The following is a 107,062-nucleotide window of genomic DNA, read 5'->3' as shown; positions in this document are numbered from 1 at the left end:
GGGACCCCGACCGGGTCCCGCCCATCGGCGCACCCGGGGTCCGGCGAGCGTGCGTGCCGCACCCCGCCGGCCGGACGGGACTGTGACGGCACCACCGGGTGCCGTGCCCGGAACCGGCCGCGGCTTAGGAAGCTTTCAGCAGCGCGCCGTCACGCCACTTCAGCATCTTGTCGAAACTCACCACCGCGCCCCGGCCCGGCCGGTTCCGGAAACGCGCGTGGTCGGACAGTTCCGCGATCAGGTGCAGGCCCCGGCCGTGCTCGGCCAGGGAGGTTCTGCGGCGGGCCACCGTCGCGGCCGGGAAACCCGGACCCGAATCGGTCACCTCGATGCGGCAGCGGTCCCCGTCCAGGTAGGCCGTGACGTCGTACGCCTCGGCCCCGCCGTCCGGGAGACCGCCGTGCCCACCGTGCTCCACCGCGTTCGCACAGGCCTCGCTCAGCGCCACCGAGAGATCGAAGGAGATGTCCGGGTCCACCCCCGCGGTCTCCATCGTCCCCAGCAGCAGTCGCCTGGCGAGCGGCACGCTCGCGGCTTCGCGCCTCACGTGGAGAGACCACCAGATGCTCATACCGTTACCTATTGCCTCCCGCGGGGGGCGGTAAGCCCCTCGCGGCCGACGGAGCGCGCATTCACCTCGTTCAGCCGATGCGGCGCGCCCGGGCGGCGGGGTATGCGGGGCACGTGCGGCGGTCTTCTCGCAGAGGTGGCTGCGTGCGGGCCGGGGTCCGGGGTGTCCGTGTGCGGCGTGTGCTGCGACCGTGCCGGGGGACTGATGGGACCTTCCGGACCTGCCGTATGGAGGGGCTGAGCGCAGTGCGATGATGACCGGGCCATGACTGCCCCCCACGCGACGCACGCCGGAGTCGGACTCCGGCTGATCCGGGCCGCGGTGTTCACCGCGGTCTGCGTCGTGCTGTCCGCGGCCGGGCACGCCCTGGCCTCCTGCGCGACCGTGCCCTGGTGGTCGCTGTGCATCGGCTTCGTCGCGGTCTTCTCGGTCGCGGCCCCACTCGCGGGGCGCCGGCGCGCCCTGCCCGGTCTCGCCGTCGGACTCACCGCCGGACAGCTGGCCCTGCACGCGTTGTTCGGCCTCGGCCAGCACGACGCCTCCGCCGCTGCCGCGCCGGCGTCGACGCCGGGCTCGGCCGACGCCTCGCTCGCGGCGCTCGCCGCCCGGCTGGTGTGCGGAGGCAACTCCGTCCCCGTCAGCCCGGCCGACGCCCGGCGGATCCTGGAGACCGCCGGTCTCGATCCGGCCGCCCTCGCCGCCCAGGCCACGGCGCAGGGCCACGGCGCGCACGCGCACCTGAGCCAGGCCGCCGCCGCGGCGCCCGACACCGGCCTGTTCAGCCCGGCCATGCTGGCCGGACACCTGCTGGCCGCGCTCGGCGCCGGCTGGCTCCTCGGCCGGGGCGACGCAGCGCTGTTCCGGCTCGTCGACCTGTCCCGGCTGTCCCGCGAAGCCGCCCCGATACGACCGCTGCGTACCGCGCTGGCCTTCGTACGCGCCCTCCTTGCCGGGCTCGCCGGGGCAGCCTCCCGTACGCAGCAGGCTCCGCCGGCCGGCTCCACGCCCGTGCCGGTCACCGGCCGGGCCACGCTCCAGCACACGGTGATCAGGCGCGGCCCCCCCGTCGCGTTCGCCCTCGCAGCCTGACGCGGCACCCTCTCCTCCCCGGCACGGGGCGGGACCACCGGTGCCGCGAACTCCGTGCGCGCCCGCGCCCGGAGCCAACGCCACCACTGCTTCCGTGGAGTGTTCCTGCCGTGAAGACCTCTCGCGTCTCCTTCGCCGCCGCCCTCGCCGCCGGTACCGTCCTGGTCCTGTCGGGCCCCGCCTTCGCCCACGTCAGCGTGCAGCCCGGCGAGGCCACCAAGGGCGGCTACGCGACGATCAATTTCAAGGTCCCCAACGAGCGCGACAACGCCTCGACCACGCAGCTGGAAGTCAACTTCCCGATCGACCAGCCGCTCACGTCCGTCATGCCGCAGGACATCCCCGGCTGGACCGTGAAGGTCGAGACGAGTGACCTCGACAAGCCGCTGACCGTGCACGGCAAGCAGATCACCAAGGCCGTCACCAAGGTGACCTGGTCCGGCGGCAAGATCGAGTCCGGCAAGTTCCAGCAGTTCCCCCTCGCCGTCGGCAAGCTCCCCGAGAACGCCGACCAGATGGTCATCAAGGCGATCCAGACCTACGACAACGGCGAGGTCGTCCGGTGGATCGAGGAGGCCAAGGAAGGCGCCGCGGAACCGCAGAACCCCGCGCCCGTCCTGAAGCTGACCGCCGCCAAGGCCGATGACCACCACGACGGCGGGGACAAGAAGGCCGACGAGGCCAAGAACGCCGACAAGGACTCCACGACGGGCCACGACGAGGCCGCGTCCGAGCACGCTTCCGACACCACCGCGCGGGCCCTCGGCATCGCCGGCATCGTCATCGGGCTCGGCGGTGTCGCCTTCGGCGTCGCCGCGCGCCGCCGCTCCGCCTGACCAGACGTGCCCGCGGGCACTGCCCTCCGGACCATCCGTACTTTCCCCGATCCCAGGGACACCTCCTCATGCGCACCACACGTGTGACGATCGCCGCTCTCGCAGCGGCGGCCGCACTCACCCTCACCGCCTGCGGCGGTGAGCCCACCAAGACCGGTTCGGTCACCCAGATCTCCGGCGGTCAGAACACCACCAAGGCCGCAACCGTGCTGGACCGCCCCTTCGGCAAGCCGGACCTCGTCCTCACGGACACCACCGGCAAGCCGTGGAACCTGCGCGAGCAGACCAAGGGCAAGCCGACGCTCATCTACTTCGGCTACACCAACTGCCCGGACGTGTGCCCACTGACGATGAGCAACATCGCCGTGGCCAAGAAGGCGCTCCCCCAGGCGGACCAGGACAACCTCCAGGTCGTCTTCGTCACCACCGACCCCGATCGGGACACTCCCGAATCCCTCGGCGCGTGGCTTCGCTCCCAGGATCCGGCCTTCACCGGCCTGACCGGGGACTTCGCCGCCATCCAGGCGGCCGCGCGCTCGCTCGGCATCGGCATCGAGGCCGCCACGAAGGAGGCCGACGGCAGCGTCGTCTCCATGCACGGCGCGCAGGTCATCGCGTTCTCGCCCAAGACCGACGAGGGATACGTCCTCTACGGCGAAGGCACCACCGTCGACGACTACACCAAGGACCTGCCGAAGATCATCAAGGGAGAGAACCCGTGAACGCCCGTACCACCCGCATCCTTGCCGTCACCCTCTCCCTGACGGCCGCGCTCGCCATATCCGGCTGTTCCTCCGACGCGGAGAAGCCCGGGATGAAGGTCAGCCAGGGCTTCATTCCCGAGCCCGTCAACGACAAGATGGCCGGCGCGTTCATGGTCATCAAGAACGGCTCCGCGACCGCCGACAAGCTCACCGGCGCATCCTCCCCGCTCTCCGACGATCTCCAGATCCACGAGACGAAGGACCAGAAGATGCAGCAGGTCCCGTCACTGGACGTGCCTGCCAACGGTGAGCTCCGGCTGGAGCGCGGCGGAAACCACGTCATGTTCATGGGCCTCAAGAGCACTCCGAAGGTCGGCGAGAAGGTCACCGTCGAGCTGCGTTTCGAGAAGGCCGGCCCCGTGAAGGTCGAACTCGACGTGAAGGAACGGACGTACACCGCGCAGAACTCCAACGCCCACTGACGGACCGAGGAACCGACACGCCATGACGGCCACCGCCCCCGCACCTTCCGCGCCCCGCGCCCATGCCACGGCATTCCTGCCACGGCTCGCGCTGGTCCTCGCAGCCCTGCTGGCAAGCCTGTTCACCGTGGCCTCCCCGGCCGCGGCGCACGCCGCACTCACCGCGAGCGACCCCAAGGAAGGGGCGGTGGTCGCCACGGCGCCCGCGCAGGTCTCGCTCTCCTTCTCGGAGCAGGTCGCCATGGGCGACGACTCCATCCGCGTCCTGGACCCGCAGGGCAGGCGGGTGGACACCGGTGAGCTGCGCGACATGTGCAGCGGGCACATCATCCGCTACGGCACCGCCCTGAACTCCGGCCTGCCCGAGGGCACCTACACCGTGGCCTGGCAAGCCGTCTCGGCCGACAGCCACCCGATCTCCGGCGCCTTCACCTTCTCCATCGGCGCGCCCTCGGCCACCAATGTCACGCTCCCCACCCGTGAAGCGGGCAGCGGCCCCGTCGGCATCGCGTACGGGGTCGCGCGCTACGCCGCCTATGCCGGCTTCACCGTCCTAGTCGGAGGCGCCGCCTTCATCCTGCTCTGCTGGCGCCGGGGCGCCGCTGAGCGTCCGCTGCAGAAGCTCGTCGTACGGGCGTGGGTCACCCTCACGGCGGCCACCCTCGCGATGCTGGTGCTGCGCACTCCGTACACCGGGACCGGGCAGTTCGCCGACGCCTTCGACCTCGCCGGGCTGAGGACCGTCCTGGAGACGAAAACCGGGGCCTCACTCGTCTCCCGCCTGCTCCTGCTCGGAGCGGCCGCCCTGTTCATCGCCGTCCTCTTCGGTGTCTACGCCCGGCGCCGGCAGATGTCCGCAACCGCCGAGGAGGACAAGGACACCAGCGACCTCACCTTCGGCCTGGGCATCGGCGGCGCCGTGGTCTCCGGTGGCATCGCGGCGACCTGGGCCCTCTCCGAGCACGCCTCCACCGGTATCCAGCCCGGGGTCGCGATGCCCGCCGACATCCTGCACCTCCTCGCCGTCGCGACCTGGCTCGGCGGCCTCACCGCCCTGCTCGTCGCCCTGTACAAGGTTCCCGGGATCGAACGCGAGGCGGTGCGGCGGTTCTCGAAGGTGGCCTTCGTCAGCGTGGTGGTGCTCGCCGTCACCGGCGTGTACCAGTCCTGGCGCCAGCTCGGCAGTTGGTCCGCCCTGACCGGCACCGACTACGGGCGGCTGCTGCTGCTCAAGGTCGGTCTCGTAGCCGTCCTCGTCGGCATCGCCTACGTATCCCGTCGGTGGACCGGCCGACTGCTCGACACGCCTGCGGCCGCTCCCCGGGAGGATGCGCGGGCCCTTGCACCGCTCGACGTTCCACGTGAAACGGTCCGCGGTGTTTCACGTGAAACAACCTCTGTTTCACGTGAAACAGAGCCCGCCACGGTCCCGTCCGACCCCAAGCGCACCGCCCAGCTCGCCCGTCAGCAGGCCGCACGCGAGACGGCCCGCGAGAAGCGGGTCCGCGACGCCGAACCGGACCGCACCGGACTACGCCGCTCGGTGCTCGCCGAAGCGGGGGTGGCCGTGGTCCTGCTGGCCGTCACCACGGTGCTCACCAGCACCGAGCCGGGCCGCGCCGTGGAGCGGGAGGCCGGGCGTGGCTCCACCTCCACCGCCGTACCGGACCGCGCGGTCAAGATCACCCTTCCCTTCGACACCGGCGGCCCGAGCGGCAAGGGCGATGTCCGGATCGAACTCGACCCGGGGCGGGTGGGCGCGAACACCCTCCACATCTGGGCCGACTCCCCCGAGGGCCAGCCGCTCGACCTCCCCGAGGTCAAGGTCGCCTTCACCCTTCCTGCCAAGGACATCGGCCCGCTGCCGCTCGTTCCCGACCGTGCCGCGCCAGGGCACTGGACGGCCTCCGGGGTGCAGCTGCCGCTGACCGGCGAATGGCGCATCGATGTGACCGTCCGTACCTCCGACATCGACCAGACGACCGTCCAGAAGACCGTGAAGATCGGCTGATCAGCGTGACCGAGAGCAACCCCGACATCGAGATCTCCCGGCGCCGACTGCTGGGCACCGTCGGCGCCGCGGGCGCCGCGGGGCTCGCGCTCGGCGCCGCCGGCGGCGCCCTCGCGCACGCGGCCGCGGCCGGTACGGAAACAGCCGCCGCCGGCGGCTCCGCCGGGACCCTGTCCTCCCTCGGCTCCACCCAGGTCGCCTTCCACGGCGACCACCAGGCCGGCATCACCACGCCGCTGCAGGCCAAGGGCCATCTCGTCGCCTTCGACCTCACGGCCGGAGCGGGTCGCACGGAGGCCGCCGCACTGCTGCGGCGGTGGTCCGACACCGCGCGGCTGCTCATGGCGGGCGAGAACGCCCCGGACTCGGACACGGGCATCGCCCTCGACGCCGGGCCGTCCTCCCTGACCGTCACCTTCGGCTTCGGCCACTCCTTCTTCGAGCGCACCGGCCTCACAGCCCGCCGCCCCGGCGCCCTCGACGCGCTGCCGGACTTCTCCTCCGACCGGCTCGACGAGCGGCGCAGCAACGGTGACCTGTGGGTGCAGATCGGCGCGAACGACGGACTCGTCGCCTTCCACGCCCTGCGAGCCCTGCAGAAGGACGCCGGGCAGGCCGCCCGCGTCCGCTGGCAGATGAACGGATTCAACCGCTCTCCCGGAGCCACCGGCACCCCGATGACCGCCCGCAACCTCATGGGGCAGATCGACGGCACCGGGAACCCGAAGCCGGCCGAGCCCGATTTCGACAGACGCGTCTTCGTCCCCGGCACGGGCCCCGGACCGGCCGAGCACGCCTGGATGGCCGGGGGTTCGTACGCCGTCGTCCGGCGCATCCGCATGCTCCTCGACGACTGGGACAAGCAGTCCCTCGTCCAGCAGGAGCAGGTGATCGGCCGGACCAAGGCCACCGGCGCTCCGCTGACCGGTGGCGGCGAGACGACCGAGCCGGAGCTCACCAGGATCGGCGCCGACGGGAAGCCGGTCATCGCGGCCAACGCCCACGCGCGGATCTCCGCGCCCGAACAGAACGGCGGGGCCGCCATGCTGCGGCGCCCGTTCTCCTTCCACGACGGGATCGGTCCCGACGGCGCCCCCGACGCCGGGCTCCTCTTCGTCTGCTGGCAGGCCGACCCGCTGCGCGGGTTCGTCCCCGTCCAGCGCAAACTCGACCGGGGGGACGCGCTCTCGGAGTTCATCCGGCACGAGTCCAGTGGCCTGTACGCCGTACCGCCGGCCCCCCGTTCCGGGGAGTACGTGGGGCAGCGTCTTCTCGAAGGGTGAACGGCACCCCGGCGCCTGGCACCCCGGCACTAGGCTGATCGCATGACGGCCACGCGCTTCACCTATCTCGGCCCCGAGGGCACTTTCACCGAGGCCGCCCTCCGTACGCTGCCGGAAGCCGCAACCCGGGAACTGGTCCCGATGGTCTCGGTACCGGCCGCCCTGGACGCGGTGCGCAACGGCGAGGCCGCGGCCGCGCTCGTCCCGATCGAGAACTCGGTGGAGGGCGGCGTCACCGCCACGCTCGACGAACTGGCTTCGGGCGAGCCGCTGATGATCTACCGCGAGGTGCGGCTGGCCATCGCCTTCGCGCTGCTCGTGCGGCCCGGAACCGCCCTGTCGGACGTCAAGACGGTCACCGGGCACCCGGTGGCCCAGCCGCAGGTGCGCAACTGGCTGCGGGCGAACCTGCCCGACGCCGTGTGGGAGTCGGCGGCATCCAACGCGGACGGCGCCCGGCTCGTCCAGGGAGGCCGTTTCGACGCCGCGTTCGCGGGCGAGTTCGCCGCCACCACGTACGGGCTCGTCCCGCTGGTCACCGACATCCACGACGCGGAGAACGCGGAGACCCGGTTCGTGCTCGTCGGACGCCCGGCCCGGCCCGCCGCCCCGACCGGCGCCGACAAGACCTCCGTTGTGCTCTGGCTCGCCGACGACCACCCCGGCGCCCTGCTGGAGCTCCTCCAGGAGTTCGCCGTGCGCGGTGTGAACCTGATGCTGATCCAGTCCCGGCCAACCGGCGAAGGCATCGGCAACTACTGCTTCGCCGTCGACGCCGAGGGCCACATCTCCGACCGGCGGGTCAGCGAGGCCCTCATGGGCCTCAAGCGCACCTGCCCGCAGGTGCGCTTCCTCGGCTCCTACCCGCGGGCCGGCGTCGCTCTGAGTGACGTACGGGCTGCCCGGCCGGGCACCTCCGAAGGAGACTTCACGGCTGCCTCCGACTGGCTGACCCGCTGCCTCGACGGCCGGGCGTAAGGCTTCGTCCACTGTCCACAGAGTTATCCACAGGGCGGGATGGCAACCTGGGGACAAGTCGACAGGACGGCACGACAAGGTCGACAAATCGGCTGGAGGCTCAGGTTTCGTGCTGGGGAGCGGAGGGTGAACGGCGTCACCCGTACATCGCGGATCAACTCTTTGGGGCGAGCCATTCCCACCCGAATGAGTGTCTGAGGGTGGTTTGAACCCCGATTCGACTCGCTCCACCACCGGGTGGGATTGATCTATTCCGATGTCCACAGAGGCGGCACACAGCCTGTGGATAAGCTGGCCCCGGCGGCAATTCCTGTGGACAAAGAACCGCTTCCCGTCCTGCTCAGAACCCGCCCGCCCTTCTCCCTCATGCCTCATTTCGGCGAATGGCGCGACATTTATCGACCGCCCGAGAGGGGTCTCTCACAGTCGGGCGCCTAGACTTATCCATTAGCGGCAATTAGGACATAGCGACACGCAGCGTAATATCGGTGTGATCCCCGGAACTCCAGCCCGGTAGCCTGGAGGGGTGATTGACCTTCGGCTGCTCCGTGAAGACCCTGACCGTGTCCGCGCCTCGCAGCGCGCCCGTGGAGAGGACGTCGAGCTCGTCGACGCGCTGCTCTCCGCCGATGAGCGCCGCAGGTCCTCCGGCATGCGCTTCGACGAACTGCGCAACGAGCAGAAGTCGCTCGGCAAGCTCATCCCGAAGGCCTCCCCGGAGGAGCGGGCCGAGCTGCTGAAGAAGGCCGAGCAGCTCAAGCAGGACGTCAAGGCGGCCGAGGCCGAGCAGAACGAGGCGGACGAGGCTGCCAAGCAGCTCCTGCTGCGGCTCGGGAACATCGTCCACGTGGACGTCCCGGTCGGCGGCGAGGAGGACTTCACCGTCCTGGAAACGCACGGAACCATCCGCGACTTCGCCGCCGAGGGATTCGAGCCCAAGGACCACCTCGAGCTGGGCGAATCGCTCGGCGCGATCGACGTGGAGCGTGGCGCCAAGGTGTCGGGCTCGCGCTTCTATTACCTGACGGGTGTGGGCGCCCTGCTGGAGCTGGCGCTGGTCAACGCGGCCATCGCACAGGCCACCGAGGCCGGCTTCATCCCGATGCTGACCCCGGCCCTGGTTCGCCCGCGGGCCATGGAGGGCACCGGTTTCCTCGGCCAGGCCGCGGAGAACGTGTACCACCTGGAGAAGGACGACTACTACCTCGTCGGCACCTCCGAGGTCGCCCTCGCCGCGTACCACATGGACGAGATCATCGACGCCGACAAGCTGCCGCTGCGGTACGCCGGGTTCTCCCCCTGCTTCCGCCGCGAGGCCGGCACGTACGGCAAGGACACCCGCGGCATCTTCCGCGTCCACCAGTTCGACAAGGTCGAGATGTTCTCGTACGTCGCACCGGATGACGCCGAGGCCGAGCACCAGCGCCTCCTGGAATGGGAGAAGCAGTGGCTCACCGCCCTGGAGCTGCCCTTCCAGGTGATCGACGTCGCCACCGGTGACCTGGGCTCCTCCGCCTCGCGGAAGTTCGACTGCGAGGCGTGGATCCCGACCCAGGGGAAGTACCGCGAGCTGACCTCCGCGTCGAACTGCGACGGCTTCCAGGCCCGACGTCTGTCGATCCGCTACCGCGACGGCAAGAAGACCCAGCCGCTGTCGACGCTGAACGGCACCCTGTGCGCCGTGCCGCGCACGATCGTCGCGATCCTGGAGAACCACCAGCTGGCCGACGGCTCGGTACGGGTACCCCCGGTACTCCGCCCGTACCTCGGCGGCCGCGAGGTCCTGGAGCCGATCAACAAGTGAGCCCCGCCCCGTTCCCGTACAAGCTCGTCGCGACGGACCTCGACGGCACCCTCCTGCGTGGTGACGACACCGTCTCGGAGCGCACGCGCGAGGCACTCGTCGCCGCCACCGCGGCCGGCGCGGCACACATCATCGTCACCGGCCGGGCCGTGCCCTGGACCCGGCACGTACTGGACGACCTCGGATACAAGGGGATCGCCGTGTGCGGGCAGGGCGCGCAGGTCTACGACGCGGGAGCGCACCGGCTGCTGACCTCCGTGACACTGGACCGGCAGCTGGCCGGCCTGGCGCTGTCGAAGATGGAGGCCGAGATCGGTCCGCTCGCCCTGGCGGCCAGCCGGGACGGGGTCGACGGCGACGTCCTGATCGGACCCGGCTACCAGGTGCAGGAGGGCCTCCCGGCCGTCTACCTGGAAGACACCACCGCGGTGTGGACCGCACCGCTGAACAAGCTGTACATCCAGCACCCGGGCCTGGACGACGACGCACTCGTCAAGGCGGCCCGGCAGACCGTGGGCAGCCTGGTCGACATCGTGATGGCGGGTCCGGGCGTGGTGGAGATCCTTCCGCTCGGCCTGAGCAAGGCCACCGGACTGTCGCTGGCCGCACGCCGGCTGGGCGTGAAGGCGGCGGAGACGATCGCCTTCGGCGACATGCCCAACGACATCCCCATGTTCGGCTGGGCCGCGCGCGGGGTGGCGATGGCCAACGCCCATCCGGAGCTCAAGGCCGTGGCGGACGAGGTGACGACCTCCAACGAGGAGGACGGCATCGCGGTGGTGCTGGAACGCCTGCTGGGTGCCGCTTAGCCGGTACGAGGGGGAAGAGGTCCGGGGCGGCCCGCGCCGGAAGGCGCGCTCGAAGTGGCTGCCCCGGACCTCTTGTTGCTCCCCGCACGGCTCACTCTGCCCCGGGCGGAAGCCCCGTACCAGTGAATTTCCGCTCATCAGCCGTGAATCCGGCGGCGACGCCGACAGGCCGCGGCCGCGGGGAAGCCGGAGCCGTTACCGACGAGACGGCCTACCCCTGTTTCACGTGGAACAGAGGCCGTGTTTCACGTGAAACAGGGCGGCGGGTGAGCGGCCACGCCAGCAGGCCGACCGCGAGGGCGATGGCGTGACCGAGGTCGGTGAAGTTCCCTCCGGTGGCGAGGGGGAGCCCGAAGAAGGCGACCACACCGGCGAGGTAGAACCATTTCCAGGGACCGGGCAGCCGGTAGGTGAGCACGCCCGCGGCGGCCGCCAGGCCGTAGCTGACGCCGATGTCGACGACATGGGTCATGGTTCGCGGGGCTCGGTGGTCCTGAATGGCCACCAGGAGGACCTTCTGGCTGACCAGGGTGGCGACGATGTGAGCGGTCGCGACGATCAGGAGCCAGCGCAAGGTGCCGAGCCAGCGTTCGACGGGGGCGTGGAAAACCTCGAAGAGCAGCGCGTAGAGCGCGAGCGAGGCAGGATTCTCGATCCAGAAGGCGCTGCTGAGGAGCGCCCGGAGCGGATGCTGGACGAGCTGGTGAATATTGCTGCTGTTGCGGTGGAGCAGGACGTGGTCCACCCGGTCGGGCGCGATGACGACGACGACGCTGGTGACGGCGATGATCAGCAGCCAGATGTGCGTTCCGGGCGAGGAGCGTATCCAGGACCGCAGGGGCCTGGACGGCTCGGGCTCGGCGTGCTCGATCATGCACCGATGATGACGTGCGGAGCTGTGCCCCGCCTGGCCGGTGGGCCGGGCGGGGCACAGGATCACACCGGTGTGCCGGGACGGCCGGGGCCTACTCCTCGCCGGCCAGGGTAAGACGGCGCAGCTTCTGGCCCGCGTAGACGGTGGCTCCGACGGTCACCACCACGAGCAGGACGACCGCGGTGGGCAGGCCGACGGTGGCGTCGACGTACCCCTCACCCGCGACCTTCTCGGCGAGAGACAGGGCCCACTGCTGGACGCTGAGGGTTTTGGCGCCCGAGACCAGGCTGCCGAAGAGCGACTCCCAGATCAGCGCGTAGACGAGGCCGAAGACGACCGCGTGCCGGCTGACGGTGCCCAGCAGCAGGAACAGCGCACTGTAGGCGATCGAGGCGACGAGGGCCGCGACCGTGTAGGCGATGGCGATCTGCTGGCCGTTGCCGTTGAGGATGAAGCCCGCGATCAGGGTGGGGATCGCGGAGAAAGCCATGGTGACGGCGATGGCGACGATCAGCTTGGTCATGATGATCGTCGGTCGCTTCACCGGCTTCGACAGCAGATAGACGATCGATCCGTCGTCGATCTCCGGGCCGATGGCGCCGGTGCCGGCGATGACGCCGATCAGCGGGACCATCGTCGCCAGAGCGAAGCCACCGAGCAGGTCGGCGGCGACCTTGTCGTCCACGCCGGTGAGAGCGCGGACGGCAATGGCGATGACGATCAGCAGGGCCGGGAGCAGGAACAGGATCAGCGCGCGGCGGCGGCCGAGCAGGGCCCGGTAGGTGAGCCGGGCAACGGTGGGGTTGTACATGGGTGCCAGCTCCTTCAGGCCGAGACGAGGTAGGAGAAGACCGACTCGAGGGACTCGTCGGAGGGCGAGACCGTCAGCAGCCGGATGCCGTGCGCGCGGGCGACCCGCGGCAGCAGCTCGGTGAAGCGCCCGAAGTCGACGGCCTGGATGCGCAGGGCGCCTTCCTTCAGGTCGACCTCGATACCGGCCGTGGACGGGTCGGCGATCAGGGCCGCTGCGAGGACCCGGTCGTCGGAGGAGCGGACGAGGTAGCGGTGGGGGCGGTCCGTCATCAGGCGGCGGATCTTGCGGAAGTCGCCCGAGGCGGCGTGCCGGCCGGCGACGACCACCTCGATGTGGGAGGCCAGCTGCTCGACCTCCTCCAGGATGTGTGAGGAGAACAGCACGGTGCGGCCGGCGTCTCCCATGCGCCGCAGCAGGTCCATGAGCTGCATGCGCTGGCGGGGGTCCATTCCGTTGAACGGCTCGTCGAGGAGCAGCACGGCCGGGTCGTGGACCAGGGCGGAGGCCATCTTCACGCGCTGGCGCATGCCCTTGGAGTACGTGGAGATCTTGCGGTCCTGGGCGTACTCCATCTCGACGGTGGCCAGTGCCCGCTGGGCGGCCACATCGTCGAGCCCGTGCAGTTCGGCGTTGGCGACGACGAACTCACGGCCGGTGAGGAAGTCGTACATGGCCTCGCGCTCGGGCACGACGCCGATCTGCTTGTAGACCTGCTCGTTGCGCCAGATCTGCGTGCCGTCGATCGTGACCGTGCCCGTGGAGGGGGCCAGGAAGCCGCCCATCATGTTGATGAGCGTGGACTTGCCGGCGCCGTTGGGGCCCAGCAGTCCGGTGACTCCCGGGCCGATGCGCATGGTCACGTCGTTGACGGCGACGACGTTCCCGAACCAGCGGGACGTGTGGTCGATGTCGATGATGGTCACAGCCCGGCCTTCCGGTAGCGGGCCATCAGAGCGGCGTAGGAGCCGGCGATGAGGCCGAGGGCGACGAGCAGGTAGACGAAGCCGGTGCCGGCCGTGGGGCCCTCCCCGCCGGGAAAGGCGGAGGTGGCGCCGAGGAACGCGGTCTGGATGCCGTCGATCAGGGTGATCGGGGAGAACAGGCCCATCCAGTCGATGGCCCCGGTGTTGCCGGTGCTGTAGGCGATGCCCTGGACGGCGGTCACCGCTCCGTAGGGGATCAGAAGCACGGCGATGATCGCGGCGACACCGAACCCGCGACGGGGGGTGAGCGCGGCCATGATGAGGCCGAGGCCCGCGAAGAGCAGCGACAGCAGAAGTACCGACACCAGTCCCTGCCCGAATCCCTTGGTCTGGTCGCCGAAGTCGAACTTCGCCAGCAGCGAGCCGATCCACATGATCAGCAGCGGTGTGGCGGTGAGGATGAACAGGGCCGAGGCCATGGCCGCGAACTTGGCCACGACGTAGTCGACCCGTTCGATGGGCCGCGAGAAGTACAGCGGCACCGTCTTGAACCGCAGGTCACGGGAGACCGACTGGGGTGCCTGGGAGGCGAGGAAGAGTCCGATGACCACCTGCGTGGTCAGGGCGTACGTCGTGTACTTGATCGGCAGTTCGGTGCTGCCGGGAACGGTGATGGCCACCGCTACGAGGATCAGCGCGGGAACGCACATCACCGCGAAGAGGATCATCGGCAGGACCTTGGACTTGGCGGAGCGGCCGAGCCCGTACGCGCCGCGCAGGGACTGCGAGAACAGCGACTTGCGGGCGTAGGAGCGGCCGAGACGGGCCCCGTCATAGGACCGGTAGCCGATGTTGTGGATCTGGGTCGAGGTGTCAGGCGCCATCGGAACCGGCTCCCTTCTGCTGGGCGGTGTGGGCGGGCCGGCCGCTGGGGACGGGCTGGTCGCTGGGGACGGACTGGTCGTTGTCGCGGAAGACCTCCGCGATGTGGTGGCGGCGCTGCTCCATGCGGACCAGGCCGAGGCCCAGGTCGGCGACGGTGTCGCGGACCGTGTCGTAGGTCTGGTCTCCGGTGGCCTCGACGAGGAGGACGTGACCGGCGCCGGGCAGGCCCTGCTCCTCTCCGGCGTGAAGGGTGAGCCCCACCTCGGTGAGCGCCTTGCGCAGGGCGGCCGTGCCGTCCGGGTGCTCGTCGGAGTCGGTCACCTCGACGGCGAGGGTCGCGGTGCTCTGGGTGAAGTCGCTGGTGGAGCTGGAGCGCAGCAGTTTGCCGCCGTCGACGACCACGACGTGGTCGCAGGTCCGCTCCAGCTCGCCGAGGAGGTGGGAGGTGACCAGGACGGAGATGCCGAAGTCGGTGTAGATCCGGCGGATCAGTCCGAGCATCTCGTCGCGCCCGACTGGGTCGAGGCCGTTGGTGGGCTCGTCGAGGAGGACCAGCTGCGGGTCGTGGACGAGCGCCTGGGCCAGCTTGACGCGCTGCTTCATGCCGGTGGAGTAGCCCCCGATGGGGCGGTAGCGCTCTTCGTACAGTCCGACGTGACGCAGGGTGTCGGCGGTGCGTTCACGGGCGGCGGTCGGCGGGAGGCCGGACATGCGCGCCATGTGCACGACGAACTCGGTGGCCGAGACGTCGGGTGGCAGGCAGTCGTGCTCGGGCATGTAGCCGACGCGTTCACGGATGGCGCTGCCATGCGTGGTGACGTCGAGGCCGAGCACGGCGGCACTGCCCTCGGTGGCGGGGGACAGTCCCAGCAGAATCTTGATCAGCGTGGACTTGCCGGCTCCATTGGCACCCACGAGGCCGGTAACACCAGGCCCGATGTCCAGGGAGAGCCGGTCGAGGGCGGTCACTCGGGGGTACCGCTTGCTCAGGCTTTCGGTCGCGATGACAGTCACGGGTTCGACGTTAGTGGTCCGGGCCCCGCGAATCGTCAGACCTTGAGTTGGCTCCCGTCTCCGCCTTCAGGCGTACACACCCGTACTGGAGGCTGATGTGACCCGGACAAGTTTGTCCACAGGTCCGTGCACGGGCCTTGACGTGATCTCCAGTCATTGTCACATTCATCAGTGTCAAGTTACGGGCGCGTACGGCTACAGGGACGGACTGCTGGCATGGCTGGGGACACCAAGCAACGCACCGCGCAACTCACTCCCGAACTGCGCGGGTTCAGGGAAGTGCAACGGCTCTCGTACGAGTGCGCGGAGGCCGTCGCCGCGCAGCTGCGGCCCGGAGTGACCGAGCGGGAGGCCGCGCGGATGCAGCGCGAATGGCTGCGTGAGCGGGGCGTGCGCGACTGGTTCCACCTCCCCTTCGCCTGGTTCGGCGACCGCACCGCCTTCGCGAACTTCAGGATTCCGCTGCAGTTCTTCCCGACCAACCGGAAGCTGGAGCCGGGGATGCCGTTCATCCTCGACATGGCGCCGGTCTTCAAGGGATACGCGGCCGACGTGGGCTACTCGGGCAGCCTCGGGCTGAACCCGGTCCAGGACCGTCTGATGTCCGATCTGCACGCGCACCGCGTGCTGATCCTGGAGCAGGTGCGCGAACGCCGCCCCCTGCGCGAGATATACGAGAACGTCGAGCGGCTGATGACGCGGCAGGGCTACGCCAACCGTCACCGCGCCTACCCCTTCGGTGTGATCGCGCACAAGATCGACCGGGTCAAGGAGCGGCGCTGGTCGCCCACCGCGTTCGGCTTCGGCACCCAGTCCCTGAAGGGGCTGGCGGGTGACGCCCTGCACGGGCACCGTGAGGGCTGGTCCCCGCTGTGGAGCCCGTACCGCTTCTCCGACCACCCGCCGCAGCCCGGCCTGTGGGCGGTGGAACCGCACCTGGGTTTCCGGGGGACCGGCGCGAAGTTCGAGGAGATCCTGGTGGTCACCGATTCCCGGGACCCCGAAGAGAGCGCGTTCTGGCTGGACGATGATCTGCCGCACGTGCGGCGCTGGGCTGAGGAGAAGGCGGCATGAGCGGGACGAGCGGGGCAGGAACGGCGGGACTGGCGGGCGCGCGCGAGCGCTGGGTGAGCACCGGCGGGGTCGAGCTGTGCGTCGCCGAGCTCGGCGAGGCGGGGCGGCCGACCGTCGTGCTGGTGCACGGCTACCCGGACACCAAGGAGGTGTGGTCGGAGGTCGCCGAACGGCTCGCCACGCGCTTCCACGTGGTGCTGTACGACGTACGCGGCCACGGGCGCTCCACCGCGCCGCACCCGTTGCGCGGCGGGTTCACCCTGGAGAAACTGACGGACGACTTCCTGGCGGTCGCCGACGCGGTCAGCCCCGACCGGCCGGTGCACCTGGTCGGCCACGACTGGGGCTCCGTTCAGGGCTGGGAGTTCGCGACGGTCGCCCGCACCGAGGGCCGGATCGCCTCCTTCACCTCGATGTCAGGCCCCTCCCTGGACCACTTCGGGCACTGGATCAAGAAGCGGATGACGCGGCCCACCCCGCGGCGGACGGCCCAGCTTCTCGGCCAGGGCGCCAAGTCCTGGTACGTGTACATGCTGCACACCCCCGTTCTCCCGGAGCTCGCCTGGCGTGGTCCGCTCGGCAAGCACTGGCCCGCCATCCTCCAGCGCCTGGAGAAGGTTCCGTCCGGGGCGTACCCGACGGCGTCGCTGCCCACGGACGCGGCGCGCGGTGCCTGGCTCTACCGCGACAACGTCCGGCCCCGGCTGCGCCGGCCGCGTGCCGACGCCTACGCGCACGTGCCGGTGCAGCTGATCACCCCCACCGGGGACGCCTTCCTGTCCGAGCGCCTGTACGACGATCTGGAGCGATGGGCCCCGGATCTGGTGCGACGGACCCTGCCCGCCAAGCACTGGGTGCCGCGGAGCCGACCGGACCAGCTCGCCGCGTGGATCACCGACTTCGTCACCACCCGGGAGGAGCCCGCGGCGCGGGCGCCGGAGCAGCGGGCCCCGGGCAAGTACGCGGACCGCTTCGGCGGTCAGCTCGTCCTGGTCACCGGCGCGGCCAGCGGCATCGGCCGGGCCACGGCCTTCGCGTTCGCCGAGGCGGGGGCCCGGGTGGTGGCCGTGGACCGGGACGGCGAGGGCGCGACGCGCACGGCCGAGATGGCCCGGCTCGTCGGAGCTCCCGAAGCCTGGGGCGAATGCGTGGACGTCAGCGATGAGCAGGCCATGGAGAAGCTCGCGGCGAAGGTCGCCGCCGAGTACGGAATCGTGGACGTCCTGGTCAACAACGCCGGGATCGGCCTGTCCGGAGCCTTCCTCGACACCAGTGCCGAGGACTGGAAGAAGGTCCTCGACGTCAATCTGTGGGGTGTCATCCACGGCTGCCGGATCTTCGGCAGGCAGATGGCGGAGCGCGGGCAGGGCGGGCACATCGTGAACACCGCCTCCGCCGCCGCCTACCTGCCCTCCAAGACCTTCCCCGCCTACAGCACTTCGAAGGCCGCGGTGCTGATGCTGTCCGAGTGCCTGCGGGCGGAGCTGGCGTCGAAGTCGATCGGCGTCTCCGCCATCTGCCCCGGCATCGTCAACACCAACATCACCGCCACCTCCCGCTTCGCCGGGGTGGACGAGGCCGAGGAGAAGCGCCGTCAGGAGCGGTCTTCGCGGCTCTACGGCCTGCGCAACTTCCCGCCGGAGAAGGTCGCCGACGCGATCCTGCGGGCCGTGGTGCGCAACGAGGCCGTGGTGCCGGTGACCCCCGAGTCCAAGGGGGCCCTGTGGATGTCCCGCTTCGCCCCGCGCACCCTGCGGGCCTTCGCGAAGCTGGATCCCCCGCTGTGAACCCGGACGGGAACGCGGATGTGAGCCCGGCGACGGGGCCCGGCCCGGGGTCGTCGGGCACGGGCTCGTCGGGCACAGACTCCCCGGCCGGGGGCTCGTCGGGTACGGGCGGGGGGCGGCGCGTGGGCCGGTACGCGATCACGCCCCGCCGGGTGGCCTTCGACTGGAAGTCCACCCCGCTGCACTGGATACCCGGTGAGCCCACCGCCACCCACGTGATCAACGTGCTGCACCTGCTGCTGCCCGCCGGGGAGAGGTGGTTCGTGCAGGTCCTCAAGGAGGGACTGCCGCTGGTCACCGACCCGGAGCTGCGCAAGGACGTCAAGGGGTTCATGGGCCAGGAGGCCACGCACAGCGTGCAGCACTCCTACGTACTGGACCACCTCGCCGAGCAGGGCCTGCCGACGGAGGCGTACACACGGCACGTCGACTTCCTCTTCGGGGTGCTGCTGGGCGAGACGCCGCCGTTCGGGGCTCCCGTCACCGCCCAGGAATGGCTGCGCTTCCGGCTCTCGATCGTCGCCGCCATCGAGCAGTTCACGGCGGTGCTCGGGGACTGGGTGCTGCGCGCGGAGGGCCTCGACCGGGCCGGCGCGGACGAGGTCATGCTGGACCTGCTGCGCTGGCACGGAGCCGAGGAGGTGGAGCACCGCTCCGTCGCCTTCGACACGTACCAGCACTGCGGCGGCTCCGCCCTGCCCCGGTACGCGCGGCGGATCGAGGGGATGGTCGTGGTCGCGCCGGTGCTGGCCTGGCTGTGGGTGTGGGGTGCTTCCCACCTCATGCGCAACGACCCGGAGACGGGCGGGCGGCCGGGCTATTCGCTCCGCGGACACAACCAGGCGGTGGCCAAGGGGCTGCTGCCCACATGGAGAGAGCTGGGCACGGCCATACCCCGCTACTTCCGGCGGTCGTACCATCCCTCGCAGGAGGGCTCGCCGCGCAGGGCGGTCGAGTACCTCGCGGCTTCGCCCGCCGCCCGGACCGCGGCGGGCGCGGTCGGCCGAGCCGCGATGTCGTAGGGAGCCGGGATTGTCCGAGCAGACGGTAGCCGAGTACCGGATCGAGGATCTGGCGCACCACAGCGGTGCCACGGTGCGCACGATCCGGGCGTACCAGGACCGCGGTCTGCTCCCGAAGCCGGAACGGAGGGGCCGGTCCAACGTCTACCGGGACACGCACCTGGCGCGCCTGCGCCAGATCGCGGACCTGCTGGACCGCGGCTACACCCTGGCCTCCATCAAGGAACTGCTGGAGGCGTGGGACGCCGGGCGCGGGCTGGGCGGCGTCCTGGGACTCGTCGCCGAGGTGCACGGGCCGTGGACCGACGAGGAGGCCGCCCGGATATCCCGGAAGGAGCTGAACGAGCGGTTCGGCGGCAGACCGGACGACGACGCGGTGGGCGAGGCCTGCGAACTGGGGGTGCTGGAGCGCATCCCCGACCGGCCGGACCAGTTCCTGGTGCCCTCCCCCCAGGAGCTGGCGGTGGCCGCCGAGCTGTACGCGGCCGGGGTGCCCCTGACCGCGATCACCGGGCACCTGCGGGAGCTGCGGGGGCAGGTGGAACACATAGCCTCCCGGTTCCTGGAGTTCACCACCGAGCACGTCTTCGCGCGCTACCTCGGCGAGGTGCCGCCCACGGACGCCGACGCCGCGGAGGCGGCCACGATGGTTCGCAGGCTGCGGCCGCTGGCCCAGCAGACGGTCGATGCCGAACTGGCTCGGGCGATGCGGCTGTTCGCGACCCGCCACCTGCAGCAGCACCTCGGGGCTCCCGGAGCGGCTCAGCCGACGGGGCCGTCGCCGGTCGCGCTGCCGGCCGGGACGGTGCGGGCCGTGCAGGAGCTGGTCGGTGCCGAGCACGTGGCGGAGTTCGTCCGGGCCGCGACGGAGCGGGAACTCCAGGCCCGGACCATGAACGAGCTGGCACGCCGGGGCGAGCGGTAGAGTCGGGGGCCGGTCGGTCGGCGGCGCCGGATGGCGCGCGACCGGCGGTGCCCGGCGCCGCTCGGCCGGTAGTCCACAGGGCGATCACGCGTTTGCCGTCAAAACATGCCCAAACGGCTGTGGACAACTGGCTCTTCCTGTGGGAAACCGGGCCACGGCTGGACCGTTTCTCAACCGATGGTCTCGTAATCCGCCTTGGTGGTGGCCGTTTCCTCCACCGGTCCGGTCTCGGCCGGGGACTCGGCAACGGCCTCCCTCTCCACCGCGACGTCCACGACGACCGGTGTCACGGCCCGCGCTTCCACGACGGCCGGCGCCTCCACGACGGCCGGCGCCACGCCCGGCACCCGGGCGCCCGCCGCTTCCACCGCCACCGCCACCGATGCCTCCGTGACCGCAGCCGTAGCCGCAGCCGCAGCCGCGGGTGCGTTCGCGCCCCCGGCCGCCCGGGCGCTTCCGTACAGCAGGGCCGCGAGGGCCAGGCCGGCCGCCCCACCGAGCAACTGGGCGGCGACGAACCCGGGCAGCGACTGCGGGGCGATGCCGGTGAAGGAGTCGCTGAAGCTGCGCCCTATGGTGCCGGCCGGGTTGGCGAAGGAGCCGGAGGAGGTGAACCAGATCGCGGCGGCGATGTACGCCGCGACGGCGGCCGGTATCAGCCTGGTGCGCCCGGTACGCCCGAGCCCCTGGATGACGAGGACGAGCCCGGCGGTGGCCACCACCTCGCCGACCAGCAGATGGCCGCCGTCGCGGACCTGGGTCGCGAAGGCACCCGGCATCCGCCCGAACATGGCCTCCGCGAGGACGGCGCCGCCGATGGCTCCGGCCGTCTGCGCCGCCGTGTAGACGAGTGCCTCCCGCCCGCCGAGACCCTCGCCGCCGGTACGCCTGGCCCACCAGGACGTGAGGGTGACCACCGGGTTGAGATGTGCGCCGGACAGCGGCCCGAGGAGCGTGATGATCAGTCCGAGGCCGATGGCCGAAGCGAGCGAGTTGGCGATGAGGGCGACCCCGGCGTCGCGGCTGAGCTCGGCGGCCTGGATTCCGGAACCGATCACGACCACGAGCAGACCGGCGGTGCCGATGAGTTCGGCAGCCGCACGACGCGGAAGAGAGGTATGGGCTGTCATGGTTTCTCCCCTTGGGCAGAAGTGGCAGCGGAAAATATATTCCGTATCTTGGAATCGTGATAGAGGGTGTCCACCCCTGCCGCCACCCCGGAAAATCGCTGCCGCGGGGACACCCGACCGGGCACGCTGGGGCCATGGACGACAGACGCACCGTGAAGGTTTCCAAATACGTCTCGAAACACCTGCGGCACCAGCCGGAACGGATCGGACTGGCGCTCGACCCCCACGGGTGGGTGGAGATCGACGACCTGCTGCGCGCGGCCGCCGACCACGGCTTCGCCGTCAGCCGCGCCGAGCTCGACCACGTCGTGGCCACCAACGACAAACAGCGGTTCGCCATCGAGGGAACCCGCATCCGGGCCAGCCAGGGGCACACCGTCGCCGTGGACCTGGACCTTCCGGAGGCGGAACCGCCCGCGTACCTCTACCACGGCACCGTCACCGGCGCGCTGGACGCGATCCGCGCCGAGGGACTGCGCCCGATGGCCCGCCACCACGTGCACCTGTCGCCCGACCGGGAGACCGCGACCCGGGTCGGCGCGCGCCGCGGGCGGCCCGTCGTGCTCAGCGTGGACGCGGCGGCGATGCGCGCGGCCGGGCACGTCTTCCGGATCAGCGCCAACGGCGTGTGGCTGGTAGAAACCGTTCCGCCGGGCTTCCTCCGTTTCCAATAGCACTGTCCCGGCATGAAAACACCGGGGAATTGTCAGATCATCCCCCTACTCTGTTCCCACTCCGGGATCCGTGAGGGGGGAACCTCGCGATCGCCGAACCACCCCTGAACGCACGCGAGGTGACGCCTTATGACGTCCACGTCCCCGTCCACACCGCCCTCCCCGTCCACGGCCGCGCCCGCGTCCGTTTCCGCTCCCCACAGCTTCCAGGTCGACCTGCGCGGCCTGGTCGACCTCCTTTCCCACCACCTCTACTCCAGTCCGCGCGTCTACGTGCGCGAGCTGCTGCAGAACGCCGTGGACGCGGTCACCGCCCGCAACGCCCTCGACCCCGAGGCGGAGGTCCACATCCGGCTGTCGGCATCCGACGGGCGCGTGACCATCGAGGACAGTGGAATCGGCCTCACCTCCGACGAGGCCCACTCCCTCCTCGCCACCATCGGCCGCAGTTCCAAGCGCGGCGGCGAGCACGGCCTCGAGGCCACCCGCCGGGAGTTCCTCGGCCAGTTCGGCATCGGTCTGCTCGCCTGCTTCGTCGTGGCCCGCCAGATCCGCGTGGTCACCCGGTCCGCCCGCGACCCGCAGGCCGCTCCCGTCGAATGGCTGGCCACGGACGACGGCTCGTACACCATCCGCGAGCTGCCCCGCTCGGCGCGCCCCCAGCCCGGCACGACGGTCGTCCTGGAGGCCCGTCCCGGTGCGGCCGAATGGACCGTTCCGGCCAAGGTCGAACAACTGGCCCGCGACTACGGCTCCCTGCTGCCCTACGAGGTCACCTTCGACGACGGCCTCGGCGGCGAGCCCCGGACCGTCACCGACCGGCCCGCCGTGTGGGACCGGCCGTTCCCGACCCCGGTCGCACGCCGCGTCGCGCTCGCCGGGCACTGCGCGGAGCTCTTCGGCTTCACCCCGCTCGACACCATCGACCTCGACCTGCCGGTGGCCGGGGTGCGCGGAGTGGCGTACGTCCTCCCCGAACCGACCAGCCCCGCCCACCGGGCCGGACACCGCGTCCACCTCAAGGGCATGCTGCTGACCGACCGTGCCGACAACCTGCTGCCGGACTGGGCCTTCTTCGTGCGAGCCGTCCTCGACACGGACACGCTGCGGCCCACGGCCTCCCGCGAGAACCTCTATGACGACGAGACGCTGTCCGCCGTGCGGGACGCCCTCGGCACCCGTATCCGCGGCTGGCTCGCCGAGCTCGCGGCGAGCGACCCGGAGCGGCTGGCCGCCTTCCTGCGCGTCCACCACCTCGGTGTGAAGTCCATGGCGCGGCACGACTCCGAACTGCTGGCCCTGATGCTGCCGTGGCTGCCGTTCGAGACCAGCGACGGCTCGATGAGCCTCGTGGAGTTCACGGCCGCCCACACGGAGATCCACTTCACGCGCACCGTCGAGGAGTTCCGCCAGATCGCGCCGATCGCCGCGGCCCACGGGCTCGGCGTGGTGAACGCCGGCTACACCTACGACGCGGACCTGCTGGCCCTGCTGCCCTCCGTACGCCCCGAGCTCAAGGTCAGCGAGCTGGACGCCGGAGCCGTCACCGAGCGCCTCGACCAGGTCCCGACCTCCTCGGAGCTGGCGCTCGCCCCCTTCCTGGCCACCGCACGCACCCGCCTGGAACCCCTGGGCTGCGACGTGCTGCTGCGTGCCTTCCAGCCCGTCTCCGTACCCGCGCTCTACCTCGACGACCGCCAGGCGCGACAGGAGCGCGACCGGACCGCCGCGCTGGAGAGCGCCGACTCGCTGTGGAGCGGCATCCTCGGAGCGCTGCGGGGCTCCGCGCCCCGCGCCCGGCTGGTCCTCAACCACAACAACCCGCTGGTCCGCCGAATCTCCACGCTCCCCGACGGAGAACTGACCGGAACCGCCGTCGAATCGCTGTACGGACAGGCTCTGCTGATGTCCCAGCGACCGCTGCGACCCGCCGACTCCACCCTGCTCAACCGGGCCTTCCTCGGGCTCCTGGAATGGGCGACCCACTCGACCGACTCCGCGGAGGACCAGAAGTGACGTCGACGCGCGAAGAGATCGAGCAGGGGCTGGCCGAGAACCGCGAATCGCCGAACGGTTCCGCGCGCAACGCGCACGCCGAGGCCCTGGCCGGCGCCGCGGAGGCGAGCGGGGACCGGGCCCTGTTCCGCGAGACGCTCGACAACCTGATCAACGCCTACCTGTACAGCTCCGAGTCGTCGAAGATCCTGGTGCCCTTCGCCCGGCTGCTCCAGGAGTACGACAAGGACCCGGCCGCCTTCTCCGAATGGGAGGCCCACTCGCTGTTCTGGCAGTTCAAGTGGGTGGCCTCGGCGATCTCCGACTCGCCGGGCATCCCGCTGGAGTCGGCCGTCGGCTGGCTGGAGGAGATGGAGCGCCGGTACCGGGTCGCGGGCTACAGCGAGAGGCCCGTGCGCGAGGCCGAGCTGTGGCTCGCCCACATGACCGGCGATGACGAACGCGCCGAGCGGGCCTTCGGACGCTGGCTGGCGGCGGACCGCGACGACATGAGCGACTGTCAGGCCTGTGAGCTCAACAGCCAGGGGCAGTACGCCGTCCTGCACGGCGACGACTCCGAGGCCCTGGAGCTCTGGAAGCCCGTTCTCACGGGTGATCTGACCTGCGCGGAAGAACCCCACCGGGTCCTGGCCACCTCACTGCTGCCGCTGCTCCGGCTCGGCCGGACCGGCGAGGCCCGCTCGCACCACTTGCGCGGCTACCGCATGGCCCGCGGCAACGAGAGCCTGCTGCCGACGATCGGCAAGCACATCGAGTTCTGCGCGCTCACCGGCAACGAGTCCCGGGGCCTGGAGATCCTGGCCGAGCACGCGGGCCACGTCGGCCCGCTCGCCAACGTCGACGACCAGCTCGCCTTCCACGGCGGCATCCTGGTCCTGCTGCGCCGCCTGGAGGAACTGGGACACGGCGGCAGCCCCGCCATCCCCTACGAGGGAACCCCCCGCACCGTCTCCGAGCTGTACGCGGTGCTGTACGCCGGATCCCTCGGCATCGCCCGGCGCTTCGACGACCGCAACGGCACCACTCGGGTCTCGGACCGGTTCCAGGACCGGATCGGGCGGGAACCGCTGCTCGGCGCCCTCCCGTTGGGGGTGCGCAGTGCGGCGCTGCCGCGCGGCAGGGCCGATGTCACGACGCACGTGCCCGTGCCTGATCGGCAACCCGATCCCCCTGGGGCCGCGGTGGCGTCCCCGTCCGGTTTCTCCGAGCTGGTGGAGCGCGCCCGTCGGGCCCGCGACCTGGGGCACCCGGGCGTGGACGCGCTGTGGGCGGAGGTGGCCGTACGGCTGGACGCGCGGGCGGAGCCCGATCCGCTGGTCTCGGCCGACCTGGCGGACCACCGGGCGCTGGCGGCCGCGCGACGCGGGGACGAGGAGGCCCCCGAACTTCTGGCGGCGGTGCGGGACGTCTACCGGGCCCTCGGCCGGGCGGAGCGTGCCGCCCTGGCGGAGCTGCGGCTGGCCGGCGTGGCCGCCCGGTCCGGGGCGGCGCCCGCGGACATCCGGGCTCTGTTCCGGGTGGCGGCACTGGCCGCCGAGGCGCTCGACCCGGCCGAGCCGTCGCGGACCCGGCGGATCGCCCTGGTGGAACTATCGGTGATCCGCGTGGAGTCCTACCTGCGCTCGCTCGAAGCGCACCACGACCACGGGAACGGGGACGACCACGACCGGGCGCACGGCCACGGTGAGGTCGTGGCGGAGCTGACCGGCTTCGTCGACGCGTACGACGACACGGTGCCCGACCTCGCCGCGGAGGCGGAGGAGATGCTGGGCCGCCTCGCCCTGTCTCAGGGCGACCCCGACGGGGCCGTGGTGCTGCTGGCGTCCGCCGCCGCGCGTGCGGTCGCGGCCGGCCGCCCCTGGCAGGCGGTCGATCCGTTGTCGCTGCGGGCCGGGGTGCTGATGTCGCTGGGCCGGCCGGACGAGGCGGAGGCCGCCGCACGGACGGGCCTGGACCATGCCGCCGAGGTCACCGACGCCGAGGCGCAGGGAGCCATCCGGCTGACCCTCGCGGACGTCCTGCTGCGCCGCGGTGACGCGGTGCGGGAGGCGGCCGAGCACGCCCTCTCCGGTGCCCACTGGTTCGACCAGGCCGGACTCGGCGCCGACGGCGGGGCGCAGGCGCGGCTGATGCTGGCTCGGGCGTACGCGCGGGACGACCGTACCGCCGAGGCGGCCGAGGTCCTCCAGTCGGCGTTGCCCGATCTGCTGGAGCACGGAGAGGAACAGGCGGTGTCCGGGAGGGAGTTCCTGGGCGACCTGCTGCGCGAGCTCGGCGAGTCCCGGCCGGCGGCGGAGCAGTACCTGCTGGCGGCGGAGGCGGCCAAGGGCTGGGAGAACCCCCGCCCTCAGGCGAACCTGGCGCATTCGGCCGCGGAGGCCCTCGCCGGAGCGGGACTGGCCGTGGAGGCGACCGCCGCCTACGAGCGGGCCCTGGAGCTGTACCGCCTGACCGGGGACGCTCCCGTTCCCGAGGTCCGCGTCCTGCGCTCCCTGGCATGGCTGGGGCTGCGGGAGGAGATCACCGACGCGGCGGTGGCCCGGGCCCGCACGCTGATGGATGACGCCGCCGGAGTGCTGGACGGGGCCCTGGCCTCCGACCCGGAGGACCCCCAACTGCGCTCGGAACTGGCCCAGACCTGGCACCAGCTGGCGCAGGTCCTCGACCGCCGGGTCAGCGAGGACGCGGCGGACGACGACACGGAGGACGGCACCGGGACCGTGGCGGACACCGCGGTCGGCGAGTCCGCCTCCCGACCGGGTCCGACGGAGAAACTCGGCGACGCCCGGATCGAAGCCCTGCGCGTGGAGGAGATCGAACTGTGGGACCGGGCCGCGGCGCTCTACGCGGAACTCGGACAGGATCACCTGCGGGACCGGTTCCAGTGCCTGAACAACGCCGCCTGGACGGAACAGGAGCGCGGCCGTCCCGAAGCCGGCGCCGCCATGGTCTCGGCGCTGGTCGACGAGGTGCGCGCCTGGCCCGAGGGGACCGCGCCCGACTGGCTCCTGCCCTCGGCGGAACACCTGCTCACGCAACTGGCACGCTGATCCGGTGACCGGCGCCGCCGCCCTTCCGGGGGCGGCGCCGGCGAACGGCTTCAGCCGTCCAGCTGGGCCGGGGCCTCGGTCGCGATCCGCTCGAAGACGGCTTCGTCGGCGGCGAACTCGGATCCCGGGATCGGTGCGTGGATCACCAGCTCGGTGAAGCCCAGCTCCCGGTGGCGACCCGCGAAGTCGACGAACGCGTCAACGGACTCCAGCAGGGTGTTGCGCTCGGGCGTGAAGCCCGTCAGCAGGATCCTCTCGATGGACTCGGGCTTCCGTCCGGCCTCGGCCAACGCCTTGTCCAGCTTTCCCGTCTGGCCCCGCAGTGCCTCCAGTGACTGGTCGGGGGTTCCGTCCTCGAAGAGCTTCGGATCGCCGGTGGTCACCCATGCCTGGCCGTACCGGGCGGCGAGCTTCAGTCCACGGGGCCCGGTCGCGGCGACCGCGAACGGCAGGCGGGGCGACTGCAGGCAGCCGGGGACGTTGCGGGCCTCATCGGCCGAGTAGAAGGCGCCGCGTTCGCTGACAGCCCCCTCGGTCAGCAGCCGATCGAGCAGCGGCACGAACTCGGCGAAGCGGTCGGCTCGTTCACGCGGGGTCCAGGGCTCCTGCCCCAGAGCGGTCGCGTCGAAGCCGTTGCCGCCCGCGCCGATGCCGAGCGTGACGCGGCCGCCGGAGACGTCGTCCAGGCTGATGAGGTCCTTGGCGAGCGTCACCGGGTGACGGAAGTTCGGAGAGGTGACGAGCGTCCCCAGGCGGACCCGCTCGGTCACCGCCGCCGCCGCGGTCAAGGTGGGCACCGCGCCGAACCACGTCAGGTCCCGGAAGCCCCGCCAGGAGAGGTGGTCATAGGTGTAGGCGGTGTGGAATCCGAGGCGCTCGGCCCGCTGCCACTGGTCGCGGCCGCCCTCGTGCCATCGACGTACCGGAAGGATCACCGTACTCAGACGCAGACTCATGCGATCGAGCCTACGGGGCCGGGCACGCGAGCCGCATGTCACGCGCAGCGGCCTCCGCGGTGGGGGCCTGACGTGTTTCACGTGAAACGGACCCGCCGGGCGGACGTTTCACGTGAAACGCCGGCTGCCCCGGCAGGACCTTCCGATCATGGTCCATCGGCTCGGGGCCATGGGCGAAGATGGAGCCGTGACCTCGGCTCCCCAGTGCCCGCAAGGGCCCACCCCCACGCCCCGGCTGATCGCCACCGATCTCGACGGCACCCTGCTGCGCGACGACAAGTCGCTCTCGCCCCGCACCGTCGCCGCGCTCGCCGCCGCGGAGAAGGCCGGGATCGAGGTGTTCTTCGTGACCGGCCGGCCGGCACGCTGGATGGGCGTGGTCAGTGACCACGTACACGGCCACGGACTCGCGATCTGTGCCAACGGCGCGGCGGTCGTCGACCTCCACGCAGGACCGGAGTTCGTACAGGTCAGGGCGCTTCCCCGGGCAGCGGCCAACTCTGTCGTACATGCCCTTCGGGCCGCCGCACCCGGCACGTCGTTCGCGGTCGAGCTGACCACCGGCATCAACTACGAACCCGAGTACCCGCCGTTCTTCCAGGACCCCGGTGCCAAGGTCGCCAGCGCCGAGAAGCTGCTGCACGAGGACACGGACGACAGCGCCGCACCCGTACTCAAGCTGCTCGCGCACCACGCCGATCTCGCCCCCGACGAGTTCCTGGCCCTGGCCCGCGCCGCCGCCGGCGCGTACGCGTCCATCACCCGCTCCAGTCCGACCTCCCTCCTGGAGGTCAGCGGCCAGGGCGTGTCCAAGGCCAGCACGCTGGCCCTGTGCTGCGCCGAGCGGGGCATCACCCCGGCCGAGGTCGTCGCCTTCGGCGACATGCCGAACGACGTGGAGATGCTCGGCTGGGCGGGCACCTCGTACGCGATGGGCAACGCGCACCCGGACGTGATCGCGGCCGCGTCCGGCCGTACGACCGCCAACAACGAGGACGGGGTCGCCGTCGTCATCGAGCGGATCCTGGCCGAGCGCACTGCGGCCATCACAGCGGCGGAGCGGCAGGGCTTCTGAGAGGACCGGCCGGCGGGGTGCCGTCCCCGTCGGCAGGAGCGAGTGACGACACCCCCGGGCTAGAGCGGGGCCTCCCAGACCAGGGTGGTGCCGCCGCCGTCCTCACCGATGCCGGGACCGTACGAGCTCGCGCCGCCCAGCGACTCCGCCCGTCGGCGGAGGTTGCGCAGGCCACTGCGGCGCCCGCCCTCCGCAATGCCCACACCGTCGTCGGCGACCTCCAGCCGCACCCCCGGCCGGCCGTCGGCCAGCGCGATCGTGGAGTCCACGACGACTTCGATGCGGGAGGCCTCCGCGTGCCGGAAGGCATTGGACAGGGCCTCACGGAGCGCGGCGATCAAGTTCTTGCCGACCAGCTCACCGACGATGGTATCGATGGGTCCGAGGAACCGGTGCGCGGGCTTGAAGCCCAGCGGCACCGCCGCCATGTTGATCTCCCTCAGCACCCGGGTGCGCAGCCCCGAAGGCGCCTCCGCCGGACCCTGCTGGAGGGCGAAGATCGCCGTACGGATCTCCTGGATGGTCACGTCCAGCTCGTCCACGGCTTTGCCGACGCCGTCACGGACCTCGGGGACGATGGACCTGCGCTGAGCTCCCTCCAGCATCATCCCGGTGGCGAACAGCCGCTGGATGACCAGGTCGTGCAAGTCGCGCGCGATGCGGTCGCGGTCCTCGAACACGGCGAGCCGCTCCCGGTCGCGCTGCGCCTCGGCCATCATCAGGGCGAGCGCCGCCTGTGAGGCGAACTGCGTGGCCAAGGTCCGCTCGGCCTCGGTGAACGGGCGCTGGCCGCGGGCCCGGGGGGTGACCAGTGCCCCGAGCACCCGCCCGCCGCTGTGCAGCGGCAGCATCATGCAGGGGCCGTACTGGCTGGTCAGCTTGCTGACCATGCGGGGGTCGGAAGCAGCGTCGTCCACGAAGACGGCCTCGCCCCGGAGCAGCTTGTCCACCACCGGGCTCTCGGCGGGAACCACCACACCGAGGGATGTGGCCGGATTCTCGGCCGAGACGGCGACGATCTCCATCCCGCCGTCCTCGGCGGGAAGCATGACGATCCCGGCGGAGGAGTCGGCCAGGCGGCGGGCCTGCTCGGCCACCACCGCGAGGGCGTCGTCCGCGTCCCCGCCGGAGAGCAGCGCCGTGGTGACGGCGACCGAGCCGTCGATCCAGCGCTCGCGCTGGGTGGCGGCCTCGTACAGCCGGGCGTTGCCGATGGCGATGCCTGCCTCGGTGGCCAGCACCCGGACCATGTGTACGTCGTAGTCGTTGAACTCTCCGCCGCCGTTCTTCTCGGCGAGGTAGAGGTTGCCGAAGATCTCCCCCTGCACCCGGATCGGGACACCGAGGAACGTCTTCATCGGCGGGTGGTGCTCCGGGAATCCGGCGGAGCGCGGGTCCTTCGTCAGATCGGGGAGGTGCACCGTGTCCGGGTGGGAGATCAGGGCGCCGAGCAGCCCCCGCTTCCCGTCCGGGCGGTGGCCGATCTTCCGTGCCAGTTCGGCGCTGATCCCGAAGGTGACGAAGTCCGAAAGGCCCCGCCCCTCCGTGTCGACGACGCCGATCGCCGCGTAGCGGGCGTCCGCGAGCTCGGCCGCCGTCTCGCAGATGCGGTCCAGTGTGGAGTGCAGCTCAAGACCCGTACCGACCGACCTCATCGCCTCCAGCAGTTGGGGGACCCGGGCGGTGAGCTCGGTGGACAGGCCCTGAAGACTCCTGGTGGCCTGGGTGGCGGCCTCCAGCGGGTCCCGCGTTCCGGGTGATGCGTCCGGTGATTGCTGCGACTCCTGCGCTGACATGCTCTTGAGACTAGTTAGTCCCTTTTACTGGGGAAAGTCGGCCGACGCCCGATCCACTGCCCTCTCCCGTTCCAGCAGCCGCCGCAGCGGCCCCTCCGCGGCGGCCAGCTCCGCGTAGCCGCCCCGCTGCACGACCTCTCCCCGGTCCAGTACGAGCACCTCGTCGACCGCCTCCAGGCCGGCCAGCCGGTGCGTGATCAGCACCGTGGTACGCCCCTCGGTCGCGGCCAGCAGGTCCGCCGTCAAGGCGTCCGCCGTCTCCAGGTCCAGGTGCTCGGCCGGCTCGTCGAGCACCAGCACGGGGAAGTCCGCGAGCAGCGCCCGGGCCAGGGCGAGGCGCTGGCGCTGACCGCCCGAGATCCGCTCGCCGTGCTCGCCGACCAGGGTGTCCAGCCCGTCCGGCAGGCTGTCGGCCCACTCCAGCAGACGCGCGGCGGCCAGTGCCTCCCGCAGGTCCTCCTCGCTCGCCCCGGTCCGGGCCAGTCGCAGGTTCTCCCGCACCGAGCTGTCGAAGAGGTGGGCGTCCTGGGCGCACAGCCCCACGCGTGCCCGTACGTCGTCGCCGTCGAGCGTGCGCACGTCCGCGCCGCCCAGGGTGTACGCGCCCTCGCGGGGGTCCAGGAACCGCAGCAGGACCTGGGCGAGGGTGGTCTTGCCGGAGCCCGAGGGGCCGACCACGGCGATGCGGCGCCCGGCCTCCAGGGTCAGGTACAGTCCGCGCAGCGCGTCCCGCTCCTGACCGGGGTGCCGGGCGGTGAGCCCCGTCAGCCGCAGGGGGAAGGGCGAGGCGGGCGGTGCGGAGGCCCGCTCCGGCTCGGCGACCGGAACCGGCGCGTCGATCACCTCGTAGACCCGCTCGGCGCTGCGGCGCACCCGCTGGCGGTACTGGACCGCGAGCGGAAGGCCAGTGACGGCCTCGAAGGCGGCGAGGGGGGTGAGGACCGCGACGGCCATGGCCACCCCGGACAGCCGCCCGTCGTGGACGGCGTTCGCGGCGGCGGCCGCGGCGGCCACCACGGTCAGTCCGCAGATCAGGGCGGACAGCCCGCTGCCCAGCCCGGTCGCGGCGGCGCCCCGGGCGGCGATGCGCGTGAGGACGCCGTCGCTCTCGCGGGTCCGGCCCTTGCGGTCCTCGAGCGCGCCGGCGACGGTCAGCTCCGCGGTGCCGGTGAGGAGGTCGGCCACCCGGGTGGCGAGCTCGCCCCGGGCCGGTGCGAGCCGGCGCTCGGACCGGCGGGCGGTCGCCCCGCTGATGAGCGGCACCCCGATCCCGGCGGCGAGGAGGCCGACGGCCAGGACGGCTCCGGCCTCGGGCAGCAGCCAGGCGGCGAAGGCGACCGAGCCGGTTCCCACGAGCACAGCGGTACCGACCGGGAGGAGCCAGCGCAGCCAATAGTCCTGCAAGGCGTCGGCGTCGGCGACGAGCCGGGCCAGCAGGTCCCCGCGCCGGTGCTCGCGCAGCCCGGCCGGGGCGATGCGCTCCAGCCGTCGGTACACCGAAACCCGCAGGTCGGCGAGCATCCGCAGCACGGCGTCGTGCGAGACGAGCCGCTCGGCGTACCGGAAGACGGCCCGCCCCATGCCGAAGGCCCGGGTCGCGGTGACGGCCACCATCAGGTAGAGCACGGGCGGCTGTTCGGAGGCCCGCGAGATCAGCCAGCCGGACACGGCCATCAGGCCCACGCTGCATCCGACGGCCAGGGCCCCGAGCAGCAGGCCGAGCCGGAAGCGGCCCTGCCACGCCCTGGCCACCGCCCGTACCCGGCGCAGCGGGTCCGCCCCGCCCGAGTCCGTACCGCCCGAGTCCGTGCCGCCCCCGGTCCGCGCCCGCTCGGGCGCGGCGCCGAGGATCCACTCACCGGCGTCCGGGTCGGGTGCGCCCACCCGGGACTCCGTCCCGGCCAAGGCCAGGGGGGACCCGGTCCGGGGGAGGGGCCGGGCCGGGCCGGCCACGGCCGCCACGGCCGCCATCGGGACCACCCGGTCCGCGACGGCGAGCAGCGCCGGGCGGTGCACCACCAACAGCACGGTGCGGCCCACGGCGAGCCGGCGTACGGCGTCCACCACCGCGGCCTCGGTCTCGCCGTCCAGCGCGGCGGTCGGCTCGTCCAGCAGCAGGACGGGCCGGTCCGCCAGGAACGCTCGTGCCAGGGCCAGGCGCTGGCGTTGCCCGGCGGACAGCCCCACGCCGCCCTCGCCCAGCGCGGTCCGCGCCCCCAGGGGCAGCGCGGCCACGAACTCCTCCGCCCCGGCGTTCCGCAGCGCTTCCGCCACCTCTGCTTCGGAGGCCCCGGGGCGGGCCAGCCGCACGTTCTCGGCGATCGTTCCGGCGAACAGGTGCGGGCGCTGGGGCACCCAGGCGATCCGCTCGCGCCACTGGGCGCGCGACAGCTCGGCCAGGTCCACACCCGCGACCCGGACCCGGCCTGCGGTGGGTTCCACGAATCCCAGCAGCACTTGGAGGAGCGTGGACTTCCCCGCGCCGCTCGGGCCGGTGAGCGCGACGCATTCCCCCGGTCCGACGGTCAGGGAGACCGGGCCGGGCGAATCCTCGCCACGGCCTTCGTACCGGACGGCGACCCCGTCGATCTCGATCCGCAGGGGGGCGCCGGCGGGCAGGGCGGCCTCGCCGCCCGGATGCGCGTCTGAGGTCTCCAGGACCTCGAAGATCTGCTCCGCGGCCGCCAGTCCCTCCGCCGCCGCGTGGTACTGCGCACCCACCTGGCGCAGTGGCAGGTAGGCCTCGGGCGCCAGGATCAGGATGACCAGGCCGGTGTAGAGGTCGAGCTCGCCGTGGACCAGCCGCATGCCGATGGTCACGGCCACCAGTGCCACCGACAGGGTGGCCAGCAGTTCCAGCGCGAAGGACGAGAGAAAGGCGATGCGCAGGGTCCGCATCGTCGCGCGGCGGTAGTCGTCGGTGATCACCCGGATCGACTCGGCCTGCGCCTTGGCCCGGCCGAACACCTTCAGGGTCGGCAGCCCGGCCACCACGTCGAGGAAGTGCCCCGACAGCCGGGAGAGCAGCCGCCACTGGCGGTCCATCCGGGACTGGGTGGCCATACCGATGAGGATCATGAACAGGGGGATCAGGGGGAGCGTGACCACGATGATGGCGGCCGACACCCAGTCCTCGGTGACGACCCGGGCCAGCACCGCCACCGGCACCACCACCGCGAGGCCCAGCTGGGGCAGGTAGCGCGAGAAGTAGTCGTCGAGGGCGTCCACGCCCCGGGTGGCCAGCGCCACCAGCGAGCCCGTCCGCTGCTTGTCGATCCGGCCGGGGCCCAGGTCTGCGGCCCGCTCCAGCAGTCGGCCGCGCAGTTCGGACTTGACCGCAGCGCCCGCCCGGTGCGCGGCCAGCTCGGTCAGCCAGGCCACCAGGGCCCGCCCGAGGGCCACTGCCGCCAGCAGCAGCAACGGGGTCCTGAGCGCCGCTCCGTCCAGGCCGTCTTCGAAGGCACCGACGACGATCTCGGCCATCAGCATCGCCTGACCGACGACCAGCCCCGCCCCGGCAAGGCCCAGGACCACCACCGCCCCGAGGAAGAGGCGGGTGGAACGGGCGTACCGGAGCAGGCGCGGGTCGATCGGTTTCACGTGAAACATCCCCCAGGGGCAGGGTCAGTCAGGCGGGTGGGCCGGAGCCGGACTCCGGGTGGCTCTGTGGTCTGCGGGCGGCCCAGTGGTCTCCGGATGGCTCAGTGCACGTCGACGATGTGCTGCGTACCGATCCGCTTGCGGAACACCCAGTACGTCCAGCCCTGGTAGAGCATGACGAGTGGGGTGGCCACTCCCGCGCACCAGGTCATGATCTTCAGGGTGTAGGCGCTGGACGAGGCGTTGGTGACCGTCAGGCTCCAGGCGTCGTTCAGCGAGGACGGCATGACGTTCGGGAAGAGGGTCAGGAAGAGCATCGCCACGGCGGCCGCGATGGTGATGCCGGACAGGGCGAACGACCATCCCTCGCGGCCTGCCAGGTTGAGGCCCACGGCCCCGAGCAGGGCCACCACCGCGATGGCCATCGCGATCAGGCTCTTCCCGTCACCGCGCGAGAGCTGGGTCCAGATCAGGAAGACCAGGGCCAGTACGGCGGTCACCACGCCGAGCCGGGTGGCCAGCCGGCGTGAGCGGACCCGGATGTCACCGACCGTCTTGAGCGAGGTGAAGACCGCGCCGTGGAAGGTGAACAGGGTGAGGGTGACCAGACCGCCGAGGATCGAGTACACGTTGAGCAGGTCGAGGAAGGTCCCGACGTACTCCTTGTCCTGGTCGATCTTCACGCCGCGCACGATGTTGGCGAACGCCACGCCCCACAGGAACGCGGGGATCAGCGAGGTCCAGAAGATCGCGTGCTCCCAGTTGGTCTGCCACTTGTCCTCGGGGCGCTTGTGCCGGTACTCGAAGGCGACACCCCGGATGATGAGGCAGACCAGGATCAGCAGCAGCGGCAGGTAGAAGCCGGAGAAGAGGGTGGCGTACCAGTCGGGGAAGGCCGCGAAGGTCGCGCCGCCGGCGGTGAGCAACCAGACCTCGTTGCCGTCCCACACGGGCCCGATCGTGTTGATCAGAACCCGCTTCTCCGTGCGGTCGCGGGCGAGCAGCTTGGTCAGGACCCCGACTCCGAAGTCGAAGCCCTCCAGGAAGAAGTAGCCGATCCACAGGACGGCTATGAGCACGAACCAGACGTCGTGGAGTTGCATGGTGTCGACTCCTCAGCCTCAGTACGAGAAGGCCATCGGCCGGTCGGGGTTCTTGTCGTCCCCACCGATCTTGGTGGGCGGGTTGAGGTCGGCCTCGGTGAGTTCGGGCGGGCCGGCCTTGACGTACTTGACGAGGAGCTTGACCTCGATGACCGCCAGCACGGCGTACAGGAGGGTGAAGCCGATCATCGAGGTGAGGACCTCGCCCTGGGAGACGTTGGGCGAGACGGCGTCCCGGGTGCGCAGGACCCCGTAGACCACCCATGGCTGGCGGCCCATCTCGGTGAAGATCCAGCCCCAGGAGTTGGCGATGAGCGGGAAGCCCATCGTCCAGAGGGCGACGACCCAGTACAGGTTGGCGAAGCGGGGGCTCAGGGCCTTCTTGAAGAGGACCAGGTGCGGGACCTCGTCCTCACCGGTCCGCAGGCCCGGTGGCAGCAGGAACCTCTTGCGGGTCAGCCACAGCCCCAGCGCTCCGATGCCGAGGGAGGCCATGCCGAAGCCGATCATCCAGCGGAAGCCCCAGTAGGCCACGGCGATGTTCGGCCGGTAGTCGCCGGGCCCGAACTTTTCCTGCTGGGCCTTGTTGACGTCGTTGATGCCGGGGACGAAGGAGGTGAAATCGTCGTTGGCCAGGAAGGAGAGCAGGCCGGGGATCTCGATGGCGACCTTGTTGTGCCCCTTGTCGACGTCTCCGTACGCGAAGACCGAGAAGGGTGCGGGTGCCTCGCCGTCCCAGAGCGCTTCGGCGGCGGCCATCTTCATCGGCTGCTGCTTGTACATGACCTTGCCGAGCAGGTCGCCGCTGACGGCCGTGCCCATACCGGCGATGATCATGACGATCAGGCCGAGCCGCAGCGAGGAGCGCATCACCGGGATGTGCTTCTTGCGGGCGAGGTGGAAGGCCGCGATACCGGCCATGAACGCGCCGCCGACCAGGAACGCGGCGGTGATGGTGTGGAAGAACTGGGTGAGCGCGGTGTTCTGGGTGAGGACCAGCCAGAAGTCGGTGAGCTCGGCCCGGCCCCGCTCCTCGTTGATGCGGTACCCGACCGGGTGCTGCATCCAGGAATTGGCCGCCAGGATGAAGTAGGCGGACAGGATGGTGCCGATGGACACCATCCAGATGCAGGCGAGGTGGATCTTCTTCGGCAGCTTGTCCCAGCCGAAGATCCACAGACCGATGAAGGTCGACTCGAAGAAGAAGGCGATCAGCGCCTCGAAGGCCAGCGGGGCCCCGAAGACGTCACCGACGAACCGCGAGTAGTCGGACCAGTTCATGCCGAACTGGAACTCCTGGACGATGCCGGTGACGACACCCATCGCGATATTGATCAAGAAGAGCTTGCCCCAGAACTTCGTGGCCCTGAGGTACTTCTCCTTCTCGGATCGCACCCATGCGGTCTGCAGGCCGGCGGTGAGCGCGGCGAGCGAGATCGTCAGCGGGACGAAGAGGAAGTGATAGACGGTGGTGATGCCGAACTGCCATCGCGCCAGGGTTTCCGGCGCCAAAGCGAGGTCCACGTCATCTCCTTCGGCCGTGAGGGACAGCGGCATTTGCCTGGTGTATCCCACTCAACTCGGGAGGAAGCGGGACACGCTTGTGAACGCGTTCACATTCACAAGCATTATGTACTACTGCATTTGGGATCTTCGAAGGGGGGTGCCTCTAGCCAACGACTTCAACAGATTGTTGAATGCGGCTCATGCAGATACGAATCTCCTGGCCCGCCGGCCAGCTCACGGCGACCCTGGACGAGACCCCGACGGGCAAGGCGCTGGCCGAGGCCCTTCCGATCTCCGCCTCCGCCAACCTCTGGGGCGAGGAGGTCTACTTCGACACCGGCGTGTCCGTGGCCCTGGAGCACGACGCCCAGCAGGTCGTGGCTCCGGGAACCATCGCCTTCTGGACCGAGGGCGACGCGCTCGCGCTGCCCTACGGAGCCACGCCCATATCGCGTGGCGGCGAGAGCCGCCTGGCGAGCCCGTGCAACATCCTCGGCTCGTTCGACGGCGACCCCCGCCTGCTGTCCACCGTCCGCGAGGGCGACCCGGTCCGCGTGGAACTGGCCTAGCGAACGGGCCCGGCCCGGCCGTCCGGGCGCATGGGCCGGCACACCGGCCGCGTCGGCAGGCGAACCGGCCGCCCCGCCTACAGCCCCTTGAAGAACTCCCCCGCCGTGTGCAGGAAGAGGTCGTTCGCCTCGGTCTCACCGATCGTGACCCGCAGGCCCTCGCCCGCGAAGGGCCGGACCACCACTCCGGCCTTCTCGCAGGCCGCCGCGAAGTCGGCGGTCCGCTCGCCCAGACGCATCCACACGAAGTTCGCCTGCGTGTCCGGAACCGTCCAGCCCTGCGCCAGCAGGGTCTCGTGCACCCGGGCCCGCTCGCCCACCAGCGCCCCGACCCGGCCCATCAGCTCGTCCTCGGCGCGCAGCGAGGCCACCGCCGCGTCCTGGGCGAGCTGGCTGACCCCGAAGGGCACCGCTGTCTTGCGCAGCGCGGCAGCCACCGGCTCGTGCGCCACCGCGAAGCCGACGCGCAGACCGGCCAGCCCGTACGCCTTGGAGAACGTACGCAGCACGGCGACGTTCGGGCGGTCGCGGTACAGCTCGATGCCGTCCGGCACGTCCGTGTCGCGTACGAACTCGCGGTACGCCTCGTCCAGCACCACCAGGACGTCCGAGGGCACCCGGTCCAGGAACCGCTCCAGCTCGGCACGGCGCACCGCGGTGCCGGTGGGGTTGTTCGGGTTGCAGACGAAAATCAGCCGGGTCCGCTCCGTGATCGCCGCGGCCATGGCGTCGAGGTCGTGCACGTCCCCGTCGGTCAGCGGGACCTTCACGGAGGTCGCGCCCGAGATCTGCACGATGATCGGGTACGCCTCGAAGGAGCGCCACGCGTAGATGACCTCGTCGCCCGGGCCGGCCGTCGACTGGATCAGCGACTGCGCCACGCCCACCGAGCCGGTGCCGGTGGCGACGTGCTCGACCGGCACCCCGAACCGCTCCGCGATCTCGTTCACGAGCCCGGTACAGGCCATGTCGGGGTAGCGGTTGAAGTTCCCCGCGGCGGCGACGGCGCTCTCCAGCACCCCGTGCAGCGGCGGGTAGGGATTCTCGTTCGACGACAGCTTGTACGCGACGGGTCCGCCCGCGGCCGCCGGCCTGCCGGGCTTGTATGTCGGAATGCCGTCCAGCTCGGCGCGCAGCTTCGGGCTGTTCTCGCTCACCGCAGGTCCTCCTCGACCGTCCCGTACGACGTCGCCGTCGACTCAATACTGCTCACCTTATGAGGATTCCTCGCTCCCGAGAATGGGGGCGCCTGGAATGCGGGGGAGCGCGCGCATATATGCGCGCGCCGGTGGCCTGCGCCGTGGCGCGCATCCCTCGTGCAGGTGAGTTGCGACCGGTCCGAGACCGCACCGTTTTGGCATGCCCGGTCCCGCCGACAGGCGCCCCACCCCATCAGACCCCTGAAGCGCCTTTCTTTCCAAGGTCATTGACAGTGGCGAACCGTGCAGAAACGTGCCTGTCAACGCGTGCATATGCACCCGGACCACCCACCCCGTCGAGCCCTACTATCGGCTCGCCATGACAGCAGCAGGGAAGCATCAGGTGAGCCGGACCGAGACCACCCGGCGGGCCGCCGGCCGACAGGGCCGGGCCGGCATCAGGGACGTGGCCGCCGCAGCGGGCGTCTCCATCACAACCGTCTCCGACGCCCTCAATGGCAAGGGGCGGCTGCCGGACGCCACCCGCCGCCACGTTCGCGAGGTCGCCGACCGGCTGGGCTACCGCCCGTCCGCCGCCGCCCGCACCCTCCGTACCGGAAAGTCGGGCCTGATCGGCCTGACCGTGACGACGTACGGGGATGAACCTTTCACCTTCACCGAATTCGCCTACTTCGCCGAGATGGCCAGGGCCGCGACCTCAGCCGCGCTGGCGCGCGGCTACGCCCTCGTCATCCTCCCCGCCACCTCCCGACACGACGTGTGGTCCAACGTCGCCCTCGACGGCACCGTCGTCATCGACCCCTCCGACCACGATCCAGTCGTCACCGAACTCGTCCGCCAAGGCCTGCCCGTCGTCTCCGACGGCCGCCCGGCAGGCTCCCTCCCCGTCACCGCCTGGGTCGACAACGACCACGAGGCGGCCGTACTCAACCTGCTCGACCACCTCGCCGCCGCCGGCGCCCGCCGGATCGGGCTCCTGACCGGCACCACCACCGACACGTACACCCGGCTCTCGACCACCGCCTACCTGAGCTGGTGCGAGCGCGTCGGCCAGGATCCCGTGTACGAGTCCTACCCCGCCCACGACCCGTGCGCGGGCGCGGTCGCCGCCGACCGGCTCCTCGCCCGCCCCGACCGGCCCGACGCCGTGTACGGGCTCTTCGACCCCAACGGCACCGACCTGCTCGCCGCCGCCCGGCGCTACGGCCTGCGCGTCCCCGAGGACCTGCTGCTCGTCTGCTGCAGCGAGTCCACCGTGTACGCCACCACAGAACCGCCCATCACCACCCTCTCCCTCAAACCGCGCCGCATCGGCACCGCCGTCGTACAGCTGCTGATCGACGCGATCGAGGGAGTCGACACCGGGCGCCCCGTCGAACAGGTCGTCCCGACCGAACTGATCATCCGTACCTCTTCGCAGCGCAGGCAGCCCCGCACGACCGTCAGCCCACCCCGATCACCCGCGCAGGACTGACCTCCGCACCACTCCGCGGCGCGGCCGAATGCCTCGTCAAAGATTTCAACAACACCGATATCGGGAGAAAACAGCAGGAAGGATCGGCTCCGGAAAGGATTCACCACCCTGGTGCGTCACAGAGCGCGAGCCGCATTCCTATGATGGGCGCACGACATCACGGACCCTCCTCCCCGGAGGTCAGGAGGGTCCGCAGGTGTACGACAGCGCGACGGTGGTGGAGGGGTCGATGACTCAGGGGGCCGGTCAGGGACCCGCTATGCGGACGGAGACGCTGCGGGACTTCCGAGTTCCGGTCACCGAGCCCGCCCCGTACGGCGTGTCCGAGGGGTTCGGCAGCGAGCCACCCGTGTACGGCTCGTACCCGGCGTACTACAACGGCGGCACCGCGCCCGGCATCACCGCGCCCGTCCCGGTGATGAGCCACGAGCCCGAACCGGACGATCCCGAAGGCTACACGCCGACACAGCGCGACCTGCCCGTCATCGGGCGCGGCGCGGTCGGCGGCCCCGGGGACACCGTCCAGATCCACTACGTCCCCCAAGAGACCGCTCCCGACGGCCCCGGGCCGCTCTACGTGGTCGGCGACGTACACGGCTACCTCGACGAACTCGTCACCGAACTCGGCGCCCAGGGCCTGATCGACACCGAACGCCGCTGGTCCGCCGGCAACGCCCGGCTCTGGTTCCTCGGGGACTTCACCGACCGCGGTCCCGACGGCATCGGCGTCATCGACCTCGTCATGCGGCTGTCCGCAGAGGCGGCCGCCGCGGGCGGCTACTGCAAGGCACTCATGGGCAACCACGAGCTCCTGCTGATCGGGGCGAAGCGGTTCGGCGACACCCCCGTCGCCTCCGGCGCCGGTACGGCCACCTTCCAGGCCGCCTGGCTGCTCAACGGCGGCCAGCGCACCGACATGGAGCGCCTGCAGGACGTACACCTGCAGTGGATGTCCCGGCTGGACGCGGCCGTCCTGGAAGAGGACCACCTGCTCCTGCACTCCGACACCACGGCCTACCTCGACTACGGCGACTCGATCGAGGACGTCAACGACACCATCCACGAGCTGCTCAACCGCAACGACGCCGACATCACCTGGGACCTGTTCCGCAAGTTCACCAAGCGGTTCGCCTTCCGCGACGAGGACACGGGCCCGCAGGCCGTACGCGAACTGCTCGGCACCTACGGCGGCAGCCGCGTCGTGCACGGCCACAGCCCGATCCCCTACCTGCTCGGCGAAGTGGGCACGGAGGACGGCGACTCGGCACGCGGCCCCGAAGCGGTGGACGGCCCGCACGTGTACGCGGAAGGGCTCGCCATCGCCATGGACGGCGGGGTGACGATGGCGGGCAAACTGCTGGTCGTGCAACTTCCTTTGGGCAACTGACTGTTACCGAGGCAGGCTATTTCCGGAAAGCCACTGTCAACCGGTGGCGTGCGCGCTCTACCATCGCTCTATCCGTAGCAGGCTCTCCTCCGTTTGTGCCGGCGCCCGGGTCTACGCGGGCATACCGGCTTCTACGGAGCATCGGGGGATGCACATGACCAGCGCTCCGCACCTGCTGACCGAAGACCGACCGGAATTCGATCGCCTCCTCGAAGAGGCGCTTCGCACAGCGCCCGAGCGTCCCGAGCTCGCCACCCTCGGCGAGCGGCTGAACGCCGAACAACTGCGCACCATGGCCATGGGGGCCAGTGCGCTCCTGTCGGCCGCGGCAGCGGCCGAGTACGACCACTACGTGAAGGTCCGCGGGGAGCGGCGCGACGAGCTCCTGTCCACCCCGGGGTCGTCGGGTGAGGAGAACGGCGGGCAAGGCGGCGACGGCGCGGGAGCGGGCGCCGTCATAGCGGTCCTCGCGCCGGTGCTGGCGGGCACCGCGATGCTGATCTTCCTGCTCGTGGGCTACAGCCTGAAGATGATCGAGCCCGAACCCGCCTTCGCCAAGACCATGCTGACGGCCGGCTGGCTCTTCGGCGCGCTCACCGTGGCCGGCCTGGTGTGCGCCGTGATCGGCCTGCTGGTGACGGCTGTCCGCAACAGTTCGACCGAGGTGGTGGCCGACGAGTCCGAGGCGGTGCCCGACGAGGTAGCCCGGGCGCGCGAGGCCTGGCGCCACGCCCTGCTGGAGCGCGGCATCATGCCGTTCCTGAGGGACGCGCTGGCCGACCCGAGCGCGGGTCCGGGCTTCCCGCCTCCGCGCGGGCGCGGCAGCCGGATCCCCAGCCTCGGCTACACGGCTCCCGATTTCACCAGTCCGGGCGCCCCGTCCGAGGGTCCCCCGCCCGGCTATTCACCGCCGGACTTCACGAGCCCGGACTTCGGCGGACCGGAACACGACCCGAAGTGACGCGTCCGCCCCGCGGGCCGTCCCCACCACGCCTCTGTTTCACGTGAAACGGAGGCCCGGAGGGGACGGCGCCCGCCCGCCTGAAGAGCCCTGGGGCGGCACCTTCTGCGGGTGCGTCAGTCGGCGAGCGGCAGGTAGACACGGTTACCGGCGGCCGCGAACTCCGCGGACTTCTCCGCCATGCCCGCCTGGATCTCGTCGGCCTTGAGGTCCCCGCCGTGCTGTCGGCGGATGTCCTGCGAGATCTTCATGGAGCAGAACTTGGGACCGCACATGGAGCAGAAGTGCGCGGTCTTGGCCGGCTCGGCGGGGAGGGTCTCGTCGTGGAACTCACGTGCCGTGTCCGGGTCGAGGGCCAGGTTGAACTGGTCCTCCCACCGGAACTCGAACCGGGCGTCCGACAGCGCGTCGTCCCACTCCTGGGCTCCGGGGTGGCCCTTGGCCAGGTCCGCCGCGTGCGCGGCGATCTTGTACGTGATGACACCGGTCTTCACGTCGTCCCGGTTGGGCAGGCCCAGGTGCTCCTTGGGGGTGACGTAGCAGAGCATCGCGGTGCCCCACCAGGCGATCATCGCGGCGCCGATGCCCGAGGTGATGTGATCGTAGGCGGGCGCCACATCGGTCGTCAGCGGGCCGAGCGTGTAGAACGGCGCCTCTTCGCAGATCTCCTGTTGGAGGTCGATGTTCTCCTTGATCTTGTGCATCGGGACGTGGCCCGGACCCTCGATCATGGTCTGGACGTTGTGCCGCTTGGCGATCGTGTTCAGCTCACCCAGCGTCTTGAGCTCGGCGAACTGCGCCGCGTCGTTGGCGTCCGCGATGGACCCGGGCCGCAGACCGTCACCCAGCGAGTACGTGACGTCGTACGTCGCGAGGATGTCGCAGAGCTCCTCGAAGTTCGTGTAGAGGAAGTTCTCCTTGTGGTGCGCCAGGCACCACGCGGCCATGATCGAGCCTCCGCGCGAGACGATGCCGGTCTTGCGGCGGGCGGTCAGCGGCACGTACGGGAGCAGTACGCCGGCGTGGACCGTCATGTAGTCGACGCCCTGCTCGGCCTGCTCGATGACCGTGTCCTTGTAGATCTCCCAGGTCAGGTCCTCGGCACGACCGTCGACCTTCTCAAGCGCCTGGTAGAGCGGCACGGTGCCGATCGGGACGGGAGAGTTCCGCAGCACCCACTCGCGCGTGGTGTGGATGTTGCGGCCGGTCGAGAGGTCCATGACCGTGTCGGCGCCCCACTTGGTCGCCCAGGTCATCTTGTCGACCTCCTCCTCGATCGAGGAGGTGACCGCGGAGTTGCCGATGTTGGCGTTGACCTTCACCAGGAACCGCTTGCCGATGATCATCGGCTCGATCTCGGGGTGGTTCACGTTCACCGGCAGCACCGCGCGGCCCGCCGCGATCTCCTCGCGGACCACCTCGGGGGAGACGTTCTCGCGGATCGCCACGTACTCCATCTCCGGGGTGATCTCACCGCGGCGGGCGTACGCGAGCTGTGTGACGGCGACGCCGCCGCGACCCCGGCGGGGCTGACGGGGGCGGCCCGGGAACACCGCGTCGAGGTTCTTGAGGCCCCCGCGCGGCGAGGTGTGCTTGATCCCGTCGTCCTCGGGGCGCGCGGGGCGTCCCGCGTACTCCTCGGTGTCTCCGCGCGAGATGATCCAGTTCTCGCGCAGCGGGGCGAGGCCCCGGCGGACGTCCGTCTCGATCTGCGGGTCGGTGTACGGACCGGACGTGTCATAGAGCGTCACGTCCTTGCCGTTGGTGAGGTGGACCTGACGGACCGGCACCCGGATGTCGGGGCGGGAGCCCGCCACGTAGCCCTTGTGCCAGCCGGGCTGGCGCTCGGTCCGGTCGTCGTCGCCCTGGCTGAGGGCAGGCGTGCGTGCGTCCTGAATGGTCATGAGACCTGATCTCCCTACGCCGGCATTACCCGGTAACAGGTTCGGCGGTCGACGCAGCCTCTTTCCGTACGCATGGATGATGCGCGCGTACGGTGATCAGCGTCCTCTCAGCCCGGTGCTCCGAGCTCCCGCGTTGTGCAAAGGTGCCCCCACGCTAGCGTCATCTGTGGCGTGCTGAACAGTGGGCCCCCTCATCTCTTGCGATGATCAGCCGGTGACGTCCTCGCCGCAGCCCCCCACCGAGCCCACAGACCCCGCCGGCCACGCAGGCCACGCGCACGCAGGCCACGAAGCCCCATCCGGTCATGCGCACAGCCACAGTCACGGCCCGGCGGCCCCCGTCTCGAAGCACCTGCGCAAGGTCATCGCGGCCGTGCTGATCCCCTTCGCCACCGCTGTCCTCGTCGGCCTGGTGGTGCTCTGGCCGGGAGGCGCACCCGGCCACGAGCGCACGGGGGTCGGCTTCGACCGGCAGACCCAGCAGGGTCAGGTCGTCTCGCTGGCGCGCGTCGACTGCAAATCCGTGAACGCCTCACAGGTTCCGTCGACCGGTGACACGTCCACGCCGACGGGCCGCGAGGCGCAGGCCGCGGAGACCGGCGAGTGCAAGAAGGCCACCGTCGAGGTCACCACCGGCCCGGACAAGGGCCGGACCTTCGTGGAGATCGTCCAGCCGGGCGCGCCACGGCAGTTGGCGGACGGCCAGGAGGTGGTCGTCGCGTACGCGCCGGACGCCCCGCGCGACCTCCAGTACTCGGTGATCGACGTCAACCGGAAATTCCCGATGGCGGTGCTGGCCGGGATCTTCGCGGTCGCGGTCGTCCTCGTCGGCCGGATGCGAGGGCTGTTCGCACTGATCGCGCTGGTCATCAGCTTCGGGGTGCTGACCCTCTTCATCCTCCCCGCCATCCTCCAGGGCTCGAACCCGCTGGTCGTGGCGATCGTGGGAGCGAGCGCGATCATGCTCATCGGGCTGTACATGTGCCACGGCCTGACCGCCCGGACCTCGGTCGCCGTCCTCGGCACCCTCGTTTCCCTGCTGCTGATCGGTCTGTTGGGCTCGGTGTTCATCGACTGGGCCTTCCTCAGCGGCAACACCGACGACAACACCGGTCTGATCCACGGGCTCTACCCGGACATCGACATGAGCGGTTTGCTGCTCGCGGGCGTGATCATCGGATCGCTGGGCGTGCTCGACGACGTGACCGTCACCCAGACCTCCGCCGTCTGGGAACTGCACCAGGCCGACCCGTCGATGGGGCCGCGAGGCATCTATCGGGCGGCCATCCGGATCGGTCGCGACCACATCGCATCGGTCGTCAACACCCTGGTGCTGGCCTACGCCGGTGCCGCGCTGCCCCTGCTCCTGCTGTTCTCGATCGCGAACAGCAGCATGGGCTCCGTGGCCAACAGCGAGCTGGTCGCGGCGGAGATCGTACGGACGCTCGTGGGCTCGATCGGGCTCGTGGCCTCGGTCCCGGTGACGACGGCGCTCGCCGCCCTGGTCGTCTCGGCCGACCGCCCGGGATCACCGGCCGCCGGACCCACCCCGGGGCCGGGGCGCGGCGGCCGGGGCCGGCGGCGTAAGCGCTGACGACGGGGCGGAGACGGACGGGCGCGGGCGGGCCCTGGTGCGGGCGGCCGCGGGCGGGTGCGGGCGGGCGCGGGCGGGTGCGGGCGGGCGCGGGCCGGATCCCTCGCGACGCCGGCCCGGTGGGGTCAGGTTTCGCGTGAAACCGGCCGTGGGCCGATCCACACCCTCATCCGTTGACTGTCAGTCACCGTCGCACGGTCCTACGCCCTCACCTCAGCCGGCGTTCTGCTCGTTCTGCCGCGACTCGGACAGGATCTTGCCGAGCGCCTCGTCGAGGTGCTCCTCGAAATCACCCAGATTCCTCTCCTGACCGAGCGGAACAAGCCGGTCGGTGCGGTCGAGAAACGCGACGAGCGGCGCCGCACTCGCGCGGAACAACGCCCGGTCGCCGCCGACCTGTAGCCGGATGTGAACGTCGGACAGCTCCTCCGGTTCGGAGGGCGCGATGTGCACATCGCCTTCACCACAGGGCTTGTTGATGCCGTCGAGGAGAAGCTCCCGGCCGAACGCCCAGGTCACGGGCGCGTCTCCGGGAAGGTGGAAGGTAAGGCGAACTGCGTAGGGATCACGAGCGTCGTACCGGAGTTCCACCGGAATCCGGAACGAGAGCTCCTCGGAAACGAGGAAGTTCATCATGACCTCTGCCTGTACCGACTCGCGCATTGCCTACCCCGCTGTTGTGGAAGTGGCCAGGAATGGTCCCCCAGGGCCCTCTTGACAAGAGTGGTGGAAGCGCTTGCAGATCACAAGGAGTGAGTTTTCAGATACTGATAGAGAACGAGAGGGTGCTCAACAGCGCGCCTACTTCACTCCGTAGTCGATCGATTGCAGACAGCAATTGACTTTCCTGGTGCAGAGGGAGAGAAATGGCCATCGTCGCGGCCGCATCGCCCGCCGTGATCGGGATGGCTGCGCACACGGTGCCGAGGGAGTATTCCTGACGCTCAGTAACGGGCTGCATCCGTTCGAGGGATCCGATCCGTTGCTCCAGGGAGCGCAGATCCTGCACGGTGTACGGGGTGATGGCCTCGACCGGGTGGCGGTCGTAGTAGTCCTTGCGCGACCTCTCGTCGAGCTGACCGAGCAGGCACTGGCCGATGGCGTGCGCGTGGCCCGTCGCGCGGAAGTCGGCCCACTCCTCGCACGCCGGGCTGGCCGGGGTGTCCGAGACTCCCACGACCTCGATCTCACCCTCGCGGTAGACCGCGAAGTAGACGGGAGCACCGACCGCGTCGCGGAAGTGCGCGAGGGAGTCGAGGATCATGCTGCGACGTTTCTGCTGGAGTCCGCCGCGGGCCAGTCGCGCTGCCGCGTCGCCGAGCACGAAGACCCCGCTTTCCCGGCGCAGATAACCCTCGTGCGTCAGGGTGCGCAGCAGGTGGTACGCGGTCGGCAGCGGAAGTCCGGCCTCGCGCGCCAGCTGTTTCGCCGGGGCTCCCCCGCTGTGGGACCCCACGGCCTCGAGCAGTCTCAGCGCTCGCTGCACCGAACCGATCAGCGTCGGCACACCGCCGTTGTGAACCGAAGACAAGGTCACCCCCAGGCGTGGCGGCGGGCTTCCGGGGAGACCCACCCTGCGGGGGCCGCCCCCGCGCGCGCCGCGTGGCTCCTGGGGTCGTGCTCGGCGAATGCTTCGCGTCACCGCTGGTCAGAGCGGTGCCACCGGCTTTACGGGTGCCCAGGGAGCGGCACAGATTGCCACTCTATCCGCCGATTCCCGGGGTGTGAGCGGTTTCGAGTCTTACGTTCCCTCACCTGGCTCAATCCCGGAACGCCCCGGGCCCGGGCCCGGTCCTCCTACCACTCCCGGGAGGAGGACTTGGACCCGCCGCCGACCTTCTTGACCACGAAGACGAGACCGCCGACGAGGGCGGCGAAGAGGAGCAGCTTGAACACGATGCCGATCAGCGCGCCGAGGACGCTGGTGATCACACCGCCGAAGACGAACAGCACCAGCAGCGGAACCGCGACCCACTTAACCCACCAGGGCATGCCTGCGAACGTCTCTCGGATGCCGTCCATGTCCTCGACCTCTTCTTCCTCGTCCCTGACTTCCTGCACTCGATGCTAGGAGTCCGACGACCCCGGCGGGGGTCCGTAAGCCCCCGGAGTCCCCTGATCCGCCCCCTAGGGGGATCAGGGGCGCGACCCTGAGCGGACCGGTCCGCTCAGCTTTCAGGCGGGGAGAACACCACCATCACCCGCAGGTCCTCCGCGATGTGGTGGAACTTGTGCGGCACTCCCGCGGGCACATAGACGACGCTGCCGCGCGCCACCGTCGTCGTCTCCTCCCCGACCGTGATCGAGGCCCTGCCGCTCACGACGAAGTACACCTCGTCCTGACGGTGCGGCGTCTGCGGGTCGCTTCGCCCCGCGTCGAGCGCGTACAGCCCGACCGACATGTTCCGCTCATGCAGAAACTGCAGATAGGCGCCGTCATTGGCAGCCCGCTCCGCTTCGAGCTCGTCCAGCCGGAAGGCCTTCATCGTCCTCGTGCCCCTTGTGGTCAGTCACGCCGTCGCATCCGCTGATCTGCGGATGTCCCGCCGGGATCTTCTCTGCAACGATCAGACACATGACGAATTTCGTAGTCAAGACGCTCGCCAACGCGGCGGCACTGGCCGTCGCCATCTGGCTCCTTGCGGACATCACTCTGGACGACGGCAGCAGCCTCGGCCGGCGGACCCTCACCCTCATCCTGGTCGCCCTCGTCTTCGGACTGGTCAACTTCATCGTCAAGCCCGTGGTGAAGCTGCTCTCGCTGCCGCTGTTCGTGGTCACCCTGGGCCTGTTCACCCTCGTCGTGAACGCTCTGATGCTGCTCCTGACCTCATGGCTGGCCAAGCAGCTCGACCTGAGCTTCCACGTCGAGGGCTTCTGGACCGCGGTCCTCGGCGGCCTCATCATCTCCGTCGTCTCCTGGGCCGTGAACATGCTCCTGCCCGACAAGAACTGAGCCGGCCGCCCATGTACCGCGTCTGCTTCGTCTGCACGGGCAACATCTGCCGCTCGCCCATGGCCGAGGCGGTCTTCCGCGCCCGCGTCGCCGAGGCCGGGCTCGACGGCCTGGTGGAGGTGGACAGCGCCGGCACCGGCGGCTGGCACGAGGGCGACGGCGCCGACCCGCGCACCGTGTCCGTCCTGGAGACCGCCGGATACGCGCAAGACCACCGGGCCCGGCAGTTCCGGTCCTCCTGGTTCGCCCGCCTCGACCTCGTCATCGCGCTCGACTCCGCGCACCTGAGGGACCTCCGGGCGCTCGCGCCCACTCCCGAGGACGCGGCCAAGGTCCGGCTGCTGCGGTCCTACGACCCCGCGGCCGCGGCCCGGGACACCGACGTACCGGACCCCTACTACGGCTCCCTCGACGGATTCGAGGAGTGCCTGACCCTGCTCGAGGCGGCGAGCCCGGGCCTGCTGGCCGCCGTGCGCGGCGCCGTGAAGGAGCACACCGAGTGAACGACCACGACCGGGACCAGCACCTGGGCGACGGCACGATCGCCGTACGCGCCGGACTGCCCGAGCCCGTCAAGAACGAGCCGACCCTCCCCGGGCCGGTCTTCGCCGCGCACTTCCACCTGCCCGGCGACGTCGAGGGGCCGTACACCTACGGCCGCGACACCAACCCCACCTGGACCCTGCTGGAGCAGGCCATCGGGGAACTGGAGGCGCCCGGCCAGAACGTGCACACCATCGTCTTCGCGTCCGGGATGGCGGCGGTCTCCGCCGTCCTGCTTTCCCACGCGCACACCGGGGACACCGTCGTCCTGCCCGATGACGGATACCAGGCGCTCCCGCTGCTGCGGGAGCAACTGCAGGCGTACGGCATCCTCGTACGCACCGCTCCGACCGGCGGGGACGCGCAGCTCGAGGCCCTCCACGGCGCCCGGCTGCTGTGGATCGAGACCCCGTCCAACCCCGGGCTCGACGTCTGCGACGTACGCCGCCTCGCGGACGCCGCACACGCCGACGGCACCCTGGTCGCCGTCGACAACACCCTCGCCACCCCGCTCGGCCAGCGACCCTTGGAGCTCGGCGCGGATTTCTCCGTGGCCAGCGGTACCAAGGGCCTCACCGGCCACGGCGACCTGCTCCTCGGGTACGTCGTCTGCCGCGACCCGGAACTCGCCGCGCGCGTCCGGAAGTGGCGGAAGATCGTCGGTGCCGTTCCCGGCCCGATGGAGGCCTGGCTGGCTCACCGCTCCCTGGCCACCATCCAGCTGCGCACGCACCGCCAATGGGAGAACGCGCTGGCCGTCGCCGAGGCACTCGCCGGGCACGCCGACGTGACCGGACTGCGCTACCCGGGCCTGGCCACGGACCCGTCCCATACGACGGCGGCCCGCCAGATGCGGGGCTTCGGCTCGGTGGTCTCCTTCACGCTTCCCGACCGCGGGCACGCGGAACGCTTCATGGCGGCTCTGCGCCTGGTTGAGGACGCCACGAGTTTCGGTGGAGTACGGTCCACGGCCGAGCGGCGCGGGCGGTGGGGCGGCGACGCCGTGCCGGAGGGGTTCATCCGGTTCTCCGCCGGGGCCGAGGACACCCCGGACCTGGTCGCGGACGTCCTGCGGGCCCTGGTCCTCGCAGGTGGCGGGAGCTGAAGATGTGAGGGAGGGCGGTCCGAGCCTCCCCCCTAGTGGCTCGGACCGCCCCGGGTTCCGCGCGCGAAGAACCACGTGACAAGGCTAGTTGACTCTTCGTCAGAGTCCAATCACGGTAACGACAGGTGCCTATCCGGAAATTTATAGTTGTAGGCCCCCAGCGAGAGGTGCCGCCGTGGACCTGGCCCTACTGCGCACCTTCGTCGCCGTCCACCGGGCCGGCTCCTTCACCCGGGCCGCAGCGCTTCTCGGACTGTCACAGCCCGCCGTCACCTCACAGATCCGCACGCTCGAACGACAGCTCGGGCGACCCCTGTTCCACCGCCGTGCCCGTGGTGTCACGCCCACCGCGATAGGTGACGAACTGGCTCACAAGGCAGCTCCCCACCTCGACGCCCTGCTGCGTATCACCGAAGCCGAACAGGAGGCCGCGGGCGCGCTGCGCACCCTCCACCTCGCGGGACCGCCCGAGTTCCTGAGCCTGCGCGTGCTCCCGGCCCTCGCGCCCCTCGTCGGGCGGGGCCACTCCCTGCGCACCACCTTCCGGAGCGGGGCAGAGGAGACCCTCGACGGGCTGGCCTCCGGCCATCACGACCTCGTCGTCACCACCGCCCAGCCCCGCGGGGAGCTCTTCAACGTGACCGCCCTGTGCGACGAGGAGCACGTCCTGGTCGCAGCCCCCTACTGGGCCGCCTTCGTCGACCCGGAACGGCTGCGCGCCGACGGCGCCGCGGCGCTCGACGGCATCCCCCTGGTCGAGGTCCACGAGTCCCTGCCGCTCGTCACCCGCTACTGGGCCGCCGTCTTCGACACCGTGCCCGATGCCAGACTCCCCGCGGCCACCGTGGTCGCGCCCGACCTGCGGGCGGTCCTGGAGTGCGTCAGAGCCGGCGCGGGGCTCGCCGTCCTCCCCCGGTACCTGTGTCAGGGCGCCCTCGACTCCGGGAGGATCGTGGCCCTGCCCGAGCCCGCGGTCCCTCCGCTGCGCACCTGGTTCCTGGTCGTGCGGGCCGGCAGCCTCGCCCTCGCCCACCTCGCGCGAGCCCACGACAGCCTGCTGCACGCCGCCGCGCGCTGGTGAACCCGTATTGATCCGGCCGTGGCGCGTTTCAGAAGCGGAGCCATGGGCCACTCTTCTCCCATGACCGAACGTCCCGTGGTCAAACGCACCGCCCGCGCGATCCTGCTCGACGGTGACGACCTGATCCTCATCAAGCGCACCAAGCCCGGCGTCGATCCGTACTGGCTCACCCCCGGCGGGGGAGTCGAACCCTCGGACGCCACCGTCGTCGATGCCCTCCACCGAGAGGTACACGAAGAACTCGGCGCGAAGATCACCGATGTGGTGCCCTGCTTCGTCGACACGGTCGAGCACATCGCCGAGCGTGGAGTGACCGGCGTAAAGGTGCAGCACTTCTTCGTCTGCCACCTCGAATCGATGGACCCCAGCCAACGGCACGGCCCCGAGATCGACGAGCCCGCGGGCGAGTACGAGATCGTCCGCGTGCCCTTCAGCCGGGTCGGCATCGCAGCCGTCCATCTCGTCCCGCTGTCCCTCCGGCACTATCTCGACGGCAATATCGAGGGCGTACGCGCCATGCACGCCGCCGACCTGGGCTGACCTCCACCCCGCCCGCCCGGCCGCTCACGTCGCGGGCCGGCCGCTCAGTCACCGGCTGAGACCGGCGGACTCCCCGCCTTTCTCAGCCGGCGACGCCGGCCAGTTCCTCCACCGCGTCGTGACGGATCCGCTCGTCGGGGATCCCGATCCGCTTGAGTTCGTCGACCCCGCTGCGAATCATCGCGGGAGGGCCCGATACGAACGCGTCGTACGAGCTCCACGGCCCGTGCGGGCCGATCGCCTGCGGCAGTTGCCCGGCCAGCCCGTCGCCGACCACCGGACGCACCGACAACCACGGGTGGGAACGCTGCAGGCCGAGCAACGTGTCCTTGTCGTACAGGTCGCTGTCGCTGCGCGCGCCGAAGAACACCTCCATCGGGCGCCGTTCGCCGTGCTCGGCCACGTCCTCGATCAGCGCCTTGATCGGTGCGATTCCGGTTCCGCCGCCCAGACAGAGCATCCCGTTGTCCGTGGTGTGGTCGACCACCATCGACCCGGACGGCGGCCCGAGGCGCAGTACGTCGCCCGGGCGGGCATGGCGTACCAGCGCGTTGGAGACCCAGCCCGCGGGGACGGCCTTGACGTGGAAGGAGAGCAGCCCGTCCGAGCGCGGCGCCGAGGCGAAGGAGTAGTGCCGCCACACCCGCGGCCACCACGGGGTCTCCAGGCTCGTGTACTGGCCGGCCAGAAAGGCGTACGGCTGGTCGGGGCGGACCGTCAGCACCGCGATGTCCGGGGTGCGCAGATCGTGGGAGACCACCTCCGCGTGCCACCAGGCCGGGGCCGCGTCCTCGGCCGCCGCGTCGATCATGATCTGGGAGATCGCTGTGTACGCCCGGACCCAGGCGGCCTCCGTCTCCGGCCCCCACGTCGCCTCCGCGTACCGCGCCAGCGCCCCGACGAGGGCCTCGCCCACCGCCGGGTAGTGGCCCGGCATCGTGCCGTACTTGCGGTGACCGGTGCCCAGCGCGCGCAGGTACGGGACGAGCACATCCGGGTTGTCGATGTGCTCGGCGGCCGTCAGCAGAGCCTTCAGCAACCGGTCGCGCTGTACGTCCATGGCCGCGGGGAAGAGACTCCGCAACTCCGGGTGCCCGATGAACACCAGGGCGTAGAAGTACGAGGTCACCTTGTCGGCGACGGGTCCGATCTCCCCGAGGGTCCTGCGGATGAGCACGGCATCCGGCGAGGGCTCGCTCGTACCGGCCCCGGAGGGTATCGGGGCCGTGTCCCGTCTGGCCGATCTGGTGGGCGGAGCGTCCATGCGGTGCCTCGCTTCGAGCATCTCGGTCGGTCTGCACACGCCACGGGCTGTGCATCCGTGGTTCCGGGATTCACAGCGTGCCAGCCGGCCTTGAGCCCTGCGGGGAAATGCGGAAAATCTGCGTTTCGAGCCCACTGTCCCCTTAAGATGCCTCAACTCCCGGGCGTGCAGCCCCTACAAGCTGGTATGCCTCCCGGAGGTCCCTGCCCTCGTAGACATGGGTCGCGCGCTCCGCGAGATAGGGCCGCGCATTGACCGCCACCGAGACCGGAACCACTTCGAAGAGCACGGAATCGGTAATCGAATCCCCGTACGCGACGCAGTCGCCCCGGGTCACGCCGAACCGGGTGCACAGCCGGTCCGCCACGGTGACCTTGGCCTCGGGGGTGAGGATGCCGGCCACCTCCACGGGCCGGGTGAACGGCACCTCGGGGAAGACGGAGCCGTGCGCGGCATGCGCGCCCCACTCCAGCAGGAGCTCGACGAAAAAGGAAGGGGACAGCGAGATGACCGCGCAGTAGTCGCCGCGTTCCCGGATCTCGCGCCACACGTCCCGGATACCGGCCAGCCAGGGGGACCCGTCGAACGCCGCCCGGACGTGCGCGGGCGTCAACCCGGCCCACAGCGCATGGGCGGCCACCGAGAAGTCGTGCGGTCCGATCTCCAGCGCACTGAAGGACCGCTCCAGTTCCGCGATCTCGGCACTCACTCCGAGCTGGCGGGAGATCTCGACCGGCGCCGCGGAGCCGTACATCAGGGTTCCGTCGAGGTCGAAGAGGTGCAGGGTGGTCATAACCATCGAGATTAGCCGTTCCGATTCCCGCGAAACAGCGTGTTTCACGTGAAACAAGCGAGCGGTTTCACGTGAAACATTCGGTTCGTGTTTCACGTGAAACACCGACCTCACGAATCCTCTGGACGGTGGGCGACTGATGATCCAGTCTGAGTCGGTGACACCACCACATCTCACCGAACTACCGATCCGAGCGCTGGCCGCGGACGACCTCCGCCGGTGCGCCGACCTGTCCGAGGACCGCGGCTGGCCCCGCGAGGACCACAAGTGGAGACTGCTGCTCGCGGCCGGGACCGGCTACGGCGTCGATGCCCCGGACGGGCAGGGGCTCGCCGCCGCCTGCGTGGTCACCGGGTACGGCCACGCGAACGGGCAACCCGAACTCGCCGCTGTCGGAATGGTCCTCGTCGCCGGCCGCTACGCCCGCCAGGGGCTGGGCCGCCGCCTGATGAAGCACGTGTGCGACGACGTATTCAAGGGCGTGCCGCTCACCCTGCACGCCACCCCTTTGGGCCGCCCCCTCTACGAGGATCTCGGCTTCGACACCACGGGCCGCGCCGAGATGCTCCGCGGGACCTTCCGGCACGAGGATGCTCCCGGCCCGTCGAGCCCACCCGGCGTCCGCCCGGCGCGCGCCGAGGACCTCTCGCGCATCCTGCGGCTGGACGCCGAGGTCTTCGGCACCGACCGCACGCACATGATCACCCGGCTGCCGGCCTTCGCGGACCGCCTGGTCGTCGCCGAGGACACGGACGGCACGCTCAGCGGGTATGCCGCGGCCTGGCCCAACATGGAGACCCACGTCATCGGCCCGCTGATCGCCCGTGACACCGGTACCGCCCGGGCCTTGGTCACCGCGCTGGCCACGGGTACCGACCGACCGCTGCGCACCGATGTCGACGTACGGCACCAGGAGTTCATCGGCTGGCTGAAGGAACGCGGCCTGGAATCCGTGGCCTTCAACGCCGTCATGACCCGCGACATCCCCGGCTTGCCCGGTGACTGGACCCGGCGATGGGCGCCGCTCACCGTCGCCGCGGGCTGAGAGAGGAACACACCACGATGACCGATGCCTCCGAGCTGACCATCCGCCCGGCCACCGAGGCCGACCTGCCCGCCGTCGTCGCCATGCTCGCCGACGACCCCCTGGGCGCCACACGTGAATCCCCCGACGACCTCACCCCGTACCTGAGGGCCCTCAAGCACCTCTCCGAGGATCCGAACCAGCACGTCGTCGTCGCTGTTCGAGCGGACCGCGTCGTGGGCACCCTCCAGCTCACGATCGTCCGTGGCCTCTCCCGCAGGGCCGCCACCCGCTCCATCATCGAAGGGGTCCGGGTGCACGCCGACGAGCGCGGCAGCGGTCTCGGGACCCTGTTCATCGAATGGGCCGTGGAGCAGTCCCGGGCGGAGGGCTGCGTCCTCGTCCAGCTGACCTCGGACGCGACGCGGACCGACGCCCACCGCTTCTACGAGCGGCTCGGTTTCACGGCTTCGCACGTCGGGTTCAAGCTCTCCCTTTGAGGCGCACCGCGTCGGCGGGCCGGGCCTCCTGTCGGCGGCCCGGCCTAGGATCCGGAGGATGAGCGCACGCCTTCCCCTCATCAGCACCTCCGAGCGACGACACCGGCTCGGCCGGCGCCACCGGCTGGCACCCTCGGCCCGGGGCTCGGCGGTGGTCCAGGCGGCTGACGCCGTGGTCGCCCTGCACGCCACGGACGCCGCGACGGTCTTCCTCTCCGCCCGGGCCCGGCTGATCGACTGCGGCCCCGACGCCATCGAGCGGGCGCTCTACGAGGACGTCAGCCTCGTGCGGTTGCTCAGCATGCGCAACACGCTCTTCGTGGTCTCCACCGGTCTGGCCCCGCACGTCGACGCATCCACCGCCCGTGGCATCGCGGCCAAGGAGCGCCGGTCCTTCCTCAGGCAACTGGCCGTGGACGGCCAGGGACTCGACGCCGACTGGCTGGCCGGGGCGGAGAGCGCCGCACTCGACGCCCTCGAAGCCGGCGGCCCCTCCACGGGAAGCCAGCTGTCGGCCGCCGTGCCCACCTTGCGCCAGAAGATCACCACCGACCACGGCAAGCGGTACGAGGCGCAGACCGGCGTCGCCACCCGGGTCATCCGGTTGCTGGCCGCCGACGGCAGGATCCGGCGCGACCGGCCGCGCGGCTCGTGGACCTCCAGCCAGTACCGCTGGGTCCCTGCCGATCCCTGGCCCGCCGTACCCGTGGCGGAGGCGCGCGCCGAGATCGCCCGACGGTGGCTCCAGGCGTACGGTCCGGCCACCGAGGCCGACCTCAAGTGGTGGACCGGCTGGAGTCTGACCGATGTCCGCGCGGCCCTCGCCGCCGCCGGCACCGACCAGGTCCGTCTCGACGACGGCACCACGGCGCTGGTGAGTCCCGGCGACACCGGCGCCGAACCGGCCCCGGAACCCTGGGCGGCCCTGTTGCCGGCCCTCGATCCCAGCAGCATGGGCTGGGCGGACCGGGGCTTCCACCTCGATCCCGCCCACCGGCCCGCCCTCTTCGACTACGCCGGCAACATCGGCCCCACCGTCTGGTGGAACGGTGAGATCGTCGGCGGCTGGGCCCAGCGGCCCGACGGCCGGATCGCCTGGCGGCTGCTGGGCGACCCCGGCCGGGCCGCCGAGGCGGCGATCACCGCGGAGGCCACACGTCTGGCCGCGTGGGTGGGCGACGCCCGCATCACCCCGCGCATGCGCACGCCCCTGGAACGCGAACTGGCCGCCTGACCGGGGGTCCGCGTCCCGGCCGGGACCGTCAGCCGATGCCCCGCCAGCCCTGCGGGTCCACCCCGCCGGGCACCGGGGCCTGGGCGTCGTACGGCTCCCGCGTGAACACGAACGACGCGAGATCGAGGTGGCCGACCGACCCGTCCCCGCGCCGCACCGCCCGCAGCGTCTCGCCCGCGTAATAGCCGGACAGCCCCGTCCAGCTGCCGTCCGCCTCCGCCCGGAAGCGCGCCGCCCGCCCGGTGGCCCCGACCGGCCCCAGCTCCAGCGCCCCGTCCGCCTTCAGCCGCACCACGTGGGCCGATGTACCCCAGTACCAGGGCCCGCACAGCTCCAGCGCCACCGGGTCGGCCTCGCGGAACGGCTGCCACGGCTCCGGGAACCGCGGCTCCGCGGCCGCCACGATCGCCACCAGCTCCGCGGCCACCGCCGAGGTCGGCAGGCCCGACGTGCAGTTCGCCAGCACCACCGCCGCCACGTCGTCCGCCTCGCTCACCCACAGCGCCGCGAGGAACCCCGGCAGCGAACCCCCGTGGCCCGCCAGGCGACGCCCGCCGTCGACCGTCAGCTGCACACCCAGCCCGTAACCGGACTCGGCGATGCCCGGCTCCGGGGGCGAGGCCGGCGTACGCATCTCCCGGACGGTCCGCTCACTGAGCACCCGCTCGTCGCCCCGCAGCAGGAATCCGGCGAACCGTGCCAAGTCCCGTGTGGTCGACCACAGCTGACCGGCCGCCGCCATCAGCCCGAGGTCCTCCAGCGGCTCCGGCATCATCACGTCCGCCCACGGGTGCACCGCCCAGCCGCCGGCGTGGGGGGCCTGCGGCGCCCCGCTCGTACGGTCCAGTCCGAGCGGCTCCAGCACCTCGGCCCGCAACACCTCCTCCCACGGCTTCCCGCGCAGCGCCTCGACGAGCGAGCCCAGCAGCGTGTAACCCGTGTTCGAGTAGTGGAACCGGCGCCCCGGCGCGTGCCGGAACGGCTCCTCGCCCAGGACGTCGGCCAGCTCCGGCCGCGCCGATCCGGGCGTACGCTCCCACCACTCGCCGGGTGTCTCCGCGGCCAGGCCGCCGGTGTGGGCGAGCAGCTGGGCGATCGTCACCTCACCGGCCCTGGTCCCGGGCAGGTGCTTCTCCAGGGGATCGGCGAGGTCCAGCAGCCCTTCGTCCCGCAGCCGCATCACGAGGACCGCCGTGAACGTCTTGCTGAGGGAACCGATCCGGTACTGGACGTTCCCGTCCGGGCCGTGGCCGGGGACGGACGTCCGCGAGCCCTCCCAGAGGACCACCCCGCCCCGCGCGACGGCGGCCGCCACAGAGGGGGCGCGGCCTTCGCTCTGCGCGACGGCGATCCGGTGGCTGAGCGCGCGCCGGGTGGCAGGAAGAAGATCCAGGTCCTCAGAAAGCTCATCCATGATCGTGCGGTTTCTCCGGTTCAGTGTCATGACGTGACGTGGGTGACCAGCGATTCTTCTGCTGGTCTCGGACAGCCGCAGACTTCAGGCGCTCATCGCCGCAGCCACTCGCGGGCACTCGCGGGCACTCGCAGTCACGGGCTCGAGTGACGGCTCTTGTGCTCCAGCTCGCGCCAGTTCGGAACGAACGCCGACATCATGGCGTGGAATCGCTTGCCGTGCGTGCGATAGCGCAGATGCAGCAGCTCGTGAACGATGACGAAATCCTGGAAGGCTCTGTCGGCTTCGGCCAGCTCGTCCGCGAAGGCCACCACGCCGTCGCTGGTGCACGAGCCCCACTTCTCGGGCATCTCGGCGATGTCCACGCGCTTCGGATTGACCCTCAGCCGGAGCGCCCACGCCATCGTGCGACGCCGGAGCTGCTGGTCGGGATAGAGCGAGGACATCAGCTCCCCACCGTCTGTTCGAGGAGCTTCATGATCTGCTCCACCACCTTGCGACGCTGCTCGTCAGGAAGCCGGATCACCGGCTTGTACAGGTTCAGTCGGAGGCGGCGCTGCTCATCGGAGTTCTCCCGCCAGTTGGGGAACTTATCGAGCAGGGTCTCCACCTCCCGAGCCACGACCAGCGTATCGAGGCCGGCCTCGTGGAGTGCCTCGTCGCGACCGAGCAGCCAGTGGACGGCGAAGCCGACAGCGCTCAGGCCGCTGTCACGGGCGGCCTTTCCGGTTGCCTCCTTCTCGACCACCAGGGCCGCGATCTCGTCCATGGCGGCCATGCCGGTCGTCTTGCGCTCCTCCAGGTCCCTGATCACCTGGTCGGCGCGCTCCTTGAGGGCACGCAGCACCACGGCCCTGGCCGGGTCCTCGTCCATCTCTTTGCGCAGCCCCCGGAGCAGGTTGTAGACCTTCCCCTCCTCGGGACCGTCCTCGCCCTTGAGTGACTCCAGGGTGGCCAGGTCGAAGGTGACGACCTTGGCGATGCGGCCCAGCCCCGCCTGCTCCGCGCTGCTCTCTATGAGCCGACGGGTTTTGTACTCCAGGTCGCCGAGGAAGCCGCCGGTCTCCGAGTACGCGTTCCTGACCGCGGCGTAGAGCTGGCTGAGGCGCTTGTACGTCACGATGTGGTCGCGCAACCCGGCCGCGGGCGACAGGATCTCCCAGAGCGCCTCCACGTCCTTGTAGTCGTCGAAGAACGTCTTGCGGGCGTCGGGGTCGAGGAACCGGCCGTAGACCACCTTCTCCAATTGCCGGTCCGGACCGTCCTGTGCTTCGACCTGGAGATAGCTCTCCGCAGCCCGGCCGATCCGGCGATGGAGGTCCTCCATCATGACCTTCAGGTCCTCGATCGAATCGTCGATGTCGGCGGAATCGAAACGCAGGGCCTTCCGGAGCTCGCGGAGCACTCCCACGAAGTCCACCACCAGGCCGACGCGCTTGTGAACGCCCTCGCCGTCGACATACGGCCGGTTGACCCGGGCAATGGCCTGGAGCAGCACGTGGTCCCGCATCGGTTTGTCGAGGTACATCGAGGAGAGCACCGGGGCGTCGTATCCCGTGAGCAGCTTGTCGGTGACGATGAGGATCCTGGGCTGCTCGGCGGTCTTCTTGAAGGCCCTGCGCACCTCCTGCTCGCGCGTCTCCGAGAGCTGTAGCTCGGCCACCTTCGGCCGGTCGACGGAGTCCGAGGGATTGCTGCTGTAGACGACCTCCGTCCACTGCGGCGGCAAGTGCCGGTCGAGGGCCACCTTGTACTTGGCGCAGGTCTCGCGGTCGACCGCGACCAGGAATGCCTTGTGATGCAGCGGGTCGACGTTTTCTCGGAAGTGGCGCGCGACGAACTCGGCCACCTGCTCGACGCGGTCGTCGGCGCTGAGGAAGGCACGGATGCCGACCGCGCGGTCGAGGACCCGGTTCAGCTCCTCGACGTCCGTGACGTCCTCGCTCTCCGCCAGAGCGAAGAACTCCTCATCGAGCTGCCCGGCCGGGATGGTCATATGGGACGGCGCCATCATGTACCGGATGGGAAGGGTCGTACCGTCCTCGATCGACTCCTGGATGGAGTACTTGTCGAGGTAGCCGTCCTCGTCCTGCGCACCGAAGATCTGGAAGGAACCCGAACCGCCCTCGGCGTCGCCGACCGGCGTTCCGGTGAATCCGATGATCGTCGCCCCGGGGAGTGCCGCCATGAGGTAGCTGCCCAGGTCCTTGGCGACCGAGCGGTGCGCTTCGTCGATGAAGACGTAGAAGTTGCCGCGCGGGGAAGTGTCCTTCCTGATCTCCTCGAACTTGTGGATCATCGAGATGATCAGGCCGCGGAAGTCGGCGTCGAGCAGCTCTTGCAGCTCGGCCCTGGAGTTGGCCCGGCGTACGGCGATGTCATTGGCCCGCATCTCCCCCAGCAGGCGGTCTACCCACTCTCGCAGCTGACCCTCGAGCTCACTGCGGTCGACCACCAGGATGACGGTGCCGTTGCTGAAGCGGGCCTTGTCCTCCAGGACCAGACGAGCTGCGATGAGCAGTGTGAACGTCTTCCCGGAGCCCTGCGTGTGCCAGATGAGGCCACGGGTCTTCTCGGGGTCCGCGCAGCGGGCCACGATCTTGTCGACGGCCCGGCGCTGGTGCTCGCGCAGCACCGATTTCCTCGTCTCACCGTCCTCGATGTAGAAGAGGATCCAGTGCCGCAGGGTGCGCAGGAAGTCGGTCGGTTCGAAGAAGGCCTGGACCGCGAATCGGTATTCCTCGTCGGCGGTCTGCTTCCACTTGGCGATGAAGCGCCGGTTCACGTTCCAGGTGACGCCGTACCAGTAGTCGATCAGGTGCGTGACGTTGAACAGCTGGGGTGCGGCCAGTAGCTCGGGCGTCTCCAGCTGGTAGCGACGCAGCTGCTTCACGGCCCGGTCGAGCGCCCCTCCGTCCTTGGGGTTCTTGTGCTCGACGACCGCCACCGGCAGCCCGTTGATCACGAACATGACGTCGGCGCGGTTTCCCTTGCGCGCCAGTGGCTCGATCTTCCATTCCCACGTGACGACGAAGGAGTTGCTGCCCGGATCATCGAAGTCGACGACCCGGATCGGACGGTGGCGCTCTTCCTTCTCGTCGTACCACTGGCGCTCGCCGCGGATCCAGGAAAGGACGTCTCTGTTGCCCTCGATGGTGGGTGGCAGCGCCTCGATGGCATCGACGATGGTGCGGGACTGGATGTCTCCCAGCCACGGGTTGAACTCCAGGAGCTTCGCCTCGAGATCATCGCGGAACAGCATGTTCGCACGGCCACGGCGCTTGACCTCGGCCTCCTGCTGCGTCAGGGGCGTCCAGCCGATCTCCACCGCGTGTTTCACCATCGGGAACTGGACGCTGTGCCCCTCGCCGATCTTGAGCATCGTCATGCGGCGTTCCCTTCGGGCAGCTGAGCAAGGGCGACGGCCAGATCGCCTACCGCGACGCTGCCGGTCATCAGGTCATGGAGCATGCGCTCGAACAGTTCCCTGAGGAGCTCCAGCTTGGCCCGCTGCACCGCACGGTTCTGGTCGATCGTCGTGAGCAGGTCGGCGATCTCCCGCTGCCGGTTCAGGTCACGGGGATAGGCGATCGGAATCCTCCGAACGATGTCGAGGCTGAGGTTCTGCTGCTGACCGCCGTGTGCCCGGGCGCGGATGTTCTCGTATTGCCACTCGAGGAAGTAGTAGAGATAGTCGGTGGCGACGCTCCCGCCAGGACAGCGGATGGCGGCGCAAGCCTGATTGCAGGCTGCCTCGGTCCCGAGCCTGCCGACCTTTCCGCGCGTGACTCCTTGGCCGTACATGGCGAGCAGCAGCGTGCCGGCCGGAAAGAGCTTGACGTTCGTTTCTTCCAGGGCGGCAGCCGTGACGTGTTCAGAGGTCTCCGTGATCGTCGAGTACGACACCTCGGCCGTCTTCACCCACGGAATGGTGCCGCCCTCCCAGTACCGCGGGTCGCGGCGGGAGGGGGTCCCACCGGTCTGCACGGTGTGCGAGTCACCGATCTCCTCGACCACCCAATCCTCGGGAACCCGGCCGAACTCCGTCGTCTTCTGCGGCTCGTCACGCGCACTGCGGGCGAACAGCTCGTGGAGAGCGCCGTCCTTGAGTTCCCTGAGAGTGGCGGCCTTTCGCTCCTGGAGTCGGATTCCGTCCTCGACCTGCTTCAGCGCCTGGGCGATCCGTAGCTGATCGGGCCGGTCCGGTACGGGTACCGGCTGCTCCTTCAGAAGCGTGAAGTGGCGGTTGTACCCGCGGCTCTCCAAGTTGATCGAGCGAAGGGCGTAGAAGAAGAACAGGGGGTCGATGCCCCGACGCGGCTTGAGGATCTGAGTACCGTCGGCTCCCCGGACGAATGGGGTGTCGAGGTACTTCAGCGTGCGCGAGTGGTCGCCGAAGACGATCAGGGGCAACTGCGTGTCGATGACACCGTCTTCGTCGTCGGTCCAGCCCGCGATGTCGACCTGGCTCTGATCGATGACCGGGTACGTGCCCGACCGCTTGTAGGAGCTGGTCGGGACCTTGACGCGGGGCAGGGTGACCCGCTGCAGGCACGCTCCGACGGTCTCCGTCGGCCAGCTGCCGGTCATGCCTTGCCCTCCGCGAGCGGCCGCAGGGCGGCGAGCATCCGGGCGGTCGACTCGTTGTCCTGCTCGTGGAGCAGGTGCAGCTCGCCGAGCAGCTCCGCGATGGTGCGGTGCTCCCGGTCATCGGCCGGACGTGCCCACTTGCCCGGACTCAGGTTGTAGTCGGCCTCCACGATGTCCGCGCGGTCCACCACGGCGACCTCACCGTCGACGGGCTCACCCGCGAGGAAGAGCCTGGTCAGCTCCTTGATGTCCCCCTCACTGAGGTGGTTCTTGGGCTTGCCCTTGACGTAGCGGCGGCTGGCGTTGATCAGGACGACCTTGTCCTTGCGGCCGGCCGGCTTGCGCTTGTTGAGCACGATGATCAGGCCCGCGGCCGACGTGTTGTAGAAGAGGTTCTCCGGGAGGAGGATCACGCCTTCGATCAGGTCACCCTCGACGAACCACTTCCGGACGTTGCGTTCCTTGTCCTCGTTCTTGGCGCCGGAGCCTCGGGTGGCCGCACCGGTGTCGAGGACGACCGCGGCGCGCCCGCCGTCGTTCATCGTGGCGATGGTGTGCTGTAGCCACGACCAGTCACCCCTGCCCGACGTGGCGCCACCCGACTTCATGAAGCGGTCGAACGGGTCGTCGGTGAACAGCCCCGGGTCGAAGGGCTGATTCCACATCGGGTTGGCCACCACGATGTCGTAGCGCTTCAGAGAGCCGGAGGCATCGCGGAACCTCGGAGTGATCATGGTGTCGCCGCGCTGCAGGTCGACGTCCATGTCGTGAATGATCGTGTTCATCCGTGCCACGGCGTAGCTCTCGGACTGGAGCTCCTGGCCGTACATCTTGAGCGGCACCCTGCCGGTCGGGTCGAGTTCCCTGGCGACGAGCTGCAACTTGATCAGGAGCCCTCCTGATCCACAGGCGTAGTCGTGGCAGGTGTCTCCCGGCCTCGGCCGGAGGATGTTGGCCATCAGGAAGCCGACCTCGGTCGGTGTGAAGAACTCGCCGGCGCTCTGGCCGGAGCCCTCGGCGAACTTCCGCAGGAGGTATTCGTAGGACCGTCCCAGGAAGTCGGGCTGCACGTCCGCCAGGCCGAGGCGGTAGCGCGGGTCGGAGAAGGTTTCGACGACCCCGCGCAGCTTGGCCGGGTTGATGTCCCGCTCACCGTTGCGTTCGGCGGCGAAGTCGACGATGTCGATGACACCCGACAGATCCGGATTGTGGCGCACCACGCCGCGCACCGCCCGGGTGAGATGGTCCCCGACGTCCCGGGGCGCCGTCGACCGGCCGTGCTCATCGACCGGCCAGTCGAACGTCTCGCGCCCGCTGATCACACTCCAGCGGGCCTCTGACGGGACGTAGAAACGCAGCAGGCCGTGGTCGGACTCCGCGATCTCCAAGGCGACGTCAGGGTCGCCGAACTCCTCCGCCAGCCGGGCGATCTCGTCGTCGAAGACGTCGGAGAGCCGCTTCAGGAACAGCAACGGCAGGAGGTAGTCCTTGAACTTCGGAGCGTCCTTCTCGCCTCGGATGGAGCAAGCGGCGTCCCAGAGCATCTGCTCCATGGGCTTGGTGCTGTTGGCAGCGGCCACCCGGCCACGCCGGTGGGCGGCTGTCGGGACCGCGGTCGCGTCCGGGGCGCCGGCGTCGATCCCGGCCTCGGCCGCCACCTCGAGGATGCGTGCCATCGGAGCCTTCTGCGGCTTGCTGCTCCCACCCTCCCAGCGGTTGACGGTCGCGAAGGAGACGCCGAGTCGCTCCGCCAGGCCCGCCTGGGTGAGGCCGAGGCGGGCCCGGAGGGTGCGCAGCGTCGCGGGCACGTCCACAGATGTCATTTTGCTATGTTTGTTATGCGACATCGCAAAGTCAAGATCCGGGACGAGGGCGGCTCGGGGCTACGTGTTGGCCATGTCCACGAATCTCGAATAGTGGCCCTGGAAGGCCACCGTGATCGTCGCCGTCGGACCGTTTCGGTGCTTCGCCACGATCAGGTCCGCCTCACCGGCGCGCGGTGACTCCTTCTCGTACGCGTCCTCACGGTGCAGCAGGATCACCATGTCGGCGTCCTGTTCGATCGATCCGGATTCACGCAGGTCGGAGACCATCGGCTTCTTGTCGGTGCGCTGTTCCGGTCCACGGTTCAGCTGGGAGAGCGCGATCACGGGGACCTCGAGCTCCTTCGCCAGCAGCTTGAGGTTTCGGGACATGTCCGAGACTTCCTGCTGACGGCTCTCGGGGCGGCGCGAGCCGCCCGACTGCATCAGCTGGAGGTAGTCGATGACGACGAGCGAGAGGTCGCTGCGCTGCTTGAGACGACGGCACTTCGCCCGGATCTCCATCATCGACAGGTTGGGGGAGTCGTCGATGTACAGCGGGGCGGCCGAGACGTCCGGCATCCGGCGGGCCAGCCGGGTCCAGTCGTCGTCCGTCATCGTTCCCGAGCGCATGTGGTGCAGGGCCACGCGGGCCTCCGCCGAGAGCAGGCGCATCGCGATCTCGTTGCGCCCCATCTCGAGGGAGAAGATCACGCTCGGCAGATTGCTCTTGATCGAACAGGCCCGCGCGAAGTCCAGGGCGAGCGTCGACTTGCCCATCGCGGGGCGGGCCGCGATGACGATCATCTGGCCCGGGTGCAGGCCGTTGGTCAGGGAGTCCAGGTCCGTGAATCCGGTCGGAACTCCGGACATCTGGCCGCTGCGGGAGCCGATCGCCTCGATCTCGTCGAGTGCGCCTTCCATGATGTCGCCGAGCGGCAGGTAGTCCTCGGACGTCCGCTGCTCGGTGACGGCGTAGATCTCGGCCTGGGCACTGTTGACGATCTCGTCGACGTCGCCGTCGGCCGCGTATCCCATCTGCGTGATCTTCGTACCGGCGGCCACCAGCCGGCGCAGGACGGCTCTCTCGTGGACGATCTCGGCGTAGTACTCGGCGTTCGCCGCCGTCGGCACGGACTGCACCAGCGTGTGCAGGTACGAGGCCCCGCCGACCTTGCTGATCTCACCGCGCCGGGTCAGTTCGGCGCCGACGGTGATCGGGTCGGCCGGCTCGCCCTTGGCGTACAGGTCGAGGATGGCCTGGTAGATCGTCTCGTGCGAGGGCCGGTAGAAGTCGTGGCCCTTGATGACCTCCACGACGTCGGCGATCGCGTCCTTGGACAGCAACATGCCGCCGAGCACGGACTGCTCGGCGTCGAGGTCCTGGGGAGGGACGCGCTCGAAGCCGCCACCGCCGCCTCCACCGCCCCCGCCGTCGTCCCAGGAGCCGTTCTCACGGCCCCGGTCGCGCTGCTCGTCCCCGCGGCCGCGGCCTTCACCGCTCCGGCGCGAGCGGGCGGGCAGACGGTCACCCGGACCGCTGTCGGCCCAAGGGTCGTCCGTGGGCTCGGGCATGCTCACCGGACCACCTCCTCCCGTCCGCAACGCGGACCTCGCCGTGTCACTCTTTCTACGACACGGCTCTGACATTTGGGGCACCCGGATCGGCTGTCGGCGAGTCGGGTAACGCACCACGGTAGGGCCGGGAGCGGCGTCAGCCAATCTTGTTATCCACAGGCTGTGTGGATGAGATGTGGACGACGGGGCCAATGCTGTGGGTAACTCCCCGGAAGCTGTGCACGGACCGGGGGACGACACTGTGGACAAAATCACCCGACCCACCCCGTTACCCACATTGACCTGCGCTTTCTTCTTCCGGAGCCGGGTCAACGGAAAAATCTTCGCCACTGTCTCAAGATCGCCCCCAATGGGGTGGAAAGAACGCCCAAGTCAGCGCTTCGGTAAGGATCCCAGTACCCTTGCATCCATTACCTGTGGAAGATTAGATTGAGCGCATGACACAGGCCCCCGCCGCGCTGAAGGCCACACCGAGACGACACGACCGGGAGATCTTCGCTCTCGCCGTGCCCGCTTTCGGCGCACTCGTCGCCGAACCCCTCTTCCTGATGGCCGACAGCGCCATCGTGGGGCACCTCGGCACCCCCCAGCTGGCCGGCCTGGGGATCGCCGCCGCGCTGCTGACCACCGCCGTGAGCATCTTCGTCTTCCTCGCCTACGCCACCACCGCGGCCGTATCCCGCCGGGTGGGGGCGGGCGACCTGAAGGCTGCGATCCGGCAGGGCATGGACGGCATCTGGCTCGCCCTCCTGCTCGGCGCCGCCGTCATCGTGGTGGTCCTCCCCGCCGCACCCTGGCTGGTATCGCTCTTCGGCGCCTCCGACGCCGTCGCCCCGCATGCCATCACCTATCTGAGGATCTCCGCGCTCGGCATCCCGGCCATGCTCATGGTCCTGGCCGCCACGGGTGTCCTTCGCGGTCTCCAGGACACCCGTACCCCGCTCTACGTCGCCATCGGCGGCTTCGCCCTCAACGGGGTCCTGAACGTCGCCCTCGTCTACGGCGCGGACCTCGGCATCGCCGGCTCCGCATGGGGCACCGTCATCGCCCAGTGCGCCATGGCCGCCGCCTACCTCGTGGTCGTCGTCCGCGGAGCCCGCCGCCATGACGCTTCGCTGCGCCCCGACGCCGCCGGGATCCGGGCCTGCGCCAAGGCCGGAGCCCCGTTGCTGGTCCGGACCCTGTCCCTGCGCGCCGTCCTGCTGATCGCGACCGCCGTCGCGGCGCGGCTCGGCGACGCCGACATCGCGGCGCACCAGATCCTGCTCTCCCTGTGGAGCCTGCTCGCGTTCGCCCTGGACGCCATCGCCATCGCGGGGCAGGCCATCATCGGCCGCTACCTCGGCGCGGGCGACACCGCGGGCGCCAAGGCGGTCTGCCGCCGCATGGTCCAGTGGGGGATCGCCTCGGGCTTCGTCCTCGGCCTGCTCGTCGTCCTGTCCCGCCCGGTGTTCGTCCCCCTCTTCACCAGCGATCCGGCGGTCGAGGACGCGTTGCTGCCCGCCCTGCTGGTGGTGGCCGTATCCCAGCCGGTGTCCGGCATCGTCTTCGTCCTCGACGGGGTTCTGATGGGCGCCGGGGACGGCCGCTACCTGGCCTGGGCCATGCTGCTGACGCTGGCGGTCTTCACCCCGGCAGCGCTGCTCGTCCCCGCCGTGGGCGGTGGTCTGACGACACTCTGGTGGGCCATGACGCTGATGATGCTGGTCCGCATGGTCACCCTCCAGCTCCGGGCACGATCGGGCCGTTGGCTGGTCGCGGGAGCCACCCGCTAGAACGGCGTTTCACGTGAAACGAGGCCCGGTCTTCGTTTCACGTGAAACGAGACCGCTGTTTCACGTGAAACGCCCGTGCCGGCACCGGACGGCTCCGGACACGACGAAGGGCCGCACCCCAGACAGGGTGCGGCCCTTCATGCGCAGCCCTTAGGCGGCGACGACCTCGATGCCCACGTTCGCGGCCACGTCGGCGTGCAGACGCACGGAGACCTGGTACGAACCGAGGGTCTTGATCGGGGAGCCCAGCTCAACGCGGCGCTTGTCGACCTTCGGGCCGCCCGAGGACTCGATCGCCGTGGCGATGTCAGCCGGGGTAACGGAACCGAAGAGACGACCGGCGTCACCCGCGCGGGTGGCCAGACGGACCTTCACGCCCTCGAGCTTGGCCTTGAACTCGTTGGCCTGCTCGATGGTCGCGATCTCGTGGATCTTGCGGGCGCGGCGGATCTGCGCCACGTCCTTCTCGCCACCCTTGGTCCAGCGGATCGCGAAACCACGCGGGACCAGGTAGTTGCGAGCGTAGCCGTCCTTGACGTCGACGACATCGCCGGCGGCACCGAGGCCAGAGACCTCGTGGGTAAGGATGATCTTCATTGGTCGGTCACCCTTTCCTTATCGCGCGGTGGACGTGTAGGGCAGCAGTGCCATCTCACGGCTGTTCTTCACAGCCGTGGCGACGTCACGCTGGTGCTGCGTGCAGTTGCCGGTGACGCGGCGGGCACGGATCTTGCCACGGTCGGAAATGAACTTCCGCAGCATGTTCGTGTCCTTGTAGTCCACGTACGCGGTCTTGTCCTTGCAGAACGCGCAGACCTTCTTCTTAGGCTTGCGCACAGGCGGCTTCGCCATTGTGTCTCTCCTGTGTGATCAAGAAGTGGGGGTGAGAGCTGCCCTAGAAGGGCGGCTCCTCCGAGTAGCCACCGCCGGTGCCGCCGGAGCTTCCGCCCCAACCGCCCCCGCCGCCGCCCTGCGACTGCTGGCCGCCGGCCGGCGCGCTGGACGACCACGGGTCGTCGGAGGGAGCTCCGCCGCCCTGCGGGGCGCCGCCACTGGGGGCTCCGCCCCAGTTGCCGCCGCCGCCGCCCTGCTGCTGACCGCCGCCGCCGTATCCACCCTGGCCCTGGCCACCGCGACCCGTGGTCTTGGTGACCTTGGCCGTGGCGTTCTTCAGGCTGGGGCCGACTTCCTCGACGTCCAGCTCGTAGACCGTGCGCTTGACTCCCTCGCGGTCCTCATAGGACCGCTGCTTCAGCCGACCCTGAACGACGACGCGCATGCCCCGCTGAAGGGACTCGGCGACGTTCTCAGCCGCCTGCCGCCAGACCGAGCAGGTCAGGAACAGGCTTTCGCCGTCCTTCCACTCGTTGGTCTGCTTGTCGAAGGTGCGGGGAGTGGACGCGACACGGAACTTCGCGACCGCCGCACCCGAGGGGGTGAAGCGCAGCTCGGGGTCGTCGACGAGATTGCCGACGACCGTGATGACGGTCTCGCCTGCCATGGATGAACCTCTCGGCGGGGATTACTGCTGGGCTGCTGTGCTACTCGGTCCCGATTACCGCTGAACCGAAGTTCAGTGGGTCTCGGGGCGAAGGACCTTGGTCCGGAGAACCGACTCGTTCAGGTTCATCTGTCGGTCAAGCTCCTTGACGACCGCAGGCTCGGCCTGAAGGTCGATGACCGAGTAGATGCCCTCGGGCTTCTTCTTGATCTCGTAAGCGAGACGACGGCGACCCCAGGTGTCGACCTTCTCGACCTTTCCGTTGCCCTCACGGACGACGGAGAGGAAGTTCTCGATCAGCGGGGAGACAGCGCGCTCCTCGAGATCGGGGTCGAGGATGACCATCACTTCGTAGTGACGCATGTGGAACCCACCTCCTTTGGACTCAGCGGCCACGGTCGATCCGTGGCAGGAGGGTCGTGATGCGTGACGCACGGCATCCGTGAACAGACACCGCGCAGACCGTACAGACTACCCCGTCGACTCCTTCCGGTTGAAATCCGGCACCAGGAGGCCACAATGTGTATCCATCGGGTGTGCTCGGTGCTATGCCCCCGGCCGGTCCGGAGGCAGCCCCGCTGCACCGCTCTGCTTCAGCCAGGAGGTGCCTTCCGATGGCACAGGCCATGCGACGCCAGTCCTCCATCTCGCTCTTCGCGACCGACGGCAAGCCCCACCCGCTGCAGGACACCCTGATGGCGGTCACCCTCGTCCTCGGCGCCGTGGCGTTCGTCACGGCCTTCTTCGACCAGCTGCACCTGATCAGCTCGTGGACGGGCCTGATCGGCATCCTGACCGGTGCGTACGGACAGTTCATCTCCGTCACGACACGCGAGCGCTTCGCGCTGATCATCGGCCTTGGCGCGTCTGCCTTCGGCTTCTACATGGGGATGGCCCACGGCGGCCTCTTCGGGGGCTGGCTGGGCTGACGGGACGCCTCCGCGACAGGGCGCCGGCCGCGAGCCGGCCCGGGCCCCCGGCCCGTCCCCCAGATGGGTGGCGCCCCTGTCGCAGTAGGCTTCGCGCCATAGCCAGCGAAGCCGCCGGAGGAGACGCCCCGCATGAGCCTGTCCCTGAGGACCATCAGCCGAGAGCAGCATCTGGGTTATCTCCAGAGCCTGCCCTCGGCGAGCCACTGCCAGGTCCCGGCGTGGGCCGACGTGAAGAACGAGTGGCGTTCGGAGAACCTCGGTTGGTTCGACGGCTCCGGCGAACTCGTCGGCGCCGCGCTCGTCTTGTACCGGCAGCTGCCCAAGGTGAAGCGGTACCTCGCGTACCTTCCCGAGGGACCGGTCATCAACTGGTACGCCCCCAACCTGGAGGAGTGGCTCCAGCCGATGCTGGCGCACCTCAAGCAGCAGGGCGCCTTCACCGTGAAGATGGGCCCGCCCGTCGTCATCCGGCGGTGGAACTCGACCGCCATCAAGGCCGGCATCCAGGACCCCGACGTGAAGCGCCTGCGCGACGTGGAGGCCTCGGTCATCGAGCCCCGCGCGTTCGAGGTGTCGGACAAACTGCGCCGCATGGGCTGGCAGCAGGCCGAGGACGGCGGCGCCGGCTTCGGCGACGTCCAGCCGCGCTACGTCTTCCAGGTGCCCCTGGCCAACCGCTCGCTGGACGACGTCCTCAAGGGTTTCAACCAGCTGTGGCGCCGCAACATCAAGAAGGCCGAGAAGGCCGGTGTCGAGGTCGTCCAGGGCGGCTACGAGGACCTGCCGACCTGGCAGCACCTGTACGAGATCACGGCCGAGCGCGACAAGTTCCGCCCGCGCCCGCTCAGCTACTTCCAGCGCCAGTGGACGGCCCTCAACTCCGAGGACCCCAACCGGATGCGGCTCTACATCGCCACGCACGAGGGAGAGCCGCTGGCCGCCGCCACGATGCTCACCGTCGGCCAGCACGTCTGGTACTCGTACGGCGCGTCCGCCAACCACAAGCGGGAAGTACGGCCGTCGAACGCGATGCAGTGGCGCATGCTGCGCGATTCCTACGCGCTCGGCGCCAGCGTCTACGACCTCCGCGGCATCTCTGACACGCTGGACGAGAACGACCACCTGTTCGGCCTCATCCAGTTCAAGGTCGGCACGGGCGGCGAGGCCGTCGAGTACGTCGGCGAGTGGGACTTCCCGCTGAACAAGGTGCTGCACAAGGCGCTCGACATCTACATGTCGCGCCGCTGACCGCACCACATCCCCACCCCCACCACGCACCGCTGCATCACGCAGCTCCACAGGAGAGGTTCCGGACGGGCATGGCGCTCACGCTCTACGTCGACACCGCGCGCTGGCGTGCGCACCAGAAGCAGATCCAGGACCAGTTCCCCGGGATGATCCCGGTCTGCAAGGGCAACGGCTACGGCTTCGGCCACGAAAGGCTGTGCGAGGAGGCGACCCGGATGGGCGCCGACGTGCTGGCCGTCGGGACGACGTACGAGGCCGCCAGCATCAAGGACTGGTTCGGGGGCGACCTGCTGGTCCTCACCCCGTTCCGGCGGGGCGAGGACCCCGTCCCGCTGCCGGACCGGGTCATCCGCTCGGTGTCCTCGCTGGACGGCGTCCGCGGGCTCGTGGGTGCCCGGGTGGTCATCGAGTGCATGAGCTCGATGCGCCGCCACGGCATCTCCGAGCAGGACCTCGGCCAGCTGCACGCGGCGATCGAGGACGTCCGGCTGGAGGGCTTCGCCCTGCACCTGCCCCTGGACCGCCCGGACGGCTCGGACGCCGTCGAGGAGGTCATCGGCTGGATGGACCGGCTGCGCGCGGCCCGGCTGCCGCTGCACACCATGTTCGTCAGCCACCTGCGGGCCCAGGAGCTGACGCGGCTCCAGCAGCAGTTCCCGCAGACCCGCTTCCGGGCCCGTATCGGCACCCGGCTGTGGCTGGGGGACCACGAGGCGACCGAGTACCGCGGCGCCGTACTCGACGTCACGCGCGTCTCCAAGGGCGACCGGTTCGGCTACCGCCAGCAGAAGGCCGCCTCGGACGGCTGGCTGGTCGTCGTCGCCGGAGGTACCTCGCACGGGGTGGGTCTGGAGGCCCCCAAGGCCCTGCACGGCGTGATGCCGCGGGCCAAGGGCGTCGCCCGGGCGGGCCTGGCGACCGTCAACCGGAACCTGTCACCGTTCGTGTGGGCGGGAAAGCAGCGCTGGTTCGCCGAGCCGCCGCACATGCAGGTGTCGATCCTCTTCGTGCCCTCGGACGCCACCGAGCCGAAGGTCGGCGACGAGCTGGTGGCGCACCTGCGCCACACCACCACGCAGTTCGACCGGGTGCTCGACGCCTGAGTCCCGCCCGGTCACTTCTCGGGGTGCACGCCCCAGCCGGCCCGCTGTTCCTCCGAGGGCGCCGCGTACCGCGGCGCCCTCGTCGCGTCCGACAGCACGAAGACGTCCTCCGCGCCGTCCAGGACGCCGCCTGAGGGGTCGTCCGAGCCGTCCCGGCGTACGACGTCCCGGTCCGGCATCAGGATGTCCCGTACGACGATCCCGCACAGGTACAGCGTGGCCAGCAGGTGGGCCACGATGGCCAGCTGGTAGCCCTCCACGGGCAGCCCCTGGTGCTTGTCGCCGCTGCTCGTGTAGGCCAGGTAGAACCAGATCCCGAAGAAGTAGGCGACCTCGCCGGCCTGCCAGATCAGGAAGTCCCGCCAGCGCGGCCGGGCCAGCGCGGCGAGCGGGATCAGCCACAGCACGTACTGCGGCGAGTAGACCTTATTGGCCAGGATGAAGGCCGCGACGACCAGGAAGGCCAGCTGTGCGAAACGGGGCCGCCTCGGGGCGCACAGCGTGAGCAGCCCGATCGCGCCGCACAGCAGGAGCGTCAGCACGGTCGCGTACGTGTTGGCACCGTCGAGGGGGTTGCCCGAGCGCTGGGAGATCAGCAGCCACACGGAACCGAAGTCGATGGGGCGTTCCTGGCTGAAGGTGTAGAACTTCGACCAGCCGTCCCGGGCGAACACCATCACCGGCAGGTTCACCACGAGCCAGGCCCCGGCCGCGCCGAGGACGGCGCCGCCGAACGCGCGCCACTTCCCGGCCCGCCAGCAGAGGACGAAGAGCACGCCGAGCAGCAGCACGGGGTAGAGCTTGGCAGCGGTGGCAAGGCCGATGAGGACGCCGAAGAGCACCGTCCGGCCACGGGACCACGCCAGCATCCCCGCGGCGGTCAGGGCGATGGCCAGCAGGTCCCAGTTGATCGTCGCCGTGAGTGCGAAGGCGGGCGCGAGGGCGAAGAGCAGGGCGTCCCAGGGCCGGCGCCGGTGGGTGCGGGCGACGCACACGGCGATCACCGCGGCGCAGGCCATCAGCATGCCCGCGTTGACCATCCAGTACATCTGCTCGCGGTGCTGCATGGAGCCGCTGCCCGGGGTCAGCCAGGAGGCGATCTCCATGAAGAGGCCGGTGAGCACCGGATACTCCAGGTACTCCATGTCGCCGGGGAGCCGGTCGAAGTACGGCGTCAGGTTGTCGGCGAAGCCCCGCACGGCGTAGAGGTGCGGGATGTCGGAGTAGCAGGCGTGCGTGTACTGCGAGCCCGCCCCCCGGAACCACGCCCAGTCGTAGCAGGGCAGCTTCTGCACCATCCCGAGGGCGAACACGCCGATGGCCAGGAGCGCCACGACGCGGACCGGTCCCAGCCAGTGCCCGCCCAGCCGGGCGTAGCGGCCGAGCGGGCCGCCGATGAGCTCGCTGCCGGCCGCGGCGACCTCGTCCTGCTGGGTGGGCAGTACGGGGAGGTCCTCTTGCACCTTCGTCATGCGCTCATCCTGCCGTACGGGGCCGGACACGGGGGAAGGCCGCCGCACGGGGTGCGACGGCCTTCACGGTCCGGCCCGGGCGGCTGGGTCAGCCGTCCGGATCGCCGGTGGTCCATCCTCCGGTGACACCGCCCGGGCGGCCCGGCCGACCGCTGTTCGACGGGGACGGCCCGCCGGTGGCTCCGCCGTCGTTCCCGCCGTCGGCTCCGCCGATGACGCCGCCGTTGTTGGTGCCTCCGTTGTTGGCTCCGCCGTTGGCGCCTCCGTTGGTCGCGCCTCCGTTGTTGGCTCCGCCGTTGGCGGCGCCTCCGTTGGACGCCCCGGCCGCCGTGCTCGGGTCGCAGTACATCTGCCACGGCTTGCAGGAGGGCTTACCGCTCTTGGACGGCGTCGGGGACGGCGTCGGCGAGGGACTGGAGGGGGACGGCGAGGGAGACGCGGACGGGGTGGGAACCGCGGACGGCGTCGGGGACGGCGCGCCCGAGGAGTCCGCCTTGACGCCGATGGCCTCGGCCTCGGGGAAGTCCTTGACCGGCGCGTCCTTCAGCGCCTCGCGCATGTACTCGGTCCAGATGACGGCGGGGATGTCGCCACCGTGGATGGAGTCGGTGCCGCCGACGCCGTTCATGGACAGCAGCTTCTTGTCCGCGGAGTTCGGATCCGTGCGGAAGAGGGCCACGGACGTGGACAGCTCCGGGGTGTAGCCGACGAACCACGCCGACTTGTTCTGGTCGGTGGTGCCGGTCTTGCCCGCGGCGGGCCTGCCCAGCTTCTTGACCTTGGTTCCGGTGCCGTTCTTGACCACGTTCTCGAGGACCTTGGTGACGTTGTCGGCGACGTCGCTCTCCATGGCCCGCTGTTCCTTGGGCGCCTCGAATCCGGACAGCGGCTGACCGTCCTTCGACACCTCGCTCACGGAGAACGGCTCGCGGTGCGTGCCGGAGGCCGCGAAGGTGGCGTAGGAGTCGGCCATGCGGATGGCGCTCGGGGTGGAGGTGCCGAGTGCGAAGGACGCGTTGTTGTTCTTGTCCATCGAGTCCTCGAGGATGCCCGTGGACTTGGCCATCTCGCGGACCTTGGTGTGGCCGACGTCGAAGACGAGCTGGGCGAACGGCACGTTGATGGACTTCTCCATCGCCTCGTTGAGGGTGACGTAGCCGAAGGCGGTCGGGCTCTCGTTCTTCTGCCGGAACGGCTTGCCGTCGGCGGCGAGCAGCGGCCTGCCCTGTCGGTTCTTGATCACCGTCAGGTCGTCGGCCATGTACTTGCTGTCGACCGAGACGCCCTCGCCGTTCGAGTTCTGGGTGCCGTGCTTCATCGCGGCGGCCAGGACGTATGGCTTCCAGGTCGAGCCGACCGGGACGCCGATGGTGTTGGCGTTGTTGCTGAAGTACTTCTGGTCCCAGCCCGGGCCGCCGTACAGGGCCACGATCGCGCCGGTCTTCACGTCGACGGAGGCGGCGCCGAACTGCACGAAGGTGTCCAGCTCGGGGCGCTTCTTCTCGTCGAGGAAGTCGTTGCGGGTGTCTTCCACGGCCTTGACCAGGGCGTCCACCTTCGGCTTCTGGAAGGTGGTCTTGATCCGGTAGCCGCCCAGCGCCATCTTCTCGGCGCTGATGTCCTTGGTCTTCATCACGTACTGCTTGGCCGTCTCGACCATGTAGCCGATCTGGCCGGACATGCCGCGGGCCTGCGCCGACTCGACGCGGGCGGGGAAGTCCTCGGGCTTGTACTTGGCCCGCTCCTCCTTGGACATCCGGCCGACCTGGACCTGGCGGTCGAGCACCCAGGACCAGCGCTGCTTCGCCCGCTGGGTGTTGGCCTCGGGCGTGGCCGCGGCGCCGATGCCGCCGTCCGGGTTGTACAGGTTGGGACCCTTGAGGACCGAGGCCAGGAAGGCGGACTCGGAGGGGTTCAGCTCCTTGGAGTCCTTGCCGAAGTAGGCGCGGGCCGCGGCCTGGATGCCGTAGGCGTCCCGGCCGTAGTAGGCGGTGTTCAGGTAACCCGCGAGGACCTTGTCCTTCTCCTCGGTGACACCGAGCCTGATCGAGATGAAGAGCTCGGTGACCTTCCGCTTGAGCGTCTGCTCGGAGTCCAGGAAGTTGTTCTTCACGTACTGCTGGGTGATGGTCGAGCCGCCCTGCGTGGAACCGCCCTTGGCCATGTTCCACACGGCGCGGACGATACCCATGGGGTCGACGCCCTTGTCCGTGTCGAAGGACTCGTTCTCCGCGGCGATCACGGCGTTCTGCATCGACAGGGGGATCTGGTCGATGCCCACGATCTGCCGGTTCATGGAACCGCCGGTGGCAACCATCTGGGTGTTGTCGGCCCAGAGGAAGACGTTGTTCTGGGCTTCGGCCGCCTTGTTGGGGTCGGGCGTGCTCACCATGGCGATGCCGATGCCGGCTCCGGCCACGATGACCGCGAAGAAGCCCAGCACCGTGCCGCTGACGAGCTTCCAGGAGGGCACGAAGCGCTTCCAGCCGGCCCGGTCGGAGCGCGGGTAGTTGATGAGGCGCTTGTCGGGCCGGCCTGCGCCGCGCGCCGCGGCGCCTGTGCCCCGTCCGCGGCCCGCGGAACCTCTCTGGGCGGCCCGGCGCGCGTCTGCACGGCTGCCCTGGGGGGGCTGTTCTGCGTACGGGCCGCTGGGCGACGCGGTGGGCACGCCACGTCCGGCCTCGGCGCCCTGTCCCGGGCGCTGCGGGGCAGCCCGGCGGGACGAGGCGCGTCCACCGCCCTGGGGCTGCGGCGGTTTGCGGCGATGCTCGCTCATCGAACGACTACTCCTCGGGCAGGCGAGTGGCCTGGAAGCGGCGGGTGAATTCCGGTTCCCCCGGTGTCATGGCCCACAGACTACGCACGCTCAAAACCCGAACAGTGCCGAAGTTCACCCCAAATCAGGCAACTTACCTCGCACGAATTCACGATGTGACGCCGGTCACCATGTCGCCCCTTGTCGCCAGAGGCTGCTCGATCTATCGTCTGGATGTATCGAGTCGATACATCAGCTCGACATAATGACTCAGAGTCGGAGGAGGGGCAGGCGGATGAGCAGGCGCTCAGGCATCCTGGAATTCGCCGTCCTCGGCCTGCTTCGCGAATCCCCCATGCACGGCTACGAGCTGCGGAAGCGGCTCAACACCTCACTGGGGGTGTTCCGGGCGTTCAGCTACGGGACGCTCTATCCCTGCCTCAAGACGCTGGTCACCAACGGCTGGTTGATCGAGGAACCGGGCAACGCTCCGGAAGACGCTCTCGCCGCTTCACTCGCAGGGCGCCGCGCCAAGATCGTCTACCGGTTGACGGCCGCGGGCAAGGAGCGCTTCGAGGAGCTGCTCTCCCACACGGGGCCCGACACCTGGGAGGACGAGTCCTTCGCCGCCCGCTTCGCCTTCTTCGGTCAAACCGAGCGAGAAGTGCGCATGCGGGTACTGGAGGGCCGCCGCAGCCGGCTTGAGGAGCGCCTGGAGAAGATGCGCGCCTCTCTCGCCCGCACACGGGAACGCCTCGACGACTACACGCTGGAGCTGCAACGGCACGGCATGGAGTCGGTGGAGCGCGAAGTGCGCTGGCTGAACGAGCTCATCGAGAGCGAGCGGGCGGGACGGGACCAGAGAAGTCCCGGTCCGTCCGACGAAACTGCAAAATGAGGCCTGCATCTCGCAGGCCTCGTCCGAGAACAAACAGGGAGCAACCGGAATGGGTTCGGTTCGCGTAGCCATCGTCGGCGTAGGCAACTGCGCCGCCTCGCTGGTGCAGGGCGTCGAGTACTACAAGGACGCCGACCCGGCGGCCAAGGTCCCCGGTCTGATGCACGTCCAGTTCGGCGACTACCACGTGAGTGACATCGAGTTCGTCGCCGCGTTCGATGTCGACGCGAAGAAGGTCGGCCTCGACCTTTCGGACGCCATCGGCGCCAGCGAGAACAACACCATCAAGATCTGCGACGTCCCGAACGCCGGTGTGACCGTTCAGCGCGGCCACACCCTGGACGGCCTGGGCAAGTACTACCGCCTGACGATCGAGGAGTCCGCCGAGGCTCCGGTCGACGTGGTCCAGATCCTCAAGGACCGCCAGGTCGACGTCCTGATCTGCTACCTGCCCGTCGGCTCCGAGAACGCGGCGAAGTTCTACGCGCAGTGCGCCATCGACGCCAAGGTCGCCTTCGTCAACGCCCTCCCGGTCTTCATCGCCGGCACCAAGGAGTGGGCTGACAAGTTCACCGAGGCCGGTGTCCCGATCGTCGGCGACGACATCAAGTCCCAGGTCGGCGCCACCATCACGCACCGCGTGATGGCGAAGCTGTTCGAAGACCGCGGTGTCCGTCTTGAGCGCACCATGCAGCTCAACGTCGGCGGCAACATGGACTTCAAGAACATGCTCGAGCGCGACCGCCTCGAGTCGAAGAAGATCTCCAAGACGCAGGCCGTCACCTCGCAGATCCCCGACCGGGACCTCGGCGAGAACAACGTCCACATCGGCCCGTCCGACTACGTCGCGTGGCTCGACGACCGCAAGTGGGCGTACGTCCGCCTCGAGGGCCGCGCCTTCGGCGACGTCCCGCTGAACCTCGAGTACAAGCTCGAGGTGTGGGACTCCCCGAACTCCGCCGGTGTCATCATCGACGCCCTGCGCGCCGCGAAGATCGCGAAGGACCGCGGTATCGGTGGACCGATCCTGTCGGCTTCCAGCTACTTCATGAAGTCCCCGCCGGTCCAGTACTTCGACGACGAGGCCTACGCCAGCGTCGAGAAGTTCATCAAGGGTGAGGTCGAGCGCTAGTCGAGCCCAAGGGTCCTCCGGACACCTGGACTTAGGCTGTTCTTCCGCGGAGGGTCCCCGGGCAATGTGCCCGGGGACCCTCCGCGTATGTGACCCTTGCCCTCATGCCTGTCGTACGTGATCTGCGCGTACTCCTGCGCCTGAGGGATTTCCGCAACCTGCTCGCCGTACGGCTGTTCTCCCAGTCCGCGGACGGCGTCTACCAGGTCGCACTCGCCGCCTACGTGGTCTTCTCCCCGGAGAAGCAGACCTCACCGGCCGCCATCGCCTCGGCGATGGCCGTGCTGCTGCTCCCCTACTCGGTCATCGGCCCCTTCGCCGGGGTCCTCCTCGACCGCTGGCGGCGCCGCCAGGTCTTCCTCTACGGCAACCTGCTCCGCGCCTTCCTGGCCTGCGTCACCGGGATGCTGATCGTCGCGCACGTGCCCGACTGGCTTTTCTACGCCTCGGCCCTCTCGGTGACGGCCGTCAACCGCTTCGTGCTGGCCGGACTGGCCGCATCCCTGCCCCACGTCGTCGGTCCCGACCAGCTGGTCACGGCGAACGCTCTCTCACCCACCGCCGGAACGCTCGCCGCGGTGGCCGGCGGCGGGCTGGCCTTCCTCGTCCGCGTGCTGGCGGCCGACTCCGACGCCCTCGTCGTGCTCCTCGGAGCCGGCCTCTACCTGTGTGCGGCCCTGGTCTCCCTGCGCCTGGCCATCGGCCTCCTGGGGCCCGACCACCCTCCCGGCCGGCTCCGTCCCTCGGTCGCCGAAGGAATCGCCCTCAGCGTGCGGGGCATGGCCGACGGCCTGCGGCACCTGGCCGCCCGGCGCGAAGCCGCCCAGGCGCTCGCCGCCATGACCCTGATGCGGTTCTGCTACGGAGCCCTGTTCGTCATGCTGCTCATGCTGTGCCGTTACTCCTGGTCGGACAACGAGTCCGACGGACTGGCCCTGCTCGGCGTGGCGATCGGCGTCTCGGGAGCCGGATTCTTCGCGGCCGCCGTCATCACTCCCTGGCTCGTGGGCCGGCTGGGCACCCGCGGGACGATCAGCGTCTGTGCCGCGGGCGCCGCGGTACTGGTACCGGCGCTCGGCCTGTTCCTCACCCCCGGACCGATGCTGGTCGCGGCGTTCGTCCTGGGGCTCGCCACCCAGGGCGCCAAGATCTCCACCGACACGGTCGTGCAGTCCCAGGTGGACGACGCCTACCGTGGCCGCGTCTTCGCCGTCTACGACGTGCTGTTCAACATCGCGTTCGTCGCGGCGGCGGCGGTGGCCTCCCTGATGCTCCCCGTCGACGGACGCTCCGTGACCTTGATCCTCAGCGTGGCCGCCCTGTACGCCGCGACAGCGTTCCTCCTGGAACGGCGGGGGCGGCGTTTCACGTGAAACATCGCCCCCGCCGGCCCCCGCGCCCGTCGCTGTTTCACGTGAAACAGCGACGGGGGCCGTACCGCCTCAGGCTTGTGCGGCCCACCACTCCTTGAGGGCGGTGACGGCCGCCTCGCGCTCCATCGGCCCGTTCTCGAGGCGCAGCTCCATGAGGAACGCGTACGCCTGGCCGATGACCGGGCCCGGCCCGACGTCCAGCACCTGCATGATCTCGTTTCCGTCCAGGTCGGGCCGGATCGCGTCCAGCTGCTCCTGCTCCTGCAGCTGTGCGATGCGCTCCTCCAGTCCGTCGTAGGTCCGGGAGAGGGCGTTGGCCTTGCGCTTGTTCCGCGTGGTGCAGTCGGACCTGGTCAGCTTGTGGAGACGCTCCAGCAGCGGCCCCGCGTCGCGGACGTAGCGCCGCACCGCCGAGTCGGTCCACTCCCCGTCTCCGTAGCCGTGGAAGCGCAGGTGCAGCTCCACCAGCCGGGACACGTCCTTGATCATGTCGTTGGAGTACTTCAGCGCCGTGAGGCGCTTCTTGGTCATCTTCGCGCCCACCACCTCGTGGTGGTGGAAGGAGACCCGGCCGTCGCTCTCGAAGCGGCGGGTGCGGGGCTTGCCGATGTCGTGCAGCAGGGCAGCGAGCCGCAGCACGAGGTCCGGTCCGTCCTCCTCCAGGGCGATCGCCTGTTCCAGCACGATCAGCGAGTGGTCGTAGACGTCCTTGTGCCGGTGGTGTTCGTCACTCTCCAGCCGCAGCGCGGGCAGCTCGGGCAGCACCCGGTCCGCCAGCCCGGTGTCCACGAGCAGGCCCAGGCCCTTGCGCGGGTGGGTGGCGAGGATCAGCTTGTTCAGCTCGCCCTGCACCCGCTCCGCCGAGACGATCTCGATCCGGTCGGACATGGCCTTCATCGCCGCCACGACGTCCGGGGCGACCTCGAAGTCCAGCTGCGCCGCGAACCGCGCCGCCCGCAGCATGCGCAGCGGGTCGTCGGAAAAGGAGTCCTCGGGGGTGCCGGGCGTGCGGAGGACTCCTGCGGCCAGGTCCTCCAGGCCGCCGTGCGGGTCGATGAACTCCTGTTCCGGCAGGGCCAGGGCCATGGCGTTGACCGTGAAATCCCGCCTGACCAGGTCTTCCTCGATGGAGTCGCCATAGGAGACCTCCGGCTTGCGGGACGTGCGGTCGTACGCCTCCGAGCGGTAGGTGGTCACCTCGATCTGGAAGCCGTCCTTCTGCGACCCGACGGTGCCGAAGGCGATGCCGACGTCCCACACGGAGTCGGCCCATGGCCGGACGATCTTCAGCACGTCCTCGGGACGGGCATCGGTGGTGAAGTCGAGATCGTTGCCGAGACGCTCCAGCAGCGCGTCGCGGACGGACCCGCCGACCAGGGCGAGACGGAAGCCCGCCTGCTGGAAACGGCGGCCGAGCTCGTCGGCGACAGGGGCGATCCGCAGCAGTTCGCTCACCGCGCGGCGCTGCACCTGACTCAGGGCACTGGGGTTGTCTTCGTTGGCTTTCGGCACAACAGAAAAGGGTACGTGGCCCGCCCGGCCCGGGCTTCCCCGTTTTGTGGCCACCCCGGTACACAACCGCCCCGGGGCGGAGCCGATCATGTGGAGCAAGACGCGGCACTCGCGCACAGCGGGTCTCGTTACCATCAGTGGACGCACAGACGACGACCACAGACACTTCGAGGAACGGGCTAACGCGTGGCCGAGGCGGCAGAGATCCAGGGGGCGTCCCCCGCCCCTGTCCGGCGCCGATGGCTGCGACGGGCGGTGGTCCTGCTCGCGGGAACGCCCGTGCTCGCTGCTCTGATCTACTCACCCGCCCCCGAGGCCCAAGCGGCCCCGGGACCCTCGGTCGACGTCCAGCTGACGTCCATGACCCCCGCGGCCCCGGTCAAGGGCGACAACCTCACCATCTCCGGCACCGTGGTCAACAACGGCTCCGACACGATCACCGACGCTCACGTGGGGCTGCGGGTCGGGCCCGCGCTGGCGGACCGGGCCTCCATCGACGACGTGGCGGACCGCAGCGGTTTCCGGGCCGGCACGGACCCGGGCGAGATCGACCCGGCCTACGCCGTGAAGCTCCCCTCGCTGCCCTCGAAGGCGGGCCAGGACTTCACGCTCACGGTCCCGGTGAACAAGCTGGAGCTGGACGAGGACGGCGTCTACCAGCTCGGTGTGTCGCTGTCCGGGGCGACCGACCGGCGGCCCTCCGAACAGGTACTCGGCATCAAGCGGACCTTCCTGCCCTGGCAGCCGGATGCCGCCGCCAAGCGCTCCAGCCTGACCTTCGCGTGGCCGCTGATCGCCCACACCCGGGTGACCGCGGAGACCGGCTCCGACGAGCTGCAGACCCCCGTCTTCCTCGACGACTCGCTCGCCGCCGAGCTGGAGCCCAGTGGCCGCCTCGGCCAGATGGTCGCCCTCGGCAAGGACCTCCCCGTCACCTGGGTGATCGATCCCGATCTGCTCTTCACGGTCGACGCGATGACCAAGGGCTACCGGGTCCGCGGTCCGGACGGGAAGACCGCCCAGGGCAAGAAGAAGGCCGTGGCCGAGCAGTGGCTGAGCGCGCTGGAAGCCGCCGTCCAGGGCAAGAAGGTCGTCGCGCTGCCCTTCGCCGACCCGGACCTCGCCTCCCTGGCCCACCAGGGCAAGGACGTGTCGGGGACCCTGGGCCAGCTCCGGCCCGCCACGGACAAGGCGAAGGACGCCGTCGAGACCGTCCTGCACGTTCCGGCCTCCACCGATTTCTCCTGGCCCGTGAACGGCGCCATCGACCCGTCGATCGTCAACGTCGCCACTTCGGCCGGCGCCCACAACGTCCTCACCCGCAGCGACAGCCTCACGGAGAGCGGGGCCCTCGGCTACACCCCCTCCGCCGCCCGGCCCATCGGCGCGGGCACCACGGCGATCGTGGCGGACGAGGAGCTCTCCACCGCCTTCGAAGGCGACATGCTGCGGGCCGACAACTCCACCCTCGCCGTTCAGCGGTTCCTCGCCCAGAGCCTGGCCCTCAACCTGCAGAAGACCGACGAGCAGCGCAGCTTCGTCGTCGCCCCGCAGCGGATGCCGTCCGCCAGCCAGGCGAACTCCATGGCCGTCGCCCTGCGCAGCCTCCAGGCCGGGCGCTGGACCCAGCCCGGCGACCTCGAGTCCGCCGCCGCGGCCAAGCCCGACCCCGGCGCCGCCACCCAGGTCCCGGGCGCGGGGGAGTACCCGGAGGCCCTGCGCAAGCAGGAGCTGCCGGTGGCGGCGTTCGAGAAGATCCGCACCACGCAGAACACCCTCGACCACTTCAAGGTCATCCTCGCCGCGCCCGACCGCGTGGAGATTCCGTTCGGCAACACCACCAACCGTGAGATGTCCACCTCGTGGCGCGGACGCCCGGAGGAGGCCAGGCTCTACCGGGACCAGGTGCAGGAGTACCTGATCGGCCTGACGGAGAAGGTCAAGGTCATCCCCAAGTCCGACGCCACCTTGTCCGGCCACAGCGCCACCATCCCGGTCAGTGTCCAGAACAGCCTCGTGCAGGACGTCCACAACCTGGTCCTGCGGGTGAAGTCGGCGAACCCGACCCGCCTGATGTTCGGCGACGGGGGCCAGGACGAGCAGGAGGTCACGGTCCAGGGCGGGCACAGCCAGACCGTAAAGTTCATCGCGAACGCCACGGCGAGCGGCCCGGTCGAGGTCACCGCTCAGCTCTTCACCACGGACGGCGTCCCCTACGGCAAGGCACGCACCTTCACCGTCGAGGCCACCGAAATCACCCCCACCGTCATGCTCGTGATCGCCGGCGGTGTGCTCCTCCTCGTCCTGGCGGGCATCAAGATGTACGCCAGCCGCAAGCGCGTCGCGGCACGCGCGGCCGCCGAGGAGAGCACGCAGCCGAGTGACGAGTCCCCGGACACCGGACCGCAAAGCACCGACGGGTCCGGCACGGGTGAGACAGTGGACCGTTGAGCGACGCCGTGGCCGGTCGGCCTGGGGACGATGAGGTGGGGTTTCGATGAACGCGCCGTACGACGGTGACCGCGCGCAGGGCACTGGTGGGCCCGCGCCCAGCCAGGGCACTGCCCCGGGCACCCCGGTGCCCGGGCAGGTTCCCGCGCCCGCGCCCGCACCGGACCACGACCCGTATGTCCAGGGAGCCTACGACTACGACCCGTACCGGTCGCAGGACCTGTCGGCCCAGGACCCCGTCGCCGAGGTCCTCTACGACCGGGCCTCGCACCCCCCGCCGCCGCCCGGCACCTTCCAGGAGCCCGGCCCGCTCTACGCGGCCCCGTCCGCACCCTCGTACTCCCCCGACCCGCGCGTCTGGGCCCAGACGCCGCCGCCCGAGCCGGACGGCCCGTCGAGGCACCTCCCGTACGGAGACCACGCGACCACCACCCAGTTCGTGGGCGTGGACTCCCTCGTGACCAATGCCGCGGACCAGCAGCCCGCACCGGACGCCTTCGCGCACCTCTACCGGGACCAGGAGGCCGCCCCCCGCACCCCCGCGGAAGAGGCTCCCGTGGCGGCCCCGGCGCCCGCCAAACCGGCCGGGCGGGCGTCCAGCCTGCTCAAGTCCAGCGCGCTGATGGCCGCCGGCACGATCGTCTCCCGCATCACCGGGTTCCTGCGGACCCTGGTCATCGCCGGTGCCATCGGCGTCGGCACCTTCAACGACACGTATCAGATCGCCAACACCCTGCCCACGATGATCTACGTGCTGGTCGGCGGCGGAGCGCTCAACGCGGTCTTCATCCCCCAACTCGTCCGGGCCATGAAGAACGACAGCGACGGCGGACAGGCGTACGCCAACCGGCTGCTGACGCTCGTCGTGGTGCTGCTCGCCGCCATCACCACCGTCTGCGTGCTGGCCGCACCCGTGTTCATCACGATGATGTCGCCGAAGATCGCCTCCGACCCCCAGCAGATGGACGTCGCGGTCGCCTTCGCCCGCTACTGCCTGCCCACCATGTTCTTCATGGGCGTCCACGTGGTCCTCGGTCAGATCCTGAACGCCCGGGGCCGGTTCGGCGCGATGATGTGGACCCCGGTCCTCAACAACATCGTCGTCATCGCCACCTTCGGCGCCTTCATCTGGGCGTTCGGCGGCTTCACCACCTCCGGCGTCAACGCCACCACCGTCACCGCGGACGGTGTGCGCCTGCTGGGCCTGGGCACCCTGCTGGGCCTGACCGTCCAGGCCCTCGCGATGCTGCCCTACCTGCGCGACGCCGGATTCACCCCCCGCCTGCGCTTCGACTGGAAGGGCCACGGACTCGGCAAGGCGGCCCGCCTGGCCAAGTGGACGTTCTTCTTCGTCCTCGCCAACCAGATCGCCCTCGTCGTCGTCACCCAGCTCGCCACCTGGGCCGGCTCGGTCGCCGAGAAGCAGGGACACCCCGGTACGGGCATCACCGCCTACAACTACGCGCTGCTGCTCTGGCAGATGCCGCAGGCCATCATCACCGTCTCCGTCATGACGGCCGTCCTCCCCCGCATCTCCCGCTCGGCCCACGACGGTGACGCCGCGGCCGTCCGCGACGACATCTCGTACGGGCTGCGCACCTCCGCCGTCGCGATCGTGCCCTGCGCCTTCGCGTTCCTCGCGCTCGGCGTCCCCATGGCGACCCTGCTCTACGCGGGCTCCGGCTCCGGCGCCCAGAACATCGGCTACGTCCTGATGGCCTTCGGCCTCGGACTGATCCCGTACTCCGTCCAGTACGTCGTCCTGCGCGGCTTCTACGCCTACGAGGACACCCGGACGCCCTTCTACAACACGGTCATCGTGGCCGCCGTCAACGCGGCGGGCTCCGCGGCCTCCTTCTTCGTCCTCCCCGCCCGCTGGGCCGTCGTCGGCATGGCCGGCGCCTACGGGCTCGGCTACGCCGTCGGCGTCGGCGTCGCCTGGCGCCGACTGCGCAACCGGCTCGGCGGTGACCTCGACGGCGCCCACGTGATGCGTACCTACGCCCGCCTCACCGGCGCGTGCGTCCCCGCCGCCGCGGTCGCGGGGGCAGCCGCCTACGGAGTCACCCAGTGGCTCGGCAGCGGCGTCACCGGCTCGGCCGCCGCCCTGGTCGCCGGGGGAATCGCCCTGGCGGCGGTGTTCCTCATCGCCGCCAAGCGGATGCGGATCGAAGAGCTCAACGCGATGGTCGGAATGGTCCGCGGACGTTTGGGGCGCTGATGCGCACAACCGTCGGACCCCATCGCGTGTCGTGCATAGCGTCGGACTGTGGGCACAATTGGCATGGCTTCGCAGACTGGCCTACAGCGCGCAACGGATGGGGAGGCGGAACCGACGGTGGCGGAACGTAGCACGGCTGCCGTCGACGTGGCCGACAACAGCGGCGAAGAGCCGCTGGCCGCAGATGCGGCCAAGGCCACGGCCGACGGGGTGGACACCCAGAACGGACGAGCCGCGGGCGGACCTGTGCTCGAAAAGGACGGCGACCGGATCAGCGCGGCCCCCGCGGCCGCCCCCGAACTCCACAGCGGCCACAAGCTCGCCAGACGCTACCGCCTCGAGGAATGCGTCACCCGTGTGGACGGATTCAGCAGCTGGCGTGCGATGGACGAGAAGCTGCGCCGGGCCGTGGGCGTTCACCTGCTGCCCGCCGACCACCCGCGGGCCCGCTCCGTGCTGGCAGCGGCCCGTTCCTCGGCCCTCCTCGGCGACCCCCGGTTCGTCCAGGTCCTCGACGCCGTGGAGGAGAACGACCTCGTCTACGTCGTCCACGAGTGGCTGCCCGACGCCACCGAGCTCACCGCCCTGCTGGCCGCCGGCCCGCTGGAGGCCCACGAGGCATACCAGCTGGTCAGCCAGATCTCGCAGGCGATGACCGCCGCGCACCGCGAGGGCCTCGCCCATCTGCGGCTGACGCCGAGCGCCATACTGCGAACCTCCTCGGGCCAGTACCGCATCCGCGGCCTCGCCGTGAACGCCGCCCTGCGCGGCATCACCAGCGAGACCCCGCAGCGCGCCGACACCGAGGCCATCGGGGCGCTCCTGTACGCCGCCCTGACCCAGCGCTGGCCCTACGAGAACGACGCCTACGGCCTCACCGGCCTGCCCAAGGGCGTGGGCCTGATCGCACCCGACCAGGTGCGCGCGGGCGTCCACCGCAGTCTGGGCGAGCTGGCCATGCGCGCGCTCGCCAACGACGGGGCGACCGCCTCGCGCCAGGAACCCGCCTGCACCACACCCGAGGAACTGGCCAAGGCCGTCGCCGCGATGCCCCGCATCCGGCCGCCGGAGCCCACCTTCACCGCTCCGCCCGAATACCAGCACACGACGTACCAGCAGGGCAGCTACGGCCGGCCCACGCCTTCCGGCGTACCCGCCTCCCCGACTGTCGTGGTCGTCCCGCCGCCCCCGCTGCAGAGCCGTACCGGCCGGGCTCTGAAGTGGGGCGTCGCCGCTCTGCTGATCGCCGCGCTCGGACTGGGCAGCTGGCAGCTCGCCGACACGCTCCTGGACCACAGGAGCCAGAGCGACACCGGCACCACCCAGGACGACGAGCCCGACAAGCCCGGCGACGACCCGAAGGCCGCACCGGTCCCGCTCCCCGTCAGGGACGCCGCGGAGTACTTCCCGGACGGGGTCGCGCAGAACGCCGAGGACGTCGCGAACAGCTACGACAACGACCCCGCGTCGTACTGGCGGACCAAGCGCTACAACGACGGTCCCGAGATGGACACCTCCTTCAAGGCGGGCGTCGGCATCGCCTACGACCTGGGCTCCGAGCAGGGGGTCAACGCCGCGTCGATAGCGTTCCAGTTCGGTGGCGACCACACCACGGCCACCCTCTACGCTGCCGACAGCCTGTCGTCGGCTACGCCGGTCAGTGCCATGCGGAAGATCGCCACCGGCAAGACCTCCGGAAAGAAGCTCGACCTCGCCACCGAGACGCCGGTCAATACGCGCTACGTGGTCCTGTGGATCACCGCCATGCCGAAGTCCGACGCCTATGAATTCAGCGGGGCCGGCTACAAGCAGGCCATCACGAACGTTTCGTTCTCGCGCATTTCATAGCGGCCGGAGCATACGGAAAAGAAATTCGGGGCTGTGGGAACGGTATTCCCACAGCCCCGCGGTGCGACCGCTGCGGAGCGGGGCGGCTCCCCGAACCCGTCCTGGACTCCGCTTCCTTGGTGGCGACGCCTCGCACGGCCGAACCGATGGCGGGTTCCGACCCACCGCCCGAGGGCATAAGAGACGGCGGCCGCATTTCCCGCAAGCACCCTCGGCCGACGGTCCGGAACACGGGACGATCATGACTGAAATGCCCGATTCCCGTCGTTTACTTTCAGCGGCAAACCCGATTCAATACCTGCACGGATCCGACCAGGGGAGGGGACTCATGAGGCCCGCCGCTGACGACCCCCGCACCGACCGGGACCTGCTCGCCCGGCACGTGGCCGGTGACCCGGACGCCTTCGGTGAGCTCGTACGGCGTCACCGCGACCGGCTGTGGGCCGTGGCCCTGCGCACCCTCGGCGACCGCGAGGAGGCCGCCGACGCGGTCCAGGACGCCCTCGTCTCCGCCTACCGGGCCGCGCACACCTTCCGCGGGGAGTCCGCCGTCACGACCTGGCTGCACCGCATCACCGTGAACGCCTGCCTCGACCGCGCACGCAAGACCGCCTCCCGCAGGACCGCGCCCCTGGACGACACGGACCGCCTGGAGCGGCTCCTGGAGCCCCATGAGTCCGCCGAGGCCCCCGCGGAGCGCGAGGACCTCCACCGGCAGCTCCTGGCCGCCCTGGGCACCCTGCCGGCCGAACAGCGGGCCGCACTGGTCCTCGTCGACATGCAGGGCTACCCCGTCGCCGAGGCCGCCCACATCCTCGACGTACCCACCGGAACGGTGAAGAGCCGGTGCGCGCGGGGCCGGGCCAAACTGGTGCCGCTCCTCACTCATCTGCGCACGAACGCCGGGGATAACACCGTCACCGAGCGGGGAAGGAACCGGACGCCGGGCACATCCGTCACACCAGCGGCAGAACCCAGGCATCCAGACCCAGACGCTGTGAAGGGCGGAGGTGGACGACCGTGAGCCCCACGAACGGCACGACCAGGCACCCGGACGTCTCGGAGATCTCCGACCTGGCCGAAGGACTCCTCTCCCCGTCCCGCACCGGCGAGGTCCGCCGCCACCTCGGCGCCTGCTCCCTGTGTGCGGACGTACGCACCTCCCTGGACGAGATCCGCGGCCTGCTGGGCACCCTCCCCGGCCCCGCCCGGATGCCCGCCGACATCGCCGGACGCATCGACGCCGCCCTCGCGGCCGAGGCGCTCCTCGACGCCGCGAAGCCCCCCGTCCCCTCCTCTGCCGTGCCCGGGACCGGCTCCGTGGACCACGGTGTTCCACGTGAAACACCGACCGGCGTGACCCCCATGACGGACGCCCGGCGACCCTCCGGTCACCCGATCGGCCCAAGCGGCCCAGGCCGCCGCGCCCGTCGCCGGATCGCCGTCATCACGGGCCTGGCCGGAGCGGCCGCGTGCGCCCTCGGAGTCTTCCTGTTCGCCGATCTGCCGGGCCCGCCCGCACAGCGCACGGCCGCGCGCGGCGACGCCGCGTCCTCGACGGCTCAGGCCCCCGCGGAGGACGGGACCTACACCGCTCAGGGCCTACCGGACAGCGTCCGCCGGCTCCTGGCCTCCGGCCCGGGCGCCAAGACGGCCCCTCAGGAGCAGAACAACACCTACGGGATGGAGAACACCTCTCCGGGCCCCGGGGTCGCGGGCAGCGGCGACCGCGTGGCCGCCACCGTCCCCGCGTGTGTCCAGAACGGCACCGGCCGCCCCGATACCCCACTCGCGGCCGAACGCGGCAGCTACCGGGGGGCGCCGGTCTACCTCCTGGTTCTCCCGCACCCGGGCGACGCCGCCCGGGCCGACGTCTACCTCGTGGAAACCGCCTGCGAGTCCGCCGGAGAGGCCGCCGCCGGGAAGCTCCTGATGTCGGGCACCTACCCGCGAAACTGACACCGCGGGATCGCGGCGCGGCCGGGGAATGCACGCGCCTTAGGATCCGTTGGGTGGGGTGAGAGTCCGCACCGGCCCCCGGTAGGCAAAAGCAGTCCGCAGAGACGAGGAAGAAACCCGTGAGCGACGTTCGAAACGTGATCATCATCGGATCCGGGCCGGCCGGTTACACGGCTGCCCTGTACACCGCACGCGCTTCGCTCAAGCCCCTGGTCTTCGAAGGCGCGGTCACCGCCGGTGGCGCCCTGATGAACACCACCGAGGTGGAGAACTTCCCCGGCTTCCAGGACGGCATCATGGGGCCCGACCTCATGGACAACATGCGCGGCCAGGCCGAGCGCTTCGGTGCCGAGCTGGTCCCGGACGACATCGTGTCCGTGGACCTCACCGGTGAGATCAAGACCGTCACCGACACCGCCGGCACCGTGCACCGCGCCAAGGCCGTCATCGTCACCACCGGTTCGCAGCACCGCAAGCTCGGTCTTCCCAACGAGGACGCGCTCTCCGGACGCGGTGTCTCCTGGTGCGCCACGTGCGACGGGTTCTTCTTCAAGGACCACGACATCGCCGTCGTCGGCGGCGGCGACACCGCGATCGAGGAAGCGACCTTCCTCTCCCGGTTCGCCAAGTCCGTCACGATCGTCCACCGCCGCGACAGCCTGCGCGCCTCGAAGGCCATGCAGGACCGGGCCTTCGCCGACCCGAAGGTCAAGTTCGCCTGGGACAGCGAGGTCGCCGAGATCCACGGCGAGCAGAAGCTCTCCGGCCTCACCCTGCGCAACACCAAGACCGGTGAGACCTCCGAACTGCCCGTGACCGGCCTCTTCATCGCCGTCGGCCACGACCCGCGCACCGAGCTGTTCAAGGACCAGCTGGAGCTCGACGACGAGGGCTACCTCAAGGTCACCGCCCCGTCCACGCGGACGAACGTCACCGGCGTCTTCGGTGCCGGCGACGTCGTGGACCACACTTACCGTCAGGCCATCACGGCCGCGGGCACCGGTTGCTCCGCCGCTCTCGACGCCGAGCGCTTCCTCGCCGCCCTCGCGGACGCCGAGAAGGCGCACGCAACGGTCTGACACCCGTACCAGCCCCCACCCCACACCCCGCAGGAATGAAGAAGGAGGCCGCTGTGGCCGGCACCCTCAAGAACGTGACCGACGCTGACTTCGAAGCCGAGGTCCTGAAGAGCGACAAGCCCGTACTGGTGGACTTCTGGGCCGCCTGGTGCGGACCGTGCCGTCAGATCGCGCCGTCCCTCGAGGCCATCGCCGCCGAGTACGGCGACCAGATCGAGATCGTCAAGCTGAACATCGACGAGAACCCGGCCACGGCTGCCAAGTACGGCGTCATGTCCATCCCCACCCTGAACGTCTACCAGAACGGCGAGGTCGCCAAGACCATCGTCGGAGCCAAGCCGAAGGCCGCCATCCTGCGCGACCTCTCCGACTTCGTGGAGACCAAGACCGCCTGAGTCACGGCAGTACGAGTCGAGACCGGCTGACGGTCACGATGTTTCACGTGGAACGGGGCCACCCCTGAGGCGGCCCCGTTTCGCTTTCCGGATCACAGCGGGCGCAGGACCGGCTCCTTGCGCGCCCCGCCGAGCAGTCGGTCCAGCGCCATCTCCACGTCTTCCTTCCACGACAGCGTGGAGCGCAGCTCCAGCCGCAGCCGGGGATGCACCGGATGGGGTCGTACGGTCTTGAAGCCGACCGCGAGCAGGTGGTCCGCCGGCAGCAGGCAGGCGGGCCCCTCCCACCGGGCGTCTCCGAACGCCTCGATCGCCCGGAAGCCCCGGCGCAGCAGATCCTTCGCCACCGTCTGCACCATCACCCGCCCCAGCCCTTGCCCCTGATACCCCGGCATGATCCACGAGGTGATCAGCTGCACCGCGTCGGGTGAGACCGGACTGGTCGGGAACGCCGTGGCGCGGGGCACGTACGCCGGCGGGGCGTACAGCACGAACCCCACCGGAACGTCGTCCACGTAGACCACACGGCCGCACGATCCCCATTCCAGGAGGACGGCCGAGATCCAGGCCTCCTTCTCCGGCGCCGCGGTCCCCGCCTTCACAGCGGCTTCCCCGCTGACCGGATCCAGCTCCCAGAACACACACGACCGGCAACGCCGGGGCAGGTCCGGGAGGTTGTCCAGCGTGAGCGGTACCAGCCGACGACCCATGAGCGCATCGTATCCACTGCCCTCTGCTTCTTCGACAGGTCAGCGCGCCGGGCCGGGCACGGAGAAGGGGCGGACCACACCGGTTGCCACCAGCGCGGTCCGCCCCCGCGTCCGGGGGATCACTCCCCGGGAGTCCCCTGCTCCAGCACCCGGCCCTCGCCCGGTGCCAGCGTTCCGAGGATCCGCTCCAGATCCTCCATCGAGGCGAACTCGACGGTGATCTTGCCCTTCTTCTGGCCGAGATCGACCTTCACCCGCGTCTCGAACCGGTCCGACAGGCGCGTCGCCAGCTCGTTGAGCGCCGGAGCCACCCGCGTACCGGCCCGCGGTCCCTTCGGCTTGACCGGGCTCGACGGCTCCGACGCCATCAGCGTCACGATCTCCTCGATCGCCCGCACCGAAAGCCCCTCGGCCACGATCCGGTGCGCCAGCCGGTCCTGCACTTCGGAGTCGGCCACCGCCAGCAGGGCCCGCGCGTGCCCCGCCGACAGCACACCCGCGGCCACCCTGCGCTGCACCGACGGCGAGAGTTTCAACAGCCGCAGGGTGTTGGAGACCTGTGGACGGGAACGCCCGATCCGGTCGGCCAGCTGGTCGTGGGTGCAGTTGAAGTCCCGGAGCAGCTGGTCGTACGCCGCGGCCTCTTCCAGCGGATTCAGCTGCGCCCGGTGCAGGTTCTCCAGCAGCGCGTCCAGCAGCAGCTTCTCGTCATCCGTGGCCCGGATGATCGCCGGAATGCTCTCCAGTCCGGCCACGCGGCAAGCGCGCCAGCGCCGCTCGCCCATGATCAGCTCATAGCGGCCGGGAGCTGCCTGCCTCACGACCACCGGCTGGAGCAGGCCCACCTCCTGGATGGAGGTGACCAGCTCGGCGAGCGCGTCCTCATCGAACACATCGCGCGGCTGCCGGGGGTTCGGCGTGATCGAGTCCATCGGAAGCTCCGCGAACGTGGCTCCCGGCACCGCGTTGGCCTCCTGAGGCACCGGCTGCGGCTGCTCCGGCTGCTCCGGCTGCTCCGGGACGATGGCGAGCGATGTTTCACGTGAAACATCGGCCTGCGCCAGCGCGGCGAGCTTCGCCGCCGCGATCCCGCGCTCCGAGGTCAGCACCGGTACCGCCGACGGCGACGTCGACCCGCTGCCGATCGCCGGTGGTGTCTTCTCCTGCGGAGCCGCGGGGATCAGCGCACCGATTCCCCGTCCCAGCCCCCTGCGTCGCTCACTCACTGGATCCCCTCCGCCACACTCTGCGTGCTCTTCATGCCCGTGCCCAGGTGGGCGCGCTGGGCGTCGTAATGCATTCCGACCCCGCGATACGCCACCTCGCGCGCCGCCTCCAGGTAGGAGAGGGCCCCGCTGGAACCCGGGTCGTACGTGAGTACCGTCTGCCCGTAGCTCGGCGCCTCCGAGATGCGCACCGACCGCGGAATGCTGGTGCGCAGCACCTCCTTGCCGAAGTGGGTGCGCACCTCCTCCGCCACCTGCGAGGCCAGCCGGGTCCTGCCGTCGTACATCGTCAGCAGGATCGTCGAGACGTGCAGTGTCGGGTTCAGGTGCGCGCGCACCAGGTCGACGTTGCGCAGCAGCTGGCCCAGCCCCTCCAGCGCGTAGTACTCACACTGGATCGGGATCAGTACCTCGGCGCCTGCCACCAGCGCGTTCACGGTCAGCAGTCCCAGCGAGGGCGGGCAGTCGATCAGGATGTAGTCGAGCGGCTGCTCGTACGCCTGGATCGCCCGCTGAAGCCGGCTCTCACGCGCCACGAGCGATACCAGCTCGATCTCGGCGCCCGCCAGGTCGATCGTGGCCGGAGCGCAGAACAGGCCCTCCACGTCCGCCACCGGCTGGACCACTTCGAGCAGCGGCCGGCTGTCGACGAGCACGTCGTAGATCGACGGCACATCGGCGTGGTGATCGATGCCCAGCGCCGTGGACGCGTTGCCCTGCGGGTCGAGATCGATCACCAGGACCCGTGCACCGTGCAGAGCCAGCGAGGCCGCCATGTTGACGGTCGTGGTGGTCTTACCCACCCCGCCCTTCTGGTTGGCGACCACGATGATCCGGGTCTGGTCGGGCCGGGGAAGCCCCTCACCGGCGCGCCCCATCGCCTCGACCGCCAGCTGGGCGGCTCGGCCGATCGGGGTGTCGTTGTCTACAAGGGGTGGAGGCGATGTTTCACGTGAAACATCCTCCCCCGCGGATTCAGAGCGGGGACCGGGGACCGGATCGGCCATCGGCCCCGCGAGGTTGGCGTCGGACCGCACGGTGTCACTCTCCTCGGCAGCAGGCTCGCGATGCACAGAGCCTCCCATGTCACCCGGGTCGCGAACCAGCGGGGCCCGTACTCCTGTGGATGAATCCACCGATGTGGACAACTCCGTCCCCCTCGCGTCCTTGCGGGAGCGAGGGGCCGCGGCCGCCCGACCGCGGCTGATGATTCCGTGCAGCAGAGAGCGACGTTTCACGTGAAACACGATGCCCGGACGGAGTCTTCAGGCCGCTACGACACTCCGCAATCCCTGTCCATAGGGCTCAACACGGACGAAATCTCCCGGCCGAGCCCCTTGAGCGCGCCGCTCAACGGCGACGACGGACGCGTCCCACCCGGGCGGCCTTGGCCCGCTTGGTCGCGAACCGCACCCCGCCGGGGCTCTCTCCGACCTCGACCCGCACGACCGTCGACAGCGGATCCACGACGCCCTCGCCCACCTGGAGCACCGAGGTCTTCACCACACCGAGCTTGGCCAGCGCGACCTTCGCCGCCACCAGCTCCTCGTCTGCGGTGTCGCCCTTGAGCGCCAGCATCTCCCCGTAGGGCCGCAGCAGGGGTACGCCCCAGCCGGCCAGCCGGTCCAGCGGGGCCACCGCGCGCGCGGTCACCACGTGCACCGGCTGCAGCTTGCCGAGGACTTCCTCCGCCCGGCCGCGCACCACCGTGACGTGGTCGAGGCCGAGAAGTTCCACGGCTTCCTGGAGGAAAGTCGTCCGGCGCAGCAGCGGCTCGAGCAGCGTGATCTTGAGATCACGCCGTACCAGGGCCAACGGGATGCCCGGCAGCCCGGCACCCGAGCCCACGTCGCACACCGTGACGTTCTGTGGCACCACTTCCGACAGCACAGCGCAGTTCAGCAGGTGCCGTTCCCACAGCCGCGGCACCTCGCGTGGCCCGATCAGGCCCCGCTTGACACCCGCATCGGCCAGCAGCTCCGCATAGCGCACAGCTTCCGGGAAAAACTCACCGAACACCGCGCGCGCCTCTTCAGGCGCCGGGGGAAGCTCAGCTGCCTCCGTCACGGGGGACCGTCCTTCCGTACCGCATGGTTCTGAAGAACCACGTCTTCAAGATGGTGCGTCGTTCACATGCCAGGCTGACAAACATCGGCCCCGCCTGCGACACAGACGGGGCCGAGCACTCGCGCTACCGGTCAGGCGGGGAGTACCACGACGAAGCGCTGCGGCTCCTCGCCCTCGGACTCGCTGCGCAGGCCGGCGGCCGCCACCGCGTCGTGGACGACCTTCCGCTCGAACGGGGTCATGGGCGCCAGCTTCAGGGGCTCGCCGGAGGCCTTCACATCCGTCGCGGCCTGGGCGCCCAGCGCCGCCAGCTCCTCGCGCTTCTTCGCCCGGAAACCGTCGATGTCCAGCATCAGCCGGCTGCGGTCCCCGGTCTCCCGGTGCACGGCAAGGCGCGTCAGCTCCTGGAGAGCCTCCAGGACCTCACCGTCGCGGCCCACGAGCTTGCGCAGGTCGCCGGTGGCCGAGTCACTGACGATCGACACCGCGGCCCGGTCGGCCTCGACGTCCATGTCGATGTCCCCGTCCAGGTCGGCGATGTCCAGCAGACCCTCGAGGTAGTCGGCCGCGATCTCGCCCTCCTGCTCGAGGCGGGTCAGGGTGTCGCCACCCTCAGCGGCGGCGGTGGTGGTGCCTTCCGTCACGGGAGGGACTCCTTCTTACTTCTTGGGAGAGGGCTTGGTGGGCGTCTGGCGCTGCGATTTCGACTGGCGCTTCGGCTGCTGCCGCTTCGCCGCGGCACCGCCGCTCGCCGCGTCGGAGTCTGCCGTGGCCTCGACGCTCTTGGAGACGGAACCGTCCGCCTGGGCGGCCAGGCCCTGCTTCGTCAGCGCGTTGATGAACTTGCGCTCGTTGTCGTTGCGGTCCGGGCCCTTGGCCACGATCCCCGCGACGATCTTCTTCTTGCTCCGGCCCTTGACGTCGCCGTTCGAGCTGATGTGCTTCAGCAGACGGGTCAGGTACTGGTCCTGCGCCATGCTGCCCGGCGTCGGGTTCTGGTTGATCACGTACATCTGCTGACCCATGGTCCAGACGTTCGTGGTGAGCCAGTAGACGAGGACACCGACGGGGAAGTTGATGCCCATGACCGCGAAGATCAGCGGGAAGATGTACATCAGCATCTTCTGCTGCTGCATGAAGGGCGTCTTGACCGACAGGTCGACGTTCTTCTGCATCAGCTGGCGCTGCGTGTAGAACTGCGACAGCGACATCAGGACGATCATGATGGCGGTCACGACGCGGACGTCGGTGATCGAAGCGCCGAGCTTCGCGACATCTTCCGCGGAGTCCGTGAACTTGGAAGCCAGCGGGGCGCCGAAGATGTGCGCCTGACGGGCGCTCTCCAGCAGCGACTGGTTGATGACGCCGATGGTCTCGCCGTTGGCGATGCTGGCGAGCACGTGGTAGAGCGCGAAGAAGAACGGGGACTGCGCCAGGATGGGAAGGCACGAGGAGAGCGGGTTGGTACCCGTCTCCTTGTACAGCTTCATCATCTCTTCGGACTGACGCTGCTTGTCGTTCTTGTAGCGCTCCTGGATCGCCTTCATCTTCGGCTGGAGCGCCTGCATGCCACGCGTCGCCTTGATCTGCTTCACGAAGAGCGGGATCAGGCAGATACGGATCAGGATCACCAAGGACACGATGGACAGGCCCCAGGCCCACCCACTGTCCGGTCCGAAGACCGCGCCATAGACGCTGTGGAACTGGACGATGATCCACGAGACGGGTGTGGTGATAAAGCTGAACAGACCGGCAATCGTGTCCACTAATCAGGCTCCTTGAGCATTGCGAGATCTACGCAACGCACTGCGCAGCTGCTCGTGCCAACGCGGGCGTTTACGGGGTGGGACGTGGTCCACGCCGCCCGGCGACCACGGATTGCACCGCAGGATCCGCCAGGCGGTCAGAACCGTCCCCTTCACCGCACCATGCCGGTCGATGGCCGCGTACCCGTAGTGCGAACACGACGGGTAGTACCGGCACACCGGGCCGAGCAGCGGACTGATCGTCCACTGGTACAGCTTGATCAAAGCGAGCAGCGGGTACTTCATCGAGCGACGCCTCCCAGGAGCCGCGTCAGCGCGGCATCCAGGTCCCGGGCCAGTTCGTCGGGGCCGGCGTCACCCGATCCGGGCAGCGCGCGTACCACCACCAGGCTACCGGCGGGCAGCTGAGACAGCCGCTCGCGGACAAGATGGCGCAAACGGCGCTTGACCCGGTTTCGGACGACGGCATTGCCCACGGCCTTGCTGACGACGAAACCCGCACGCGTCGAGGGATCGATCTCCCCCGGCGCGTGCGGGTCCGTTGCACCGCTTGTACGTAGGTGGACGACGAGGAGCGGGCGACCGGCCCGGCGCCCTCGACGTACCGCGCTCGCGAAGTCCTCGCGCCGCCTCAGCCGATTTTCGGGAGACAGCACGACGTCACGACCTGCGTCTGTTGGTTACGCGGAAAGGGCGGCGCGGCCCTTGCCACGGCGGTTCGCCAGGATCGCGCGACCGGCACGGGTACGCATCCGGAGACGGAAGCCGTGGGTCTTGGCACGACGGCGGTTGTTCGGCTGGAAGGTGCGCTTGCTCACTCGGGGGCTCCAGAGAATGAATCGTTGTGGCGGGACATCGCCTGGCTGTCACCGTGCGCCCACGAGGAAACAACTCGCGTGTTCGCCCGAGTGGCACCGCAAACGATCACGTTCGGTGATCTTCGCCCATCGGTAGGCAGGCGGCAGCAGCCATCGACAACTCGACCTCGTTACGGTACGCGCGGCTACGCCATCCGGTCAAACCGAGCCGACGGTGCCCCACACTGTGCACAGGCTGTGGACAACGACTTGAACCGTACCCGTCGCCCTGACTACCGTTGACTGACCCCGGATTTTTTGCCCCGACCGTCCCAAAGAACCACACATTCGTGGGACCCCCGTGAGAGAGCGTGCTCTGTGGCTGACGTACCCGCCGATCTTGCCGCAGTGTGGCCAAGGGTGCTTGAAAAGCTCCTCGGGGAGGGACAGCCGGGGATCGAACCCAAGGACAAGCAGTGGGTCGAGCGGTGTCAGCCCCTGGCCCTCGTCGCCGATACCGCGCTGCTCGCCGTCCCCAACGAATGGGGCAAGCGCGTCCTCGAAGGCCGCCTCGCCCCGCTGATCAGCGACGCGCTGAGCCGCGAATGCGGCCGCCCGATCCGCATCGCCATCACCGTGGACGACTCGGCGGGCGAGCCCGCGCCCCCCGCGCAGCCCGTCCAGCAGCGCGACGGATACGAGCCGTACGGCGGCCAGCGCCCCGGCGGCGGCTCCGACGACCAGCTCCCCACCGCACGCCCCGCCTACCCGGACTACCAGCAGCCGCGCCCCGAGCCCGGCTCCTGGCCCCGCGGCGGACAGCAGGACGACTACGGCTGGCAGCAGCCGCGCCTCGGCGGCTTCCCCGAGCGGGACCCGTACGCCTCCCCGCAGCCCGGCTACCTCCAGCAGTCCGAACCGTCGGGCTACGACCAGGGCTCGTACGAGCAGCAGAAGTACGAGCAGTCCCCGTACGAACCCCAGCAGTCGCGGCAGTCCCATCCATACGAGCAGCAGCAGTACGAGCAGCCGGCGCCGCGCCAGCCCCAGGGCCGGCCCTCGGCGCCTGGCCCGTCCGGCGGCTCGACCTCGGGCCCGCTGGAGCCGACCGCCCGGCTGAACCCCAAGTACCTGTTCGACACCTTCGTCATCGGCGCCTCCAACCGCTTCGCGCACGCGGCCGCCGTGGCCGTCGCCGAGGCGCCCGCCAAGGCGTACAACCCCCTGTTCATCTATGGGGAGTCGGGCCTCGGCAAGACCCACCTGCTGCACGCGATCGGGCACTACGCGCGCAGCCTGTACCCGGGAACCCGCGTGCGGTACGTGAGCTCCGAGGAGTTCACCAACGAGTTCATCAACTCCATCCGCGACGGCAAGGGCGACGCCTTCCGCAAGCGGTACCGGGAGATGGACATCCTGCTGGTCGACGACATCCAGTTCCTCGCGAGCAAGGAGTCGACGCAGGAGGAGTTCTTCCACACCTTCAATACGCTCCACAACGCCAACAAGCAGATCGTGCTCTCCTCCGACCGGCCGCCCAAGCAGCTCGTCACCCTGGAGGACCGGCTCCGCAACCGCTTCGAGTGGGGCCTGATCACCGACGTCCAGCCGCCCGAGCTGGAGACCCGCATCGCGATCCTGCGGAAGAAGGCCGTCCAGGAGCAGCTCAACGCACCGCCGGAGGTCCTGGAGTTCATCGCCTCCCGCATCTCGCGCAACATCCGCGAGCTGGAGGGGGCGCTGATCCGGGTCACGGCCTTCGCGAGCCTGAACCGGCAGCCGGTCGACCTCGGCCTCACCGAGGACGTCCTCAAGAACCTCATCCCGGGCGGCGAGGACAGCGCGCCCGAGATCACCGCCTCGGACATCATGGCGGCCACCGCGGACTACTTCGGGCTGACGGTGGACGACCTCTGCGGGTCCTCCCGCAGCCGGGTCCTGGTGACCGCCCGGCAGATCGCCATGTACCTGTGCCGGGAGCTCACCGACCTCTCCCTGCCCAAGATCGGGGCGCAGTTCGGCGGCCGCGACCACACCACCGTCATGCACGCGGACCGCAAGATCCGGGCCCTGATGGCCGAGCGCCGCTCCATCTACAACCAGGTCACGGAGCTCACCAACCGCATCAAGAACGCCTGAGACGGCCCGCGGGAGCGGTGCCAGGGCCCCTTCACACGCACACATAGGGCGCTTCCGGACCACAACGGGGGCGCCCTTCTTCGTCCGTGCGCCCCTGGACTGTTCGAATACGCCCCCCGTGGAGCAAGTCATCCACAGATTCCCGGACTTTCTTCCGTCCACAGCCTGGGGACAGGATCCGTCACCCACAATCTGTCCACAGGGGCGCGGGGTGAGGGGCCATCAGGGCAGGTCAGCACCCTGTGGAATTGTGCAGAAGCGTCATCCACAGGCTGTGGACAAATATTTCGTCCACAGGGCCCTCCACGCCTCTGTCCACCGGAAGCCCACAGCTTTCCCCACCCTGTGCACAGGATCCGAGGACTTCTCCACACCGTTGTCCACTGTTCGGCAACGCGCCACCCGTTCTCACCGCCCCGAGTGAAAGCGGTCACACGGAAGTAGACGTTTGGGTTGTGGAGTACCGGGGGAAAGCTGGGGACACACCTGTGGAGTAGTAGGGCTCTCCTGGGGACAGCCTGTGCAGAAGTTTTCGTTCTCCACAGGGACACCGGGTTGTCCACCGGTACCGCCCACAGGCGCGGTGGATAAAAAATGGGGTCTGACCTGCGGAAACCGTTTTATCCACTGTATCCACAGCCCCTACTACTACCCCCATAGAGAGTTAGCTCGGATTCGGTTTTCAAGCGGGTCCTGTGCACAACTCGGCGGACGGGCTCGCCGACACCTCGCTCCCGACTTGACCGCCGGCCGCACCGACTGTCGGCGCCGTACGTCAGACTGGTCCCCGGCATCGGTCGAGGCATCGACGAGCCGACGACGAAGGCCGGCAGGACGAGCGAGCAACAGCAGGAGGCGGTTCCGGTGAAGATCCGGGTGGAGCGCGACGTACTCGCGGAGGCGGTGGCCTGGACGGCCCGCAGCCTCCCGGCCCGGCCGCCGGTCCCCGTTCTCGCGGGCCTTCTGCTGAAGGCCGAGGACGGCAAGCTGAGCCTCTCCGGCTTCGACTACGAGGTCTCGGCCCGGGTCTCGGTCGACGCGGACGTCGAGGAGGACGGCACGGTCCTGGTGTCCGGCCGGCTGCTCGCCGACATCTGCCGCGCCCTGCCCAACCGGCCGGTGGAGATTTCCACAGACGGTGTACGGGCGACCGTGGCCTGCGGCTCCTCGCGGTTCACCCTCCACACCCTGCCTGTGGAGGAGTACCCGGCGCTGCCGCAGATGCCGACCGCGACCGGCACCGTGCCCGGCGAGGTCTTCGCCTCCGCCGCCGCCCAGGTCGCCATCGCCGCCGGCCGTGACGACACGCTGCCCGTGCTGACCGGCGTCCGCATCGAGATCGAGGGCGACCGCGTCACCCTGGCCTCCACCGACCGCTACCGCTTCGCGGTCCGCGAGTTCCTGTGGAAGCCCGAGGACCCGCAGGCTTCCGCCGTGGCCCTGGTGCCCGCGAAGACCCTCCTGGACACCGCCAAGTCCCTGACCAGCGGTGACACCGTCACCCTGGCGCTCTCCGGCTCCGGCCAGGGCGAGGGCCTGATCGGCTTCGAGGGCGCCGGCCGCCGCACCACCACCCGGCTGCTCGAAGGCGACCTGCCGAAGTACCGCACGCTCTTCCCGACCGAGTTCAACTCCGTCGCCGTGATCGAGACCGCCCCGTTCGTCGAGGCCGTCAAGCGCGTGGCCCTGGTCGCCGAGCGAAACACCCCCGTCCGGCTCAGCTTCGAGCAGGGCGTGCTCATCCTGGAAGCCGGTTCCAGCGACGACGCACAGGCTGTGGAGCGCGTCGACGCCAGGCTCGAGGGCGACGACATTTCGATCGCCTTCAACCCGACCTTCCTGCTGGACGGCCTGAGCGCGATCGACTCGCCGGCCGCCCAGCTCAGCTTCACCACGTCCACCAAGCCGGCGCTGCTCAGCGGCCGCCCCGCGGTCGACGCCGAAGCGGACGAGGCGTACAAGTACCTGATCATGCCGGTCCGCCTCTCCGGTTGATTCTTCTCAGGCCAGGCCCGGTTTCGCAGTCCGCGGGACCGGGCCTGACCGCGTCTCGCGCCCCGTGCGTCCGTGAAGCCGCGAAGCGCGGCCCGGCGTAGGCTCGGGGCCGGGGGTGTCTCCGGGAAGCAGGGGACCCCCGGTACAGACGGCCACAACGCTTAAGGAACCACCTGATGGAGCTTGGTCTCGTCGGTCTCGGCAAGATGGGCGGCAACATGCGCGAGCGCATTCGCCGCGCAGGCCACACCGTCATCGGATACGACCGCAGCCCGGACCTCGCCGATGTCCACAGCCTGCGGGAACTCGTGGACAGCCTGCAGGCCCCCCGCGTGGTGTGGGTGATGGTCCCGGCAGGCGCGGCGACCCAGTCCACCGTCGACGAACTCGCCGAGCTGCTCTCCCCCGGCGACATCGTCGTCGACGGCGGCAACTCGCGCTGGACCGACGACGAGAAGCACGCGGCGGAGCTCGCCGCCCAGGGCATCGGCTTCGTCGACTGCGGAGTCTCCGGCGGCGTCTGGGGCCTGGAGAACGGCTACGCCCTCATGTACGGCGGCGCCGCGGACGACGTGGCCCGCGTACAGCCGGTCTTCGACGCCCTCAAGCCCGAGGGCGAGTTCGGCGCCGTACACGCCGGCAAGGTGGGCGCGGGCCACTTCGCCAAGATGGTCCACAACGGCATCGAGTACGCCATGATGCAGGCCTACGCCGAGGGCTGGGAGCTCCTGGAGAAGGTCGACTCGGTCACCGACGTCCGCGAGGTCTTCCGCTCCTGGCAGGAAGGCACCGTCATCCGCTCCTGGCTGCTGGACCTGGCCGTGAACGCCCTTGACGAGGACGAGCACCTGGAGCAGCTGCGCGGCTTCGCGCAGGACTCGGGCGAGGGCCGCTGGACCGTGGAGGCGGCGATCGACAACGCCGTTCCCCTGCCGGCGATCACCGCGTCGCTCTTCGCGCGGTTCGCCTCGCGCCAGGACGACTCCCCGCAGATGAAGATGATCGCCGCGCTGCGCAACCAGTTCGGCGGCCACGCGGTCGAGAAGGCATAGCACCACCTCAAGCACCACAGCACCACAAGCACCACAGAGCACAGAACAGCAGGAAGCCGGGGGAGGTCGGCGCCACATGCACGTTTCGCATCTCTCGTTGGCCGACTTCCGCTCGTACGCCCGGGCCGAGGTACCCCTCGACCCGGGCGTCACCGCTTTCGTGGGGCCCAACGGCCAGGGCAAGACCAATCTCGTCGAGGCGATCGGCTATCTGGCGACCCTCGGCAGCCACCGCGTCTCCTCCGACGCCCCGCTCGTCCGGATGGGCGCGGAGCGGGCGGTCATCCGCGCCGCCCTCACCCAGGGCGAGCGCCGGCAGCTGGTCGAGCTGGAGCTGAACCCGGGCCGGGCGAACCGGGCCCGGATCAACCGCTCCTCGCAGGTCCGGCCGCGGGACGTGCTGGGGATCGTCCGTACGGTGCTGTTCGCGCCGGAGGACCTGGCCCTGGTCAAGGGCGATCCGGGGGAGCGACGCCGGTTCCTGGACGAACTCGTCACCGCGCGCTCGCCGCGGATGGCGGCGGTCCGGTCCGACTACGAGCGTGTCCTCAAGCAGCGCAACACCCTGCTGAAGTCCGCGGCGATGGCCCGCCGGCACGGCGGCCGCTCGATGGACCTGTCCACCCTCGACGTGTGGGATCAGCACCTGGCGCGCACGGGCGCGGAGCTGCTGGCGCACCGGCTGGACCTGATCGCGACGCTGCTGCCGCTGGCGGACAAGGCGTACGAGCAGCTCGCGCCCGGCGGCGGTCCGCTCGGGATGGCGTACAAGTCCTCGGCGGGCGGGGCGGCCGAGGCGCCGGAGTCGGCCGAGGCCGTGGACGGCGGCGCCGTGCGGACCCGTGAGGCGCTGTACGAGGCCCTGCTGGCGGCCCTGGCCGAGGTGCGCAAGCAGGAGATCGAGCGGGGGGTGACCCTGGTCGGCCCGCACCGTGACGACGTGCTGCTGCGGCTGGGCGAGATGCCGGCGAAGGGGTACGCCAGCCACGGGGAGTCGTGGTCGTACGCGCTGGCGCTGCGCCTGGCCTCGTACGAGCTGCTGCGCTCGGAGGGCAGCGAGCCCGTGCTGATCCTGGACGACGTCTTCGCGGAGCTGGACGCGCGGCGCCGGGAGCGGCTGGCGGAGCTGGTGGCACCGGGCGAGCAGGTCCTGGTGACGGCGGCTGTGGACGATGACGTTCCGGGCGTGCTGGCGGGAGCGCGGTTCGGAGTGTCCGGCGGTGAGGTGACCCGGCTGTGAACGATCAGGGAGACGGCCCCCGGGACGGCCAGGAGCCGCGCAGGGTTCCGGAGGCGTCCGGGGTGGACCTGGCCCGCCAGGCCCTGGCGGCGGCGCGCGAGCAGGCGCGGGCCCGTGGCAACGCGGCGGCCGGCGGCCGCAAGCGCCAGTACCAGCCGGGGCTGCGCTCGGGCGCGCGGGCGGACGGCCGGGATCCGATGCCGCTGATGGCGGCGCTGGACCGGCTGCGCACGGAGCGCGGCTGGGAGATGCCGATGGCGGTGGCGGGCGTGATGGAGCGCTGGCCGGAGATCGTCGGCCCGGACATCGCCGCGCACTGTGAACCGGAACGCTACGAGGACCGTGAACTGGTCGTGCGGTGCGATTCCTCGGCGTGGGCGGCGCAGCTGAAACTGCTGGCCCCGCAGCTGGTCGCGCGGCTCAACGCGGACCTGGGGCAGGGCACCGTACGGATGATCAAGGTGCAGGGCCCCGGCGGCCGGCCCAAGGCGTACGGGCCGTGGCGGGCGCCCGGGAGCAAGGGCCCGGGGGACACCTACGGCTGAGCCGGCCTCCCGGCCCCGGCCCCGGCGACGGTGTTCCGGCCGACGGTGCCCCGGCCGGGGCGGTCCCGGCCGGTTGGCCCGCCGACTCGGGCCACCCGCCGGGCCACCCGCCGGGCCACCCGTCCGGCCGGCCACCCGCCGCCGCTCCCCCGTCCGTTTCGCCGTGCGGGACGGGCCGTCGGCCGTGTCGCGGGTCGCCGGAACGCGGCCCGGGGCGGTGGTGCGCGCGTGGTGTCCCTCACGGTAGCGGGAGGTTGACAGCTCGAAGCGCTGGATGCCCGCGTGAGCCTCTTTGAGCCCCTTCCCGTATATGGGGAGTCGGAGAGAGGAGGTTCAGGGCGGCACATGCGGACTCAGGTACCGGCAAACCCCCATTCATGTCGGCGGTACCGGTAGACTGGAGCCAATCCCGCCCGATCGCGGGATCCCGTCGACTTATGCCGACTACACGCTGACAACGCAGATCGACGCAGCCGCTCCCGCTCGCATGCCTGCTGGCCCGGAGAACGGCCTGTGCTGTGCCAGAAAGGGCGCTTCGTGGCCGATTCCGGCAACCCCAACGACAAGAACGAGTCCACCGCCGGCGGCGAGGCCGCCGAGGCAGGTGGATCTTCGTATACCGGAAGCAACATCCAGGTCCTGGAGGGCCTGGACGCGGTCCGCAAGCGGCCCGGCATGTACATCGGATCGACGGGTGAGCGCGGTCTGCACCACCTCGTCTACGAGGTCGTCGACAACTCGGTCGACGAGGCGCTCGCCGGGCACGCGGACACCATCGACGTCACGATCCTCGCCGACGGCGGGGTCAAGGTCATCGACAACGGCCGCGGCATCCCGGTCGACATCGTGCCCTCCGAGGGCAAGCCGGCCGTCGAGGTCGTGCTGACCGTCCTGCACGCGGGCGGCAAGTTCGGCGGCGGCGGCTACGCCGTCTCCGGCGGTCTGCACGGCGTGGGCGTCTCCGTCGTGAACGCGCTGTCCAAGCGGGTCGCGGTCGAGGTCCGGCGTGACGGCTTCCGCTGGACCCAGGACTACAAGCTCGGCGCCCCGACCGCGGAGCTGGCGAAGAACGAGGAGACCGGCGAGACCGGCACCTCGGTGACGTTCTGGGCCGACGCCGACATCTTCGAGACGACCGAGTACTCCTTCGAGACGCTCTCGCGGCGCTTCCAGGAGATGGCCTTCCTCAACAAGGGCCTGACCCTGTCGCTGACGGACGAGCGGGAGTCGGCCAAGGCGACGGTGGGCGCGGACTCGGCCGACGAGGCCGACGACGGCCAGGCGCGCACGGTGAAGTACCACTACGAGGGCGGCATCGTCGACTTCGTGAAGTACCTCAACTCGCGCAAGGGCGAGCTGATCCACCCGACCGTCATCGACGTCGAGGCCGAGGACAAGGAGCGCATGCTCTCGGTCCAGATCGCGATGCAGTGGAACTCGCAGTACACGGAGGGGGTCTACTCCTTCGCGAACACGATCCACACGCACGAGGGCGGCACGCACGAGGAGGGCTTCCGTGCGGCGCTGACGGGTCTGGTGAACCGCTACGCGCGCGAGAAGAAGTTCCTGCGGGAGAAGGACGACAACCTCGCCGGCGAGGACATCCG

89 protein-coding genes and 4 pseudogenes are annotated in these 107,062 nt (G+C 70.1%); 51 read left to right on the top strand and 42 right to left on the bottom strand.

Features of this window, described 5'->3' with window-relative positions; translation table 11 throughout:
- Positions 1-124 precede the first annotated feature (124 nt).
- Entirely contained in the window at positions 125-571 is a 447-nt protein-coding gene (locus ABT106_RS02260; protein ID WP_351271006.1) for an ATP-binding protein, read from the bottom strand.
- Between the two features lie 264 nt (positions 572-835).
- Here ABT106_RS02260 and ABT106_RS02255 point away from each other — a divergent pair, with 264 nt between their 5' ends.
- The 9 genes from ABT106_RS02255 (at position 836) to ABT106_RS02215 (ending at position 10,567) form a co-directional block, all read left to right on the top strand.
- Positions 836-1,660 (top strand): hypothetical protein, encoded by an 825-nt coding sequence (locus ABT106_RS02255; protein ID WP_351271003.1) that lies wholly within the window; start codon positions 836-838, stop codon positions 1,658-1,660.
- Positions 1,661-1,770: 110 nt separating this feature from the next.
- The gene (locus ABT106_RS02250; RefSeq protein ID WP_351271000.1) at positions 1,771-2,496 is read left to right on the top strand and encodes a YcnI family copper-binding membrane protein; all 726 of its coding nucleotides are present in this window, start codon (positions 1,771-1,773) and stop codon (positions 2,494-2,496) included.
- Positions 2,497-2,564: 68 nt separating this feature from the next.
- Positions 2,565-3,218: an SCO family protein gene (locus tag ABT106_RS02245; protein WP_351270997.1), complete on the top strand. Its 654-nt coding sequence runs from the start codon at positions 2,565-2,567 to the stop codon at positions 3,216-3,218.
- Positions 3,215-3,682: a copper chaperone PCu(A)C gene (locus ABT106_RS02240; protein WP_351270994.1), complete on the top strand. Its 468-nt coding sequence runs from the start codon at positions 3,215-3,217 to the stop codon at positions 3,680-3,682. The genes ABT106_RS02245 and ABT106_RS02240 overlap by 4 nt, the downstream gene beginning before the upstream one ends.
- Positions 3,683-3,704: 22 nt before the next feature.
- The gene (locus ABT106_RS02235) at positions 3,705-5,693 is read left to right on the top strand and encodes a copper resistance CopC/CopD family protein (RefSeq protein WP_351270991.1); all 1,989 of its coding nucleotides are present in this window, start codon (positions 3,705-3,707) and stop codon (positions 5,691-5,693) included.
- Positions 5,618-6,976 carry an iron uptake transporter deferrochelatase/peroxidase subunit gene (gene efeB / locus ABT106_RS02230; protein WP_502979159.1) on the top strand — a complete coding sequence of 453 codons (1,359 nt, stop codon included), beginning with the start codon at positions 5,618-5,620 and terminating at the stop codon, positions 6,974-6,976. The genes ABT106_RS02235 and efeB overlap by 76 nt, the downstream gene beginning before the upstream one ends.
- Positions 6,977-7,018: 42 nt before the next feature.
- A complete protein-coding gene (gene pheA, locus ABT106_RS02225; RefSeq protein WP_351270985.1) occupies positions 7,019-7,954 on the top strand; it encodes a prephenate dehydratase in 936 nt (311 codons plus the stop codon).
- 526 nt (positions 7,955-8,480) lie between these two features.
- On the top strand, positions 8,481-9,758 hold the full coding sequence (gene serS / locus ABT106_RS02220; RefSeq protein ID WP_351270982.1) for a serine--tRNA ligase: 1,278 nt from the start codon (positions 8,481-8,483) through the stop codon (positions 9,756-9,758).
- The gene (locus ABT106_RS02215) at positions 9,755-10,567 is read left to right on the top strand and encodes an HAD family hydrolase (RefSeq protein WP_351270979.1); all 813 of its coding nucleotides are present in this window, start codon (positions 9,755-9,757) and stop codon (positions 10,565-10,567) included. The genes serS and ABT106_RS02215 overlap by 4 nt, the downstream gene beginning before the upstream one ends.
- Positions 10,568-10,778: 211 nt before the next feature.
- Here ABT106_RS02215 and ABT106_RS02210 read toward each other — a convergent pair whose 3' ends face one another.
- The 5 genes from ABT106_RS02210 to ABT106_RS02190 all read right to left on the bottom strand — a co-directional run bounded on the left by ABT106_RS02210 (position 10,779) and on the right by ABT106_RS02190 (position 15,077).
- Entirely contained in the window at positions 10,779-11,441 is a 663-nt protein-coding gene (locus tag ABT106_RS02210) for a rhomboid-like protein (RefSeq protein WP_351270977.1), read from the bottom strand.
- A 91-nt stretch (positions 11,442-11,532) separates the two neighbouring features.
- Positions 11,533-12,252 (bottom strand): ABC transporter permease subunit, encoded by a 720-nt coding sequence (locus tag ABT106_RS02205; RefSeq protein WP_267721541.1) that lies wholly within the window; start codon positions 12,250-12,252, stop codon positions 11,533-11,535.
- A gap of 14 nt (positions 12,253-12,266) precedes the next feature.
- Positions 12,267-13,178 carry an ABC transporter ATP-binding protein gene (locus tag ABT106_RS02200; protein ID WP_351270973.1) on the bottom strand — a complete coding sequence of 304 codons (912 nt, stop codon included), beginning with the start codon at positions 13,176-13,178 and terminating at the stop codon, positions 12,267-12,269.
- Positions 13,175-14,062, bottom strand: a complete 888-nt coding sequence (locus ABT106_RS02195; protein WP_267721539.1) for an ABC transporter permease subunit — start codon at positions 14,060-14,062, stop codon at positions 13,175-13,177. The genes ABT106_RS02200 and ABT106_RS02195 overlap by 4 nt, the downstream gene beginning before the upstream one ends.
- A complete protein-coding gene (locus tag ABT106_RS02190) occupies positions 14,052-15,077 on the bottom strand; it encodes an ABC transporter ATP-binding protein (protein ID WP_351270969.1) in 1,026 nt (341 codons plus the stop codon). Before ABT106_RS02190 ends, ABT106_RS02195 begins: the two co-directional genes overlap by 11 nt.
- Positions 15,078-15,293: 216 nt before the next feature.
- On the opposite strand from ABT106_RS02190, the gene ABT106_RS02185 reads away from it, so the two are divergent.
- From ABT106_RS02185 to ABT106_RS02170, 4 genes are all read left to right on the top strand, one after another.
- On the top strand, positions 15,294-16,151 hold the full coding sequence (locus ABT106_RS02185; RefSeq protein ID WP_351270967.1) for a M24 family metallopeptidase: 858 nt from the start codon (positions 15,294-15,296) through the stop codon (positions 16,149-16,151).
- On the top strand, positions 16,148-17,938 hold the full coding sequence (locus ABT106_RS02180; RefSeq protein ID WP_351270964.1) for an SDR family oxidoreductase: 1,791 nt from the start codon (positions 16,148-16,150) through the stop codon (positions 17,936-17,938). The genes ABT106_RS02185 and ABT106_RS02180 overlap by 4 nt, the downstream gene beginning before the upstream one ends.
- A gap of 122 nt (positions 17,939-18,060) precedes the next feature.
- On the top strand, positions 18,061-18,960 hold the full coding sequence (locus ABT106_RS02175; RefSeq protein WP_351270962.1) for a metal-dependent hydrolase: 900 nt from the start codon (positions 18,061-18,063) through the stop codon (positions 18,958-18,960).
- 10 nt (positions 18,961-18,970) lie between these two features.
- A complete protein-coding gene (locus ABT106_RS02170; protein WP_351270960.1) occupies positions 18,971-19,885 on the top strand; it encodes a MerR family transcriptional regulator in 915 nt (304 codons plus the stop codon).
- Between the two features lie 437 nt (positions 19,886-20,322).
- Here ABT106_RS02170 and ABT106_RS02165 read toward each other — a convergent pair.
- Positions 20,323-21,015, bottom strand: a pseudogene (locus ABT106_RS02165) (aquaporin); the annotation flags it as partial.
- Positions 21,016-21,149: 134 nt separating this feature from the next.
- Here ABT106_RS02165 and ABT106_RS02160 point away from each other — a divergent pair.
- The 3 genes from ABT106_RS02160 (at position 21,150) to ABT106_RS02150 (ending at position 26,755) form a co-directional block, all read left to right on the top strand.
- Positions 21,150-21,689, top strand: a complete 540-nt coding sequence (locus ABT106_RS02160) for an RNA 2'-phosphotransferase (RefSeq protein ID WP_351270957.1) — start codon at positions 21,150-21,152, stop codon at positions 21,687-21,689.
- 129 nt (positions 21,690-21,818) lie between these two features.
- Positions 21,819-23,705: an HSP90 family protein gene (locus ABT106_RS02155; protein WP_351270954.1), complete on the top strand. Its 1,887-nt coding sequence runs from the start codon at positions 21,819-21,821 to the stop codon at positions 23,703-23,705.
- On the top strand, positions 23,702-26,755 hold the full coding sequence (locus tag ABT106_RS02150; RefSeq protein WP_351270951.1) for a tetratricopeptide repeat protein: 3,054 nt from the start codon (positions 23,702-23,704) through the stop codon (positions 26,753-26,755). Before ABT106_RS02155 ends, ABT106_RS02150 begins: the two co-directional genes overlap by 4 nt.
- Before the next feature lie 50 nt (positions 26,756-26,805).
- Here ABT106_RS02150 and ABT106_RS02145 read toward each other — a convergent pair whose 3' ends face one another.
- Positions 26,806-27,711, bottom strand: coding sequence for an LLM class flavin-dependent oxidoreductase (locus ABT106_RS02145; RefSeq protein WP_351270948.1), 906 nt, complete (start codon positions 27,709-27,711; stop codon positions 26,806-26,808).
- Between the two features lie 169 nt (positions 27,712-27,880).
- Between ABT106_RS02145 and ABT106_RS02140 the strand changes: the two genes are divergently transcribed.
- Entirely contained in the window at positions 27,881-28,786 is a 906-nt protein-coding gene (locus ABT106_RS02140) for a Cof-type HAD-IIB family hydrolase (RefSeq protein WP_351270945.1), read from the top strand.
- Positions 28,787-28,845: 59 nt separating this feature from the next.
- Here ABT106_RS02140 and ABT106_RS02135 read toward each other — a convergent pair whose 3' ends face one another.
- The 4 genes from ABT106_RS02135 to ABT106_RS02120 form a co-directional block, all read right to left on the bottom strand.
- Positions 28,846-30,582, bottom strand: coding sequence for a sensor histidine kinase (locus ABT106_RS02135; RefSeq protein WP_351270942.1), 1,737 nt, complete (start codon positions 30,580-30,582; stop codon positions 28,846-28,848).
- A gap of 24 nt (positions 30,583-30,606) precedes the next feature.
- Positions 30,607-34,182 (bottom strand): thiol reductant ABC exporter subunit CydD, encoded by a 3,576-nt coding sequence (cydD, locus tag ABT106_RS02130; protein WP_351270939.1) that lies wholly within the window; start codon positions 34,180-34,182, stop codon positions 30,607-30,609.
- A gap of 101 nt (positions 34,183-34,283) precedes the next feature.
- On the bottom strand, positions 34,284-35,285 hold the full coding sequence (gene cydB, locus ABT106_RS02125; RefSeq protein ID WP_351270936.1) for a cytochrome d ubiquinol oxidase subunit II: 1,002 nt from the start codon (positions 35,283-35,285) through the stop codon (positions 34,284-34,286).
- A gap of 18 nt (positions 35,286-35,303) precedes the next feature.
- The gene (locus tag ABT106_RS02120; RefSeq protein ID WP_351270934.1) at positions 35,304-36,809 is read right to left on the bottom strand and encodes a cytochrome ubiquinol oxidase subunit I; all 1,506 of its coding nucleotides are present in this window, start codon (positions 36,807-36,809) and stop codon (positions 35,304-35,306) included.
- A gap of 182 nt (positions 36,810-36,991) precedes the next feature.
- Between ABT106_RS02120 and ABT106_RS02115 the strand changes: the two genes are divergently transcribed.
- Positions 36,992-37,360 carry a cyclophilin-like fold protein gene (locus ABT106_RS02115; RefSeq protein WP_351270931.1) on the top strand — a complete coding sequence of 123 codons (369 nt, stop codon included), beginning with the start codon at positions 36,992-36,994 and terminating at the stop codon, positions 37,358-37,360.
- Between the two features lie 77 nt (positions 37,361-37,437).
- Here ABT106_RS02115 and hisC read toward each other — a convergent pair whose 3' ends face one another.
- Entirely contained in the window at positions 37,438-38,517 is a 1,080-nt protein-coding gene (gene hisC, locus ABT106_RS02110) for a histidinol-phosphate transaminase (protein ID WP_351270928.1), read from the bottom strand.
- A 361-nt stretch (positions 38,518-38,878) separates the two neighbouring features.
- Here hisC and ABT106_RS02105 point away from each other — a divergent pair, with 361 nt between their 5' ends.
- The 3 genes from ABT106_RS02105 to ABT106_RS02095 all read left to right on the top strand — a co-directional run bounded on the left by ABT106_RS02105 (position 38,879) and on the right by ABT106_RS02095 (position 42,342).
- Entirely contained in the window at positions 38,879-39,994 is a 1,116-nt protein-coding gene (locus ABT106_RS02105; RefSeq protein WP_267721517.1) for a LacI family DNA-binding transcriptional regulator, read from the top strand.
- A gap of 214 nt (positions 39,995-40,208) precedes the next feature.
- A complete protein-coding gene (locus ABT106_RS02100; protein ID WP_502979161.1) occupies positions 40,209-41,381 on the top strand; it encodes a metallophosphoesterase in 1,173 nt (390 codons plus the stop codon).
- A 148-nt stretch (positions 41,382-41,529) separates the two neighbouring features.
- A complete protein-coding gene (locus ABT106_RS02095) occupies positions 41,530-42,342 on the top strand; it encodes a hypothetical protein (protein WP_351270925.1) in 813 nt (270 codons plus the stop codon).
- Positions 42,343-42,458: 116 nt separating this feature from the next.
- Here the strand turns inward: ABT106_RS02095 and thiC are convergent, their stop codons facing one another.
- On the bottom strand, positions 42,459-44,246 hold the full coding sequence (thiC, locus tag ABT106_RS02090; protein WP_351270923.1) for a phosphomethylpyrimidine synthase ThiC: 1,788 nt from the start codon (positions 44,244-44,246) through the stop codon (positions 42,459-42,461).
- Between the two features lie 214 nt (positions 44,247-44,460).
- Here thiC and ABT106_RS02085 point away from each other — a divergent pair, with 214 nt between their 5' ends.
- Entirely contained in the window at positions 44,461-45,840 is a 1,380-nt protein-coding gene (locus ABT106_RS02085) for a YibE/F family protein (protein ID WP_502979155.1), read from the top strand.
- Positions 45,841-46,053: 213 nt separating this feature from the next.
- On the opposite strand, the gene ABT106_RS02080 is transcribed toward ABT106_RS02085, so the two are convergent.
- From ABT106_RS02080 to ABT106_RS02065, 4 genes are all read right to left on the bottom strand, one after another.
- On the bottom strand, positions 46,054-46,503 hold the full coding sequence (locus ABT106_RS02080) for an SsgA family sporulation/cell division regulator (protein ID WP_267721511.1): 450 nt from the start codon (positions 46,501-46,503) through the stop codon (positions 46,054-46,056).
- Positions 46,504-46,600: 97 nt separating this feature from the next.
- Complete coding sequence (locus tag ABT106_RS02075) at positions 46,601-47,347, bottom strand: IclR family transcriptional regulator (RefSeq protein WP_351270917.1); 747 nt, start codon at positions 47,345-47,347, stop codon at positions 46,601-46,603.
- Between the two features lie 290 nt (positions 47,348-47,637).
- The gene (locus ABT106_RS02070; RefSeq protein WP_351271010.1) at positions 47,638-47,862 is read right to left on the bottom strand and encodes a DUF5326 family protein; all 225 of its coding nucleotides are present in this window, start codon (positions 47,860-47,862) and stop codon (positions 47,638-47,640) included.
- A gap of 146 nt (positions 47,863-48,008) precedes the next feature.
- Complete coding sequence (locus ABT106_RS02065; protein ID WP_351270914.1) at positions 48,009-48,326, bottom strand: cupin domain-containing protein; 318 nt, start codon at positions 48,324-48,326, stop codon at positions 48,009-48,011.
- A gap of 89 nt (positions 48,327-48,415) precedes the next feature.
- On the opposite strand from ABT106_RS02065, the gene ABT106_RS02060 reads away from it, so the two are divergent.
- The 5 genes from ABT106_RS02060 to ABT106_RS02040 all read left to right on the top strand — a co-directional run bounded on the left by ABT106_RS02060 (position 48,416) and on the right by ABT106_RS02040 (position 52,065).
- Positions 48,416-48,796, top strand: coding sequence for a phage holin family protein (locus ABT106_RS02060; protein WP_351270911.1), 381 nt, complete (start codon positions 48,416-48,418; stop codon positions 48,794-48,796).
- An 11-nt stretch (positions 48,797-48,807) separates the two neighbouring features.
- Positions 48,808-49,299, top strand: coding sequence for a low molecular weight protein-tyrosine-phosphatase (locus tag ABT106_RS02055; protein ID WP_351270908.1), 492 nt, complete (start codon positions 48,808-48,810; stop codon positions 49,297-49,299).
- Positions 49,296-50,444 carry a cystathionine gamma-lyase gene (locus ABT106_RS02050; protein ID WP_351270905.1) on the top strand — a complete coding sequence of 383 codons (1,149 nt, stop codon included), beginning with the start codon at positions 49,296-49,298 and terminating at the stop codon, positions 50,442-50,444. Before ABT106_RS02055 ends, ABT106_RS02050 begins: the two co-directional genes overlap by 4 nt.
- 175 nt (positions 50,445-50,619) lie before the next feature.
- A complete protein-coding gene (locus ABT106_RS02045) occupies positions 50,620-51,525 on the top strand; it encodes a LysR family transcriptional regulator (RefSeq protein WP_351270903.1) in 906 nt (301 codons plus the stop codon).
- A gap of 60 nt (positions 51,526-51,585) precedes the next feature.
- Complete coding sequence (locus ABT106_RS02040) at positions 51,586-52,065, top strand: NUDIX domain-containing protein (RefSeq protein WP_267840580.1); 480 nt, start codon at positions 51,586-51,588, stop codon at positions 52,063-52,065.
- A gap of 82 nt (positions 52,066-52,147) precedes the next feature.
- Here ABT106_RS02040 and ABT106_RS02035 read toward each other — a convergent pair whose 3' ends face one another.
- Positions 52,148-53,350, bottom strand: coding sequence for a globin domain-containing protein (locus tag ABT106_RS02035; protein ID WP_351270899.1), 1,203 nt, complete (start codon positions 53,348-53,350; stop codon positions 52,148-52,150).
- Positions 53,351-53,471: 121 nt separating this feature from the next.
- A complete protein-coding gene (locus tag ABT106_RS02030) occupies positions 53,472-54,122 on the bottom strand; it encodes an HAD family hydrolase (RefSeq protein WP_351270897.1) in 651 nt (216 codons plus the stop codon).
- A gap of 139 nt (positions 54,123-54,261) precedes the next feature.
- Here ABT106_RS02030 and ABT106_RS02025 point away from each other — a divergent pair, with 139 nt between their 5' ends.
- From ABT106_RS02025 to ABT106_RS02015, 3 genes are read left to right on the top strand one after another with little or no spacing between them, the layout of a single operon-like run.
- Positions 54,262-55,167: a GNAT family N-acetyltransferase gene (locus ABT106_RS02025; RefSeq protein WP_351270894.1), complete on the top strand. Its 906-nt coding sequence runs from the start codon at positions 54,262-54,264 to the stop codon at positions 55,165-55,167.
- A gap of 17 nt (positions 55,168-55,184) precedes the next feature.
- Complete coding sequence (locus tag ABT106_RS02020) at positions 55,185-55,646, top strand: GNAT family N-acetyltransferase (RefSeq protein WP_351270891.1); 462 nt, start codon at positions 55,185-55,187, stop codon at positions 55,644-55,646.
- 58 nt (positions 55,647-55,704) lie between these two features.
- Positions 55,705-56,880, top strand: coding sequence for a winged helix DNA-binding domain-containing protein (locus ABT106_RS02015; protein ID WP_351270888.1), 1,176 nt, complete (start codon positions 55,705-55,707; stop codon positions 56,878-56,880).
- Between the two features lie 28 nt (positions 56,881-56,908).
- Here ABT106_RS02015 and ABT106_RS02010 read toward each other — a convergent pair whose 3' ends face one another.
- The 6 genes from ABT106_RS02010 to dnaB form a co-directional block, all read right to left on the bottom strand.
- Complete coding sequence (locus ABT106_RS02010; protein WP_351270886.1) at positions 56,909-58,294, bottom strand: serine hydrolase domain-containing protein; 1,386 nt, start codon at positions 58,292-58,294, stop codon at positions 56,909-56,911.
- Between the two features lie 134 nt (positions 58,295-58,428).
- Positions 58,429-58,740, bottom strand: coding sequence for a M48 metallopeptidase family protein (locus ABT106_RS02005; protein ID WP_351270883.1), 312 nt, complete (start codon positions 58,738-58,740; stop codon positions 58,429-58,431).
- The gene (locus ABT106_RS02000) at positions 58,740-61,682 is read right to left on the bottom strand and encodes a type I restriction endonuclease subunit R (RefSeq protein ID WP_351270880.1); all 2,943 of its coding nucleotides are present in this window, start codon (positions 61,680-61,682) and stop codon (positions 58,740-58,742) included. Before ABT106_RS02000 ends, ABT106_RS02005 begins: the two co-directional genes overlap by 1 nt.
- The gene (locus ABT106_RS01995) at positions 61,679-62,884 is read right to left on the bottom strand and encodes a restriction endonuclease subunit S (RefSeq protein WP_351270877.1); all 1,206 of its coding nucleotides are present in this window, start codon (positions 62,882-62,884) and stop codon (positions 61,679-61,681) included. The genes ABT106_RS02000 and ABT106_RS01995 overlap by 4 nt, the downstream gene beginning before the upstream one ends.
- Positions 62,881-64,707, bottom strand: coding sequence for an N-6 DNA methylase (locus ABT106_RS01990; protein ID WP_351270874.1), 1,827 nt, complete (start codon positions 64,705-64,707; stop codon positions 62,881-62,883). Before ABT106_RS01990 ends, ABT106_RS01995 begins: the two co-directional genes overlap by 4 nt.
- A gap of 60 nt (positions 64,708-64,767) precedes the next feature.
- Positions 64,768-66,261 (bottom strand): replicative DNA helicase, encoded by a 1,494-nt coding sequence (dnaB, locus tag ABT106_RS01985; protein WP_267721670.1) that lies wholly within the window; start codon positions 66,259-66,261, stop codon positions 64,768-64,770.
- A 440-nt stretch (positions 66,262-66,701) separates the two neighbouring features.
- Between dnaB and ABT106_RS01980 the strand changes: the two genes are divergently transcribed.
- Entirely contained in the window at positions 66,702-68,039 is a 1,338-nt protein-coding gene (locus ABT106_RS01980; RefSeq protein ID WP_351270871.1) for an MATE family efflux transporter, read from the top strand.
- Between the two features lie 150 nt (positions 68,040-68,189).
- On the opposite strand, the gene rplI is transcribed toward ABT106_RS01980, so the two are convergent.
- The 4 genes from rplI to rpsF form a co-directional block, all read right to left on the bottom strand.
- Complete coding sequence (gene rplI, locus ABT106_RS01975; RefSeq protein WP_069921086.1) at positions 68,190-68,636, bottom strand: 50S ribosomal protein L9; 447 nt, start codon at positions 68,634-68,636, stop codon at positions 68,190-68,192.
- An 18-nt stretch (positions 68,637-68,654) separates the two neighbouring features.
- Positions 68,655-68,891, bottom strand: a complete 237-nt coding sequence (gene rpsR, locus ABT106_RS01970; RefSeq protein ID WP_005315025.1) for a 30S ribosomal protein S18 — start codon at positions 68,889-68,891, stop codon at positions 68,655-68,657.
- Between the two features lie 43 nt (positions 68,892-68,934).
- Positions 68,935-69,540: a single-stranded DNA-binding protein gene (locus ABT106_RS01965; RefSeq protein ID WP_351270867.1), complete on the bottom strand. Its 606-nt coding sequence runs from the start codon at positions 69,538-69,540 to the stop codon at positions 68,935-68,937.
- A gap of 72 nt (positions 69,541-69,612) precedes the next feature.
- Complete coding sequence (gene rpsF / locus ABT106_RS01960; protein ID WP_004950685.1) at positions 69,613-69,903, bottom strand: 30S ribosomal protein S6; 291 nt, start codon at positions 69,901-69,903, stop codon at positions 69,613-69,615.
- Between the two features lie 251 nt (positions 69,904-70,154).
- Between rpsF and ABT106_RS01955 the strand changes: the two genes are divergently transcribed.
- From ABT106_RS01955 to ABT106_RS01945, 3 genes are all read left to right on the top strand, one after another.
- Positions 70,155-70,469 (top strand): hypothetical protein, encoded by a 315-nt coding sequence (locus ABT106_RS01955; RefSeq protein ID WP_351270865.1) that lies wholly within the window; start codon positions 70,155-70,157, stop codon positions 70,467-70,469.
- A gap of 132 nt (positions 70,470-70,601) precedes the next feature.
- On the top strand, positions 70,602-71,720 hold the full coding sequence (locus ABT106_RS01950; RefSeq protein WP_351270862.1) for a lipid II:glycine glycyltransferase FemX: 1,119 nt from the start codon (positions 70,602-70,604) through the stop codon (positions 71,718-71,720).
- Positions 71,721-71,791: 71 nt separating this feature from the next.
- On the top strand, positions 71,792-72,823 hold the full coding sequence (locus ABT106_RS01945) for an alanine racemase (protein ID WP_351270859.1): 1,032 nt from the start codon (positions 71,792-71,794) through the stop codon (positions 72,821-72,823).
- Positions 72,824-72,834: 11 nt separating this feature from the next.
- Here the strand turns inward: ABT106_RS01945 and ABT106_RS01940 are convergent, their stop codons facing one another.
- Positions 72,835-74,295: a glycosyltransferase family 87 protein gene (locus ABT106_RS01940; RefSeq protein ID WP_351270857.1), complete on the bottom strand. Its 1,461-nt coding sequence runs from the start codon at positions 74,293-74,295 to the stop codon at positions 72,835-72,837.
- Positions 74,296-74,383: 88 nt separating this feature from the next.
- Positions 74,384-77,071 (bottom strand): transglycosylase domain-containing protein, encoded by a 2,688-nt coding sequence (locus ABT106_RS01935; protein ID WP_502979153.1) that lies wholly within the window; start codon positions 77,069-77,071, stop codon positions 74,384-74,386.
- A gap of 274 nt (positions 77,072-77,345) precedes the next feature.
- Here ABT106_RS01935 and ABT106_RS01930 point away from each other — a divergent pair.
- The 3 genes and pseudogenes from ABT106_RS01930 to ABT106_RS01920 form a co-directional block, all read left to right on the top strand.
- A pseudogene (locus tag ABT106_RS01930) lies at positions 77,346-77,945 on the top strand (PadR family transcriptional regulator); the annotation flags it as partial.
- Between the two features lie 52 nt (positions 77,946-77,997).
- A complete protein-coding gene (locus tag ABT106_RS01925) occupies positions 77,998-79,080 on the top strand; it encodes an inositol-3-phosphate synthase (RefSeq protein ID WP_351270851.1) in 1,083 nt (360 codons plus the stop codon).
- Positions 79,081-79,184: 104 nt separating this feature from the next.
- Positions 79,185-80,453: an MFS transporter gene (locus tag ABT106_RS01920; RefSeq protein WP_351270848.1), complete on the top strand. Its 1,269-nt coding sequence runs from the start codon at positions 79,185-79,187 to the stop codon at positions 80,451-80,453.
- A gap of 69 nt (positions 80,454-80,522) precedes the next feature.
- Here ABT106_RS01920 and ABT106_RS01915 read toward each other — a convergent pair whose 3' ends face one another.
- Positions 80,523-81,965, bottom strand: coding sequence for a CCA tRNA nucleotidyltransferase (locus ABT106_RS01915; RefSeq protein WP_351270845.1), 1,443 nt, complete (start codon positions 81,963-81,965; stop codon positions 80,523-80,525).
- A 186-nt stretch (positions 81,966-82,151) separates the two neighbouring features.
- Here ABT106_RS01915 and ABT106_RS01910 point away from each other — a divergent pair, with 186 nt between their 5' ends.
- From ABT106_RS01910 to trxA, 7 genes are all read left to right on the top strand, one after another.
- Complete coding sequence (locus ABT106_RS01910; RefSeq protein ID WP_351270842.1) at positions 82,152-84,416, top strand: DUF6049 family protein; 2,265 nt, start codon at positions 82,152-82,154, stop codon at positions 84,414-84,416.
- 46 nt (positions 84,417-84,462) lie between these two features.
- Complete coding sequence (murJ, locus tag ABT106_RS01905; protein WP_351270839.1) at positions 84,463-86,637, top strand: murein biosynthesis integral membrane protein MurJ; 2,175 nt, start codon at positions 84,463-84,465, stop codon at positions 86,635-86,637.
- 117 nt (positions 86,638-86,754) lie between these two features.
- Positions 86,755-88,485 carry a protein kinase family protein gene (locus tag ABT106_RS01900; protein WP_351270836.1) on the top strand — a complete coding sequence of 577 codons (1,731 nt, stop codon included), beginning with the start codon at positions 86,755-86,757 and terminating at the stop codon, positions 88,483-88,485.
- 328 nt (positions 88,486-88,813) lie between these two features.
- Positions 88,814-89,509: an RNA polymerase sigma factor SigM gene (sigM, locus tag ABT106_RS01895; RefSeq protein ID WP_351270832.1), complete on the top strand. Its 696-nt coding sequence runs from the start codon at positions 88,814-88,816 to the stop codon at positions 89,507-89,509.
- On the top strand, positions 89,506-90,444 hold the full coding sequence (locus ABT106_RS01890; protein ID WP_351270829.1) for an RsmA family anti-sigma factor: 939 nt from the start codon (positions 89,506-89,508) through the stop codon (positions 90,442-90,444). Before sigM ends, ABT106_RS01890 begins: the two co-directional genes overlap by 4 nt.
- Before the next feature lie 119 nt (positions 90,445-90,563).
- Positions 90,564-91,523 carry a thioredoxin-disulfide reductase gene (gene trxB / locus ABT106_RS01885; RefSeq protein WP_351270826.1) on the top strand — a complete coding sequence of 320 codons (960 nt, stop codon included), beginning with the start codon at positions 90,564-90,566 and terminating at the stop codon, positions 91,521-91,523.
- Between the two features lie 53 nt (positions 91,524-91,576).
- Entirely contained in the window at positions 91,577-91,918 is a 342-nt protein-coding gene (gene trxA, locus ABT106_RS01880) for a thioredoxin (RefSeq protein ID WP_351270823.1), read from the top strand.
- 92 nt (positions 91,919-92,010) lie between these two features.
- On the opposite strand, the gene ABT106_RS01875 is transcribed toward trxA, so the two are convergent.
- The 9 genes from ABT106_RS01875 to rpmH form a co-directional block, all read right to left on the bottom strand.
- Positions 92,011-92,628: a GNAT family N-acetyltransferase gene (locus ABT106_RS01875; protein ID WP_351270820.1), complete on the bottom strand. Its 618-nt coding sequence runs from the start codon at positions 92,626-92,628 to the stop codon at positions 92,011-92,013.
- Between the two features lie 119 nt (positions 92,629-92,747).
- A complete protein-coding gene (locus ABT106_RS01870; protein ID WP_351270817.1) occupies positions 92,748-93,854 on the bottom strand; it encodes a ParB/RepB/Spo0J family partition protein in 1,107 nt (368 codons plus the stop codon).
- Positions 93,851-94,939, bottom strand: coding sequence for a ParA family protein (locus ABT106_RS01865; protein ID WP_351270814.1), 1,089 nt, complete (start codon positions 94,937-94,939; stop codon positions 93,851-93,853). Before ABT106_RS01865 ends, ABT106_RS01870 begins: the two co-directional genes overlap by 4 nt.
- Positions 94,940-95,204: 265 nt before the next feature.
- Positions 95,205-95,921, bottom strand: a complete 717-nt coding sequence (rsmG, locus tag ABT106_RS01860; protein WP_351270812.1) for a 16S rRNA (guanine(527)-N(7))-methyltransferase RsmG — start codon at positions 95,919-95,921, stop codon at positions 95,205-95,207.
- 131 nt (positions 95,922-96,052) lie between these two features.
- Positions 96,053-96,565 (bottom strand): Jag family protein, encoded by a 513-nt coding sequence (locus ABT106_RS01855; protein ID WP_351270810.1) that lies wholly within the window; start codon positions 96,563-96,565, stop codon positions 96,053-96,055.
- 15 nt (positions 96,566-96,580) lie between these two features.
- A complete protein-coding gene (gene yidC / locus ABT106_RS01850) occupies positions 96,581-97,687 on the bottom strand; it encodes a membrane protein insertase YidC (RefSeq protein ID WP_351270808.1) in 1,107 nt (368 codons plus the stop codon).
- A 3-nt stretch (positions 97,688-97,690) separates the two neighbouring features.
- Entirely contained in the window at positions 97,691-97,972 is a 282-nt protein-coding gene (gene yidD / locus ABT106_RS01845) for a membrane protein insertion efficiency factor YidD (RefSeq protein ID WP_078904056.1), read from the bottom strand.
- A complete protein-coding gene (gene rnpA / locus ABT106_RS01840; protein WP_351270805.1) occupies positions 97,969-98,343 on the bottom strand; it encodes a ribonuclease P protein component in 375 nt (124 codons plus the stop codon). Before rnpA ends, yidD begins: the two co-directional genes overlap by 4 nt.
- Before the next feature lie 24 nt (positions 98,344-98,367).
- Positions 98,368-98,505, bottom strand: coding sequence for a 50S ribosomal protein L34 (rpmH, locus tag ABT106_RS01835; RefSeq protein ID WP_008741645.1), 138 nt, complete (start codon positions 98,503-98,505; stop codon positions 98,368-98,370).
- Positions 98,506-98,862: 357 nt separating this feature from the next.
- On the opposite strand from rpmH, the pseudogene dnaA (ABT106_RS32100) reads away from it, so the two are divergent.
- From dnaA (ABT106_RS32100) to ABT106_RS01805, 7 genes and pseudogenes are all read left to right on the top strand, one after another.
- A pseudogene (gene dnaA, locus ABT106_RS32100) lies at positions 98,863-99,369 on the top strand (chromosomal replication initiator protein DnaA); the annotation flags it as partial.
- Between the two features lie 111 nt (positions 99,370-99,480).
- Positions 99,481-100,623 (top strand): annotated as a pseudogene (dnaA, locus tag ABT106_RS32095) (chromosomal replication initiator protein DnaA); the annotation flags it as partial.
- An 864-nt stretch (positions 100,624-101,487) separates the two neighbouring features.
- Positions 101,488-102,618: a DNA polymerase III subunit beta gene (dnaN, locus tag ABT106_RS01825; RefSeq protein WP_351270799.1), complete on the top strand. Its 1,131-nt coding sequence runs from the start codon at positions 101,488-101,490 to the stop codon at positions 102,616-102,618.
- Between the two features lie 176 nt (positions 102,619-102,794).
- Positions 102,795-103,670 (top strand): phosphogluconate dehydrogenase (NAD(+)-dependent, decarboxylating), encoded by an 876-nt coding sequence (gnd, locus tag ABT106_RS01820; protein WP_351270797.1) that lies wholly within the window; start codon positions 102,795-102,797, stop codon positions 103,668-103,670.
- 76 nt (positions 103,671-103,746) lie between these two features.
- Positions 103,747-104,910: a DNA replication/repair protein RecF gene (recF, locus tag ABT106_RS01815; protein ID WP_351270794.1), complete on the top strand. Its 1,164-nt coding sequence runs from the start codon at positions 103,747-103,749 to the stop codon at positions 104,908-104,910.
- Entirely contained in the window at positions 104,907-105,455 is a 549-nt protein-coding gene (locus ABT106_RS01810) for a DciA family protein (RefSeq protein ID WP_351270792.1), read from the top strand. The genes recF and ABT106_RS01810 overlap by 4 nt, the downstream gene beginning before the upstream one ends.
- 513 nt (positions 105,456-105,968) lie before the next feature.
- A partial coding sequence (locus ABT106_RS01805) for an ATP-binding protein (RefSeq protein ID WP_351270790.1) occupies positions 105,969-107,062 on the top strand: 1,094 nt, incomplete at its 3' end.

It is taken from the genome of Streptomyces sp. NPDC002044 (genome assembly GCF_040296725.1).
In the GTDB taxonomy this organism is placed as follows: domain Bacteria; phylum Actinomycetota; class Actinomycetes; order Streptomycetales; family Streptomycetaceae; genus Streptomyces; species Streptomyces antarcticus.
This window is presented reverse-complemented; position numbering and strand designations above follow the sequence as displayed.

Coding starts and splice junctions, on each gene's coding strand:
- ABT106_RS02260 (WP_351271006.1), bottom strand. CDS start 571: ATGAGCATCTGGTGGTCTCTCCACGTGAGGCGCGAAGCCGCGAGCGTG.
- ABT106_RS02255 (WP_351271003.1), top strand. CDS start 836: ATGACTGCCCCCCACGCGACGCACGCCGGAGTCGGACTCCGGCTGATC.
- ABT106_RS02245 (WP_351270997.1), top strand. CDS start 2,565: ATGCGCACCACACGTGTGACGATCGCCGCTCTCGCAGCGGCGGCCGCA.
- ABT106_RS02235 (WP_351270991.1), top strand. CDS start 3,705: ATGACGGCCACCGCCCCCGCACCTTCCGCGCCCCGCGCCCATGCCACG.
- efeB (WP_502979159.1), top strand. CDS start 5,618: ATGGCGCATCGATGTGACCGTCCGTACCTCCGACATCGACCAGACGAC.
- pheA (WP_351270985.1), top strand. CDS start 7,019: ATGACGGCCACGCGCTTCACCTATCTCGGCCCCGAGGGCACTTTCACC.
- ABT106_RS02210 (WP_351270977.1), bottom strand. CDS start 11,441: ATGATCGAGCACGCCGAGCCCGAGCCGTCCAGGCCCCTGCGGTCCTGG.
- ABT106_RS02205 (WP_267721541.1), bottom strand. CDS start 12,252: ATGTACAACCCCACCGTTGCCCGGCTCACCTACCGGGCCCTGCTCGGC.
- ABT106_RS02195 (WP_267721539.1), bottom strand. CDS start 14,062: ATGGCGCCTGACACCTCGACCCAGATCCACAACATCGGCTACCGGTCC.
- ABT106_RS02185 (WP_351270967.1), top strand. CDS start 15,294: ATGGCTGGGGACACCAAGCAACGCACCGCGCAACTCACTCCCGAACTG.
- ABT106_RS02180 (WP_351270964.1), top strand. CDS start 16,148: ATGAGCGGGACGAGCGGGGCAGGAACGGCGGGACTGGCGGGCGCGCGC.
- ABT106_RS02160 (WP_351270957.1), top strand. CDS start 21,150: ATGGACGACAGACGCACCGTGAAGGTTTCCAAATACGTCTCGAAACAC.
- ABT106_RS02155 (WP_351270954.1), top strand. CDS start 21,819: ATGACGTCCACGTCCCCGTCCACACCGCCCTCCCCGTCCACGGCCGCG.
- ABT106_RS02145 (WP_351270948.1), bottom strand. CDS start 27,711: ATGAGTCTGCGTCTGAGTACGGTGATCCTTCCGGTACGTCGATGGCAC.
- ABT106_RS02140 (WP_351270945.1), top strand. CDS start 27,881: ATGGGCGAAGATGGAGCCGTGACCTCGGCTCCCCAGTGCCCGCAAGGG.
- ABT106_RS02135 (WP_351270942.1), bottom strand. CDS start 30,582: ATGTCAGCGCAGGAGTCGCAGCAATCACCGGACGCATCACCCGGAACG.
- cydB (WP_351270936.1), bottom strand. CDS start 35,285: ATGCAACTCCACGACGTCTGGTTCGTGCTCATAGCCGTCCTGTGGATC.
- ABT106_RS02115 (WP_351270931.1), top strand. CDS start 36,992: ATGCAGATACGAATCTCCTGGCCCGCCGGCCAGCTCACGGCGACCCTG.
- ABT106_RS02105 (WP_267721517.1), top strand. CDS start 38,879: ATGACAGCAGCAGGGAAGCATCAGGTGAGCCGGACCGAGACCACCCGG.
- ABT106_RS02095 (WP_351270925.1), top strand. CDS start 41,530: ATGCACATGACCAGCGCTCCGCACCTGCTGACCGAAGACCGACCGGAA.
- thiC (WP_351270923.1), bottom strand. CDS start 44,246: ATGACCATTCAGGACGCACGCACGCCTGCCCTCAGCCAGGGCGACGAC.
- ABT106_RS02080 (WP_267721511.1), bottom strand. CDS start 46,503: ATGCGCGAGTCGGTACAGGCAGAGGTCATGATGAACTTCCTCGTTTCC.
- ABT106_RS02070 (WP_351271010.1), bottom strand. CDS start 47,862: ATGGACGGCATCCGAGAGACGTTCGCAGGCATGCCCTGGTGGGTTAAG.
- ABT106_RS02065 (WP_351270914.1), bottom strand. CDS start 48,326: ATGAAGGCCTTCCGGCTGGACGAGCTCGAAGCGGAGCGGGCTGCCAAT.
- ABT106_RS02060 (WP_351270911.1), top strand. CDS start 48,416: ATGACGAATTTCGTAGTCAAGACGCTCGCCAACGCGGCGGCACTGGCC.
- ABT106_RS02055 (WP_351270908.1), top strand. CDS start 48,808: ATGTACCGCGTCTGCTTCGTCTGCACGGGCAACATCTGCCGCTCGCCC.
- ABT106_RS02040 (WP_267840580.1), top strand. CDS start 51,586: ATGACCGAACGTCCCGTGGTCAAACGCACCGCCCGCGCGATCCTGCTC.
- ABT106_RS02035 (WP_351270899.1), bottom strand. CDS start 53,350: ATGCTCGAAGCGAGGCACCGCATGGACGCTCCGCCCACCAGATCGGCC.
- ABT106_RS02030 (WP_351270897.1), bottom strand. CDS start 54,122: ATGACCACCCTGCACCTCTTCGACCTCGACGGAACCCTGATGTACGGC.
- ABT106_RS02025 (WP_351270894.1), top strand. CDS start 54,262: ATGATCCAGTCTGAGTCGGTGACACCACCACATCTCACCGAACTACCG.
- ABT106_RS02020 (WP_351270891.1), top strand. CDS start 55,185: ATGACCGATGCCTCCGAGCTGACCATCCGCCCGGCCACCGAGGCCGAC.
- ABT106_RS02015 (WP_351270888.1), top strand. CDS start 55,705: ATGAGCGCACGCCTTCCCCTCATCAGCACCTCCGAGCGACGACACCGG.
- ABT106_RS02010 (WP_351270886.1), bottom strand. CDS start 58,294: ATGGATGAGCTTTCTGAGGACCTGGATCTTCTTCCTGCCACCCGGCGC.
- ABT106_RS02005 (WP_351270883.1), bottom strand. CDS start 58,740: ATGTCCTCGCTCTATCCCGACCAGCAGCTCCGGCGTCGCACGATGGCG.
- ABT106_RS02000 (WP_351270880.1), bottom strand. CDS start 61,682: ATGACGATGCTCAAGATCGGCGAGGGGCACAGCGTCCAGTTCCCGATG.
- ABT106_RS01995 (WP_351270877.1), bottom strand. CDS start 62,884: ATGACCGGCAGCTGGCCGACGGAGACCGTCGGAGCGTGCCTGCAGCGG.
- ABT106_RS01990 (WP_351270874.1), bottom strand. CDS start 64,707: ATGACATCTGTGGACGTGCCCGCGACGCTGCGCACCCTCCGGGCCCGC.
- dnaB (WP_267721670.1), bottom strand. CDS start 66,261: ATGCCCGAGCCCACGGACGACCCTTGGGCCGACAGCGGTCCGGGTGAC.
- ABT106_RS01980 (WP_351270871.1), top strand. CDS start 66,702: ATGACACAGGCCCCCGCCGCGCTGAAGGCCACACCGAGACGACACGAC.
- rplI (WP_069921086.1), bottom strand. CDS start 68,636: ATGAAGATCATCCTTACCCACGAGGTCTCTGGCCTCGGTGCCGCCGGC.
- rpsR (WP_005315025.1), bottom strand. CDS start 68,891: ATGGCGAAGCCGCCTGTGCGCAAGCCTAAGAAGAAGGTCTGCGCGTTC.
- ABT106_RS01965 (WP_351270867.1), bottom strand. CDS start 69,540: ATGGCAGGCGAGACCGTCATCACGGTCGTCGGCAATCTCGTCGACGAC.
- rpsF (WP_004950685.1), bottom strand. CDS start 69,903: ATGCGTCACTACGAAGTGATGGTCATCCTCGACCCCGATCTCGAGGAG.
- ABT106_RS01955 (WP_351270865.1), top strand. CDS start 70,155: ATGGCACAGGCCATGCGACGCCAGTCCTCCATCTCGCTCTTCGCGACC.
- ABT106_RS01950 (WP_351270862.1), top strand. CDS start 70,602: ATGAGCCTGTCCCTGAGGACCATCAGCCGAGAGCAGCATCTGGGTTAT.
- ABT106_RS01945 (WP_351270859.1), top strand. CDS start 71,792: ATGGCGCTCACGCTCTACGTCGACACCGCGCGCTGGCGTGCGCACCAG.
- ABT106_RS01940 (WP_351270857.1), bottom strand. CDS start 74,295: ATGACGAAGGTGCAAGAGGACCTCCCCGTACTGCCCACCCAGCAGGAC.
- ABT106_RS01935 (WP_502979153.1), bottom strand. CDS start 77,071: ATGAGCGAGCATCGCCGCAAACCGCCGCAGCCCCAGGGCGGTGGACGC.
- ABT106_RS01925 (WP_351270851.1), top strand. CDS start 77,998: ATGGGTTCGGTTCGCGTAGCCATCGTCGGCGTAGGCAACTGCGCCGCC.
- ABT106_RS01920 (WP_351270848.1), top strand. CDS start 79,185: ATGCCTGTCGTACGTGATCTGCGCGTACTCCTGCGCCTGAGGGATTTC.
- murJ (WP_351270839.1), top strand. CDS start 84,463: ATGAACGCGCCGTACGACGGTGACCGCGCGCAGGGCACTGGTGGGCCC.
- sigM (WP_351270832.1), top strand. CDS start 88,814: ATGAGGCCCGCCGCTGACGACCCCCGCACCGACCGGGACCTGCTCGCC.
- ABT106_RS01875 (WP_351270820.1), bottom strand. CDS start 92,628: ATGGGTCGTCGGCTGGTACCGCTCACGCTGGACAACCTCCCGGACCTG.
- ABT106_RS01865 (WP_351270814.1), bottom strand. CDS start 94,939: ATGGGAGGCTCTGTGCATCGCGAGCCTGCTGCCGAGGAGAGTGACACC.
- yidD (WP_078904056.1), bottom strand. CDS start 97,972: ATGAAGTACCCGCTGCTCGCTTTGATCAAGCTGTACCAGTGGACGATC.
- gnd (WP_351270797.1), top strand. CDS start 102,795: ATGGAGCTTGGTCTCGTCGGTCTCGGCAAGATGGGCGGCAACATGCGC.
- recF (WP_351270794.1), top strand. CDS start 103,747: ATGCACGTTTCGCATCTCTCGTTGGCCGACTTCCGCTCGTACGCCCGG.